Raw genomic sequence first — 115343 nt, 5'->3', positions numbered from 1 at the left:
GTTCACCGGCACGCTGGATGCCAGTGCCGATCCCTTCTTCGAAGAGATTGTTCATCTGCGTGTTTCCGCGCACTGCCTGATTCGCCGCGACGGTGAAATTGTGCAGTATGTGCCTTTCGATAAACGCGCCTGGCATGCGGGCGTCTCTTCGTATCATGGACGGGAACGCTGTAACGATTTTTCCATTGGTATCGAGCTCGAAGGCACCGATCATCTGCCTTATACCGATGTGCAATACCGCCAACTGGCGGCAGTGACTCGAACGGTGATTGAGCTTTACCCGTCGATTGCCGACAATATGACCGGGCATAGCGATATCGCCCCCGAACGCAAGACCGATCCCGGGCCGGCTTTTGATTGGGCAAGGTTCCGTGCGTTGGTTGCCGGTATGTCAGAAAAGGAGATGCCATGACGTTATTCACTCTGTTGCTGGTGTTAGTAGCAGAACGGCTGTTTAAACTGGGCGAGCACTGGCAACTGGATCATCGGATGGAAGTGCTGTTCCGGCGGGTAAAACACTACTCCATGTTCAGAACGTTGCTGATGACCGCGCTGGCGATGCTGGTTACCTTCCTGATTTTGCGTGCCTTGTATGGGCTGTTTTTCAATGTTCCGCTGCTGGTGGTATGGATTTTGTTCGGCGTGTTGTGTATCGGCGCGGGTAAAGTGCGGCTCCATTATCACGCCTATCTGAAAGCGGCAGCGCGCAATGACGCCCATGCTCACACGGCAATGGCGAATGAGTTGACGCTGATCCACGGTGTACCGCCAGGCTGCGACGAGCGCGAGTTTCTGCGCGAGTTGCAAAACGCGCTGGTGTGGATCAACTTCCGTTTTTATCTCGCGCCAATGTTTTGGTTTATCGTTGGTGCGTCGTGGGGGCCCGTATTGCTGGTGGGGTATGCCTCACTGCGTGCGTGGCAATACTGGCTGGCGCGTTACAAAACGCCAAACGAACGTCAGCAGTCGGGCATTGATGCGATTTTGCATCTGCTGGATTGGGTACCGGTACGCCTCGCGGGCGTGGTTTATGCACTGGTCGGGCACGGAGAAAAAGCGCTCCCGGCCTGGTTTGCCTCGTTGGGTGATCGTCATACTTCGCAGTACCAGGTGCTGACGCGTCTTGCGCAGTTCTCGCTGGCGCGCGAGCCGCACACCGATAAAGTCGAAACGCCGAAAGCCGCTGTCTCAATGGCGAAGAAAACGTCGCTGGTGCTGGTGGTCGTGGTGGCGTTGTTAACGATTTACGGCACGCTGATTTAACCGCGTGCCGCAGTATCACTGATTATCCGCTGCCGGGATGCCGAAATCGGGCATCCCGTTTTCTTGCCAGCGGATGGTTTTCAGGCGGGTATGGCGATTGGGATCGTAAAGCGGATCGCCTTCAATTTCGGTGTAGTTACGTGCGTGGTAGACCAGCACATCTTCCCCTTCCGGCGTTTGCGTAAAGCTGTTGTGCCCCGGGCCGTACTGGCGGTTTTCATAACTGGTTTTAAACACCGGCTGCGGCGATTTATACCAGTTTTTGGGATCCTGCGGATTGGCGTTGATATCAATCCACAACAAGCCCATACAGTAGTTTTCGTCGGTGGCGCTGGCGGAATAACTCACAAAAAGTTTATCGCCGTGAAACAATACCGCCGGGCCTTCATTGACCAGAAAACCACGACACTCCCAGTCAAACTCTGGTTTGCTTAACATGACCGGTTCGCCTTTCAGCGTCCACGGATTTTCCATTTCCGCCAGGTAAAGATTAGAGTTACCGGCAATATCCGGCGCTTTTTGCGCCCATAAATACCAGCGTTTCCCCTGATGCTCAAAGGTGGTTGCATCGAGCGCAAAGGTATCGAAAGGCGTTTTTACCTGGCCTTTTTCGACCCAGCGACCGCTGAGCGGATCGGCATCGGCATCGGCACACTCCAGCACAAACATGCGATGCTGGAACATATTCAGCGCATCCAGCGCCTTAGTCCATGTCGCGGCAAAATATAAATACCATTTACCATCAATGTGATGCAGTTCCGGCGCCCAGATAAGCTCGCTCATCGGCCCGCTTTGCGGTTTACGCCAGACTACGCTTGCCTGCGCGTGACGCAGACCTTCCAGCGTGGCGGCACGGCGGATCTCCAGTCGGTCATATTCCGGCACCGAGGCTACAAAGTAGTACTCGCCTTGATGGTGCAGGATAAACGGATCGGCACGCTGTTCAATAAACGGGTTCGGCCAGGTATTCATTATGCATTCCTTACGTTATCGCCCGCCGGTAAAGGCTGATTTTCCGTCAGTTCATGGTAGTTGACGCGGCGTTTTTCCAGATCCGCCTGGATCTGTTTCATCAATTCACGGTCGACTTTCAGCAGGCGCACCACGCCTGCGGTGATCAGGTAGCCCACGCCCGGAATAATGGTAAACAGCAGCATAATGCCGTTAATGGCGCTGGCGCTTTGCTGTTTGGCTCCGGCGTCATAGCCGTACCAGGAGAGCAGGAAACCGACCATCGCCCCGGCAACTGCCAGGCCCACTTTCAGGAAGAACAGGTTGCCGGAGAAGCTCATACCGGTAATGCGTTTACCGGTTTTCCACTCGCCGTAATCATCGACATCCGCCATCAGCGACCAGTGCAGCGGGGAAGGGATCTGATGCAGAATGTTGAGCAGGAAGTAGAGCACCACAATCAGCACCGTGGCGTGCGGGTCAAAGAAGTAAAAGGCGCAGGAGAAAAACGCCAGCACGATATTGGTCCAGAAGAAGACTTTCAGTTTGCACCAGCGGTCGGTCAGCACTTTTGCCAGCATACTGCCGAGCATCATGCCGACCACACCAAGGCTAATAAACATCGTCGCGAAATGGGTGCTTTCCCCCATCACCCAGGTGACATAATACATGGTGGCCGCCATGCGGATAAAACCAGGGCAAACGTTGCAGAGCGTCAGCAACAAGATGCGCACCCACTGATCGTTTTTCCACACATCTTTGAAATCTTTTTTCAGATCGTCATTGGTTGGCACCGCCGGGCGGATACGTTCGCGCACGGTGGCAAAACAGAACAGGAACATGCACATACCGATAAACGCCAGCACCGTCATTGCCATCTGGTAGCCTTTGGCTTTATCCGCACCGCCGAACCACTCGGCCATCGGCAGCAGCGTGAGCGACAACAGCAGGGTTGCAATGCCGACCATCACAAAGCGATACGACTGGCAGGCAACGCGCTCTTTCGGGTCGTTGGTGATCACACCGCCCAGCGAGCAGTAGGGGATATTGATCGCGGTATACGTCAGCGACAACAGGAAATAGGTGACAAAGGCATAGATAACTTTGCTGTTATAAGTCCACTCCGGCGTGGTGAACATCAGCACGCTGAAAACGGCGTAAGGTACGGCTATCCACAACAGCCACGGGCGAAAACGGCCATATTTACTTTGTGTCCGATCAGCAAGCGCTCCCATTAGCGGGTCAGTCACCGCATCAATCACGCGAATCGACAGCAGTAATACCCCAACCAGCGCAGGTGCGAGGCCGAAGATATCAGTATAGAAATAGTTAACAAACAGCATGATAGCGCCAAAGATGATGTTGCATCCGGCGTCGCCCATGCCATAGCCAATCTTTTCTTTAACAGACAGTTTGTTGTCCATTGCCGGTTCTCCCTTTGAGATATGGCATGAAGTATTTGTCTGTAAGTTTTTGTTTGCGTAGCAGGATCAGGCCGCAGAGATGGACAAAATGGCTATGGAAAGGAAAGTGTGAGGAAGGTAACACAGTGATAACAACCCTCTCCCGGTCGGGAGAGGGCAGAACGAATAAGGATTAATTCGCTTTCACGGCATTGGCGTTTTTCTGCTTCAGCAGGTAGCCGACGCCGAGGATGGCAATCCACACCGGGATCAGGTAGACGGAGATCGCCATGCCGTCTGTCATCAGCATGATCACCAGTACCGCTGCCATAAAGATCAGGCAGATCCAGTTCCCCAGCGGGTAGAACAGCGCCGGGAAGCGCGGCGTAACCCCTTGCTGCTGCTTGGCGCGGCGAAAACGCATGTGCGCCAGGCTAATCATCGCCCAGTTGATCACCAGCGCGGAAACCACCAGCGCCATCAGCAGACCAAACGCGGATTCCGGGGCTAAGTAGTTGATCAGCACGCACAGCGCGGTAAACAGCGCAGAGGTGATGATGGTGTTCACCGGCACGCCGCGTTTATCCACTTGTTGCAGCATTTTCGGCGCGTTGCCCTGTTTCGCCAGACCGAACAGCATACGGCTGTTGCAGTACACGCAGCTGTTATAAACCGACAGCGCGGCAGTCAGCACCACAATGTTCAACGCATTGGCCACAAACGAGTCGCCCAGTTCATGGAAGATCAGCACAAACGGGCTGGTATCAGCAGTAACGCGCGTCCACGGCAGCAGGGAGAGCAGCACGGCCAGCGAACCCACATAGAAGATCAGAATACGGTAGATAACCTGGTTGGTGGCTTTCGGAATGCTTTGTTCCGGGTTATCGGCTTCTGCGGCGGTGATCCCCACCAGCTCCAGACCACCGAAGGAGAACATGATGATCGCCATCATCATCACCAGCCCACCAATGCCGTGCGGCAGGAAGCCGCCCTGATCCCACAGGTTACGCACGGTGGCCTGCGGACCCGCACTACCGCTAAACAGCAACCAGCCGCCAAATACGATCATCGCGACAACTGCGAAAACCTTAATAATGGCGAACCAGAATTCCATCTCACCAAACACTTTCACGTTGGTCAGGTTGATGGCGTTGATAATGACAAAGAACACGGCGGCCGAAACCCATGTTGGAATTTCTGGCCACCAGAACTGCACATATTTCCCGACGGCGGTAAGCTCCGCCATCGCCACCAGCACGTACAGCACCCAGTAATTCCAGCCGGAAGCAAAGCCTGCAAAGTTGCCCCAATATTTGTAAGCGAAGTGGCTGAATGAGCCTGCTACCGGCTCTTCAACCACCATTTCGCCAAGCTGGCGCATGATGAGAAACGCGATAAAACCGGCAATGGCATAACCCAGAATTATCCCCGGACCGGCAGATTGAATGACGGATGCGCTGCCCAGAAACAGGCCAGTCCCAATAGCGCCACCCAGCGCGATAAGCTGAATGTGGCGGTTCTTAAGGCCGCGCTTTAGCTGATCGCCGTGCTGTTGACCTTCCATTATGAAACCTCGTGTGTGGTTGTTATTTGTACGCTGCGGTTGCGTGTAATAAATAAATTCCGTTTTTTGTATTTTTTAGTTTACGAAATGTCGACGTGTTTTTTCGTCAATCCCTTTCATAGGGCTCAGAATAGTGATAAGTGCGCGGGAATGCATCTGCTTTATGAAACTCTGATGACGAGCGGATAAAAAAGAAACCATTTTTGCGTACCCCCATCTACCTCTTCAATAAACTTATTTCTTTGTTTTATGCATATTAAAAGAATAACCATTCATATATTCATCAACTGAATCGGTTCATATGCCTTAATTGGCGTTTCAGGAAAGTTAAAACTGCCTCTTTCGTGGTAAACGAGGCATTTGTGCAAGGTTACATCTTTGAAACGCCATTTCTGTAACATTGTTAAAATGTGCGTGGTTTCCTGATTTCAATCAAAACCTGTATGGACAGAAGGTGAATACTTTGTTACTTTAGCGTCAAGAACATGAAATTGGTAAGACCAATTTACTCCGGGCGAGTGGTAGAGACAGGGAACAATGGCCTACAGCAAAATCCGCCAACCAAAACTTTCCGATGTGATTGAGCAGCAACTGGAGTTTTTGATTCTCGAAGGTACGTTGCGTCCCGGCGAGAAACTGCCTCCAGAACGCGAACTGGCTAAACAGTTCGATGTTTCTCGTCCTTCACTGCGCGAGGCCATTCAGCGCCTCGAAGCGAAAGGTCTGCTCCTTCGTCGCCAGGGTGGCGGTACTTTTGTCCAAAGCAGCCTGTGGCAAAGCTTCAGCGATCCGCTGGTTGAACTTCTGGCCGATCACCCCGAATCCCAATTTGACCTGCTTGAAACCCGCCACGCGCTGGAAGGTATTGCTGCATATTACGCAGCGCTGCGCAGCACCGATGAAGACAAAGCGCGGATCAGCGAGCTGCACCAGGCCATTGAGCGAGCGCAGCAGTCCGGCGATTTGGACGCGGAATCCAGTGCCGTCGTGCAGTATCAAATAGCCGTAACCGAGGCGGCACATAATGTAGTGCTGCTTCATCTGCTACGCTGCATGGAGCCCATGTTGGCGCAAAACGTTCGTCAGAACTTTGAATTGCTCTACGCGCGCCGCGAAATGCTGCCGCTTGTCAGCAACCATCGCTCGAGTATTTTCGCGGCGATCATGGCCGGGAAGCCGGAAGAGGCGCGTGAAGCGTCACACCGCCACCTGGCGTTTATTGAAGAGATTTTGCTGGATCGTAGCCGTGAGCAGAGCCGTCGTGAACGCTCGCTTCGCCGGTTAGAGCAGAGAAAGAATTAAGATTTTCTGGTGCAGGTTGTACCGGAAGAGTTGTAACACCAGCGCCAAACTTTAGAGCGCGGCAACTAAACGCAGAACCTGTCTTATTGCACTTTTGTGGTTTGAACGAAAGGCATGAGAATGCAATGGGACAGGTTCCAGACAAATCAACGTATTAGATAGATAAGGAATACCCCCCATGTCAGAACGTTTCCAAAATGACGTGGATCCGATCGAAACTCGCGACTGGCAACAGGCGATCGAATCGGTCATCCGTGAAGAAGGTGTTGAGCGTGCTCAGTATCTGATTGACCAGCTCCTTTCTGAAGCCCGCAAAGGCGGTGTGAAAGTGGCAGCTGGCACAGGGGCGAGCAACTATGTAAACACTATTGCCGTTGAAGATGAACCGGAATACCCGGGCAATCTGGAACTGGAACGCCGCATTCGTTCAGCTATCCGCTGGAACGCCATCATGACGGTTCTGCGCGCGTCCAAAAAAGACCTTGAGCTGGGCGGCCACATGGCGTCCTTCCAGTCTTCCGCGACCGTTTATGAAGTTTGCTTCAACCACTTCTTCCGCGCGCGTAACGAGAAAGACGGCGGCGATCTGGTGTACTTCCAGGGCCACATCTCTCCGGGCATCTACGCACGCGCATTCGTTGAAGGTCGTCTGACTGAAGAGCAGATGAACAACTTCCGTCAGGAAGTTCACGGTAAAGGCCTCTCCTCTTACCCGCACCCGAAACTGATGCCGGAATTCTGGCAGTTCCCGACCGTATCTATGGGCCTGGGCCCGATTGGTGCGATCTATCAGGCGAAGTTCCTGAAATATCTGGAACACCGTGGTCTGAAAGATACCTCTGAACAAACCGTTTACGCATTCCTGGGCGACGGTGAGATGGATGAGCCGGAATCCAAAGGCGCTATCACCATCGCCACCCGTGAGAAACTGGATAACCTGTGCTTCATCATCAACTGTAACCTGCAGCGTCTGGATGGCCCGGTAACCGGTAACGGCAAAATCATCAACGAACTGGAAGGCATCTTCGCAGGTGCTGGCTGGAACGTTATCAAGGTGATGTGGGGCGGTCGTTGGGATGAGCTGCTGCGTAAAGATACCAGCGGTAAACTGATCCAGCTGATGAACGAAACCGTTGACGGCGACTACCAGACCTTCAAATCCAAAGATGGCGCGTACGTGCGTGAGCACTTCTTCGGTAAATACCCGGAAACCGCAGCGCTGGTTGCAGACTGGACTGATGAGCAGATCTGGGCTCTGAACCGTGGCGGCCACGATCCGAAGAAAGTTTACGCGGCACTGAAAAAAGCGCGTGAAACCAAAGGCAAAGCGACTGTTATCCTGGCCCATACCATTAAAGGTTACGGCATGGGCGATACCGCAGAAGGTAAAAACATCGCTCACCAGGTGAAGAAAATGAACATGGACGGCGTGCGTTATATCCGCGATCGTTTCAATGTTCCGGTTACCGATGAGCAGGTTGAAAACCTCTCTTACATCACCTTCCCGGAAGGTTCTGAAGAGCATAAATACCTGCACGAACGTCGCCAGGCGCTGAAAGGCTACCTGCCGTCTCGTCAGCCGAACTTCACTGAGAAACTGGATCTGCCTGCGCTGGAAGACTTCTCCCAGTTGCTGGAAGAGCAGAACAAAGAGATCTCCACCACTATCGCTTTCGTACGTGCTCTGAACGTGATGCTGAAGAACAAGTCGATCAAAGACAGACTGGTTCCGATCATCGCCGACGAAGCGCGTACTTTCGGTATGGAAGGGCTGTTCCGTCAGATTGGTATTTACAGCCCGAACGGCCAGCAGTACACCCCGCAGGACCGTGAGCAGGTTGCTTACTACAAAGAAGACGAGAAAGGTCAGATCCTGCAGGAAGGTATCAACGAACTGGGTGCTGGCGCATCCTGGCTGGCGGCTGCGACTTCTTACAGCACCAACAACCTGCCGATGATCCCGTTCTACATCTACTACTCCATGTTCGGGTTCCAGCGTATCGGCGACCTGTGCTGGCAGGCTGGCGACCAGCAGGCTCGCGGCTTCCTGGTAGGTGGTACTTCTGGTCGTACAACCCTGAACGGCGAAGGTCTGCAGCATGAAGATGGTCACAGCCACATTCAGTCGCTGACTATCCCGAACTGTATCTCTTACGACCCGTCTTACGCGTACGAAGTGGCAGTCATCATGCATGACGGTCTGCAACGCATGTACGGTGAAGCGCAAGAGAACATTTACTACTACATCACCACGCTGAACGAAAACTACCACATGCCGGCGATGCCGGAAGGTGCTGAGGAAGGTATCCGTAAAGGTATCTACAAACTCGAAACCGTTGCCGGTAGCAAAGGTAAAGTTCAGCTGCTGGGCTCCGGTTCTATCCTGCGTCATGTGCGTGAAGCAGCGCAGATCCTGGCGAACGACTACGGCGTGGGCTCTGACGTGTACAGCGTCACCTCCTTCACTGAGCTGGCGCGTGATGGCCAGGATTGTGAGCGCTGGAACATGCTGCACCCGCTGGAAACGCCGCGCGTTCCGTACATCGCTCAGGTGATGAACGACGCACCGGCTGTGGCATCAACTGACTATATGAAACTGTTCGCCGAGCAGGTTCGTACTTACGTACCGGCTGATGATTACCGCGTACTGGGTACCGATGGCTTCGGTCGCTCCGACAGCCGTGAAAACCTGCGTCACCACTTCGAAGTTGATGCTTCTTACGTGGTGGTAGCAGCACTGGGCGAACTGGCTAAACGTGGCGAAATCGACAAGAAAGTGGTGGCGGAAGCCATTACCAAATTCAACATCGATGCAGAAAAAGTTAACCCGCGTCTGGCGTAAGAGGTAAAGAGATAATGGCTATCGAAATCAAAGTACCGGACATCGGGTCTGATGAAGTAGAAATCACCGAGATTCTGGTCAAAGTGGGCGACAAAGTAGAAGCTGAACAGTCGCTGATCACCGTGGAAGGCGATAAAGCCTCTATGGAAGTTCCGTCTCCGCAGGCTGGCGTTGTTAAAGAGATCAAAGTCTCTGTTGGCGACAAAACCGAGACGGGCAAACTGATCATGATTTTCGATTCCGCCGATGGTGCAGCAGCCGCTGCACCTGCTCCGGCAGAAGAGAAGAAAGAGGCCGCTCCGGCAGCTGCTGCACCAGCAGCTGCGGCAGCAAAAGAAGTGAACGTGCCTGACATCGGCGGTGACGAAGTTGAAGTCACCGAAATCCTGGTGAAAGTGGGCGACACCGTTGCGGCAGAACAATCTCTGATCACCGTAGAGGGCGACAAAGCCTCTATGGAAGTTCCGGCGCCTTTCGCAGGCACCGTGAAAGAGATCAAAATCAACACCGGCGACAAAGTTTCTACCGGCTCGCTGATCATGGTCTTTGAAGTGGCGGGTGCTGCACCTGCTGCGGCTCCGGCTCAGGCCGCCGCTCCGGCTGCGGCGAGCGCACCGGCAGCTGCGGCTGGCGCGAAAGAGGTCAACGTACCGGATATCGGCGGCGACGAAGTTGAAGTCACCGAAGTGCTGGTGAAAGTGGGCGACAAAGTCTCCGCTGAACAGTCTCTGATCACCGTAGAAGGCGACAAAGCCTCTATGGAAGTCCCGGCACCGTTCGCAGGTACTGTGAAAGAGCTGAAAGTGAACGTGGGTGACAAAGTCTCCACTGGTTCCCTGATCATGGTGTTTGAAGTGGAAGGCGCTGCGCCTGCCGCCGCTCCGGCTGCCGCTGCTGCTCCGGCATCTGCTGCTGCCCCGGCTCAGGCTGCTAAACCTGCTGCGGCACCGGCTGCGAAAGCAGAAGGTAAATCTGACTTCGCGGAAAACGATGCTTACGTCCACGCTACCCCGCTGATCCGCCGCCTGGCGCGCGAGTTCGGCGTTAACCTGGCGAAAGTGAAAGGCACCGGTCGTAAAGGCCGTATCCTGCGCGAAGACGTTCAGGCTTACGTGAAAGACGCAGTGAAACGTGCTGAATCCGCACCTGCTGCTGGCGCAACTGGCGGTTCTCTGCCGGGTCTGCTGCCATGGCCGAAAGTGGACTTCAGCAAGTTCGGCGAAATCGAAGAAGTGGAACTGGGCCGTATCCAGAAAATCTCTGGTGCTAACCTGAGCCGTAACTGGGTGATGATCCCGCACGTTACGCACTTCGACAAAACCGATATCACCGATCTGGAAGCATTCCGTAAACAGCAGAACGCCGAAGCTGAGAAGCGCAAACTGGATGTGAAATTCACCCCGGTTGTCTTCATCATGAAAGCTGTTGCTGCCGCGCTTGAGCAAATGCCGCGCTTCAACAGCTCGCTGTCTGAAGATGGTCAGCGCCTGACGCTGAAGAAATACATCAACATCGGTGTTGCGGTGGATACCCCGAACGGTCTGGTTGTTCCGGTCTTTAAAGACGTGAATAAGAAGAGCATTACCGAGCTGTCTCGCGAATTGACCGTGATTTCCAAGAAAGCGCGTGACGGTAAGCTGACCGCTGGCGAAATGCAGGGCGGTTGTTTCACCATCTCCAGCATCGGCGGCCTGGGTACTACCCACTTCGCACCGATTGTGAACGCGCCGGAAGTGGCTATCCTGGGCGTCTCCAAATCTGCAATGGAGCCGGTCTGGAACGGTAAAGAGTTCGTACCGCGTCTGATGATGCCGATTTCGCTCTCCTTCGACCACCGTGTGATTGACGGTGCTGATGGTGCGCGCTTTATCACCATCATCAACAACATGCTGTCTGACATTCGCCGTCTGGTGATGTAATCGAAGAAGCCGGCCTGACGGCCGGCTTTTTTCTGGTAATCTCATAAGGCTGTTGGGGTTATCAGGGGCAAAAGGACAAATCGTTTGCCGTTTGTTGTTTCAAAATTGTTAACAATTTTGTAAACTGCGGGCGGATAGAACGTCCCGGTGGATGAAGGGCGACATGAAGTACCCCTGACCGCCGGAAATCAATAAGAGGTCATGATGAGTACTGAAATCAAAACTCAGGTCGTGGTACTTGGGGCAGGCCCGGCAGGTTACTCTGCTGCCTTCCGTTGCGCTGATTTAGGTCTGGAAACCGTCATCGTTGAACGTTACAACACTCTCGGCGGTGTTTGTCTGAACGTGGGTTGTATCCCTTCTAAAGCGCTGCTGCACGTTGCAAAAGTTATCGAAGAAGCCAAAGCGCTGGCTGAACACGGTATCGTCTTCGGTGAACCGAAAACCGATATCGACAAGATTCGTACCTGGAAAGAGAAAGTTATCACTCAACTGACCGGCGGTCTGGCGGGTATGGCCAAAGGCCGTAAAGTGAAAGTGGTTAACGGTCTGGGTAAATTCACCGGGGCGAACACCCTGGAAGTGGAAGGCGAAAACGGCAAAACCGTAATCAACTTCGACAACGCTATCATCGCGGCGGGTTCCCGTCCGATCCAGTTGCCGTTCATTCCGCATGAAGATCCGCGCGTATGGGATTCTACCGACGCTCTGGAACTGAAATCTGTACCGAAACGCCTGCTGGTTATGGGTGGCGGTATCATCGGTCTGGAAATGGGCACTGTGTACCATGCGCTGGGTTCAGAGATTGACGTGGTTGAAATGTTCGACCAGGTTATCCCGGCTGCTGACAAAGACATCGTTAAAGTCTTCACCAAACGCATCGGTAAGAAATTCAATCTGATGCTGGAAACCAAAGTGACCGCCGTTGAAGCGAAAGAAGACGGTATTTACGTTTCCATGGAAGGCAAAAAAGCCCCTGCTGAAGCGCAGCGTTATGACGCCGTGCTGGTGGCTATCGGTCGTGTGCCGAACGGTAAAAACCTCGACGCTGGCAAAGCAGGCGTGGAAGTGGACGACCGTGGCTTTATCCGTGTTGATAAACAGCTGCGCACCAACGTGCCGCATATCTTCGCTATCGGCGATATCGTCGGTCAGCCGATGCTGGCGCACAAAGGCGTGCATGAAGGCCACGTGGCCGCTGAAGTTATCGCCGGTAAAAAACACTATTTCGATCCGAAAGTTATCCCGTCTATCGCCTACACCGAGCCGGAAGTTGCATGGGTGGGGCTGACCGAGAAAGAAGCGAAAGAGAAAGGCATCAGCTACGAAACCGCCACCTTCCCGTGGGCAGCGTCTGGCCGTGCTATCGCTTCTGATTGCGCTGACGGTATGACCAAACTGATTTTCGACAAAGAGACGCACCGTGTTATTGGCGGCGCGATTGTCGGCACCAACGGCGGCGAGCTGCTGGGTGAAATCGGTCTGGCTATCGAAATGGGCTGCGATGCGGAAGATATCGCGCTGACCATTCACGCGCACCCGACGCTGCATGAGTCCGTCGGTCTGGCGGCTGAAGTGTTCGAAGGTAGCATTACCGACCTGCCGAACCCGAAAGCGAAGAAAAAGTAAGTTTCGCCAGTTTACGATAAGGCAGCCTGCGGGCTGCTTTTTTTTGCCTTTTTCCCCAACAATCTCCTCTTTTCACATAACTACAAGTATTAGTAGGCATTTTTCACTCAGATTATTCCGTAAAATGCCGATAACTCAGCCAAGAATTTTTATATAACGCAGGCTGCAAGCCCGCACCTCTGGCTCCGTCATGACATGGACTGTGTGACTTTTCCTCGTTTCATTGCTCCCGTCCGGCGTTTGCCGCATTTGTAGTTCTTATCCCTGGTTTGGAATGAAAAAAGGAATCGTTATGTCTTATAAAAAAATTGCTGTCGTCGGTGTGGTATTGGCTGCGTTCGTGCTGTCGGGTTGTGGCGCGATGACCACGGCGGTGAAAAAACGTAATCTGGAAGTGAAAACCCAGATGAGCCAGACCATCTGGCTGGAACCCTCCTCTGAGAAAACCGTTTATATCCAGGTGAAAAACACCTCTGATAAAGACATGAGCAACCTGCAGACGCTGCTGTCAAAAGAGCTGACTGATAAAGGTTACAAAGTGACCTCTTCCCCGGATACCGCTTACTACTGGATCCAGGCCAACGTGCTGAAAGCCGACAAAATGGACCTGCGTGAAACCCAGGGATACCTGAAAAGTGGTTACGAAGGTGCGGCAATGGGTGCGGCGCTTGGCGCGGGTATTACTGCGTACAACAGCAACTCCTCCGGCGCGGCACTGGGCGTGGGCCTGGCGGCGGGCCTGATCGGTATGGCGGCTGATGCAATGGTCGAAGATGTTAACTTCACTATGGTAACCGACCTGCAAATCTCTGAGCGTAGCAAAGCGAAAGTGACCACCGACAACGTAGCGGCGCTGCGTCAGGGCACTTCCGGTATCAAGCTGCAAACCAGCACAGAAGAGGGCAACCGCGCGAAATACCAGACCCGTGTTGTGTCTAACGCGAACAAAGTGAACCTGAAATTCGAAGAAGCCAAACCGGCGCTCGAAGCACAGCTGGCGAAATCTGTCGCTAACATTATGTAAGCCGTCTTTGCATTCCGCATGAGGAATGCATGGGTAGCCTAAAATAGGCGAGTCAGATAACTGACTCGCTTTTTTTTATTGTGTTTCGTGATGAATTTAGTGTTTTCATCCGCAAAGTATAAAGATTGTGCAAAAACTGCCGATGTTAGATGACTACCACTATCGGTGAGAGAGGGAGTTTCATCGTCATGATCCGCGGACTTAGTTTTGCCTTACAGCTGCCTTCTGTGACGCGCGTGAGCGCGACAACGCAGGTTGGCGCTGCTGCTCGTGCCGCCAACAGCAATAACGCCGTCGCCAACAATAACACCTCGGCGAAAGTGATGTTCGGGAGCCAGACTTCAGAGATTTCGGCGGTTTATAGCCTGTCACCGAAAAAAATGAGCACCAGTGTCGCACAGCACTCCAACCCTATTATCGAAGGGCTGATGCAATCGGCAGTGGGCGGAGCTTCGGTTTCCTCAATGGCTGGCCTTGGCAGCGCGCTGCTTGACAATCTGAAGGAGAACCGGGGCGATTTCACCCAGGCGCTGACCGGCGTGCGTACTGAGTTGGGTGCCAGTGCCGGTGCGAATAAATCTGCGGTGACGCTCAGCATTGCCACCAAATCCGGCTCGACCGTTCACCTGACGATGACCCAGCAGGACAATGGCATCGCGGTTGAGGTGAAAACGGAGGGCGAGGCGCTGAATGATGATGATGCTGCGGCAGTGGCGAACCTCGGCAATGCGTTGAGCAAAGCGCTCAGCGGGCTGGGGCAGCAACCGCCGAAACTGGATATCGCCGGTTTAACCAACTTTGATAGCAATCGATTGAAATCCATCGATCTGAAAACGGATATACGCAATGGCGATGATTCGCTGCAGTCGCTGAATTTCCATGCCGATGACAAAGCGCGCTCCGTTGCCTACCAGGATGGCGACTACTCGCTGAAGATGAGTAGCGATATGTCCAAACCTGCACTCTCCGGGAGCTACGGACAACAGCAGCTGGCGCTGAAAGCATATGACGATAAATTCGATAAAGCGCGTATTGCCGGTAATGGCGATCGTGGTCAGATGGAAGCGATGAAATCCGTCTTCCGCGCGCTGAACACCACTCGCGATGCGGAAAGCGCCAACGTCACCGCAGGCCAAAATTTCACTCTTAATACGAACGGCGTTTCGCAATTAAGTGGGCTGAATGATTTTTCGCTGTCGCTCGTGCAAACCGAGAAATCACCTAACCCGTTGCATGAAGAAGAGAAAGATCGCTTCGCCTATACCGCCTCGCAGTCTTCTGAAGAGCAAACACGAGATGACGGTTCAAAAACCGTGAAGCAGACGACACGCAGCCATCTGAGCGCCGCCTGGCATGAGGCTATCGACCCGTCGATTCCGCTGGCGCTGAACAAAATGAAGTCGTCGCAAAATTACTTCTACCATCTGGTGGAAAACGATGAAGAGAACACCACCACGCTCAACTATAACGGTCGCGGGCAACTGGCAAGCGTCGGTCATAACGAGCAGGTGAACAACCGCTCAACGGTACAAAAATACGTGCTGGGTAAACTGGTGGATCAAACCGTCACGCCGGAAAAGTATGCCAACAGTAATGTGCGTTCGTTGTTAGGTTCGGTGTAACAGCCGCGTAACCAAACGGTCCTGCGGGGCCGTTTTTCATTTCTGCGGGCGAGGATTCTCTGTCGTTAAAACCTTCTCCCGCCTGCTTTATTCCGTCTTTAACGATTCAGCAAGTATTTAATGTTGCTTTTTTGTAAACAGATTAACACCCCCTGAAAATCCTGCTATGCTGCCCGACGCGGTTCGCGGATTTACCCTACAAACTGCTGTCTCACAGGAGCGTGAAGAGAAACGCCTGCCGCATTATGACAATGAGAGCGAGGAGAACCGTCGTGCTAGAAGAATACCGTAAGCACGTAGCTGAACGTGCCGCTGAGGGGATTGCGCCAAAACCATTAGATGCAACCCAAATGGCAGGCCTTGTCGAGCTGCTGAAGAACCCGCCTGCTGGCGAAGAAGAATTTCTGATTGACCTGCTGGCTAACCGTGTCCCACCGGGCGTTGATGAAGCTGCCTATGTAAAAGCAGGTTTCCTTGCCGCTATCGCCAAAGGCGATGCCACCTCCCCACTGGTTACCCCTGAAAAAGCGATTGAACTGCTGGGCACCATGCAGGGCGGCTATAACATTCACCCGCTGATTGACGCGCTGGATAGCGAAAAGCTCGCGCCGATCGCCGCCAAAGCCCTGTCCCACACGCTGCTGATGTTCGATAACTTCTACGACGTGGAAGAGAAAGCGAAAGCGGGCAACGCCTACGCCAAACAAGTGATGCAGTCCTGGGCTGATGCCGAATGGTTCCTGAGCCGCCCGGCGCTGGCCGAGAAAATCACTGTTACTGTTTTCAAAGTAACGGGTGAAACCAACACCGATGACCTTTCCCCGGCACCGGATGCCTGGTCGCGCCCGGATATTCCGCTGCACGCGCTGGCGATGCTGAAAAACGCCCGTGAAGGTATTGAGCCGGATCAGCCGGGTAGCGTTGGTCCGATCAAACAGATCGAGCAGTTGGCGAAAAAAGGTTTCCCGCTGGCCTATGTGGGTGATGTTGTGGGCACCGGTTCTTCGCGTAAATCCGCCACCAACTCGGTGCTGTGGTTTATGGGCGACGACATTCCGTTTGTGCCGAACAAACGCGGCGGCGGCCTGGTGCTGGGCGGCAAAATCGCGCCAATTTTCTTTAACACCATGGAAGATGCCGGCGCGCTGCCGATCGAAGTGGATGTTAACAGCCTGAACATGGGCGACGTGATTGACGTTTACCCGTTCAAAGGCGAAGTACGTAACCACGAAACCGGCGAACTGCTGGCGAGCTTTGAGCTGAAAACCGAAGTGCTGATTGACGAAGTGCGCGCCGGTGGCCGTATTCCGCTGATTATCGGCCGTGGCTTGACCACCAAAGCGCGTGAAGCGCTGGGCCTGCCGCACAGCGACGTTTTCCGTCAGGCGAAAGACGTGGCCGAAAGCAACCGTGGTTATTCGCTGGCACAAAAAATGGTTGGTCGTGCCTGCGGTGTGGCCGGTGTCCGCCCTGGCGCTTACTGCGAACCAAAAATGACCTCTGTGGGTTCTCAGGACACCACCGGGCCGATGACGCGTGATGAACTGAAAGACTTGGCGTGCCTGGGCTTCTCGTCCGATCTGGTGATGCAGTCCTTCTGCCACACGGCGGCGTATCCGAAGCCGGTTGACGTGACCACACACCACACGCTGCCGGACTTCATTATGAACCGTGGCGGTGTTTCGCTGCGTCCGGGCGACGGCGTTATCCACTCGTGGCTGAACCGTATGCTGCTGCCGGATACCGTCGGTACCGGTGGTGACTCTCATACCCGTTTCCCGATTGGTATCTCCTTCCCGGCGGGTTCAGGTCTGGTGGCGTTTGCCGCTGCGACCGGCGTGATGCCGCTGGATATGCCGGAATCAGTGCTGGTGCGCTTTAAAGGCAAAATGCAGCCGGGTATTACGCTGCGCGATCTGGTGCATGCGATCCCGCTGTACGCGATCAAACAGGGTCTGCTGACCGTTGAGAAGAAAGGTAAGAAAAACATCTTCTCCGGCCGCATTCTGGAGATCGAAGGTCTGCCGGATCTGAAAGTCGAGCAGGCGTTTGAGCTGACCGATGCTTCTGCTGAGCGTTCCGCTGCTGGTTGTACCATTAAGCTGAACAAAGAGCCGATTATTGAGTATCTGAACTCCAACATCGTGCTGCTGAAGTGGATGATTGCCGAAGGCTACGGCGACCGCCGTACGCTGGAGCGCCGTATCCAGGGCATGGAGAAATGGCTGGCCGATCCGCAACTGCTGGAAGCGGATGCCGACGCGGAATACGCGGCGGTGATCGAGATCGATCTGGCGGAAATCAAAGAGCCGATTCTCTGTGCACCGAACGATCCGGACGATGCGCGTCTGCTCTCTGACGTTCAGGGCGCAAGCATCGACGAAGTGTTCATCGGTTCCTGCATGACCAACATCGGTCATTTCCGCGCAGCCGGTAAACTGCTGGATAGCCATAAAGGCCAGTTGCCGACCCGCTTGTGGGTAGCGCCGCCGACCCGTATGGACGCCGCGCAGTTAACCGAAGAGGGCTACTACAGCGTGTTTGGTAAGAGCGGGGCGCGTATCGAGATCCCGGGTTGCTCTCTGTGTATGGGTAACCAGGCGCGTGTCGCTGACGGCGCGACGGTGGTGTCCACCTCGACCCGTAACTTCCCGAACCGTTTAGGCACCGGTGCGAACGTCTATCTGGCTTCTGCGGAGCTGGCGGCGGTGTCGGCGCTGATCGGTAAACTGCCAACGCCGGAAGAGTATCTCAACTTTATGGCGCAGGTGGATAAAACCGCTGTCGATACTTACCGTTACCTCAACTTTGACCAGTTGAATCAGTACACCGAAAAAGCGGACGGCGTGATTTTCCAGACTGCCGTCTGATAACGAAGGCCACCCTGCGGGGTGGCTTTTTTTTGCCCGCCTGTTTTTATTCCTGCCGCTAAAACGCCTCCCGCGCTTATTTTCTCTTCGCCTGAGCGGTTATTTTTCCTCGCTTCCGGCCGCTGCGCTTTTTTTCTTGTATTGTGCTGCGATAATTACTGCATAGGCGGCGATTTGCCTGCATGAGGAAGCGATTATGGATTACGAATTTTTGCGTGATATCACCGGAGTGGTAAAAGTGCGCATGTCGATGGGCCATGAAGTGGTGGGGCACTGGTTCAATGAAGAAGTGAAAGAGAACCTGGCGCTGCTCGATGAAGTGGAGCAGGCGGCGAAAACGGTGAAAGGCAGTGAACGTTCCTGGCAACGTGCGGGTCATGAATACACGCTGTGGCTGGATGGCGAAGAGGTGATGATTCGCGCGAACCAGCTGGAATTTTCCGGCGATGAAATGGAAGAGGGAATGAGTTACTACGACGAAGAGAGCCTGTCGCTATGCGGCGTTGAGGATTTCCTTCAGGTGGTGGCGGCTTACCGGCAGTTCCTCCAGCAACGTTAATCAGGGCGCGTCCTTGCGCCCCTGGTGCGTTACACGGCCGGAATGTTGCGGCCGTAGTAGATCTCGCGCATCTCTTTCCACAGCGCTTCGGTGATCTCTTTACGTTCTTGCGGCGTTAAATCTTCCGGTTTGGTATGAAACATGTAGTGCTTAAGGTCGAACTCTTTAAGCAACATCTTGGTATGGAAGATATTTTCCTGATACACGTTAACGTCCACCATGTCATACAGCGATTTCATGTCATCTGACATGAAGTTCTGAATCGAATTAATCTCATGATCGATAAAGTGTTTCATGCCGTTGATATCGCGGGTAAAGCCGCGCACGCGGTAATCGACGGTGACAATATCGGATTCGAGCTGGTGAATCAGGTAATTCAGCGCTTTCAGCGGTGAAATCACGCCGCAGGTTGAGACTTCAATATCCGCGCGGAAAGTACACAAACCGCCTTCCGGATGGCTTTCCGGGTAGGTGTGCATGCAGATATGGCTTTTATCCAGATGCGCGACAACCGCTTCCGGCAGCGGGCCTGGGTGCTCGGTTTTGTCGATAAGCTGCGGGTCGACAGGCTCTTCGCTCACCAGAATGGTTACGCTCGCGCCTTGCGGCTCGTAATCCTGGCGGGCAATGTTCAAAATGTTTGCGCCAATGATGTTACAGGTTTCCGTGAGGATCTCGGTCAAACGGTTGGCGTTATAGAGTTCATCGATATAGGCAATATAGCCATCACGCTCTTCTGCGGTTTTGGCGTAGCAAATGTCGTAGATACAAAAACTCAGGCTTTTGGTCAGGTTGTTAAAGCCATGTAGTTTAAGCTTTTTCAATTTTTATCACCCCCTTAGTGTTACTGTGCAGCCAGTGCATCATGTAAATATTGCGGCAGGGCAAAGGCTGCCGTATGAATCGCCGGGTTGTAGTAGCGGCAGGTGAGACTGGCATTGTGGAAACGGGCGGCAATAATCTCGGTTGAGAGATGGCGCAGTGCTTCGTTATCCGTGGCCCAGGCGAACGTCATAATGCCGCCGTAATAGGTTGGCACCGCCGCCTGATAGAAGCCGACATCGCTGAAATAGTGGCCGAGCTTGCGGTAGCTGTCGACCGCTTCATCTTGCTGTAAGAAACTGACGCCGTTTTGCGCGACGAAGATCCCGCCAGGGTTCAGGCAGCGTTTGCAGCCTTCATAAAACGCAGAGGTAAACAAGCTCTCGCCTGGCCCGATCGGATCGGTACAGTCCGAGATAATCACGTCAAACGTTTGGTCAGTGTGAGTAACAAAGTTCACGCCGTCGTCGATCACCAGCGTAAAACGCGGATCGTCATAGGCGCCTGCATTGTGCTTTGGCAGATACTGGCGGCAGAAAGAGACGACGCCAGCGTCGATTTCTACCATGGTGATGGTTTCAATATTTTTATGGCGGGTGACTTCGCGCAGCATCGCGCCGTCGCCGCCGCCGATGATCAGCACATGTTTCGCGTGGCCGTGCGCCAGCAGCGGAACATGGGTCATCATTTCGTGATAGATAAACTCGTCACGTTCGGTGGTTTGCACCACGCCATCCAGCGCCATAACGCGGCCAAAAGCGGCGTTCTCGAAAATAATCAGATCCTGATGATCGGTCTTTTCGTGATACAGCACCTTATCAACGGCAAAGTATTGACCAAAATGGTCGTGCAGCGTCTCTTGCCATACGTTGTTATCGGCCATCGGTAGCTCCTTTGTTAACACCCGCGAAAAACGGGCGCAACATCATAGCTAACTCTGCTTAGCGATGCACGGTCAAAAGTTCACCGTTATTTGACGTAGGCGAGCAGGCTCAGGGAGTCGCGGGCGAGGGCTTTACATTTTTTGGCGGTCGGAATGCCAATACCGCTGAGATCGCGGTAACTCTCTTCGCCAAGCGATTTCATGTCCCACGTATCGTAGTTGCTGAGATCCCACTGGTTTTGCTGGGCGAAAAAAACCAGTGCGCGGCGGATCTGCCCATTAGGTAAATTGTTATAACCGCAGTCGTTTTTCAAAAATACAAACACTGCCGTGAGATCGGCCATGTCTTCAGCTTCGGATTCACTCAGTGCGTAACTGTTGGCGGAGACAGCCAGCAAGCTGCCCAGGACAATTGTTCTGAAAAACGTCTTCATTATTTCTACCACGGCGTAACGGAATTTAAACGTTAGCACAGTCCGGATATGGCGACGATATTTATTATTGCCTCTTTTCTTGACCTTCCGGCAGGGGGAGGGTTTAAGCTCAAAAGATGACCTGCAATCGATAAGGAAATGCCCATGCAACGCCGAGATTTCTTGAAATATTCCGCTGCGCTGGGGGTGATGAGCGCGCTGCCGTTATGGAGCCGTTCGCTGTTCGCCGCTGAGCGCCCCGCATTGCCTGTACCACCGTTACTCGCCGCCGACGCGCAAAACCGCATCGTGTTAACGGTGCAGGCGGGCGAAACCCTGTTTGGCAATAAACGCGCCGCGACCTGGGGATACAACGGTGCGCTGTTAGGCCCGGCGCTTCAGCTCCGTCAGGGGCGTGAGGTGACCGTTGAGATCCGCAATACACTGGCTGAAGAGACCACCGTGCACTGGCACGGTGTTGAGGTGCCGGGCGAGGTCGATGGTGGGCCGCAAGGCATCATTAAACCCGGCGCTAGCCGAACGGTGACGTTTACTCCCACACAGCAGGCGGCGACATGCTGGTTCCACCCGCATCAACACGGCAAGACTGGTCGACAAGTTGCGATGGGGCTGGCGGGGCTGGTGCTGATTGAGGATGAGAACAGCCGTAAATTGCGCCTGCCGCAGCAGTGGGGCATTGATGACGTGCCGGTCATCGTGCAGGACAAAAAATTCACTGACAACGGGCAGATTGACTACCAACTGGATGTGATGAGCGCGGCCGTTGGCTGGTTTGGCGATACGCTGCTCACCAACGGCGCCCTTTATCCGCAGCATTCCGCCCCGCGCGGCTGGCTGCGCTTGCGTTTATTGAATGGCTGCAATGCGCGCTCGCTGAAGTTTGCCACCAGCGATCAACGGCCGTTGTATGTGGTAGCCAGCGACGGCGGTTTGCTCAGTGAGCCGGTGAAAGTGAGCGAGCTACCGATGCTGATGGGCGAGCGCTTTGAAGTATTGGTTGATACCAGCAACGGTAAGCCGTTTGATCTGCTGACCTTACCAGTTCAGCAGATGGGAATGACCGTTGCGCCGTTTGACCAGCCGCAACCGGTGCTGCGCATCCAGCCATTACAGGTGACCGCTTCTGGCACGTTACCGGATACGCTGGCAACACTGCCGGGCTTACCCGCGCTTGAAGGATTAACGCAGCGCACCTTGCAACTGTCGATGGATCCGATGCTCGATATGATGGGCATGCAGGCGCTACAGCAGAAGTATGGCGATAGCGCGATGGCCGGGATGATGGGCCACGGGCAGATGGGTAATATGCAAATGGGTCATGGCCAGATGAACCATAGCCAGATGGGCAATATGCAAATGGATAATGGTCAGATGGACCATAGCCAGATGGGTAGCGGTCAGATGAACCACGGCGGCAACGGTTTTGATTTTCATAACGCCAACCGCATCAACGGCAAAGCCTTTGATATGGCGACGCCGCAATTTGCCGCGCAAAAAGGGCAGTATGAGCGCTGGGTAATTTCCGGCGAGGGCGACATGATGTTGCACCCGTTTCATATTCACGGCACCCAGTTCCGCATTTTGTCGGAAAATGGCAAACCGCCAGCGGCGCATCGCGCAGGCTGGAAAGATACGGTTGAAGTGTATGGCGCGCGCAGCGAAGTGTTAGTGCGTTTCCAGCATGACGCGCCGAAAGAATTTGCGTATATGGCGCACTGCCACCTGCTGGAACATGAAGATACCGGAATGATGCTAGGGTTTACGGTGTAGCGCTTAACGCTCCGCTTTATGCAATGGTTTGTGGCCGAAAAAAGAAATCCCCTCGTGCCAGATGGCAGAGGGGATTTTTTATAGCCAGTAATATTTACCGCTCCCGCTCAGGGAGAAAGCGGATTATTTGGCGTCATCCGGTAGTGCATAAGCGACAATGTAATCGCCCATTTTGGTACCGAACGAACCGTGACCGCCTGCGGAAATGACCACGTACTGCTTGCCATTCACTTCATAAGTCATCGGCGTTGCCTGGCCACCGGCCGGCAAACGGCCCTGCCACAGTTTCTCACCGTTGCTCATGTTATAAGCGCGCAGGTAGTTATCTGCGGTCGCGGCGATAAACAGCACATTACCGGCGGTGGAGATTGGGCCACCAAGCATCGGCATCCCCATATTGAACGGCACTGGGACTGGCATCGGGAACGGCATGCTGTCTTGCGGCGTACCAATACGTTTTTTCCACACCACCTGGTTGGTTTTTAGATCCAGGGCGGAAATGTAGCCCCAGGCCGGTTGTTTACACGGCAAACCGAACGGCGAGAGGAACGGGTTCAGCGTCACGCCAAACGGCACGCCATACTGCGGCTGAATACCGGATTCCGAACCGGTGCCTTTCGCATCTTTCGGCGGCTCCATCGGGTTGCCTGGTCCACGCGGGATCAGTTTTGATACAAACGGCAGCGCCATTGGGTTGGCAATCGCCACCTGACGGTTTGGATCAACGGAGATACCGCCCCATTCGAACATCCCCAGGTTCCCCGGGAATACCAGCGTGCCCTGCTCAGATGGCGGCGTAAAGATACCTTCATAGCGCATCTGATGGAACATCACGCGGCACACCAGTTGGTCGAACATGGTCGCGCCCCACATATCCGCGCCGCTCAGGTCTTTCTTCGGACGGAAACTCAGGTCGGAGAAGGGCTGCGTTTTGGCTACGTAATCGCCTTTTGCCGCGCCTTGCGGAACCGGTTTTTCCGGTGCCGGAACCACCAGCTTACCGTTGGTACGATCGAGGACGAAAATGTTGCCGGTTTTCGCCGGCGCGTAGATCACCGGCACGGTTTTACCGTTCACGGTAATGTCCGCCAGCGTCGGCTGGGACGGCATATCCATATCCCACAGATCGTGGTGTACGGTCTGGTAACTCCAGGCGAGCTTACCGGTAGTGGCATTCAGCGCGACGATCGAGCTGGCATAGCGCTCCTGCTCAGGTGTGCGGTTGCCGCCCCAGATATCCGGAGTGGTCACGCCCATCGGCAGATAGACTAAATCCAGTTTCGCGTCATAGGCCGCAGGTGCCCATGAGTTCGGCGAGTTAAAAGTGAAGGTGTGTTCATCGGATGGGATCGCGTTCGGATCTTTCGCGCCCGGATCGAAGGCCCACAACAGCTTACCAGTGTTCACATCGAAACCACGGATAACACCAGAGGTTTCACGGGTCGAGAAGTTATCCGTTACCGAACCGGCAATCACGATGGTTTTATCGGTGATGATTGGCGGAGACGTCGGCTCATACAGACCCGGCGTGGTGTCCGGCATATTGGTTTGCAGATTCAGAATGCCTTTGTTGGCAAAGGTTTCGCACAGCTTGCCATTATCCGCATTCAGCGCAAACAGACGACCATCGTTTACCGGCAGGATGATACGGCGCGGACAATCCGCAACCACATCCGGGCTGGCGTTATCGGCACGGGCTTCATGATACGAAACACCGCGGCAGGTCACATGCTGGAACGACGGATTGGTGTTGAGTTGCGGATCGAAATGCCACTTCTCTTTACCGGTTGCCGCATCAACCGCAAACAAACGCTGGTGCGCGGTACACAGGAACAGCGTGTCGCCCACTTTGATTGGCGTCACTTCGTTGGTGATTTCACCGGGATCGTTTGGCATTTTCAGGTCGCCGGTGCGGAACACCCAGGCTTCCTTCAGGTTTTTCACGTTATCGGCATTGATCTGTTTCAGCGGCGAGTAACGCTGGCCTTCCTGGTTACGACCATAGGCTGGCCAGTCACCATCGGCCACCTGTGAAATCGGCGCTGCCGGTGTGGCATCGGCGCTCAGGGTGCCGTGAACTTCTTGCGGATCGTTGAAACCCGCCCAGGTGAGAATGCCGCCGCTAATCAGCAGCGCCACGACCAGTGCCGCCACTGCGCCGCTGGACGGCACAATCAGACGACGCCAGACGAAAGGCAGGATCAGCCAGATACCGAAGAAGACGAGAATGTCGCTACGCGGCGTCAGCGCCCAGAAGTCGAAACCAACTTCCCACACGCCCCAAATCATGGTTGCCAGCAGCAGGGCGGCATACAGCCATAGCGCGGTGCGCTTCCCTTTCCACAATAGCCATGTCACGCCGAGCATGACCAGACCGGCGATGGGGTAGTACCAGGAACCGCCAATGCTGACGAGCCAGACCCCACCCATTAAAAGATACAGCCCGCAGAAGGCTGCAAAGAGTGTCGTCAGCATGATAAGCAGCCGCGACTGTTGAGTTTTTGTTTCCGCCATAAAACACATCCGTTGATTTGTTAATATTTTGATAGCAAGTAATTATAGGAGTTAACAAGTGTGACCGTCATCACAAAATGAGCTTTGTCGCGGAATAACCCGCAACAATCTTTTTGCTGGTATACTGCGCACCTTGCGTTTCAATCACTGGTTTAAGAGCCGGTATTGAGTGATTTACTCTTTAAATCATATGGTTAGTAAAATGAAACACACTGTTGAAGTGATGATCCCGGAAGCGGAGATCAAAGCGCGTATCGCTGAGCTGGGTCGTCAAATCACTGAGCGTTATAAAGATAGCGGCAGCGAAATGGTGCTGGTTGGGCTGCTGCGCGGCTCGTTTATGTTTATGGCTGACCTGTGCCGTGAAGTGCAGGTGTCGCATGAAGTCGACTTTATGACCGCCTCCAGCTATGGCAGCGGCATGTCCACTACGCGTGATGTGAAAATTCTCAAAGATCTCGACGAAGATATTCGTGGTAAAGATGTGCTGATTGTCGAAGACATTATCGATTCGGGTAATACGCTGTCGAAAGTGCGCGAGATCCTGCGTCTGCGCGAGCCAAAATCGCTGGCGATTTGTACCCTGCTGGATAAACCGTCGCGTCGTGAAGTGGATGTGCCGGTCGAATTCGTCGGTTTTGCTATCCCGGACGAGTTCGTGGTGGGTTACGGAATTGACTACGCTCAGCGCTACCGTCATCTGCCGTATGTCGGCAAAGTGGTGATGCTGGACGAATAAAAAAACGGGGCCGATAATGGCCCCGCTTGTTATTTGTGGTTGATGTGCTTCTGGCTCAGATTGGAAACGCCCTGGCGATAGCGCTGTTCCAGCGTTTCGCGGTTAGTGGCGGTCACGTCCAGATCGCGCAGCAAGCCATCATGAATACCGTAGGCCCAGCCGTGGATTGTCACGTTCTGACCACGTTTCCACGCGGACTGCATGATTGTCGAGTGGCCCAGGTTATACACCTGCTCCATCACGTTCAGTTCACATAGGGTATCTAGACGACGTTCCGGCGGCATGTCGCCTAACAGCGAGCTATGTTTAAACCAGATATCGCGAATATGTAGCAGCCAGTTGTTGATCAAGCCCAGTTCCGGGTTTTCAACCGCCGCCTGCACACCGCCGCAGCCGTAGTGACCGCAAATGATGATGTGCTCAACTTCCAGCACATCCACCGCGTACTGCACCACGGAGAGGCAGTTCAGGTCGGTGTGAATGACCAGGTTGGCAACGTTACGGTGGACAAACAGTTCACCCGGTTCGAGGCCGGTGAGGCGTTCGGCGGGTACGCGTGAGTCGGAGCATCCAATCCAGAGAAAGCGCGGCTTCTGTGCTTGCGCCAGTGTTTCGAAGAATCCAGGATCTTCCTCTACCAGCATTTTTGACCATAGTGCGTTGTTGCTGATGAGTGTATCTATGTCTTTCATGGAAGTTAACGACCTGTAACCAAATAAGTGCGTTGCGCTAATATAGGTCAACTCTTTCTCTTTTTAAACCACACATCGAGTGTAAGAAAACAGGTAAGTGAGAATTCATGACCATTGCACTGGAGCTTGAGCAGCTTAAAAAAACCTATCCGGGCGGCGTTCAGGCGCTGCGCGGCATTGATTTACAAGTAGAAGCGGGCGATTTCTACGCGCTTCTCGGACCAAACGGCGCCGGCAAATCCACCACCATTGGCATTGTCAGTTCGCTGGTAAATAAGTCATCCGGGCGTGTCAGCGTGTTTGGTTACGACCTGGAAAAAGATGTGGTGAACGCCAAACGCCAGTTAGGTCTGGTGCCGCAGGAGTTCAACTTTAACCCGTTTGAAACCGTGCAGCAGATTGTGGTTAACCAGGCGGGTTACTATGGGGTCGATCGTAAAGAGGCGTTGATTCGCAGCGAAAAATACCTCACACAGCTCGATCTGTGGGAAAAACGCAATGAACGTGCGCGGATGCTCTCTGGCGGGATGAAGCGCCGTTTGATGATTGCCCGCGCGCTGATGCATGAGCCAAAACTGCTGATCCTCGACGAGCCAACTGCGGGGGTTGATATCGAACTGCGCCGCTCAATGTGGGGCTTTTTGAAAGATCTCAATGACAAAGGCACCACTATCATTCTGACGACGCACTACCTCGAAGAAGCCGAGATGCTATGTCGCAACATCGGTATCATTCAGCGTGGCGATCTGATTGAAAACACCTCGATGAAAGCGCTGCTGTCGAAACTGAAATCGGAGACTTTTATTCTCGATTTAGCGCCGAAAAGCCCGCTGCCGAAGCTGGAAGGGTATCAATACCGGCTGGTGGATACGTCCACGCTTGAGGTGGAAGTGCTACGCGAGCAGGGCGTGAATAGCGTGTTCAGCCAGCTTAGCGCCCAGGGTGTGCAGGTATTAAGTATGCGTAACAAAGCCAACCGTCTCGAAGAGCTGTTTGTCACGCTGGTTCATGACAGAAAAGGAGAAAGCGCATGATGCAGCTATTCTGGGTGGCACTGAAGAGTATCTGGTACAAAGAGATCCAGCGTTTTATGCGCATCTGGGTGCAAACCCTGGTGCCGCCGGTAATCACCATGACGCTCTACTTTATTATTTTCGGCAACCTGATCGGTTCGCGTATCGGTGAAATGCACGGTTTTACCTACATGCAATTTATCGTGCCGGGCTTAATCATGATGGCGGTGATCACCAACGCGTATGCCAACGTGGCATCGTCATTCTTTAGCGCCAAGTTTCAGCGCAATATTGAGGAACTGCTGGTGGCGCCGGTGCCAACGCATGTCATTATCGCCGGGTATGTTGGCGGCGGCGTGGCACGCGGGCTGTGTGTGGGCATCCTGGTAACGGCGGTTTCGCTGTTTTTCGTGCCGTTTCAGGTGCATTCGTGGTTGTTTGTTGGTCTGACGCTGCTGCTGACGGCGGTGCTGTTTTCACTGGCCGGGCTGTTGAATGCGGTATTTGCCAAAACCTTTGATGACATCAGCCTGATCCCGACCTTTGTGCTGACGCCGCTGACGTATCTGGGCGGGGTGTTTTACTCCCTGACGCTGCTGCCGCCGTTCTGGCAGGCGTTGTCACACCTCAACCCGATTGTGTACATGATTAGCGGCTTCCGTTTTGGTTTCCTCGGCATTTCCGATGTGCCGCTGTTTACCACTGTAGGGGTGCTGGTGGTGTTTATCATCGTCTTTTACCTGCTGTGCTGGTATCTGATCAACCGCGGACGCGGGCTGCGCAGCTAATCCAGACCGCAACGGCTCTCTTCTGTGGAAGAGAGCCAATCCTCAGGATTAGGCTATTTTTTAGACTGCTCATTGCCGTTGGTTTCTCCCGTTCTGTTGCTACAATAGGTGCAGTTTTTCTATTCGGTCCGTCTCATGTCTCGTTTGATTACCCTTTTATTGTTGCTGGTTACCTGGAGCGCGTCTGCCAGTATTGTCAGCGAACAACGCATTCCTGCGCGTTATATGCAAACCACCGAAGATGCCGATATCTGGGCGCAGGTAGGGGACAGAGTCGTTACCGTCGGCAATATTCGCGCCGGGCAGATCCTGGCGGTGGTGCCAGGGGCGGAAGATTATTACGCGTTTCGCTTTGGCTTCGGCAGCGGGTTTATCGACAGAGGCCATCTTGGCACAGTGTCAGGTAATGAACGGGTAGAAGATACGCTTGGCGATCTGAACAAGCCGCTCAGTAATCAAAACCTGATCACCTGGCAGGATACGCCGCTCTACACGTCGCCGGATATCACCAGTAAGCAGGTTGGCACGCTGGCGGAAAACTTGCGTTACCCGATAATCGATAAGCTGAAAGACCGCCTGAACCAGACCTGGTTTCAGATCCGTATCGGCAACCGGCTGGCGTGGATCAGTAGCCTGGATGCACAAGAAGACAACGGGATTCCGGTGCTGACTTATCACCACATCTTGCGCGATGAAGAAAATACCCGCTTTCGCCACACCTCGACCACCACCTCGGTGCGTGCTTTTACCAACCAGATGACCTGGCTGCGCGATCAGGGTTACACCACCTTGTCGATGTACCAGTTGGAAGGTTATGTGCGTAACCGTATGAATTTGCCTGCGCGTTCGGTGGTGATCACTTTTGATGATGGGCTGAAGTCGGTCAGCCGTTACGCCTGGCCAATCCTGCGCGAGTACGGTTTTAAAGCGACAGCATTTATTATTTCGTCACGCATCAAGCTCAAGCCGCAGCCGTGGGACCCGAAATTCCTGCAGTTTATGAGCGTGTCGGAGCTGAATCAGATTCAGGATGTGTTCGATGTGCAGTCACATACCCATTTCCTGCACCGTGTTGATGAGGCGATGCACCCGATTTTGCTTAGCCGTAACTACCACAATATTTTGTTCGATTTTAAACGCTCACGCCGCGCGCTGGCGCAGTTCAACCCGCATGTGCTCTATCTGGCCTATCCTTTTGGCGCGTATGACGATAAAGCGGTGAAAGCGGCGAATGACGCAGGTTTTCATCTGGCGGTGACCACGGTGCGTGGCAAGGTGAAACCGGGAGATAACCCGTTTTTACTGAAACGATTGTACGTGCTGAGAACGGATTCGCTGGAGACAATGTCGCGGCTGATCAGTAATCAGCCGCAGGGGTAGGGCATCAGGCAACCTGAACCGGCACGGCTTTCGCGGTGCGTTTCATCTCGTTGTCGCCATCAAAATAGGCCACTTTCGGCTGCCAGTTACGGGCAACTTCATCCGGCACGGTGACGTAGCTGGCGATAATCAGGATATCGCCAACGTCCGCGCAGTGCGCTGCCGCGCCGTTAACCGAGATAATGCGTGAGCCGCGCTCGCCGGCAATCGCGTAGGTAGAAAAGCGTTTGCCGTTGGTCACGTTATAAATGTCGATGGCTTCGTATTCCAGAATACCGGCCGCCTCAAGGAAATCCTGGTCAATCGCGCAGGAACCTTCGTAGTGCAGGTCGGCCTGCGTCACTTTGACGCGGTGGAGCTTGCCTTGCAGCATCGTGCGAATCATAAGTTAAACCTTCATTACTGATAATTAACCTGAAAATGGAGGGCGGCTCCCTGCGAATCCCTCGTATGCTCGCGCCACGTCCTGGCGGGCGTAAGGGCAAGCCAGGAGTGGAGTATTGCCCGATTTTTTCGCCCTGTCTAGCGGGCTAACTCAACCACTTTGTTGTCGATAAGTCGCGCCTGGCCGAGCCATGCCGCCATCAAAATCACCGCGCGTTTACTGTCCTCAGACAGCGCCAGCAGCGTATCCGCATCGCGGATCTGAATGTCATCGGCGCGCAGACCCGCGTCGTTGATCTCCTGCTCAGCAATGGCAATCAGCTCTTCTTCATTGCGCTCCCCCGCCAGCAGTTTATCGGCAATCGAATTCATTACTTTGCTGAGCGCCGGGGCGACTTTTCGCTGATCGGCGGTGAGATAGCCGTTACGCGAGCTCAGCGCGAGACCATCTTTTGCGCGCACGGTCGGCACGCCGACAATCTCAATGTCATAGCCCATGTCGGCCACCATTTTGCGGATCAGCTGCAATTGCTGGTAATCCTTCTCGCCAAAGCAGGCGATATCCGGTTGTACCAGGTTGAACAGTTTGCTGACGATGGTCGACACGCCGCGGAAATGGCCCGGACGGCTTGCGCCTTCCAGCATGGTGGAGATACCCGGCACATCAACATAAGTTTGGCTGTCGGTGCCCTGCGGGTAGATGTCCGCCGGTGCGGGGGCGAAAACCAGATCGACTTTGCGCTTGTTCAGCTTTTCGCAATCTTCCTGCAAGGTGCGCGGGTAGCGCACTAAATCATCCGGGCGGTCGAACTGCATTGGGTTAACGAAAATACTCACTACCACCACATCGGCGCGGGCTTTCGCTTCGTCGACCAGCTTCATATGGCCATCGTGCAGGTTGCCCATCGTTGGCACCAGCGCAATACGCTTTCCTTCCTGACGCAGTCTGCGGATGTGCTGGCGCAGCAGCGGGAGGGTTTCAATAATCAACACAACCAGGCTCCTTAATGGAAACTATGTTCTTCACCCGGATAGGCTCCGGATTCGACGTCGGCAACATACTGCCTGACCGCTGCGCGCATGTCGCCTGCTTCACTGAGGAAATTTTTGGCGAATTTCGGGATATGTCCGCCGGTAATGCCGAACGCGTCATGCATCACCAGAATCTGGCCGTCGGTGACATTGCCTGCGCCAATACCAATTACCGGAATGGTTAACGCCGCGGTGATACGCTGCGCCAGCTCGACCGGAATACACTCCAGCACCAGCAGTTGCGCGCCTGCGGCTTCCAGCGCCAGTGCATCGTCAAGCAGCCCTTGTGCCGCGTCACCGCGCCCCTGCACTTTATAACCACCGAAAATATTAACGGACTGCGGCGTCAGACCCAGGTGGCCGCACACCGGCACGGCGCGCTCGGTCAGCATTTTCACCGTCGGTGCCAGCCAGCGGCCACCTTCGATTTTCACCATATTGGCGCCCGCGCGCATGACTACGGCGGCGTTTTCAAATGCCTGCTCCGGCGTGGCGTAGGCCATAAACGGCAGATCGGCGAGCAGCAGGCAGGCCGGTGCGCCACGGCGAACAGCCTGGGTGTGATAAGCGATATCGGCAACCGTTACCGGTAGGGTGGAGTCGTGACCTTGTACCGTCATCCCTAACGAATCACCAACCAGCATCACGTTAATCCCTTCTTCGGCAAACAGTTTCGCGAAGCTGTAGTCGTATGCGGTGATAGTGGCGAAGCGTCTTTTTTCCTGCTTGCACTTGTGCAGCCAGGAGATGGTGGTGGGTTTCATAGCGTTTCCTGATAGTCGAAAGCGATTCTGGCGCATTCTAGCAGCAACCATCAGGTGGGCAATGATTTTAGGCAAGCGGTGAGCGCGGGGCGCGAAGAAAGCGGGAAATTACCAGGCGTCGGGTTTCGGCGCGTTCAGGTTTGCAAGAATTTCCTGCAACGATGTGCCGTCCGGGAAGTGCAGAGCGGGCGCAATTTCAAACAGCGGCCACAACATAAAGCCACGGTTTTTCATGTCGTAGTGCGGCACCGTCAGGCGTTCTGTATTCAGGGTGAGATCGCCAAACAGCATGATATCGAGATCAAGCGTGCGCGGTCCCCAGCGTTCTGCTTTACGCACGCGGCCTTGCTGAAGTTCAATGCGTTGCGTGTGATCGAGCAGCGTTTCTGGCGTAAGGTCGGTTTCCAGCGCCACAGCGGCATTGAGATAATCCGGTTGATCCGGCGGGCCAAGCGGGGGAGTGCGGTATAACGAAGAGACCGCCACGATGCGGCTTTGTGGGATCTCTCCGAGGGCGGTAATCGCGGCGTTAACCTGGTCGAGCGGTGACGCCAGGTTGCTACCGAGCGCGATATACGCGAGGGTCATGCGCTACCTTCGCGGCGCGGCGCGCGTTTGCGCGGGCGGCGGTGGCGACGGCGTTCTGCCGGTTCATCACCTAAATCATTGAGCATATCTTTCTGGGCTGGCGGCGCGGAAACCTGGAATTCACCCCACCATTTCGCCAGACGTTGTAGCTCGCCGTTATTTTCGGCTTCGGCGCGCAGCGCCAGTAAATCATAAGCCGCGCGGAATTTCGGGTGTTCCATCAGCTTCCATGAGCGCTTGCCCTGGCGGCGGGACATCCGCAATTGCAACTGCCAGATATCACGGATCAGCGTGGTGATGCGTTTCGGGATCGCCAGTGAACGGCACGCTTCATCCAGCACGTCGTTCATCGCCAGCGCGAAAGCGTCGTAATAGGCAAGCCCACCTTCCTGGGTAATGCGCTGGGCGTTTTCCAGCAGCGGATACCAGAACATGGCAGCAAACAAAAATGCCGGGTTGACGCGCATGTCGTTGCGAATACGGTTGTCGGTATTCTTCAGCACCTGCTCAATAATCCGCTCCATCGGGCTGTCGCCTTTTTCGGTGAAGTAGCGGGTGATGCTGGGGAACAGCGGCTGGAACAGGCCATATTCACGCAGTAAACGGCAGGTTTCGTAACCGTAACCGGCCTGCAGCAGTTTCAGCGATTCCTCAAACAGGCGCGCCGGAGGAACATCGTTGATCAGCGTTGCCAGGCGCGGGATCGGCTCGGCGGTCTCTTCGCTGATACGCATGTTGAGCTTGGCGGCAAAGCGTACCGCGCGCAGCATGCGCACCGGATCTTCGCGATAGCGGGTTTCCGGGTTACCAATCAGGCGAATCACACCCTCTTCCAGGTCACGCATACCGCCGACGTAATCACGCACGGTGAAATCAGCAACGCTGTAATAAAGGCTGTTGATGGTGAAATCGCGGCGCTGGGCATCTTCTTCAATGGAGCCGAAAATATTGTCGCGCAGCAGCATGCCATTCTGCCCGCGCTGGGAGATGGTGCGATCGGTTTGTTGTTCGTCGTGATGACCACGGAAGGTGGCGACTTCGATGATTTCCGGCCCGAACATCACATGCGCAAGGCGGAAACGGCGGCCAACCAGGCGGCAGTTGCGAAACAGTTTACGCACCTGGTCCGGCGTTGCGCTGGTGGTCACGTCAAAATCTTTTGGTTTTTTGCCCAGCAATAAATCGCGCACACCGCCGCCTACCAGGTAAGCGTCGTAGCCCGCTTTATTCAGACGATAGAGCACCTTGAGCGCATTTTCACTGATATCTTTGCGGGAAATAGCGTGCTGCTCACGCGGAATAACCGTCATCTGCGGTTGGGCCATAGCCTCAACGACCATGCTCTCTTCGCGGCTTAGCACCTTGCGGCAAAAATTAGCGACTCGGGTAAAAATAGTACACCTCGGTAGTGTCAAACGTCAGGACAAAAAAATAGCGGCTAATCATAGCTCAGCGCGAGCCGTTTGAGAATGCTGTATTCGCATCCACGGCATCTGGCACTCGGCAAAGCGTCCAGTTTTCCACCGCTTTTTGCAGCAGCGCGTCGATGCGCAGATCCTGCCACTCATTTGTTACATCCTGGTTCAAAAATTGTAAAGCCCTGATTATAACCGGGCGCGGATCGCCTTCAGGTAACGCGGGGGCGTGGTTTTGCTTGGAAAGCTTGTTCCCCTGCTCATTGAGCGCCAGCGGCAAATGAACGTACGTCGGCACCGGCCAGCCAAACTGGTTATAAAGGGAGATTTGCCGTACCGTGGGTTCTATCAGATCTGCGCCGCGCACAATTTCTGTGACGCCCTGAAAATGGTCATCGACCACCACCGCAAGGTTGTAGGCAAACAGCCCGTCACGGCGGTGAATAATAAAATCTTCCCGCGCCAGTTTTTCGTCGGCGGTAATGCGCCCGCGTAATTTATCGTCGAAGTGCAGTACAGGATGCTGCTGTACCAGTCGTACGGCGGCGTTTTGCGGGTCATTTTGTAATGTCCGGCAATGCCCGTCGTACGTGCCGCCAATATTTTGGATGCGTGCGCGCGTGCAGGTACAAAAATAGCTCAGCCCTTTGCGTTGTAAGGTGGCGAGCGCTTCACGGTAGGCGTCATGGCGCCGGGATTGCCACAGCACATCGCCGTCCCAGTGCAGACCATAATGCTCAAGCTGGCGAAGAATGGTGTTTGCCGCGCCGGGAACTTCTCTGGGGGGATCGATATCTTCGATGCGAACAAGCCAGCTGCCGTGGTTGGCGCGGGCTTGCAGATAGCTGCCGAGAGCAGCAATTAACGAACCAAAATGCAGTTCACCGGAAGGAGATGGCGCAAAGCGCCCAATATAGTGTGATTCAGGCATGTCGCTGGCAAAATATAGGCGGGAATCGATCCCGCCGTAAGGGCGCACCACGCCTTAGCGGTGCGCCGTTGAAGACGTCAGGAGATTAACCCGCCATCTGTTTTTCGCGGATTTCCGCCAGGGTTTTGCAGTCGATGCACAGGTCGGCAGTCGGACGTGCTTCCAGACGACGGATACCAATTTCAACGCCACAGGATTCGCAGAAGCCGAAATCTTCGTCTTCCACTTTTTTCAGCGTCTTCTCGATCTTTTTAATCAACTTGCGCTCGCGATCACGGTTACGCAGTTCGAGGCTGAACTCTTCTTCCTGAGCGGCACGATCGACCGGATCGGGGAAGTTAGCTGCTTCGTCCTGCATGTGCGTGACGGTGCGATCGACTTCATCCCTAAGTTGATTACGCCATGCTTCAAGAATACGCTTGAAGTGCGCCAGCTGGGCTTCGTTCATATACTCTTCGCCCGGTTTCTCTTGATACGGCTCCACCCCAGCGATGGCGAGAATACTCAGGGACGATGTTTTACGGTTTTGCCCTTCTTGCATGTTGCTTCTCCTTAACACGCACTATCGATCCCCGTGTGGGGGAAAAATCAGGCCGCTATAAATAGCAGATGCTTTTACGGATGGCAAATATCTAAACGTAACACTTGACAACCCTGTGAAGAAAAGCGTATTTGCGCACGCGACCAAATCACTTACTCGTCAAAAGCTTGCCTTTATACCGTAAAAGGTAGTGGCAACTTAAGAGTGATATTATCGGCAGAAAGTTCCGCTTTATAAGCGATAACTTCTACCCCCCGGTGTTGTGCCTCATTCAATAATCGTGCGTATTCCTCGTCAATATGGCGTGCCGGAGAAAAATGTTCAACGGCGGAGTGCAGAACAGCAAACAGAATTACCGCGCGATCGCCGTTGGCCGCGACGCTCATTAATTCCCGTAAATGCTTCTGTCCTCGCAGGGTGACGGCATCCGGGAAGTAGCCTGACTGCTGCTCGGCGAGCGTGACCGATTTCACTTCAATATAGCAGTTGCGCCGGTCATCCGCCTGTAACAGAAAATCAATTCTGCTACCTTCCGCACCATATTTTACTTCGCTTTTCAGCGTGCTATATCCACTGAGTTCAGGGACCTGGTCAGCAAGTATTGCTTCTTTTGTCAGCATATTTGCCCGCTGAGTATTGACGCAAATAAATGCCCCCTGTTGGGTTTGGGATAATTCCCACGTATGGGCATATTTGCGCTTAGGATTATTCGACGTGGAATACCAGACCGTGTCGCCTGGCGTCGCGCAACCGGTCATCGCACCGGTATTTGGGCAATGCAGCGTGAGGGGTTCCCCTTCAGGTGTGACCACATCCGCAAGGAAGCGTTTGTAACGCTGAATCAGCGTGGCGGATTTAAGCGGCGGGGAAAAATCCATGGGAAATCCTTATTTTTTAAGCGTCCAGCGATGCAATGGCGTGTAGCGGGTTCGACCCTGGATAAATTGTGATTCATACAAGGCAAACGCTGTCACCGGGAATGACCAGCGAAAACCCGGTGGCGGAATGGTGACAGCGTGGCTGGCGTCGCGCAGCAGCGTAATGTGGGGGTGAAACGGCTGCGGGCTTTGATAGCAACCGCTGCGAGAAGCCTGGGCGCGGAGCATATCCGCCAGTTGCAGCAACCCGCGCGGCGGCTGGCGTGAACCAAGCCAGACTACGCGCGAGCGCAGCCATTGCCCGGCATCATCCAGCGTGAGTGTAAAACCGGGCTGGCGTATCCGTCCGGCCAGCGCTTCCAGTGCGCGCTGTTTTTCCGCGCTGATTTCACCGAGAAACGCCAGCGTCAGATGCAGATTCGCCGCGGCAATCGGCCGCCCCGCATCCGGCGGGAATTGCTGTGCGCGCCATTGCACCACCTGCGTCTGAATATCCGCAGGGAGTTCAAGGGCGAAAAACAGCCTTTTAGGTTCAGACATGGCAGGCTCGAGGTCAAAGATTTACGGCGATGTTATACTGCTGGCCAGCTTATGTTAACCCTCCGGAGCTTTTGTGTCCTCACTGCCAGTCGCCGCCGTTCTGCCCGACATTCTTTCTGCCCTGCGCACCGCGCCACAGGTGCTGTTAAGTGCGCCCACCGGCGCAGGGAAATCGACCTGGTTGCCGTTGCAACTGCTGCAACAAGGTGACATTACTGGCCGTATTTTGCTGCTTGAACCGCGTCGGCTGGCGGCGCGCAATGTGGCACAGCGGCTGGCGGAACTGCTCAATGAAAAGCCTGGCGAAACCGTGGGTTACCGGATGCGCGCGGAAACCTGCGTAGGGCAAAATACCCGGCTCGAAGTGGTGACAGAAGGGATTTTGACGCGGCTGGTTCAGCAAGATCCAGAACTCAGCGGCGTAGGGCTGGTGATCCTTGATGAGTTTCACGAACGCAGCCTGCAAGCGGATCTCGCCCTGGCATTGCTGCTGGACGTGCAGCAAGGGTTGCGCGATGACCTCAAACTGCTGGTGATGTCAGCAACGCTTGATAATGCCCGTTTACAAGCGCTGCTACCGGATGCACCCACCATTATTTCCGCCGGACGCGCCTATCCGGTTGAGCAACGCTATCAGCCCTTGCCGAGCCATCTCCGATTTGACGAGGCGATTGCCCTGGCGACAGCGGAATTACTGCGTAATGAAGTCGGTTCGCTGCTGCTGTTTTTACCCGGTGTTGGTGAAATCCAGCGTGTACAGGAGCAACTGGCTTCCCGCGTCGGCAGCGATATTCTCCTCTGCCCGCTTTATGGTGCGCTGCCGCTTAGTGAGCAGCGTAAAGCCATTTTGCCCGCGCCCAAAGGGCTGCGAAAAGTGGTGCTCGCTACCAATATCGCCGAAACCAGTTTGACCATCGAAGGCATTCGCCTGGTGGTGGATAGCGCCCAGGAACGCGTCGCGCGGTTTGATGCCCGCAGCGGCTTAACCCGGCTGGTGACACAGCGCATTAGTGTTGCTTCGATGACGCAGCGCACCGGGCGTGCCGGTCGTCTTGAGCCTGGTATTTGCGTGCACTTACTGAGTAAAGAGCAGGCGGAACGCGCGGCGGCGCAGAGCAGCCCTGAAATATTGAGTAGTGATTTATCGGGACTGTTGATGGAATTAATACAGTGGGGATGCCAGGATCCTGCCCAGCTCAAATGGCTGGATCTGCCGCCGGCGGTGAATCTCGCGGCGGCGCGCAAGCTGCTCAGCCAGTTGCAGGCGCTTGAGGACGGGCGGCTGACGCCGTTTGGACAACGTATGGCGGCGCTCGGTAACGATCCGCGCCTGGCTGCGATGCTGGCAGCGGCAAACGGTCGCGACGAAATTGCCACGGCGGCGAAGCTGGCGGCGATTCTGGAAGAGCCACCACGCGGTACAAACAGTGACTTAAGCGCGGCGTTTTCACGCAACCAGCCAAACTGGCAGCAGCGCGCGCGCCAACTGGTTCGCCGTCTGAAAAGCAGCGAGGGCGAGCCGGACAACACCGTACTTGCGCCGTTACTGGCAAGCGCTTTTGCCGATCGCATTGCCCGCCGGCGCGGCCAGGAAGGTCGCTATCAACTGGCGAACGGCATGGGCGCCACGCTGGATGCAGATGATGCGCTCAACCGTCACGAGTGGCTGATAGCGCCCTTGCTGTTGCAGGGTAGCGCATCGCCGGATGCGCGGATTTTGTTGGCGCTGCCGTTGGATATCGACGCGCTTGTCACCCGCTGCCCACATTTATTGCAGCAGTCCGACACGGTTGAGTGGGACGAGGCGCAGGGCACGTTAAAAGCGTTTCGCCGCAGCCAGATAGGACAATTGACGTTAAAAGTACAGCCGCTGGCGAAACCCTCGGAAGAGGAGTTGCATCAGGCGATGCTGAACGGCATCCGTGATAAGGGCTTGCGGGTACTGAACTGGACGCCGGATGCCGAGCAATTGCGCTTGCGTTTACACTGTGCGGCGAAGTGGCTGCCGGAAGTTGACTGGCCAGCGGTCGATGAGGCCTCGCTGCTGGAAAATCTTGAACAGTGGTTATTGCCGCAAATGAGTGGTATCCGTTCGTTGCGTGAGCTGAAAGCGCTCGATTTAAGCCAAGCGTTACAAAATGCGATGCCGTGGTCATTACGTCAACGTCTGGATAGTGAGCTGCCTGCGCATTACACTGTGCCGACGGGAAGCCGGATAGCAATTCGTTATCACGAAGATAACCCGCCAGCGCTGGCGGTGCGTATGCAAGAAATGTTTGGCGAAGCGACAACGCCGACTATCGCGCAAGGGCGCGTGGCACTGGTGCTGGAACTGCTGTCTCCTGCGCAACGTCCGCTGCAAATCACCCGTGATTTAAGCGCGTTTTGGGCGGGCGCGTATCGCGAAGTGCAAAAAGAGATGAAAGGGCGCTACCCGAAGCATGTCTGGCCGGACGATCCGGCCAATACGGCACCGACGCGGCGCACCAAAAAGTATTCGTAACAGGGATGGGCTTTTCGCCATCAAACAGTGCGATAAATTGAGAGATTTCTTCTTCTGCCCTGGTGCGGAAGAGTTGAGAATCAGGCCCTTGCGCCTGAAAGTTGCGGAGAGTAAAGCATGGCGGGGAATGACCGCGAGCCAATTGGACGCAAGGGTAAACCTGCGCGTCCGGCGAAAGAGAAAATCAGCCGTCGTCGACTTCGGGAAGAGGAGTACGACGAGTATGAAGATGACGATGAAGACGAGGAACCGATGCCGAAAAAAGGAAGAGGCAAAGGCAAGAAGCCACGCGGCAAACGCGGCTGGTTCTGGCTGCTGTTAAAAATTGCCATCGTTCTGGCCGTGCTGTGCGCCATTTATGGCGTTTATCTGGATCAAAAAATCCGTGCCCGTATTGACGGGAAAGTCTGGCAACTGCCTGCTGCGGTGTATGGCCGTATGGTCAACCTCGAACCGGATATGGCAATCAGTAAAAACGAGATGGTGAAACTGCTGGAAGCCACGCAGTACCGCCAGGTGACGAAGATGACGCGTCCCGGCGAGTTTACCGTGCAGGCGAAAAGCATTGAGATGATCCGCCGTCCGTTTGATTTCCCGGACAGTAAAGAAGGGCAAGTGCGCGCGCGTCTGACGTTTGACGGCTCTCGTCTGGAAACCATCGAGAATATGGACAGCAACCGCCAGTTCGGTTTCTTCCGTCTCGATCCGCGTCTGATCACCATGCTCTCTTCGCCGAATGGCGAGCAGCGTCTGTTTGTACCGCGCAATGGTTTCCCGGATCTGCTGGTGGATACGCTGCTGGCGACCGAAGACCGCCACTTTTATGAGCACGATGGCATCAGCTTTTACTCCATTGGTCGTGCGGTGCTGGCGAACCTGACCGCTGGACGCACCGTGCAGGGGGCGAGTACGCTGACGCAGCAACTGGTGAAAAACCTGTTCCTCAGCAGCGAGCGCTCCTACTGGCGTAAAGCCAACGAAGCCTATATGGCGCTGATTATGGATGCCCGCTACAGCAAAGATCGTATTCTTGAACTGTATATGAACGAGGTGTACCTCGGTCAGAGCGGCGACAACGAGATCCGCGGTTTCCCGCTGGCGAGCCTCTACTATTTTGGCCGCCCGGTGGAAGAGCTGAGCCTTGATCAGCAGGCATTGCTGGTGGGGATGGTTAAAGGTGCGTCAATCTACAACCCGTGGCGTAACCCGAAACTGGCGCTGGAGCGTCGTAACCTGGTGCTGCGTTTGCTGCAACAGCAAAACGTTATCGACCAGGAGCTGTATGACATGCTGAGCGCGCGTCCGCTCGGCGTGCAGCCGCGCGGCGGGGTGATTTCACCGCAGCCGGCGTTTATGCAGATGGTGCGCCAGGAGTTGCAAGCCAAGCTCGGTGATAAGGTGAAAGATCTCTCCGGCGTGAAGATCTTCACCACTTTTGATTCCGTGGCGCAGGACGCCGCCGAAAAAGCCGCCGTGGAAGGTATTCCGCTGCTGATCAAACAGCGCAAGCTGACCGATCTTGAAACGGCAATGGTGGTGGTCGACCGCTACACTGGTGAAGTGCGCGCGATGGTCGGCGGTGCGACGCCGCAGTTCGCGGGTTATAACCGTGCGATGCAGGCGCGCCGCTCCATAGGTTCGCTGGCGAAACCTGCAACCTACCTGACAGCGCTGAGCCAGCCGAATATCTATCGCCTGAATACCTGGATTGCCGATGCGCCGATTTCGCTGCGCTTGTCTAACGGCCAGGTGTGGGCACCGCAGAACGATGACCGTCGTTTTAGCGGCCAGGTGATGCTGGTCGATGCGCTGACCCGTTCGATGAACGTACCGACGGTGAACCTCGGAATGGCGGTAGGGTTGCCTGCGGTGACGGACACCTGGCAGAAACTCGGCGCGCCGAAAGATCAGCTGACCGGCATGCCGTCTATGCTGCTTGGTGCACTGAACCTGACGCCAATTGAAGTGGCGCAGGCTTTCCAGACCATCGCCAGCGGCGGTAACCGCGCGCCGCTTTCCGCGTTGCGTTCGGTGATTGCTGAAGACGGCACGGTGCTGTATCAGAGCTTCCCGCAGGCCGAGCGTGCCGTACCGGCGCAGGCGGCGTATATGACGCTGTGGACGATGCAGCAGGTTGTCCAGCGCGGCACCGGTCGCCAGCTTGGCGCGAAGTATCCGGGCCTGCATCTGGCGGGTAAAACCGGTACCACCAATAACAACGTCGATACCTGGTTTGCGGGTATCGACGGGCGCGAAGTGACGATTACCTGGGTTGGCCGCGATAATAACCAGCCGACGAAGCTGTATGGTGCCAGCGGCGCGATGGCGATTTACCAGCGTTATCTGGAAAACCAGTCGCCGATCCCGCTGGATCTGACGCCGCCGGAAGACATCACCAATATGGGTGTTGATGACATGGGGAATTTCGTTTGCGGCGGTGGCGGTGTGCGCCAGCTTCCGGTCTGGACGACCAGCCCGGAAACGCTGTGCCAGCAAAACCAGGTGCAGCCGCAAACCGGCAACCCGTTTGATCAGTCCCAGCAGCCGCAGCAACCCGCGCAGCAGCAGCCTCAACAGCCGCCGCAGCAGGAGCAGAAAAGCGATGGCGTTGCAGGCTGGATCAAAGAGATGTTCGGCGGTAACTAATTTTCTGCCGTGACAAGACCTGAAACCCCCGATGGCAACATCGGGGTTTTTTTTATCCCTGCATGAACACCACCTCCTATGTAGGTGGTCAGCAAGAGGTTTTGGCTTTGCCTTATTGTCTTTGGATTTAAATCGTTCAGAACAGACAGAGACTAATTGTAGGGCTTTTAGTACGCCCCTCTGAGACGAAATCAATGCCACCTGCTAAGCAGGTGGTTTTTTACGCCCTAAACATGCAAATAACGTTGTTTTAAATCCCTGTTAACCACCTGCTTTTCGTCTGGTTATTTCTTCATCCTTCAGGCCGTTTCAGGCGGCTTACTGCTTGCTATGCGCACAGCGCTTCGCATATTATGCTGCGGTCATAATAATAATTCTCGTTTACGTTATCGTTCACTCATTTGAATCAGAGATAAACTAATGGCGCGTCCTAACACTGCTCAGCCAGTCAACACTACGCTGCGTAAAATCGCAGTTGTAGTAGCCACAGCGGTTAGCGGCATGTCTGTTTACGCACAGGCTGCAACAACCCAAAAAGAAGAAACCATCACCGTTACCACCAGCGCCGCTCCACAGGAAAGCGCATGGGGTCCGGCACCCACTATCGCGGCAAAACGTTCCGCCACGGCGACCAAAACGGATACCCCGATTGAAAAGACGCCGCAGTCTGTTTCGGTGGTAACGAATGAAGAGATGCAAATCCGTCAGCCTGCCTCGGTGAAAGAAGCGCTGGGTTATACGCCTGGCGTGGTGGTTAGCAACCGTGGTGCATCGAACACTTACGACTTCGTCAGCATTCGTGGTTTCTCCACACCTGGACCTACGCAGAACAACTACCTGGATGGTATAAAACTGCAGGGGGATTACTACAGCGGTGCGACCATCGATCCCTACATGCTGGAGCGTGTTGAACTGATGCGCGGACCGACTTCCGTTCTGTACGGTAAGAGCAATCCGGGCGGTATCATCGCGATGGTCAGCAAGCGTCCGACCACCGAGCCGCTGCATGAAATTCAGTTCAAAATGGGCACCGATAATCTCTACCAGACTGGTTTCGATTTTAGCGATGCGCTGGATGATGACGGCAAGTATGCTTACCGCTTGACCGGTCTTGCACGTTCTAACGATGAGCAGCAGGACTTTGCGAAACAAAAACGCTACGCCATTGCACCGTCATTTAGCTGGCGTCCGGATGATAAAACCAACCTGACATTGCTGGCGAATATTCAGAACGAACCGAATACTGGTTATTACGGTTGGTTGCCAAAAGAGGGCACGGTTGAGCCATTGGCTTCGGGAAAACGTGTCTCGCCAGGCTTTACTGACAGTGCGCCGAACAACGAATATTCCCGTTATCAGCGCCTGGTGGGTTACAGTTTTGAACACGCGTTTGATGATGTGTTCACCGTTCGTCAGAACCTGCGCTACAGCCAGATTAAAACCTCGCAGAAAACCGTTTATGGCTTTGGCGCTACAAACGATCAGCTTACACGTTCAATCATTGTGGCCGACGAAGACTACAGCGATTTCGGCGTCGACACCCAGTTAGAAAGTAAATTCGCGACGGGTGATGTTTCCCACATCGTTCTGACGGGCATTGATTACTCCCGTTTTCGTAATGACATCAAAAACGCCTACGGAAGTGCGCCTACGCTGGATATGAATAATCCGGTTTATACCGATGTTGATTTCCCGACCGCGACGCCATTCCAGTTAAATACCCAACACCAAACCGGGCTGTATGTTCAGGACCAACTGGAATGGAATAAGTGGGTGGCAACAGTGGGCGGGCGTTATGACTGGTCCGAACAGGCTACGCTTATTCGCAGTAGCGGCCAGAAAGTGAAGCGCGATGACAATCAGTTTACCTGGCGTGCCGGGGTTAACTACCTCTTCGATAATGGCATTACGCCTTATGCCAGCTATAGCGAATCTTTTGAGCCTAACCCGTCAAAAGCCTGGGCTGCGACCCCTGCTGATAACGTGGCTTATGCGCCGTCGAAAGGTAAGCAATACGAAGCGGGCGTGAAATACGTACCGAAAGATATGCCGGTTGTTATTACGGGCGCGCTTTATCAGCTCACTAAAACAAACAACCTGACTACGGATCCGACTAACCCGTTCGCACAAGTTCCTGCAGGTGAAATTCGCTCTCGTGGCGTTGAACTGGAGGCAAAAGCCGCAGTTAACGCGAACGTCAACGTAACGGCGTCCTACACCTATACCAATGCCGAGTACACGCAGGACACTACGCTGAAAGGCAAAACGCCGGTACAAATCCCGAAACATATGGCTTCCTTGTGGGGTGACTACACCTTCAACTCGGGCATGCTTTCTGGCCTGACCGTGGGTACAGGTGGCCGTTTAATCGGTTCCAGCTACGGTGATCCGAATAACACATTCAAGGTCGGTAGTGCGGCGGTGATGGATGCCGTGGTGAAATACGATCTGGCTCGCTTTGGCCTGGCGGGTTCCAGCCTTGCTGTGAATGTCACTAACCTGCTTGATCGTGAATACGTCTCAAGCTGTTTCGACACCTATGGCTGCTTCTGGGGCGCAGAACGCCAGGTGGTGGCGACAGCAACCTTCCGCTTCTAATCTCTCTTCGGGCACGGTTCGCCGTGCCCTTTTATAAGTTGGCAATCATGCAGGAAAACAACACGCTTCCCGATACCACCTTTCAACTTAGCGATGTCACCTTTCGTGTGCCTGGTCGCACGCTGCTGCACCCGCTGTCACTGACCTTTCCGGTGGGTAAAGTCACCGGTTTGATTGGTCACAACGGCTCCGGTAAATCCACGCTGCTGAAAATGCTTGGCCGCCACCAGCCGCCCTCGGACGGTGATATTTTGCTGGATGGACAACCGCTCGCTAGCTGGAGCAGCAAAGCTTTTGCCCGCAAAGTGGCCTACTTGCCGCAGCAGTTGCCGCAGGCGGAAGGGATGACGGTTCGTGAACTGGTGGCGATTGGCCGCTACCCGTGGCACGGGGCGTTGGGGCGTTTTGGTATTGCCGACAGAGAAAAAGTGGAAGAAGCGATTGCGCTGGTGGGCTTAAAACCGCTGGCGCACCGCCTGGTAGATAGCCTCTCCGGCGGCGAACGCCAGCGCGCGTGGATCGCCATGCTGGTAGCGCAGGACAGCCGCTGCCTGCTGCTGGATGAACCTACCTCGGCGCTGGACATCGCCCATCAGGTGGATGTGCTGGCGCTGGTGCACCGCTTGAGCCAGCAGCGCGGGCTGACGGTGATTGCTGTGCTGCACGATATCAATATGGCGGCGCGGTATTGCGATTATCTGGTGGCGCTGCGCGGCGGTGAAATGATCGCCGAAGGCACGCCGGAAGGATTAATGCGCGCCGAAACGCTGGAACACATTTACGGCATCCCGATGGGGATCCTGCAGCATCCTGCGGGAGCTGCACCGGTGAGTTTTGTTTACTGATGACTGGATTACATCACATTAGCCGTCGTCGCTTACTGACGGCGATGGCACTCTCCCCCCTGTTGTGGAACATGCGCAGCGCGCAAGCCGCGGCGATCGATCCGACGCGTATTGTCGCGCTGGAGTGGTTGCCGGTTGAATTGCTGCTGGCGCTTGGCGTCGCGCCTTATGGCATTGCGGATGTGCAGAGTTACAACTTGTGGGTCAACGAGCCTGCGCTGCCTGCTTCGGTGATTGACGTTGGGCTGCGTACCGAGCCGAATCTCGAATTGCTGACGCAAATGAAACCCTCCTGGTTAGTGTGGTCGGCAGGTTATGGCCCTTCAGAAGCGAAGCTGGCAAAAATCGCGCCGGGACGCGGCTTCACGTTTAGCGATGGCAAAAAGCCGCTCGCCATGGCGAAGCACTCGTTAAACGAGATGGCGCAGATCCTCAATCTGGAAGCGGCGGCGCGAAAACATCTCGACGAATTTGATGCCCTGATTGAAGCGCGAAAACCGCATTTTGCGCGTCGCGGCAACCGCCCGTTGTTGATGATCACCTTGCTCGACCCGCGCCATGTGTTGGCGTTCGGGCCGAACTGCCTGTTCCAGGAAGTGCTCGATAGCATGGGCATTCGTAACGCCTGGCACGGCGAAACCTCTTTCTGGGGCAGCGTGGCGGTGGGTATCGACCGGCTGGCGGAATACAAAGACGTTGATGTTATCTGTTTCGATCACGGTAACGAGCAGGATATGCAAAAACTGATGGCGACACCGTTGTGGCAGGCGATGCCCTTCGTGCGCGCCGGGCGTTTCCAGCGGGTGCCGGCGGTCTGGTTTTATGGCGCGACGCTGTCGGCGATGCATTTTACCCGCGTGCTGGATAATGCGCTGGGAGGCCGGGCATGAACCGACGTGTTTCGCCTTTCCCGGCGTTGCTGCTGACGGTGCTGTTTATCATTGCCGCCGTACTTACCTGGAACAATTTAACTATCGCTTTGCCGCGCGCGCAGTGGACGCAGGCCTTCGTCGCGCCGGACATCAACTTTATCGATCAGATGCTGTTTCACTACAGCCTGTTGCCGCGGCTGGTGATTTCTCTGCTGGTCGGTGCCGGGCTTGGCCTGGTCGGTGTGCTGTTTCAGCAGGTGCTGCGTAACCCGCTTGCCGAACCGACAACGCTGGGTGTGGCGACCGGGGCGCAACTGGGCATCACCATTACTACACTGTGGTCGATTCCTGGCGTGCTGGCTTCACAGTTTGCCGCGCTGGCCGGGGCATGTGCGGTCGGTGCGCTGGTGTTTGGCGTGGCCTGGGGAAAGCGTTTATCGCCGGTAACGCTGATCCTCGCCGGTCTGGTGGTGAGCCTCTATTGTGGGGCGATTAACCAGTTGCTGGCGCTGTTCCATCACGATCAGCTGCAAAGCATGTTTTTATGGAGCACCGGGACGCTAACGCAAACCGACTGGAGCATCGTGCAGCGATTATGGCCGCAGTTGCTTGGCTGTGCGGTGTTAACGCTGCTGTTGTTGCGCCCGCTAACGCTGATGGGGCTGGATGATGGCGTTGCGCGAAATCTTGGCCTGGCGCTGTCGCTGGCGCGCCTGGCGGCGCTGATGCTGGCGATTGCGCTGAGCGCGTTGCTGGTCAATGCGGTCGGCATTATCGGTTTTATCGGCCTGTTTGCACCGCTACTGGCGAAAATGCTCGGTGCGCGTCGTTTGTTGTCACGTTTGCTGCTGGCTCCGCTGATTGGCGCGCTGATCCTCTGGCTTTCCGATCAAGTTATCTGGTGGCTGACACGCGTGTGGATGGAAGTTTCCACCGGTTCGATTACGGCCCTGATTGGGGCGCCGCTGCTGCTGTGGTTGTTGCCACGGCTGCGCAGTATGAGCGCCCCGGCAATGGACGCCGGAGATAACGTAGCTGTTGAGCGCCAGCAGGTGCAATGGTTTGCGTTGGGCGGTTTCGTGCTTCTGTTGCTGGCGATGGGGTTAGCGCTGACGTTCGGGCGTGACGCGACAGGCTGGCATTTTGCCAGCGGACAGTTACTCAACGAACTGATGCCGTGGCGTTGGCCGCGCATTGTCGCTGCGCTCACCGCCGGCGTGATGCTGGCGGTGGCGGGTTGTATCATTCAGCGCCTGACCGGCAACCCGATGGCCAGCCCGGAAGTGCTGGGGATAAGCTCAGGCGCGGCGTTTGGCGTGGTATTGATGCTGTTCTTCGTGCCGGGTAACGCGTTTGGTTGGTTGATGCCTGCCGGTAGTCTGGGCGCGGCGATGACGCTGCTGATCATTATGGTTGCCGCTGGTCGTGGCGGATTTTCGCCGCACCGCATGCTGCTGGCAGGGATGGCGTTGAGCACGGCGTTTACCATGCTGCTGATGATGCTGCAGGCAAGCGGCGACCCGCGCATGGCGACGATCCTGACGTGGATTTCCGGTAGCACTTACCACGCGTCCGGCGAGCAGGTTTTACATACTGGCGTGATGATGGTGATTTTGCTGGCGCTGACACCGCTGTGTCGCCGCTGGTTAATGATCTTACCGCTCGGTGGTGATACCGCGCGTTCAGTCGGGATGGCGCTGACACCGTCACGCGTCGGCCTGCTGTTACTGGCGGCAGCGCTCACGGCAACAGCGACGATGACCATTGGCCCGCTCAGTTTTGTTGGCCTGATGGCACCGCATATCGCGCGGATGATGGGTTTTCGACGCACGATGCCGCATATGGTGATTTCAGCACTGGTGGGAGGATTACTGCTGGTGTTTGCCGACTGGTGCGGGCGGATGCTGCTGTTTCCGTTTCAGATCCCCGCCGGTTTGCTGTCGACCTTTATCGGCGCGCCGTACTTTATCTATTTGCTGAGAAAGCAGAGCCGCTAAGGATTTTTTGAACCCACGTGGCGCAGTGCTTAACATTACGCCACATGGGGGCTGAGAGTAGTTATATTGAATCGCGTCTTAGTCTTCTGGCTTTAGCCCAAACGCCGCGGGCATCAAAACCTGGAACGAGTCCTCTGAAAACCACATCAGACAAGGATTGTTCGCTGGTGAGTTCATCTTTCTGCAGTGGTGTGTTGGTCGCATTCCGTCGAAAGAATATTGATTCCGGAATCATATTGGCCTGGTTACCTGCAAGTTTAAGTTGCGCCAGGACCGAAGGCCCGGTTGTCATCATCGTCCCTTTTAAGCGTCCAATAAGGGCATTTTCATCCATCAATGACCGTTTGGTTGTCCATGACGCTTGCGGTCTTATGGACTCTAACGCCTCTGTACTTTTGATTATTGCCTCAAGAAATTCAGACGATTTTTTCGAATGTCGAATGGAGGCTAGCACTGCATTTGAGGTCCCTTTTGGTGTTTTGGCATGCAAAAATCCTTCATGCTCTGCGCCGCCTATGACTTCAGCCAAGGTATCCAGATCGTTAGCAGGAATCACATCTGTATCCATGTAAATCCCCCCTTTTTCGAACATCAAGGCCGCACGCGTTATATCACTGGCTGCGGCATAATTTCGGTAAACACCGCTTATTTCACGGTGATAGAGGGCTTCCAACCGTTTTGCCTGTGGATGGTTTTTCTGTAAATCAGCATACAGCGTGCCAGTATCTTGAATATTTATTGTCTGTGCATAGTTCCGGGCGAGATATTTCTCATACGCTGAGGTTTCTGAATGTTGCATTTTATCCAGCGTTGCATGAATAGACATCGGGCGAGAGGTCCATATATTTACCTCAAACTCAGGATTAAAGTCTTTGATAAAGAGAATATTGCTTAATGCTTCGGTCGGTATGTTTTTTCCTTCCCAGGCGAAATGAATGACTAAAGGAATGCTCTCGCCGCCGCTGTCATCAAAATAACTTATAGGGTTGTTTCTGCACATTCTGTAAAGATTAAGACCGTCAATGACACCTTGTGGATCAGTGCTTAGCCATCGCCCTGCCCACGGCTGGTAATAACGGTGACCGTAGTAATACAAACCTGTGGCGTCTCGTTCTTTTCCGGAATAACGAAGCGTTTTGTAATCTGCCTCCAGTTGGCTGCGTGCGGCAAAAATTGCGGTGCCGCCATATGGGTAGAACTCTTCCTGACTGATAAGCTCACCGGTGCTATCAACCTCCAGGGCGCTGCTGTCGATGAGGTTATTGTAGCTGTAACGCACCTGGTTGTTGCTGATGCCCGAAGGTTGAGTGTTTTCCCAATGTAACACCCGCGCTTGTGTCGTTCCGGCAAACCCGACGGTAATCACATGACGTATTTCCGTGTTGTTGCTGTGTAACTCTAGCCCAGGCAGATAAATGACTCGCTGTGTTTGCATGATCCCGCTGGTTTTCTGCGTTAGGATTTTCAGAATGCGCTGGCCGCTTGCATCATAACGATAGCGTTCGTCATCATCGGCTTCGTCGCTGCGGGCAATCAGTGTCACTTTTTGCAGTTCACCACGCGCTGTCCATGTCAGCGGCTGTCCAGGCAGTAACTGTTTTTGGCAACCACCAGCGGTAAAGTACTCATCCACCTGTGATGGGTTTTCAGTTAGAGAATCCAGCACCGCCCGGTTGCTGCGATCAGAAACAGTGAGAAGTGTTGTGTAGTTATTGCCTGAGGCCGGTGCCGTATGCTGAATTTTCGTCAGATTGCCTGCTCTATCGTAGGTATAGCGGCGTGTGTATTGGGTATACGTGGCGTTATCAAAGGTGGAAAAGTCAGGCAAAGCGCTGGTTTGTTGAGCTGCATTGGCCATCTCTCGGCCCGTTGTATTGATTAACTGGTACAGACTGTCGTAGCGGTAACTATTTTCTGGGACGACTTGCTGGTTTCGCCAGTAACGCGTCGCTTCTGCATTATTCGTGGCGCGTATGATATTCCCAACGGGATCGTACTCATAACGTAGGTCCTGCAACAGGAGAGCCCCTTTGACATGTCCAGGCGGGCGTTCTGCTTTGATGCCAATGAGTCTCTGTGTTTCGGGTTCATAAAGGTAAGTTGTTACGACCCCATTGCCATGCTCCTCGCTCAGCTTCTGTCCATTTGCAGAGTAAACCACAGCGGCGATAATAGTTTGCGTTGAACCATCCGTAAGCGTTAACCAACACCCTTTTAATTGTCCTGTTCGATCATATGTCTGAAGTTGTTGATTCCCTACGGCATCGGTCATTGCCACAATGGTACCGGTGGCATCCGGGAGCGTATGGGTAAAAAATTCTTCCTGCGACAGTTGTTGTTGATCATCTGTCTGCCAGTCGGCATCAACCTCGCCTGCTAATAATCGGCGACTGGTCGATAACGCCACTCCTGTCAGTGCAAATTGGTTGGTCTGGATAAGTCCTGCGGTGTCAAAATGGCGCACGCATCTTCCAGCCAGATTCTGGTTTGTTTCGGCCTGCGAATTACCCGCCCAGATAAAACGTTCCGTGATCCTGGCTTGCTCGTTGGGCGCTTGTTCTGTGATGGTGAGTAAACGTCCTGGTAGAGACGCATCCTCATATTGCCAGGTACGGATAAGGCCCTCGGTTGAAATATTGAATGCCGGACGACCTGCACAGTCATTTAACGCCACTGCACGACCTGCATCTACACTGTCAATGGACAAGACATCGCCGATGAGTGAAGTAATCCAGGTTGTGTTTGCCTTGGTTGTTGTATCGTTTTTCTGAAGAGCAAATAAGCGAGGATCGGTACTTTCGGTCAGGTGTGAGCGGGCATTGAAGCGCATATAAGTAATGCGCTCATCGGTTTCATTTAATGTGTCTGGCGAACGGTAATATTGGATCGTTCGTACTGGCTGGTTCCTGTTATCTATTACGGTAAGGTGGGGCGTTTTTTCATAGGCTGAAGTAAAAATGTTTCCCATATTGAGCATCCTCTGTTTAACAAAACGATGAGTTGAAGCTCCGCGGCCATATAACGAAAGTCCCTTAATAATAGTGTCGGAGGGAAGGGCTCGGTTAAAAATAAGAAAAAGGGGGCCACTACAGATTAATGAAGAGATGAGTGGAGGTCGCGCCTTGGTAAGAAGAGGATTCAACAGACAGGGTAAGAGAAACTCCGTCCCGGCGAACGGGAACGGAGAAGGAAACAAAATTAGAGTCGCGCGAATGCTCTGCGCGCTGCGTCAATGGTGTTATCAATGTCCTCTTCGCTATGCGCGACCGACATAAAGCCTGCTTCAAACGCTGACGGCGCAAGGTACACGCCTTCTTCCAGCATCAGATGGAAGAAGCGTTTAAAACGCTCTACGTCGCACTTCACTACATCCTGATAGCTGGTCACGCTTTCGGCATCGGTAAAGAACAGACCAAACATCCCGCCGACATGGTTGACCACCAGTGGAATACCGGCTTCCTGCGCCGCATCGAGCAGGCCGTTGGCCAGTTGCGTGGTCAACTCGGTCAGCGTGGCGTGAATGCCGGGCTGGGCGACTTCGGTTAAACAGGCATAGCCTGCCGCCATGGCAATCGGGTTACCGGAGAGCGTACCGGCCTGGTAGACCGGGCCGGTAGGTGCCAGCGCGTCCATCACCTCGCGACGCCCGCCGAATGCGCCAACCGGCATGCCGCCGCCGATGATTTTGCCAAGGCAGGTCAGATCCGGTGTGACGCCGTAATAATCCTGCGCACCCGCCAGCGCGACGCGGAAACCGGTCATCACTTCATCAATAATCAACAGCGCGCCGAACTCATCGCACAGCGCGCGTAGACCCGGCAGGAATTCCGGCAGCGGCGGTACGCAGTTCATGTTCCCGGCGACCGGCTCGACGATGATACAGGCAATATCCTGCGGATATTGCTCAAACGCCGCGCGTACCGAGCTGAGATCGTTATAGGTGCAGGTGAGGGTATGTTTAGCGAAATCTGCCGGAACGCCCGGTGAGTTCGGCTGGCCCAGGGTTAACGCGCCGGAGCCGGCTTTCACCAGCAGGCAGTCGGCGTGACCGTGGTAGCAGCCTTCGAATTTGATGATCTTATCGCGGCCGGTAAACCCGCGCGCCAGGCGAATGGCGCTCATCGTTGCTTCGGTACCGGAGTTCACCATGCGCACCATATCCATGGTCGGCACCAGTTCAGTGACCAGTTCCGCCATTTTGACTTCCATTTCGGTTGGTGCGCCAAAGCTCAGGCCGCGGCTGGCCGCTTCAATCACCGCGTTACGAATCGCCGGATGGTTGTGACCGAGTACCATGGGGCCCCAGGATCCGACGTAATCGATATAGGCTTTGCCGTCGACATCATACAAATAAGCACCGTCAGCACGCTCGATAAACAGCGGCGTACCGCCCACGCCGGTAAAGGCGCGTACCGGTGAGTTCACACCGCCCGGGATAAGCTCACGCGCTGCGTTATAGAGGTTTTCAGACTTACTCATGCTTTTCATTCCTGGTTCGTGGAAAAATCAATGCCGGTCATTCTATGTGATTACGGGAATGTTATGAAAGTTTTGCCCGGTGAAACGACATATTTTGCAGGGATTTTACCCGCGACGCGCCGAGGCTTGCCGGGTAAAATGCCCCTTTTGTATTACTTATCGAAAATCAATGTCAGCGCAAATCCCTTCATTTGAACAGCAGCAGGTTGAGCAACGGCGACGCCGCAACATCATGCGCCAGATGCTGCAACGCGATAAAACGCCACTGGCGATTTTGCTGGTTGCCGCCGTCGCGGGCGCAGTCACAGGATTAGTGGGCGTCTTTTTTGAAAAAGCCGTGAATGCGGTGTTGAACGCACGTATTGGCGCGCTGGCGCAGATGGCGGACAGCGCACTGGTGTGGCCGCTGGCATTTATTGGCTCGGCAGTGCTGGCGATGATTGGCTATTTTCTGGTGCGGCGATTCGCGCCCGAAGCTGGCGGCTCGGGGATCCCGGAAATTGAAGGTGCACTGGAGGAACTGCGTCCGGTGCGCTGGTGGCGAGTCTTACCGGTTAAATTTTTCGGCGGGATGGGAACACTTGGCGCGGGCATGGTGCTGGGTCGGGAAGGGCCAACCGTGCAGATCGGCGGCAATATCGGGCGCATGATGAGCGATCTGTTTCGCCTGCGTAGCGGTGAAGCGCGTCATACATTGCTGGCGACCGGCGCGGCAGCCGGGCTTTCAGCCGCGTTTAACGCGCCGCTGGCAGGTATTCTTTTCATCATTGAAGAGATGCGTTCGCAGTTTCATTACAATTTGATCTCAATTAAAGCCGTGTTCACCGGCGTGATTATGTCGAGCATTGTCTTTCGCGTGTTTAACGGCGAGGCGGCGGTCATTGATGTCGGCAAGCTCAGCAATGCGCCGGTGAATACGCTGTGGCTTTATCTGCTGTTGGGGATGATTTTTGGCGGCATCGGACCGCTATTTAACACGCTGGTGTTGCGCACCCAGGATCTGTTTCAGCGGATTCACGGCGGGCATACCGGGAAATGGGTGCTGATTGGCGGTGTCATCGGCGGTTGTTGCGGGGTGCTTGGGTTGATTGCGCCCGCGCTTTCCGGCGGTGGTTTTGCGCTTATCCCGATTGCGACCGCCGGTAATTATACCGTTGGCGCACTGCTGTTTATTTTCCTCATTCGTGTGGCAACCACGTTACTCTGTTTTAGCTCCGGCGCACCGGGTGGCATATTTGCGCCGATGCTGGCACTTGGCACGGTATTAGGCATGGCGTTTGGCAGCGCGAGCGCCGTGATTTTTCCGCATTATCAGCTCGATGCGGGAACATTCGCCATTGCCGGAATGGGGGCATTACTGGCCGCGTCGCTGCGTGCGCCGCTGACCGGCATCGTGCTGGTTCTGGAAATGACTGACAATTATCAGCTTATTTTGCCAATGATCATTACCTGTCTTGGTGCGACACTGTTAGCACAGTTTTTGGGCGGAAAACCGCTCTATTCCGCGATCCTGGCACGCACGCTTGCCAGGCAGGATGCGGCTCGCGAAAGTGAGTTGCCGCGGGAGAATACTTGAACGATTTAGTAGCGTATTGGATAATAGCTGAAAAGGTCGGGTTACTATTTAACCAGATCGCAGTATCAACGGGAGCAAGACATGAGTGATGACGTAGCGTTGCCGCTGCAGTTTACCGACGCAGCAGCCAACAAAGTAAAAAACCTGATTGCGGACGAAGATAACCCAAATCTGAAGCTGCGTGTCTACATCACCGGTGGTGGTTGCAGCGGCTTCCAGTATGGTTTTACCTTTGACGATCAAATCAACGATGGTGATATGACCATTGAGAAGCAGGGCGTAGGCCTGGTGGTTGACCCGATGAGCCTGCAATATCTGGTTGGTGGTTCAGTTGATTACACCGAAGGTCTGGAAGGTTCCCGCTTTGTGGTGACCAACCCGAATGCGACCAGCACCTGCGGTTGCGGCTCTTCTTTCAGTATTTAATGAATCCCTTCATACATAAAAAGCCGTGTCAGTGACACGGCTTTTTGTTATCTGCCTGATTCATCCAGCGCAAAAGTGGGTAGCTTCAGGTGCCAGCGAATCGCCGCCAGCCTGATAACCAGCGTCACCACCATGCCCAGCATACTTGCTGTTTCAAGCGGCATTGCAAAGAAGTGATACGCCGTTGCATGGACAATGCCACCCGCAATACAGGCGGTGGCGTAGATTTCGGTACGCAGGATCATCGGCACTTCGCGCGCCAGCACGTCACGAATGATACCGCCGCCGACACCGGTGACCACGCCCATACAAATTGCCACCAGCGGGCCGGTTTCGGCGAGAAAGGCTTTGTTCACGCCAATGCCGACAAACACTGCCAGCCCGACGGCATCCAGCACCGGTAATACCCATTTCGGCAAGCGCCGCGGCTGGCGCACCAGTACAATGGTCAACATGCAGGTCACCATCGCCACGACTAAATCCGTCGGATCTTTAACCCAGAACACCGGGCCGTGCGCCAGCGCCATATCGCGGATCGTCCCGCCACCAACGGCGGTGACGACGCCGAGCACCAGCACACCGAACGGATCCATTCGCAGTTTTCCCGCCAGCAGAACGCCTGAAATCGCAAATACGGCGGTGCCGATAATATCCAGCCAGTAAACCAGCATGGTGAATTCCCCGGTTATTTCACCTGCGCAAGGGCAGTGCAGAGTTGTTGAGCGGCGAGGATAATACGCGGGCTTGCCCGTTCAAACCAGTCACCGTGCAGAGAAATAATCGGTACATTGAGCTGGTTTCGCCAGAACTGTTCGATTCGCGGGATCTCTTCTTCATTACCCGCCACCACAATCGCCTGCGGCTGGCGCGCCAGTACCTGTTCACGGCTCACTTGTGGCCACGGTACGCGGCTGGCGGCAAAAATATTTTCCCCGCCGCACAGCTCCAGCACCTGGTTCTGGATCGAGCCTTTTCCGCTGGTAAATAGCGGCTGCGCGCCAAATTGCAGGAACACACGCTTTTTCGGCAGGCTGGCGTAACGGGTTTTCAATTCGTTGTACTGAGAAAGCAGCTTTTGCACCGCCTGTTCCGCCTGCTGTGGATGCGGGCTGTACGCCTTGAGCTTACGCAATGTGTCGATGACCTGCTCAATGGTGATCGCATCCACCCACATTACGGTGATACCGAACTGCTTGAGCTGATTAACCTGGCGTTCGGTATTGCCGCCGCGCCATGCCAGCACCAGATCCGGTTTCAGCGCGACAATACGTTCCAGATTCATCCCTTGCCAGCTTGCCACCTGCTCAATCTGCGCGGCTTGTGGCGGGTAATCGGAATAGCTGCTGACGCCGACAGGTGTAATGCCCGCAGCGAAAAGCAGTTCGGTATTGGCGGGCGACAGTGAGATAACACGCGGCGCGGCGAAAAGCCACGCCGGAAGCAGAATAAGCAGGGCTGCAAGCGCCCTGAAAAGAGAGTTAGCCACGCGCCAGTTTCTGTACCAGGGTTTCAACCATCAGGCTGGATTGTTTCGCAGCCACGACCAGGAACTCGTCAAAGCTCAGGTGCGATTCCTGATCCGCCACGTCGGAAATGGCGCGGACCACCACAAACGGTACGCCGTAGTTATGGCAAACGTGCGCAATGGCGGTCGCTTCCATCTCAACGGCGATCGCTTGCGGGAAGTTGTGACGGATTTTCGCCAGACCATCGGCACCATTAATAAAGGCATCGCCGCTGACGATCAGGCCGCGTACGGCGTGCAGATTCAGCTCGCCAATGCAGGCTTCGGCTGCGGCAATCAATTTGTCGTCCGCTTTGAAACCCGCCGGGCAACCAGGTAATTGACCAATATCATAGCCAAAAGCGGTCACGTCAGCATCGTGATAACGCGCTTCGTCGGAAACCACGATATCGCCCACTTTCAGTGTGGCTGCAAGGCCACCGGCGGAACCGGTGTTGATAATCACATCCGGCTGGCAGCGCTCCAGCAGTAGCGTCGCGCCCATGGCGGCAGCCACTTTACCAATGCCGGATTTCAGTAGCGCAACCTCTGTACCATTCAGCGTACCGGTGTAGATTTCGCTCCCGCCGACGTTCAGCGTCTGACGGTTCTCGATTTTGTCACGCAGCAGCGTAACTTCTTCTTCCATTGCACCAATAATGCCAATTTTCATGGAGATACTCGCTAATGTGATAAGACAGGATTACGTTTTCAGGGCATAGTCTATCATGGCATACACAATTGCATGATATCCCGTGACGCTAAGCACAGGAGAGGAAATGGCAGAGATCGACTTTCGCAACAAGATAAACTGGCGCCGCCGCTACCGTTCGCCGCAGGGTGTAAAAACCGAACGTGAAATACTGCGCATCTTTGAAAGCGATCGTGGGCGCATTATTAACTCTGCCGCCATCCGACGTTTGCAGCAAAAAACACAGGTTTTCCCGCTGGAGCGTAACGCGGCGGTGCGCACGCGTTTGACGCATTCGCTGGAAGTTCAGCAAGTGGGGCGTTACATCGCCAAAGAGATTTTGAGCCGCCTGAAAGAGCAGCGCCTGCTGGAAACCTACGGTCTGGATGAACTGACCGGGCCGTTTGAAAGCATCGTTGAGATGGCGTGCCTGATGCATGATATTGGCAACCCGCCGTTTGGCCATTTCGGTGAAGCGGCTATCAATGACTGGTTCCGCCAGCGCCTGGCGCCGGATGATGCGGTGAGCCAACCACTGTCGGACGATCGCTGCGAAGTGGTGGCGCTGAAATTGCGTGAAGGCGAAGACATACTGAACGCATTACGCCGGAAAGTGCGCCATGATTTAAGCCATTTTGAAGGTAACGCGCAGGGTATCCGCCTGGTTCATACATTAATGCGTATGAACCTGACCTGGGCGCAGGTCGGCTGTATTTTAAAATATACGCGTCCGGCATGGTGGATTGGTGAACCGCCAGCCTCACACAGCTATTTAATGAAAAAACCGGGCTACTATTTTTCTGAAGAAGCCTATGTCGAACGGCTGCGTAAAGAATTAAACCTCGATACTTACAGCCGTTTTCCGCTGACGTGGATAATGGAAGCGGCGGATGATATTTCCTATTGTGTGGCGGATTTAGAAGATGCGGTAGAAAAACGGATATTTAGCGCGGAGCAACTTTATCAACATCTTTATGACGCCTGGGGGCAGCATGAAAAAGGATCGTTGTTTGCTCAGGTTGTCGAAAACGCGTGGGAGAAATCACGCGCTAATTCGATGAGTCGCAGTGCGGAAGATCAATTTTTCATGTATCTGCGCGTCAATACGCTGAATAAACTGGTGCCGTACGCTGCACAGCGTTTTATTGATAACTTGCCGCAGATTTTCAGCGGCGAATTCAATCATGCGTTACTGGAAGATGAAAGTGGCTTTAGTCAGCTACTTGAATTATATAAAAATGTCGCCATAAAACAGGTGTTCAGCCATCCGGACGTTGAGCAACTGGAATTACAGGGCTATCGCGTCATCAGCGGGTTGCTGGATATTTATCGTCCGCTGTTACAGTTATCGACGGCGGATTTTGCCGAGCTGGTGGAAAAAGAGCGTTTGCGTCGTTTCCCGATTGAATCGCGCCTGTTTCAAAAACTTTCGACGCGCCACCGGCTAGCCTACGTTGAGGCGGTGAGCAAATTATCGTCTGACGCGGCAGAGTATCCGGTGCTGGAGTATTATCACCGTTGTCGATTAATTCAGGATTATATTAGCGGGATGACGGATCTATATTCATGGGATGAATATCGTCGTTTGATGGCGGTGGAATAACGCCGTTGAATTGTAAAGAACGACAATAAATTTTTACTTTTTCCGGACACTTAATGCCTGAACTTCACGCTATAAATCGACTCTGAGTGACACATACACAGCAGTTTGCGTTAATCGGTAAAGAGTGAGAGACATGAAAAAAACCACGTTAGCAATGAGTGCACTGGCTTTAAGTTTAAGTTTGGCGCTGTCTCCTCTGTCGGCTATGGCAGCGGAAACAGCATCGTCTACAGCTGCGACATCGCAACAAATGCCTAGCCTCGCGCCGATGCTGGAAAAAGTGATGCCGTCGGTCGTGAGTATCAATGTTGAGGGCAGCACCACGGTAAACACACCGCGTATGCCGCGCAACTTCCAGCAGTTCTTTGGTGATAATTCACCGTTCTGCCAGGATGGTTCTCCGTTCCAGAGCTCGCCGTTCTGTCAGGGCGGTGGCGCACCGGGCGGGCAGGGTGATAGCCAGCAGCAGAAATTTATGGCGCTGGGTTCCGGCGTGATCATTGATGCGGCGAAAGGTTATGTGGTGACCAACAACCACGTGGTCGATAACGCCAACACCATCAAAGTGCAATTAAGCGACGGGCGTAAATTTGACGCCAAAGTGGTGGGTAAAGACCCGCGTTCCGACATTGCGCTGATTCAGATTCAGGATCCGAAAAACCTGACCGCGATTAAGCTGGCGGATTCCGATGCGCTGCGCGTAGGGGATTACACCGTGGCGATTGGTAACCCGTTTGGCCTCGGTGAAACGGTGACTTCCGGGATTGTCTCCGCGCTGGGTCGCAGCGGCCTGAATGCGGAAAACTACGAAAACTTTATCCAGACGGATGCAGCGATCAACCGCGGTAACTCCGGCGGCGCGCTGGTGAACCTGAATGGCGAACTGATCGGTATTAACACCGCAATCCTCGCACCGGATGGCGGCAACATCGGTATCGGTTTTGCGATCCCAAGTAACATGGTGAAAAACCTCACCGGCCAGATGGTCGAGTTCGGCCAGGTTCGCCGTGGTGAACTGGGCATTATGGGAACCGAGCTGAACTCCGAGCTGGCGAAAGCGATGAAAGTCGATGCGCAGCGCGGGGCGTTTGTCAGCCAGGTCATGCCGAATTCTGCCGCCGCGAAAGCCGGTGTGAAAGCAGGGGATGTGATTACTTCTCTGAACGGTAAACCGATTAGCAGCTTTGCCGCGCTGCGTGCGGAAGTTGGTTCAATGCCGATCGGCAGCAAAGTCGCGCTTGGCCTGCTGCGCGATGGCAAACCGGTGAACATTACGCTTGAGCTGCAACAAAGCAGCCAGAATCAGGTTGATTCCAGCACCATCTTCAGCGGTATTGAAGGTGCGGAGATGAGCAACAAAGGCAAAGATGGCGGCGTGGTGGTTAATTCGGTGAAAGCCAATACCCCGGCGGCGCAGATTGGCCTGAAAAAAGGCGATGTGATTGTCGGCGCGAACCAGCAGCCAGTGAAAAATATCGCCGAGTTGCGCAAAATTCTCGACAGTAAACCTTCTGTGCTGGCGTTGAACATTCAACGCGGTGACACTTCTATCTACCTGCTGATGCAGTAATCCGCTCTACACCCTCTTCCCTGACGACGGGAAGAGGGCCTTTCCTTTGTTTTGTGAAGCCTTCCACAACTCCATACTTCTGAATGCCGCTTTGTGCAATTGCACAGTGCGTACGGTAATTATCTTCCCTATGCTTGGGCTCTGCACACGGGAGGGTTACATGGCTGGCTGGCATCTTGATACCAAAATGGCACAGGATATCGTGGCGCGCACGATGCGCATCATTGATACGAACATTAACGTGATGGATGCACGGGGTCGTATCATTGGTAGCGGTGACCGCGAACGAATTGGTGAATTGCACGAAGGGGCGCTACTGGTGCTCTCGCAAGGGCGCGTGGTGGATATCGACGATGCGGTTGCCCGCCATCTGCACGGCGTGCGCCAGGGCATCAATCTGCCGCTACGTCTTGAAGGGGAAATCGTGGGTGTTATTGGCCTGACGGGAGAACCGGAGACGCTACGCAAATATGGCGAATTAGTCTGCATGACCGCCGAGATGATGCTGGAACAATCTCGTCTGATGCATCTGTTGGCGCAGGACAGCCGTCTGCGCGAAGAACTGGTCATGAACCTGATTCAGGCGGAAGAGCACACGCCCGCTCTGACCGAATGGGCGCAGCGTTTAGGTATTGATTTAAACCAGCCGCGTGTGGTGGCGGTGGTGGAAGTGGACAGCGGTCAGTTGGGCGTAGACAGCGCTATGGCTGAGTTACAGCAACTGCAAAATGCCCTTACCACCCCTGAGCGCAACAACCTGATTGCCATTGTTTCGTTGACCGAGATGGTGGTACTAAAACCGGCGCTTAACCAGTTTGGGCGCTGGGATGCGGAAGATCACCGCAAGCGGGTTGAGCAACTGATTACGCGTATGAAAGAGAACGGGCAGTTGCGTTTTCGCGTCTCGCTGGGCAATTACTTCACCGGCCCTGGCAGCATTGCCCGTTCTTACCGTACCGCACGTACCACCATGATGGTGGGTAAACAGCGTATGCCGGAAAGCCGTAGCTATTTTTACCAGGATTTGATGCTGCCGGTATTGCTCGACAGCTTACGCGGCGGTTGGCAGGCCAACGAGCTGGCTCGTCCGTTGTCGCGGCTAAAAGCAATGGATAATAACGGCCTGTTGCGTCGCACGCTGGCGGCATGGTTTCGCCACAATGTGCAGCCGCTGGCAACCTCTAAGGCGCTATTTATTCATCGCAATACGCTGGAGTATCGTTTGAACCGGATTTCGGAACTGACCGGGCTGGATTTGGGGAACTTCGATGATCGGTTGCTACTGTACGTGGCGCTGCAGTTAGACGAACAACATTGATAGTAATATTGTGCCGGGTCATTAGCCCGGCACAATGCGTTAGAACTCGCGTTTTACTTCCCGCGTGTCAGCTTTTCAAGATCGGATTCGATTTCATTGATCTTGTTGGTAACAACGCTTTCCAGGTGGCGCAGATCGTCCAGGATCTTACGTTTCAGATCCACTTCCGTGCGATCGCGCTGGCAGATTTGATCCAATTCATCAATTACATAGCGCAGGTTCGGGCTGATTTCCTGCACCTCTTTATACCCCTGGCCGACGCCGTCGGCGACAACGGTTTTACGCTGGCGCGGGTATTTGAATTTGACGCTCTTGGCAAAAAACTCGCCTTTATCCTTATGAAAATAGATTTTCAAAATATCGTTATTGGCTTCCTGGCGGAGGCTATAGCGATCGATTTCATCGGGATTGGTAATGCCTAAACTTTTCAGATTATCGTACATAGCGGTACCCTTAAGCTCAACATAACCTATGAATAATTAACGAAAAAATCTATTTTTACCACCTGTGAATGCAAAAAAGGCGGGATATGTCACCCTCTTCCGGACAGGAAGAGGGACAGACTTAGTCGATAGTGCGCAGCAGTTCGTTAATACCTACTTTACCGCGCGTTTTCGCATCCACTTTTTTCACGATTACCGCGCAATACAGGCTGTATTTGCCATCTTTAGACGGCAGGTTGCCGGAAACAACGACTGAGCCCGCCGGTACGCGGCCATAATGCACTTCGCCGGTTTCACGATCGTAAATACGCGTGCTCTGACCGATGTACACACCCATCGAGATAACAGAACCTTCTTCAACGATAACACCTTCTACCACCTCAGAGCGTGCGCCGATAAAACAGTTATCTTCAATGATAGTCGGGTTTGCCTGCAGTGGTTCCAGAACACCGCCAATACCCACGCCGCCGGAGAGGTGAACGTTTTTACCGATCTGTGCACAAGAGCCGACGGTCGCCCAGGTATCAACCATGGTGCCTTCATCAACGTAGGCGCCGATATTGACATAAGACGGCATCAGTACGGTATTGCGGGCGATAAACGCGCCCTGGCGCACCGCTGCTGGCGGCACTACGCGGAAGCCTTCTTTCTGGAAACGCGCTTCGTCGTAGTCGGCGAATTTCATCGGGACTTTATCGAAGTAGCGGCTTTCCGCACCGTCGATAACCTGGTTATCGTTAATGCGGAAAGAGAGCAGAACCGCTTTTTTCAGCCACTGGTGGGTGACCCACTGACCATCGATTTTCTCTGCGACGCGAAGCGCGCCGGAATCGAGCAGGGCAATAACCTGATTCACCGCTTCACGGGTAACGGTATCGGCATTTGCCGGGGTGATCTCTGCGCGACGCTCGAAAGCGGCTTCAATAACGTTCTGTAACTGCTGCATTGTTTACTCTTTCCATCTGTGTAAAAAAATAATCACCCTTTATCGTTTGGATTGAGGGCCTCTGTCAACCGTTGTTGTACCTCCTTTTGCAGCGCATTATTAAGGCCACGCCGGTCGGCAGTCGCGATTATAAATAAATCTTCTACTCGCTCACCAATGGTTGTAATTCTCGCTCCGTGCAGCGAAATTCCCAGATCCGCAAACACCTGCCCGACGCGGGCAAGCAGCCCTGGCTGGTCAAGAGCAATCAATTCAAGAAACGATTTTCTGTCGGTATGGGTCGGCAGGAAATTCACTTCGGTATCGACAGTAAAGTGGCGCAATTTGGCAGGCTGGCGGCGCGGCTGCGGCGGCTGCCAGGTGTGTTGTGTAATAGCCTGTTCCAGCCCGAAACAAATCGCATCGTGGCGATCGGCGGAGAGCGGGCTGCCGTCTGGTTCCAGCACTATAAAGGTGTCCATTGCCATACCGTCGCGGGTGGTAAAAATCTGCGCGTCGTGGACGCTCAGGTTGCGGCGATCAAGCTCGGCGCACACTGCTGCAAACAGATACGGGCGATCCGGGCTCCAGATAAAGATCTCGGTGCCGCCGCGCGTAGCCTGTGGGCTGAGCAAAATCATCGGCTTGCTCAGATCATGTTGCAGCAGGTGCCGCGCATGCCAGGCGAGCTGGTTTGGGCTATGGCGAACAAAATAGTTCGCCCGACAGCGCGCCCAAATCTGATGCAATTGCTCTTCATCAATATTGTCCATACGCAACAACGCCAGTGCCTGAAGCTGGTGATGACGCACGCGTTCGCGCATATCCGGCGTATTTTGCATGCCGCGACGCAGCTGTTTTTCAGTCGCGAAATAGAGTTCGCGCAGCAAGCTCTGCTTCCAGCTGTTCCACAGGGTTTCGTTGGTGGCACAGATATCCGCCACGGTCAGGCAGACAAGGAAGCGCAGACGGTTCTCCGTTTGCACCTCTTCGGCAAACTGCTTGATGACTTCCGGATCCTGAATATCACGGCGCTGGGCGGTGACCGACATCAACAGATGATGACGCACCAGCCAGGCGACAAGCTGGGTTTCGCGTGAGTTAAGTCCATGTAATTCAGCGAATTTCAGCACATCCTGCGCACCCAGCACCGAGTGGTCGCCGCCGCGACCTTTGGCGATATCATGGAACAACGCCGCGATCAGGATCAGCTCCGGGTGGGTCAAACGCGGCCACAGTTCCACGCATAGAGGGTGCTTATTTCGCGTCTCTTCTTTGGCAAAACTTTCCAGCTTCAGCAATACGCGAATGGTGTGCTCATCCACGGTATAAGCGTGGAACAGGTCAAACTGCATCTGACCGACGATGTGCGACCACTGCGGCATATAGGCCCACAACACGCTGTGGCGGTGCATGGGTAGCAGACCACGGCTGACGGCGCCTGGATGGCGCAACATGCTGAGGAAAATAGAGCGTGCTTCGGCGATATAGCACAGCGGCTGCGTCAGATGGCGGCGGGCGTGACGCAAGTGGCGCAGCGTGGTGGAGTAGATGCCGGTAATGTTGCTATTGCGCACCATAATATAGAACATGCGCAGGATGGCCTGTGGCTCACGGATAAACAGCGTTTCGTCACGCAGATCGATAAGCGAACCGCGCAGTTGAAATTCATCGTCAATCGGGCGCGGTTTCTCGTCGGTGGTCAGCGCCAGAATCGCTTCATCAAAGAGCTGTAACAGCATCTGGTTCAGCTCCGCGACGCGGCGGGTGACGCGGAAGAAATCCTTCATCATATGTTCGACAGGCTGGTTGCCTTCACCGACATAATTCAGACGCTGCGCTACGCTCAGTTGGCGGTCGAACAACAGGCGGTTATCGTAGCGGCTCACTTCCAGATGCAGCGCGAAACGGATACGCCAAAGCAAGTGCAGACATTCGTTCAGCTCATTGCGCTCGGCTTCGGTCAGAAAGCCAAAACCCACCATTTCATCCAGCGATGTGGCGCCAAAGTGACGGCGTGCAACCCATTGCAGGGTGTGAATATCGCGCAGACCGCCAGGGCTGCTTTTTATGTCGGGTTCCAGGTTGTAACTGGTGCCGTGATAACGCTGGTGGCGCTCGTTTTGTTCCGCCACTTTTGCCGGGAAAAAAGTTTCCGATGGCCAGAAGCTGTCGCTAAAAATATGCTTTTGCAGTTCCAGAAACAGCGCAACGTCGCCTATCAGCAGACGTGATTCAATTAAGTTGGTCGCGACAGTGAGATCCGATAACCCTTCCTGTAAGCACTCATCCAGCGTACGAACGCTGTGTCCCACTTCGAGTTTGACATCCCACAGCAACGTGAGCAGTTCGCCAATTTTCTGCGCTTGTTCGTCGGAAAGTTTGCTACGGCTGAGGATCAGTAAATCAATATCCGATAACGGATGCAGTTCGCCGCGACCGTAACCGCCGACCGCGACCAGCGCAGTATCGCTGACGTCGCCAAAACCGTACTCCAGCCATAAGCGTTGCAGAAGTTGATCAATAAATTCGGTGCGCGCTTCGATTAATTGCTCGGCTGAAATACCGGCGTCAAAGACATGCCCCAGCCACTGCTGGAAAGCCTCGATATGCGCTTTGATATTGGCGCACTGGAATTCGTCTTGTGACCAAACCCCTGGATATTCAGGTTGGCCGGGAAGGGTGGGTTGTACCGCGCTGACAAATTGTTCTGAAGTGATGTTGCTCATTATGGGCCACCCGTCTGGAGTGCATATGCATAGCAAAACAACTTAAAAGAGATAATGAAAAATGAAAAGTCGTTTATATGTATGACGCTGCAGGGGAGAGCGGTAAAAAAAACGGCCCGTAGAGCGGACCGTTTATGGCGTTTGCCAATGTCAGAATCAGGCAGCGGTTAGCACGGCATCGATGGTGTCATCCTTGCGCAGCGTCAGGATCTCGCAGCCGGTTTCGGTGACGACAATCGTGTGTTCATACTGCGCAGACAGGCTGCGGTCTTTGGTTTTCACCGTCCAGCCATCTTTCATGGTACGAATACGGTAATCACCGGCGTTTACCATCGGCTCGACGGTAAACGTCATACCTGCCTGCAGCACCACGCCGCCATCGTCCGCATCATAGTGCAGCACCTGTGGCTCTTCATGGAAGCCGCGACCAATACCGTGACCGCAGTATTCGCGAACGACAGAGAAACCCTGGGCTTCTACATACTTCTGAATTGCTGCGCCAAGGGTGCGCAGGCGGATACCCGGTTTGACCATGCGCAGCGCCAGATAGAGGCTCTCCTGCGTGATATGGCACAGACGCTCACCGAGAATGGTCGGCTTACCGACGATAAACATTTTGGAGGTGTCGCCGTGGTACTCGTCTTTAATCACGGTTACATCGATGTTGACGATATCGCCATCTTTCAGCAATTTTTCGTCATCCGGAATACCGTGGCACACCACTTCGTTAATAGAAATGCAAACCGATTTCGGGAAGCCGTGATAACCCAGGCAGGCGGAGATGGCATGCTGCTCTTTGACAATGTAGTCGTTGCAGATGCGATCGAGTTCGCCCGTGCTGACGCCCGGCTTAATGTACGGTTCAATCATTTCCAGCACTTCGGCGGCGAGTCGGCCCGCGACGCGCATTTTTTCGATTTCTTCAGGTGTCTTAATAGAGATAGCCATGGAATGTGTCCATCAGTGTCGATATTTTCGACTATACCAGGATTAGTGCTGTCAATGGTAACAGTCAGGCAACTGTTGTGCCAAATCGAGAATCATTAACAGCACCCTGCGTCAACAACTATTGGTTTCCGGCGGTGTTTTATGGTATAAAGCGCGCCGGGCTTCCGTTCCTGTTTTGGGATGGGAGCCACAAATCTCACTTTGTGTAATAACACACACGTATCGGCACATATTCCGGGGTGCCCTTCGGGGTCGGTAATATGGGATACGTGGAGGCATAACCCCAACTTTTATATAGAGGTTTTAAACATGGCAACTGTTTCCATGCGCGACATGCTCAAGGCTGGTGTTCACTTTGGTCACCAGACCCGTTACTGGAACCCGAAAATGAAGCCGTTCATCTTCGGTGCGCGTAACAAAGTTCACATCATCAACCTTGAGAAAACTGTACCGATGTTCAACGAAGCGCTGGCTGAGCTGAACAAAATTGCTGCTCGTAAAGGCAAAATCCTGATCGTTGGTACTAAACGCGCTGCAAGCGAAGCGGTGAAAGAAGCTGCTCAGAACTGCGACCAATTCTTCGTGAACCATCGCTGGCTGGGCGGTATGCTGACTAACTGGAAAACCGTTCGTCAGTCCATCAAACGTCTGAAAGACCTGGAAACTCAGTCTCAAGACGGTACCTTCGACAAGCTGACCAAGAAAGAAGCGCTGATGCGCACTCGTGAGCTGGACAAGCTGGAAAACAGCCTGGGCGGTATCAAAGACATGGGCGGCCTGCCGGACGCACTGTTTGTTATCGACGCTGACCACGAGCACATCGCAATCAAAGAAGCAAACAACCTGGGTATCCCGGTATTTGCTATCGTTGATACCAACTCCGATCCGGACGGCGTTGACTTCGTTATCCCGGGTAACGATGACGCAATCCGTGCTGTTAGCCTGTACCTGAATGCCGTTGCTGCTACCGTTCGTGAAGGCCGTTCTTCGGATCTGGCTACTCAGGCGGAAGAAAGCTTCGTAGAAGCTGAGTAATAAGGCACGCTCGTTGAGCCCCTTATTGAGCAGGTAGTACCGAGTTTGGTTAGGGGGCCTGTTAATGGCCCCCTTTTTCACTTTTAAGCCTGTTTGGTTGCAAACCGTGCAGGTCATATCTCTCCCGAGGAATAAAGAATGGCTGAAATTACCGCATCCCTGGTAAAAGAGCTGCGTGAACGTACTGGCGCAGGCATGATGGATTGCAAAAAAGCGCTGACTGAAGCGAACGGCGACATCGAGCTGGCGATCGAGAACATGCGTAAGTCTGGTGCGATCAAAGCGGCGAAAAAAGCAGGCAACGTTGCTGCTGACGGCGTGATCATCACCAAAATCGACGGCACCTACGGCATCATTCTGGAAGTTAACTGCCAGACTGACTTCGTGGCAAAAGACGGTGGTTTCCAGGCATTTGCTAACAAAGTTCTGGACGCAGCGGTTGCTGGCAAAATCACTGACGTTGAAGTTCTGAAAGCGCAGTTCGAAGAAGAGCGCGTTGCACTGGTTGCTAAAATCGGTGAGAACATCAACATCCGTCGTGTTTCCGCTCTGGAAGGCGAAGTGCTGGGTTCTTACCAGCATGGCGCGCGTATCGGTGTTCTGGTTGCGGCTAAAGGCGCTGATGACGAGCTGGTTAAACAGCTGGCAATGCACATCGCTGCAAGCAAGCCGGAATTCGTTAAACCGGAAGACGTATCCGCTGAAGTCGTAGAAAAAGAGTACCAGGTTCAGCTGGACATCGCCATGCAGTCTGGCAAACCGAAAGAAATCGCAGAGAAAATGGTTGAAGGCCGCATGAAGAAATTCACCGGCGAAGTTTCTCTGACTGGCCAGCCTTTCGTTATGGATCCGAGCAAATCTGTTGCTCAGCTGCTGAAAGAGCACAATGCTGACGTAACTGGCTTCATCCGCTTCGAAGTGGGAGAAGGCATCGAGAAAGTTGAGACTGACTTCGCAGCAGAAGTTGCTGCAATGTCCAAGCAGTCTTAATCAATAAAAGGAGCCGCCTGAGGGCGGCTTCTTTTTATGCCCTTCATCTGAAAATCAGCCAGCACACTAGTGTTTGCGCTGGCAGGCGACGTATCATAAGCGCCGGTATTAACCCCGTCCAATTGTTGACAGTCTCAGGAAAGAAACATGGCTACCAATGCAAAACCCGTCTACAAACGCATTCTGCTTAAGCTGAGCGGCGAAGCGCTCCAGGGATCCGAAGGCTTCGGTATTGACGCAAGCATTCTTGACCGTATGGCGCAGGAAATTAAAGAGCTGGTCGAACTTGGGGTTCAGGTTGGCGTGGTGATTGGTGGCGGCAACCTGTTCCGTGGGGCGGGTCTGGCGAAAGCGGGGATGAACCGCGTAGTGGGCGACCACATGGGTATGCTGGCGACCGTGATGAACGGCCTGGCCATGCGTGATGCATTGCACCGTGCCTATGTGAACGCGCGTCTGATGTCCGCGTTCCCGTTAAATGGCGTTTGCGACAACTATAGCTGGGCAGAGGCGATTAGCCTGCTGCGCAACAACCGCGTGGTCATTTTCAGCGCCGGTACAGGTAACCCGTTCTTTACGACCGATTCTGCAGCATGCCTGCGCGGTATCGAGATTGAAGCGGATGTGGTGCTGAAAGCGACCAAAGTAGACGGCGTATTTACTGCCGATCCGGTGCTCGATCCGACCGCCACGCTGTGCGAACAGCTGAGCTACAGCGAAGTGCTGGATAAAGAACTGAAAGTGATGGATTTGGCAGCCTTTACGCTGGCTCGCGACCATAAACTGCCGATTCGCGTGTTCAACATGAACAAACCTGGCGCGCTGCGTCGCGTTGTCATGGGCGAAAAAGAAGGCACATTGATTACGGAATAATTCCCGTAAGCAATAAATAAAGGTAAGATTCCGCTTTAATTTATTGAGCAGTTCTTTCTGGCATCTTCAGGGTGCCAAAAATTGAACAGGCTATACTTAGCACACCCGCCGTATGGCCTGCCTGCGACAAGATTTCAAGGATCCGTAACGTGATTAGCGATATCAGAAAAGATGCTGAAGTACGCATGGATAAATGCGTCGAAGCGTTCAAAACTCAAATCAGCAAAGTGCGCACTGGCCGCGCTTCTCCGAGCCTGCTGGATGGCATCGTTGTGGAATACTACGGTACGCCGACTCCGCTGCGCCAACTGGCTAGCGTTACCGTCGAAGACTCCCGTACGCTGAAAATCAACGTGTTTGACCGCTCAATGAGTCCGGCTGTTGAAAAAGCGATTTTGACCTCTGATCTCGGTTTAAACCCGAGCTCTGCGGGTAGCGATATTCGCGTTCCGTTGCCGGCACTGACCGAAGAGCGTCGTAAAGATCTGATCAAAGTCGTACGCGGCGAAGCTGAACAAGCGCGCGTTGCGGTACGTAACGTTCGTCGTGACGCGAACGATAAAGTGAAAGCACTGCTGAAAGACAAAGAAATCAGTGAAGACGACGATCGTCGTTCTCAGGATGACGTACAGAAGCTGACCGACGCTGCAATCAAAAAAGTGGATGCGGCGCTGGCGGATAAAGAAGCAGAACTGATGCAGTTCTGATTCGAAACAAACCGACTAAAACGCCGTACAGAGAGCCGCGAGAGTGGCTTTGCTGGCGGCGTTTTGCTTTTTATCTTTGCAACGTTGCGAGCGTTTCATGAAGCATTTAACTCTTCTGGGCTCAACGGGTTCTATTGGTTGCAGCACGCTGGCCGTGGTTCGCCACAATCCCGATCGTTTCTCCGTTACTGCGCTGGTTGCCGGTAAAAATGTTACCCGCATGGTTGAGCAGTGCCTTGAGTTTTCTCCCAAATTTGCGGTGATGGACGATGAAGATAGCGCGCAACAGTTAAAGCGCGCTTTGCGGGAACACGGTAGCCGAACAGAAGTGCTGAGCGGTCAACAGGCAGCCTGTGAAATGGCGGCGCTGAGCGGTGTCGATCAGGTGATGGCGGCCATTGTGGGCGCTGCGGGCCTGGTACCCACGCTTGCTGCTATTCGTGCCGGGAAAACTGTGCTACTGGCGAATAAAGAGGCTCTGGTGACGTGCGGCCGTCTGTTTATGGAGGCGGTGAAGGAGAGCGGGGCGCAGCTATTGCCGGTAGACAGCGAGCATAACGCTATTTTTCAGAGTTTACCGGAAACAATTCAACATAACCTGGGGTACGCTGATCTGGAGCAGAATGGCGTTTCGTCTATTCTGCTTACCGGGTCTGGTGGCCCGTTCCGGGAGACCCCACTTTCCGATCTGGCCGCAATGACGCCGGATCAGGCGTGTCGGCACCCGAACTGGTCAATGGGGCGCAAGATCTCCGTTGACTCCGCCACTATGATGAATAAAGGTCTGGAATACATTGAAGCGCGCTGGTTGTTTAATGCCTCTGCCCGCCAGATGGAAGTGTTGATTCACCCGCAATCGGTGATCCACTCCATGGTGCGTTACCAGGATGGCAGTGTATTGGCACAACTGGGTGAGCCGGATATGCGTACGCCCATCGCTCATACGATGGCCTGGCCGGAACGAGTGCCGTCAGGTGTTAATGCCCTCGATTTTTGCAAACTAAGTTCGTTAAGTTTCGCACAGCCCGATTTTGACCGCTATCCTTGCCTGAAGCTGGCCATTGATGCTTCAGATGAAGGGCAGGCGGCAACAACGGCGCTCAACGCGGCGAATGAGGTCACTGTTTCGGCATTCCTGGCATCTGCTATCCGTTTCACAGATATTGCCGCCCTGAATCTTTCTGTGCTTGAACAGATGGATTTGCGCGAACCGCAGAGCATTGATGACGTGCTGGCTGTAGATGCACAGGCACGCGACGTTGCGCAAAAACAAGTGATGCGCCTCGCAAGCCAGTGATATTACAGCGATGAGTGACGGTGCTATTTGTTAGCGTTGGGCTTCGGTGATATAGTCTGCGCCACAAAATTGCCAGTTGGTATTATGGCGTTTGGTGTAAGCCGTGGTTTACACGGCTTTTTTGCGTAAAGGCTTTTGTATTCCTGAGTACCGCTAAATCCTTTTCAGGGACTAAAACGCGTTATGTTGTCTGCTAACCAACCGATAAGCGAAAGTTTGCCAACGCATGGCTGCCGCCATGTAGCGATAATTATGGATGGCAATGGTCGCTGGGCGAAAAGACAAGGGAAACTCCGGGCTTTTGGTCATCGGGCCGGAGCGAAGTCTGTACGCCGTGCGGTCTCTTTTGCCGCCAATAATGGTATTGATGCGCTGACGCTTTATGCTTTTAGTAGCGAGAACTGGAATCGCCCGGCGCAGGAAGTGAGTGCGCTGATGGAGTTGTTTGTGTGGGCGCTGGATAGCGAAGTAAAAAGCCTGCACCGTCATAATGTGCGTTTACGCATTATTGGCGATACCAGTCGTTTTAATACGCGTTTGCAGGAAAGAATCCGCAAAGCGGAAGCGTTAACCGCCCAGAATACCGGGCTGACGCTGAATATCGCAGCGAACTATGGTGGACGCTGGGATATCGTACAGGGAGTCCGGCAGCTTGCCGAGCAGGTGCAGGAAGGGCTTTTACGCCCGGATCAAATTGATGAAGAAACGCTCAATAAGCAAGTCTGCATGCATGAGCTGGCTCCTGTGGATTTAGTGATTAGGACTGGTGGGGAACATCGCATAAGTAATTTTTTACTTTGGCAAATTGCCTATGCCGAACTTTACTTTACAGATGTTCTTTGGCCCGATTTTGATGAACAAGACTTTGAAGGTGCGCTGCATGCCTTTGCCAATCGAGAGCGTCGTTTCGGCGGTACCGAGCCAGGTGGCGACAAAGCCTGATGGGGGTTGCTTTTGCTGAAGTATCGCCTGATTTCTGCTTTTGTATTGATACCCATTGTTATTGCAGCGCTTTTTTTGCTGCCGCCGGTGGGATTCGCGATCGTTACGCTCGCTGTTTGCATGCTCGCTGCGTGGGAGTGGGGGCAACTGAGCGGCTTTACTTCCCGGACTCAGCGGGTTTGGTTGGCGGTATTATGCGGGTTTTTACTCGCGCTTATGCTGTTTACGCTGCCGGAGTATCACCATAATACCCATCATCCGCTGGTGACGATCTCGCTCTGGGCCTCTCTGGGCTGGTGGCTGGTGGCGTTGGTGCTGGTGCTAAGTTACCCGGCATCCGCCGCGGCGTGGCGCCACTCTAAAATTTTGCGCCTGATTTTCGGTATCTTGACGATTATCCCTTTTTTCTGGGGCATGCTGGCGCTGCGCGTATGGCATTACGATGTAAATCACTATAGTGGCGCGCTGTGGTTGCTGTATGTGATGATCCTCGTTTGGGGAGCTGATTCAGGTGCTTATATGTTTGGTAAACTGTTTGGCAAACATAAGCTTGCACCGAAAGTCTCGCCGGGAAAAACCTGGCAAGGTTTCCTGGGGGGCCTGCTGACGGCGGGTATAATTTCCTGGGGCTACGGCGCTTGGGCGAATCTGGATGTAACCTCATCTACGCTCTTTGTTTGCTCGGTGGTCGCGGCGTTAGCCTCTGTATTGGGCGATCTCACGGAAAGTATGTTCAAGCGTGAAGCCGGAATTAAAGATAGTGGGCATCTAATTCCGGGCCATGGCGGTATACTGGATCGCATTGACAGCCTGACAGCGGCAGTTCCTGTATTTGCCTGCTTGTTATTGCTGGTTTTCAGGACGATTTGACGGAAGGTTTTATGCTGAGCATTCTCTGGAATCTGGCGGCGTTCATTGTTGCGCTTGGTGTATTGATCACCGTGCATGAATTTGGCCATTTCTGGGTTGCTCGCCGCTGTGGCGTGCGGGTTGAGCGTTTTTCCATCGGTTTTGGTAAAGCGCTCTGGCGTCGCACCGACAAACACGGTACCGAATTTGTCATCGCCCTGATCCCCCTGGGCGGTTATGTCAAAATGCTGGATGAGCGTGTTGAGGCCGTTGCGCCGGAAATGCGCCACTACGCTTTCAATAATAAAACGGTTGGCCAGCGCGCCGCCGTTATTGCTGCCGGTCCCATCGCTAACTTCATCTTTGCCATCTTCGCTTACTGGCTGGTGTTTATCATCGGTGTCCCTGGCGTTCGTCCGGTTGTTGGTGAAATAACGCCCAACTCTATCGCTGCAAACGCGCAAATTGCACCTGGAACGGAACTTAAAGCGATTGATGGCATCGAAACGCCTGATTGGGATGCTGTGCGCTTACAGTTGGTGTCTAAAATCGGCGATAGCCAGACGACCGTCAGCGTAGCGCCATTCGGCAGCAACAATCGTCAGGAAAAAGTGCTGGATTTACGTCACTGGGCCTTTGCGCCTGATAAAGACGATCCGGTTATGTCGCTCGGGATTCGTCCTCGCGCGGCGCAGCTTGAACCGGTGCTTGCGGAGGTGCAACCCGGTTCCGCTGCCAGCAAAGCGGGTTTGCAAGCTGGCGACAGGATCGTTAAAGTCGATGGTCAGCAGTTAACGCAGTGGATGACGTTCGTTACGCTGGTACGGGATAACCCAGGTACGTCGTTAGCGCTGGAAGTGGAAAGGCAAGGGACTCCCTTGTCTTTGACGTTGATACCGGATACAAAGCCCGGTAGCAAGGCAGAAGGGTTTGCGGGCGTGGTGCCCAAAGTCATTCCTTTGCCAGATGAATACAAAACAGTACGCCAGTACGGGCCATTTAGCGCCATCGTTGAAGCCACGGATAAAACCTGGCAGTTGATGAAGCTAACGGTCAGTATGTTGGGGAAATTGATCACCGGTGATGTAAAACTGAACAACCTCAGTGGGCCGATTTCTATCGCTCAGGGGGCTGGGATGTCAGCGGAGTTCGGGTTGATTTACTACCTGATGTTCCTTGCTTTGATAAGCGTGAACTTAGGCATTATTAACCTGTTCCCTCTGCCTGTTCTTGACGGCGGGCATCTGCTGTTTTTAGCGATTGAGAAGCTGAAGGGCGGACCGGTATCCGAGCGAGTTCAAGACTTTAGTTATCGCATTGGCTCTATCTTGCTGGTGCTGTTAATGGGGCTTGCACTTTTCAATGATTTCTCTCGCTTGTAAGAGAGTTTGTTAGGAAGAACGCATAATAACGATGGCGATGAAAAAGTTGCTCATAGCGTCGCTGCTGTTTAGCAGCGCCACCGTATACGGTGCTGATGGATTCGTAGTGAAGGATATTCATTTCGAAGGCCTACAGCGTGTCGCCGTTGGTGCGGCCCTCCTCAGTATGCCAGTTCGTCCTGGCGATACGGTGAATGATGAAGATATCAGTAACACCATTCGCGCGTTGTTTGCCACCGGCAACTTCGAGGATGTTCGTGTCCTGCGTGATGGTGATACGCTCCTCGTTCAGGTGAAAGAACGCCCGACAATCGCCAGCATCACCTTCTCCGGCAACAAGTCGGTGAAAGATGACATGCTGAAACAGAACCTTGAAGCTTCTGGCGTCCGTGTGGGTGAATCACTGGATCGCACTACCCTCTCCGATATCGAAAAAGGGCTGGAGGACTTCTACTACAGCGTGGGTAAGTACAGCGCCAGCGTCAAAGCTGTCGTCACCCCATTACCGCGTAACCGTGTTGACCTGAAGCTGGTCTTCCAGGAAGGCGTTTCCGCGCAAATCCAACAGATTAATATTGTCGGCAACCATGCCTTCACGACCGAACAGCTGATCTCCTCGTTCCAGCTGCGCGACGAAGTGCCGTGGTGGAACGTTGTCGGTGATCGTAAATATCAGAAACAGAAACTGGCAGGCGACCTGGAAACCCTGCGCAGCTACTACCTGGATCGCGGTTACGCACGTTTCAACATTGATTCGACTCAGGTTAGCCTGACGCCGGACAAAAAAGGCATTTACATTACGGTTAACGTGACCGAGGGCGATCAGTACAAACTCTCTGGTGTGCAGGTTAGCGGTAATCTCGCAGGACACTCTGCGGAAATTGAAAGCCTGACGAAAATCGAGCCGGGCGAGCTGTATAACGGCGCCAAAGTGACCAAAATGGAAGATGACATTAAAAAGCTTCTTGGTCGCTATGGTTATGCCTACCCGCGCGTTCAATCGCAGCCTGAAATCAACGACACGGACAAAACGGTTAAGCTGCATATCAACGTTGATGCTGGCAACCGTTTCTACGTGCGTAAGATCCGCTTTGAAGGTAACGACACTTCTAAAGATTCCGTACTGCGTCGCGAAATGCGCCAGATGGAAGGTGCGTGGCTGGGCAGCGATCTGGTCGATCAGGGTAAAGAGCGTCTGAACCGTTTGGGCTATTTTGAAACTGTCGATACGGAAACCCAGCGTATCCCGGGTAGCCCGGACCAGGTTGATGTCGTCTATAAGGTGAAAGAGCGTAACACCGGTAGCTTTAACTTCGGCGTTGGCTACGGCACCGAGAGCGGCGTCAGCTTCCAGGTTGGCGTTCAGCAGGATAACTGGTTAGGTACTGGTTACTCTGTTGGTATCAGCGGAACCAAAAACGACTACCAGACTTACTCTGAGTTCTCCGTCACCAACCCGTACTTTACGGTGGATGGCGTGAGCCTCGGCGGTCGTATCTTCTATAACGACTTTAAAGCGGATGATGCGGATCTGTCGTCCTATACCAACAAGAGCTACGGTCTTGATGGTACGCTCGGCTTCCCGATCAACGAATACAACACGCTGCGCGCTGGCTTAGGCTATGTTCATAACAGCCTGTCGAAGATGGAACCGCAGGTGGCAATGTGGCGTTATCTGGACTCCGTGGGGCAGAATGCCAGCACGCAGAACGACAGCAACGGTTATTCGGCGGATGATTTCACCTTTAACTACGGCTGGACTTACAACAACCTTGACCGTGGTTATTTCCCGACGAAAGGTTCGCGCGTCAACCTGAACGGTAAAGTGACGGTGCCGGGCTCGGATAACGAGTTCTACAAAGTCACTGTCGATACCGCGTCTTACTTCCCGATTGACGACGATCACAAATGGGTGGTCTTAGGTCGTACACGTTGGGGATACGGCGATGGTTTAGGTGGTAAAGAGCTGCCGTTCTATGAGAACTTCTACGCAGGTGGTTCCAGCACCGTGCGTGGCTTCCAGTCCAACAACATTGGTCCGAAAGCGGTTTACTACGGTGGCAACAACCAGAGCAACTGTAAGAATACCGTTGCAGACTCGCTCTGTAAGTCTAATGATGCGGTGGGCGGTAACGCAATGGGTGTTGTCAGCGCCGAGCTGATTACACCGACGCCGTTTATCAGTGATAAATACGCCAACTCTGTGCGGACCTCATTCTTCTGGGATGCGGGTAGCGTGTGGGATACAAACTGGCAAAATACCGCGCAGATGAAAGCGCTGGGTATTCCGGATTATAGCGATCCGAGCAATATCCGCATGTCTGCCGGTATCGCATTACAATGGATGTCCCCATTGGGGCCGTTGGTTTTCTCCTACGCCCAGCCGTTTAAAAAGTACGATGGAGACAAAGCGGAACAGTTCCAGTTTAACATTGGTAAAACCTGGTAACGCCGTACTGCAATGGAATGCACCAGCAGTGTAGTGATGGTCGAGGCTTTCAATGGAAAGCCCGGCCACGCAAAGAACTGTACCTCCGGGTACAAACGGGATGGTAAGGAGTTAATTGTGAAAAAGTTGTTATTAGCTGCAGGTTTCGGTTTGGCAATGGCTACGTCAGCTCAGGCCGCTGACAAAATTGCGATTGTTGATATGGGTAGCCTGCTGCAGCAGGTTGCGCAGACTTCCGGCGTTTCTCAGACCATGAAAAACGAATTCGGCGGTCGCGCGAGCGAACTGCAAAGCATGGAATCCGACCTGCAAGCAAAAGCACAGCGTTTGCAGCGTGATGGTTCCACGATGAAGGCAAGCGATCGCAGCAAGCTGGAAAAAGACATCACTTCTGGCCGTCAGGCATTCGCTCAAAAAGCGCAGGCTTTCGAACAGGATCAGGCTCGTCGTTCTAATGAAGAACGCGGCAAGCTGGTGACTCGTATCCAGACCGCAGTGAAAAAAGTGGCTTCTGATCAGGGTGTTGATCTGGTTATTCCTTCCAACGCCGTTATTTACAACAGCAACGATGTAAAAGACATCACCGCTGATGTACTGAAACAGGTTAAATAAGTAATGCCTTCAATTCGACTGGCTGATTTAGCTCAGCAGTTGGATGCAGAACTACACGGTGATGGCGATATCGTCATCACCGGCGTTGCGTCCATGCAATCTGCCGTAGCGGGCCACATCACTTTCATGGTCAATCCTAAGTACCGTGAACACCTGACTGCATGTCAGGCCTCTGCCGTTGTAATGACGCAGGACGATCTTCCCTTTGCCAACAGCGCTGCGCTGGTCGTAAAAAATCCTTACCTGACCTACGCACGTATGGCGCAAATTCTTGATACCACGCCGCAGCCTGCGCAGAACATCGCGCCAGGAGCAGTGATTGATCCTACGGCTAAGCTTGGTAGCAACGTAGCGATTGGTGCGAACGCCGTGATCGAATCTGGCGTTAGCCTGGGCGATAACGTCGTCATCGGCCCGGGTTGCTTCGTTGGGAAAAATACGAAAATTGGCGCGGGTTCGCGTCTGTGGGCCAATGTATCCATTTACCACGAGATTGAGATCGGTGAAAATTGCCTGATCCAATCCGGCACGGTGATAGGTTCCGATGGCTTTGGCTATGCTAACGATCGTGGCAACTGGGTTAAAATCCCACAGCTTGGCCGCGTCATTATCGGCAATAACGTTGAGATCGGCGCATGTACGACCATAGATCGTGGTGCGCTGGATGATACCTGCATTGGTAACGGCGTCATCATTGATAACCAGTGTCAGATTGCACATAACGTTGTGATTGGCGACAATACCGCCGTTGCCGGTGGCGTCATCATGGCGGGTAGTTTGAAAATTGGTCGCTATTGCATGATTGGCGGCGCCAGCGTAATCAACGGGCACATGGAAATTTGCGACAAGGTTACTGTAACGGGGATGGGGATGGTCATGCGTCCTATCACTGAGCCGGGTATTTACTCCTCAGGTATCCCGCTGCAACCAAACAAAGTGTGGCGAAAAACCGCAGCCCTGGTGATGAATATCGATGATATGAGCAAGCGCCTGAAAGCTATCGAGCGCAAGGTTAATCAACAAGACGAATAATTCATCCGCATAACGCTTGTACACAGAAGAATTCGGGGGGACAGAAAAGCCTCTGCACCTCGAAGAATAAAGTGTATATACTTCCCGGCCTGTTGGCATTCTTATGATTGCCGCGGGCCGTGTTATTATTGCTTTTTAGTATATTTGGACAGGAAGAGTATTTTGACTACTGACACTCATACTCTGCACATTGAAGAGATCCTGGAGCTTCTGCCGCACCGCTACCCGTTCTTACTGGTTGATCGCGTGCTGGATTTTGAAGAAGGTCGTTTTCTGCGCGCAGTCAAAAATGTTTCGGTAAACGAGCCGTTTTTCCAGGGGCACTTCCCTGGCAAACCGATTTTCCCGGGTGTGCTGATCCTTGAAGCAATGGCGCAGGCGACCGGTATTCTGGCGTTTAAAAGCGTTGGCAAACTGGAGCCGGGTGAGCTGTATTACTTCGCCGGTATCGACGAAGCGCGCTTTAAGCGTCCTGTTGTGCCAGGCGATCAGATGATCATGGAAGTCACTTTCGAAAAAACCCGCCGTGGCCTGACCCGTTTTAAAGGGGTTGCGCTGGTAGACGGTAAAATTGTTTGTGAAGCTACTATGATGTGTGCACGTAGCCGGGAGGCCTGATACGTGATTGAGAAAACCGCCTTTATTCATCCTACTGCCATTGTTGAAGACGGTGCCGTTATTGGTGCTAACGCTCATATTGGCCCATTTTGTATTGTGGGACCTCACGTCGAAATTGGTGAGGGTACCGTACTGAAATCTCACGTCGTCGTGAATGGTCATACGACTATTGGTCGTGACAACGAGATTTATCAGTTCGCCTCCATCGGCGAGGTTAACCAGGATTTAAAATATGCTGGTGAACCGACTCGTGTGGAAATTGGCGATCGCAACCGCATTCGCGAAAGCGTCACCATCCACCGTGGCACAGTACAGGGTGGTGGGTTGACGAAGGTGGGCAGCGATAACCTGCTGATGATCAACGCGCACGTTGCGCACGATTGCACCGTTGGAAATCGCTGTATCCTCGCAAATAACGCAACGCTGGCGGGTCATGTTTCCGTCGACGACTTTGCAATCATTGGCGGCATGACCGCAGTGCATCAGTTCTGCATTATCGGTGCACACGTGATGGTTGGCGGCTGTTCTGGCGTTGCCCAGGACGTACCGCCGTACGTGATCGCTCAGGGCAACCATGCCACACCATTCGGTGTGAACATTGAAGGCCTGAAACGTCGTGGCTTTAGCAGAGAAGCGTTAGTGGCTATCCGTAATGCGTACAAATTGCTGTACCGCAGCGGTAAAACGCTGGAAGAGGCGAAACCGGAAATTGCTGAGCTTGCTGCTAAGCACCCGGAAGTTGACGCATTCATGCAGTTCTTTGAGCGCTCAACACGCGGTTTGATTCGTTAATGATCGACGCGCGTCCTCTTACGATAGCCCTCGTCGCCGGAGAAACCTCCGGCGATATTCTTGGTGCCGGTCTTATCCGTGCGCTGCGAGCTCGCCTACCGAACGCGCGTTTTGTCGGCGTCGCGGGGCCGCGTATGCAGGCCGAAGGCTGCGAAGCCTGGTATGAAATGGAAGAGCTGGCGGTAATGGGCATCGTTGAGGTGCTGGGGCGTTTACGCCGTCTGCTGCATATTCGTGCTGATTTAACCCGTCGTTTTAGTGAACTGAAACCGGATGTCTTTGTCGGCATCGATGCGCCGGATTTCAATATTACCCTCGAAGGTAATCTGAAACAGCAGGGTATTAAAACCATCCATTATGTCAGTCCGTCCGTCTGGGCGTGGCGACAAAAACGCGTTTTCAAAATCGGCAGAGCCACCAATCTGGTGCTCGCGTTTCTGCCTTTCGAAAAAGCGTTTTACGATAAATTTAACGTACCGTGTCGTTTTATCGGCCATACCATGGCAGATGCCATGCCACTGGATCCCGATAAGAACGCGGCGCGGGCGCAGCTGGGTATTGCCGATAACGTGCATTGTCTGGCTTTGTTGCCGGGCAGTCGCGGGACGGAAGTCGAAATGCTAAGTGCGGACTTCCTGCGCACCGCGCAATTGTTGCGTGAGCGCTATCCCGATCTTGAAGTAGTTGTTCCGTTGGTCAATGCGAAACGGCGCGAACAGTTTGAACGCATCAAAGCGGAAATTGCACCGGAACTGCAAGTGCATATGCTTGATGGCCAGGCGCGGGAAGCGATGATCGCCGCAGACGCCGCGCTGCTGGCCTCGGGGACCGCTGCGCTGGAGTGCATGCTGGCGAAATGCCCGATGGTGGTTGGCTATCGCATGAAGCCATTCACTTTCTGGCTGGCAAAACGTCTGGTAAAAACGCCTTATGTGTCGCTGCCAAACTTGCTTGCCGGGCGTGAGCTGGTTAAAGAGTTACTCCAGGATGAATGCAATCCCCAGTCGCTCGCTACTGCGCTGGAACCCTTGCTGGCCAACGGCAAAACCAGCCACGAGATGCACGATATTTTCCGCGAATTGCATCTGCAGATTCGCTGCAATGCCGATGAACAGGCGGCTGACGCCGTACTGGAGTTAGCACAATGATAGAGTTTGTTTATCCGCATACGCATTTGGTTGCCGGTGTGGATGAAGTCGGTCGCGGCCCGCTGGTGGGCGCGGTGGTGACAGCGGCGGTGATCCTCGATCCCGAGCGTCCTATTGTCGGTCTGAACGATTCTAAAAAATTATCCGAAAAACGTCGTTTGTCACTCTGCGATGAGATCAAAGAGAAAGCGCTGGCCTGGAGCCTTGGCCGTGCGGAGCCGCATGAAATCGACGAGTTGAACATTTTGCATGCCACCATGCTGGCGATGCAGCGCGCTGTTGCCGGGCTGGCAATCATGCCCGAGTTCGTGTTGATCGACGGTAACCGTTGCCCGGCTTTGCCGATGCCTTCGCTGGCGGTGGTAAAAGGCGATAGTCGTGTCGCAGAAATCAGCGCCGCGTCGATTCTCGCCAAAGTGACTCGCGATGCGGAGATGGCAGCTCTTGATATCATTTTTCCGCAATATGGCTTTGCGCAGCATAAAGGCTATCCTACGGCTTTCCATCTGGAGAGACTGGCGGAGCACGGCGCAACCGAGCATCACCGACGCAGCTTTGCGCCGGTCAAACGCGCGTTGGGTCTTGTGTCCTGATTCTTGTGAACGTGAAATAAACCAGGCTGGGATCTAAAAATGGCTGAACCACGTTTCGTACACCTGCGGGTGCATAGCGACTATTCCATGATTGACGGGCTGGCGAAAACCGGGCCGCTGGTGAAAAAGGCGGCGGCGCTCGGCATGCCTGCGCTGGCGATCACCGATTTTACCAACCTGTGTGGTCTGGTGAAGTTTTACGGAACGGCGCACGGTGCCGGGATGAAGCCTATCGTCGGTGCTGACTTTCATGTGCAAAGCGATCTGCTTGGTGACGAACTGACGCAGCTTACCGTTCTCGCTATCAACAACACCGGTTATCAAAACCTGACGCTGCTTATTTCGCGCGCTTACCAGCGTGGTTATGGCGCGCTCGGCCCGTGGATTGACCGCGACTGGCTGCTGGAGCTCAATGAAGGGCTGATTCTGCTTTCCGGCGGGCGCATGGGCGACGTGGGTAAAAGCGTGCTGCGTGGCAATAGCGCACTGGTAGAGCAGTGTCTTGAGTTCTATAAAACCCATTTTCACGATCGCTACTACCTGGAACTGATCCGTACGGGGCGAGCGGACGAAGAGTCTTACCTGCATGCCGCCGTCACGCTGGCAGAAGAGCATGGCTTGCCGGTAGTTGCTACCAACGATGTACGGTTTATTGATGCTGGCGACTTCGACGCCCATGAGATCCGCGTGGCGATCCACGACGGTTTTACCCTCGACGATCCCAAACGCCCGCGTAACTATTCGCCGCAGCAATACATGCGCAGCGAAGAGGAGATGTGCGAGCTCTTCTCGGATATCCCTGAAGCGCTGGAGAACACGGTCGAAATCGCCAAACGCTGTAACGTCACCGTGCGCCTTGGCGAATACTTCCTGCCGCAGTTCCCGACGGGTGATATGACCACTGAGGATTTCCTCGTAGCGAAATCCAAACAGGGGCTGGAAGAACGACTGGCATTCCTCTTCCCGGATGAAAACGTGCGCGCTGAAAAGCGCCCACCTTACGATGAACGTCTCGATGTTGAACTCCAGGTAATCAATCAGATGGGGTTCCCGGGCTACTTCCTCATCGTGATGGAATTTATCCAGTGGTCAAAAGATAACGGCGTGCCGGTAGGGCCGGGCCGTGGTTCCGGTGCGGGTTCGCTGGTGGCTTATGCGCTGAAAATTACCGACCTGGATCCGCTGGAATTTGACCTGCTGTTTGAACGTTTCCTTAACCCGGAACGTGTGTCGATGCCTGACTTCGACGTCGATTTCTGCATGGAAAAACGCGACCAGGTTATCGAGCACGTGGCGGATATGTACGGGCGTGATGCGGTATCGCAGATCATCACCTTTGGTACTATGGCGGCGAAAGCGGTTATCCGTGACGTTGGCCGCGTGCTTGGTCACCCGTATGGCTTTGTCGACCGAATTTCAAAACTGGTGCCACCCGATCCGGGGATGACGCTGGCTAAAGCGTTTGAAGCCGAACCGCAACTGCCGGAAATTTACGAAGCTGATGAAGAGGTCAAAGCGCTGATCGATATGGCGCGCAAGCTGGAAGGGGTGACGCGAAACGCCGGGAAACACGCCGGTGGTGTGGTTATCGCGCCAACCAAAATCACTGACTTTGCGCCGTTATATTGTGATGAAGCCGGTCAGCACCCGGTTACCCAGTTCGATAAAAACGATGTGGAATATGCGGGCCTGGTGAAGTTTGACTTCCTCGGGCTGCGGACGCTGACCATCATTAACTGGGCGCTGGAGATGATTAACGCCCGGCGCGAGAAGAACGGCGAGCCGCCGCTGGATATCGCCGCTATTCCGCTGGATGACAAGAAAAGTTTCGACATGCTGCAACGCTCGGAAACCACGGCGGTTTTCCAGCTTGAATCCCGCGGCATGAAAGACCTGATCAAACGCCTGCAGCCTGACTGCTTCGAAGATATGATCGCACTGGTGGCGCTGTTCCGTCCGGGACCGCTGCAATCAGGCATGGTGGATAACTTCATCGACCGTAAACACGGGCGTGAAGAGATCTCTTACCCTGATGTTCAATGGCAGCATGAGAGTCTGAAGCCGGTGCTGGAGCCAACCTACGGCATCATTTTGTATCAGGAACAGGTGATGCAGATTGCGCAGGTACTTTCGGGTTATACCCTTGGCGGCGCGGATATGTTGCGCCGTGCGATGGGTAAGAAAAAGCCCGAAGAGATGGCCAAACAGCGCGGAACGTTTGAAGAAGGCGCGAAGAAAAACGGCGTCGACGGCGAACTGGCGATGAAAATCTTCGACCTGGTGGAAAAATTCGCCGGTTACGGATTTAACAAATCGCACTCTGCCGCCTATGCTTTGGTGTCATACCAGACGCTGTGGCTGAAGGCGCACTATCCAGCCGAGTTTATGGCGGCGGTAATGACCGCCGATATGGACAACACCGAGAAAGTGGTTGGCCTGGTCGATGAGTGCTGGCGCATGGGGCTGAAAATTCTGCCGCCGGATATCAACTCAGGTCTGTACCATTTCCACGTCAATGACGATGGCGAAATTGTTTACGGCATCGGCGCGATCAAAGGCGTGGGTGAAGGGCCGATCGAGGCGATCATTGAAGCGCGCAACAACGGTGGCTACTTCCGCGAATTGTTTGATCTTTGCGCCCGTACCGACATCAAAAAACTCAATCGTCGGGTACTGGAAAAGCTGATTATGTCAGGGGCGTTTGATCGCCTCGGCCCGCATCGCGCCGCGCTAATGAACGCGCTGGGCGATGCGCTGAAAGCCGCCGATCAGCACTCGAAAGCCGAGGCGATTGGGCAGGCAGATATGTTTGGCGTGCTGGCAGAAGAGCCGGAGCAGATTGAGCAGTCCTACGCCAGCTGCCAGCCGTGGCCGGAACAGGTAGTGCTGGACGGCGAGCGTGAAACGTTAGGGTTGTACCTGACAGGTCACCCGATTAACCAGTATTTAAAAGAAATTGAGCGCTATGTCGGAGGCTACCGGCTGAAAGACATGCATCCGACCGAACGTGGGAAAGTGACCACGGCGGCGGGGCTCGTCATTGCCGCGCGGGTTATGGTCACCAAGCGCGGCAATCGTATCGGCATCTGTACCCTGGATGACCGTTCCGGGCGTCTTGAAGTGATGTTGTTCACTGACGCCCTGGATAAATACCAGCAACTGCTGGAAAAAGACCGCATACTTATCGTCAGCGGACAGGTCAGCTTTGATGACTTCAGTGGGGGGCTTAAAATGACCGCCCGCGAAGTGATGGACATTGACGAAGCCCGGGAAAAATATGCCCGTGGGCTTGCTATCTCGCTGACGGACAGGCAAATTGATGACCAGCTTTTAAACCGACTCCGTCAGTCTCTGGAACCCCACCGTTCGGGAACCATTCCAGTACATCTCTACTATCAGAGGGCGGATGCGCGCGCGCGATTACGTTTCGGCGCAACGTGGCGTGTCTCTCCGAGCGATCGTTTACTCAACGATCTGCGTGGCCTCATAGGTTCGGAGCAGGTGGAACTGGAGTTTGACTAATACAGGAATACTATGAGTCTGAATTTCCTTGATTTCGAACAGCCGATTGCTGAGCTGGAAGCGAAAATCGATTCTCTGACCGCCGTTGGCCGTCAGGATGAAAAACTGGATATTAACATCGACGAAGAAGTGCATCGTCTGCGTGAGAAAAGCGTTGAGCTGACACGTAAAATTTTCGCCGATCTTGGCGCATGGCAGGTCGCGCAGTTGGCTCGCCATCCGCTGCGTCCATACACCCTGGATTATGTCCGCCTGGCTTTCGACGAGTTCGACGAACTGGCTGGCGATCGTGCTTACGCTGACGATAAAGCCATTGTTGGCGGTATCGCGCGTCTGGATGGGCGTCCGGTGATGATCATCGGCCACCAGAAAGGCCGCGAAACCAAAGAGAAAATCCGCCGTAATTTCGGTATGCCGGCACCGGAAGGCTATCGCAAAGCGCTGCGTCTGATGGAAATGGCAGAACGCTTCAACATGCCGATCATTACCTTTATCGACACGCCGGGTGCTTATCCGGGGGTGGGCGCGGAAGAGCGTGGTCAGTCTGAAGCGATCGCGCGTAACCTGCGTGAAATGTCCCGCCTGAACGTGCCGGTTATTTGCACCGTGATCGGCGAAGGCGGCTCTGGCGGCGCACTGGCAATTGGCGTGGGCGATAAAGTAAATATGCTGCAATACAGCACCTATTCTGTTATCTCTCCGGAAGGCTGCGCATCAATTCTGTGGAAAAGCGCCGACAAAGCGCCGCTGGCTGCCGAAGCGATGGGGATTATCGCACCGCGTCTGAAAGAGCTGAAACTGATCGACTCGATCATTCCGGAACCGCTGGGCGGCGCTCACCGTAACCCGGAAACCATGGCTGCGTCGCTGAAAGCGCAACTGCTGGCCGATCTGGCCGATCTGGACGTGCTGAGCAAAGACGATCTGCGCAACCGCCGTTACCAGCGTCTGATGAGCTACGGCTACGCCTGATCCTCATCCCACTCCGAAAAGCCGCACCGCTGTGCGGCTTTTTTTATACCTGCCGTTTAGCTCAACTATGCTTAGCTAAGGTTTTTAACGGAGGTAGCCGTGAATATTATTGCCATCATGGGACCACATGGCGTTTTCTATAAAGATGAGCCAATTAAGGAGCTGGAGCAGGCATTACAGGCCCAGGGTTTTCAACTTATCTGGCCGCAAAACAGCACCGACTTACTGAAATTTATCGAACACAACCCGCGCATCTGCGGCGTTATCTTTGACTGGGACGAGTACTCCCTCGATCTGTGCAGTGAAATCAATCAGCTTAACGAATATCTCCCACTGTATGCCTTTATCAATACCCACTCGACGATGGATGTCAGCATTCAGGATATGCGCATGGCGCTGTGGTTTTTTGAGTATGCGCTGGGCGTGTCCGAAGATATTGCTACGCGCATCGGTCAGTACACCCGCGAGTACCTCGAAACCATCACACCACCGTTTACCCGTGCGCTGTTTACCTATGTGAAAGAGGGCAAATATACCTTTTGTACGCCGGGACATATGGCGGGCACGGCTTATCAGAAAAGCCCGGTTGGCTGCCTGTTTTACGATTTTTTCGGCGGCAATACGTTAAAAGCGGATGTCTCTATTTCGGTCACGGAGTTGGGCTCGTTACTGGATCACACAGGCCCGCATCTGGAAGCCGAAGAGTATATCGCCCGCACCTTTGGCGCGGAGCAGAGCTACATGGTGACCAATGGTACTTCCACGTCGAATAAAATCGTTGGGATGTATGCCGCTCCGGCGGGCAGCACCTTGTTAATTGACCGTAACTGCCATAAGTCACTGGCGCATTTGCTGATGATGAGTGACGTTACGCCGCTATGGCTGAAGCCAGGGCGCAATGCATTGGGAATTTTGGGCGGTATTCCACGTCGTGAATTTACCCATGCCAGCATCGAACAGAAGGTGGCAAAAACGGCGGGCGCGCGCTGGCCGGTACACGCGGTGATCACCAACTCCACTTATGACGGACTGTTGTATAACACCGACTGGATCAAAAAGACGCTGGATGTGCCGTCGATCCACTTCGATTCTGCCTGGGTTCCGTATACCAATTTCCACCCGATCTACGCCGGGAAAAGCGGTATGAGCGGCGAGCGGGTGCCGGGAAAAGTGTTCTTTGAAACGCAATCGACGCACAAAATGCTGGCGGCATTTTCGCAGGCGTCGCTGATTCATATTAAAGGTGAATATGATGAAGACACCTTTAACGAAGCATTTATGATGCACACCACCACTTCGCCGAGTTACCCGCTGGTGGCCTCTATCGAAACGGCGGCTGCGATGCTGCGCGGTAATCCTGGCAAACGTCTGATTAACCGTTCCGTCGAGCGCGCGCTGCATTTCCGTAAAGAAGTTCAGCGGCTGAAAGATGAAGCCGATGGCTGGTTCTTTGATATCTGGCAGCCAGAAGAGATCGAAGAGGCAGACTGCTGGCCGGTTGCGCCCGGTGAAGCATGGCACGGTTTCCGTGATGCGGATGCCGACCATATGTTTCTCGATCCGGTTAAAGTGACCATTCTGACGCCGGGGATGGACGAGCAGGGGAATATGAGCGATGACGGGATCCCGGCGGCGCTGGTGGCGAAGTTTCTCGATGAACGCGGCGTGGTGGTCGAGAAAACCGGGCCCTATAATTTGCTGTTCCTGTTCAGTATTGGCATTGATAAAACCCGCGCGATGGGTTTGCTGCGTGGGTTGATGGAGTTTAAACGCGCTTACGATCTGAATCTGCGCGTGAAGAATATGCTGCCGGATCTCTATGCCGAAGATCCGGATTTCTACCGCAATATGCGCATTCAGGATCTGGCGCAAGGGATCCATAAGCTCATCCGCCAGCACGATCTTCCTCGTTTAATGCTGCAAGCGTTTGATGTGTTACCGGAAATGAAGCTGACGCCGCACCAGGCCTGGCAGCGGCAAATTCAGGGCGAAGTGGAAACTATTGAGCTGGAACGGCTGATTGGGCGGATTTCGGCGAATATGATCCTACCTTATCCGCCAGGCGTGCCGCTGGTGATGCCCGGTGAAATGATCACCGAAGCCAGCCGGGCCGTGCTGGATTTCCTGTTGATGCTCTGCGCTATTGGCCGCCACTATCCCGGTTTTGAGACGGATATTCACGGTGCGAAGCGGGACGAAGAGGGCGTTTACCGGGTACGAGTCCTAAAAGCCCGCTGAGCTATTGCGGGCAAACACCGGCAGGCGTAACGTTCTGGCATTCAGACAAGGAGAAACTATGCTGGGTTTAAAACAGGTTCATCATATTGCCATCATTGCTACGGACTACGCGAAGAGCAAAGCGTTTTACTGCGATATCCTGGGGTTTACGCTGCAAAGCGAAGTCTATCGCGAAGCTCGTGATTCATGGAAAGGCGACCTGGCGCTGAATGGCCAGTATGTGATTGAGCTGTTTTCCTTCCCGTTCCCGCCTGCGCGCCCCAGCCGGCCAGAAGCCTGCGGGCTGCGCCATCTCGCGTTTAGCGTTGATGACATCGACAAGGCGGTGGCGTATCTGGTTGCTCACGGTGTGCCGTGCGAAGAAATCCGCATCGATCCTTACACCGATAAACGTTTTACCTTCTTTACTGATCCTGATGGCCTGCCGCTGGAGCTTTACCAGCAGTAATACTTGCCACTTCCGCTAATGCCCGGTAACGTGCCGGGCATTACTCCGTTTTGAAAATCCCTATGACCACTCCCTTTTTTGCATCAATGCCGACCACATCGCGCCAGTTTCTGGTGGCGTTTAGCGGTGGGCTGGATTCGACGGTCCTGTTGCATAAATTGATGCTTTGGCGTCAGCAATTACCCGAACTCAAACTGCGCGCCATTCATATTCACCATGGGCTTAGCCCGCACGCCGATGCATGGGCGGAGCATTGTGAGGATATTTGCGCGCGCTGGCAGATTCCTCTTAGCGTCGTTCGTGTTCAAGTGGTGAATAATGGGGATGGAATCGAAGCGCAGGCGCGAAATGTTCGTTATCAAGCGTTTGCGGATGCATTGATGCCTGGTGAAGTGCTGGTGACGGCTCAGCATCTGGACGATCAATGCGAGACGTTCCTGTTGGCGTTAAAACGCGGCAGTGGGCCTGCCGGGCTGGCGGCCATGCCCGAAAGTATGCTTTTTGCCGGAACCCAGCTTATTCGTCCGTTACTGACACAAACTCGCGATGAGCTGCTCCAGTGGGCGCTTCACCATGCGCTGTCATGGATTGAGGATGAAAGTAACGCTGACGCCAGCTTTGATCGCAATTTTTTGCGCTTGCAGGTTTTACCGGTGCTGGCGGCGCGCTGGCCCCATTTCGCCGGCGCTGTTGCGCGTAGTGCCGCGCTGTGTGGCGAGCAAGAGCAGTTACTTGATGAGTTACTGGCAGAGGAACTTGAGGCGGCGACGACGGCTGAAGGGGCGCTGCAACTTGCCCCTCTTTACAGGCTAAGCGATGCGCGGCGTCGGGCGCTGCTGCGCCGCTGGTTGGCGCGGCGCGGCGCGGTCATGCCGTCACGCGCCATGCTTGATCGCTTATGGCTGGAAGTGGCGCTGGCGCGTGAAGATGCTTCGCCGTGTCTGCGACTTGGCGAATTCGAGGTACGTCGTTATCAGTCGTGCTTGTGGTGGATCCGCGCCATTGAAAGCCAGCGTGATACGCAACTGCCGTGGGTTGCGCCTTTCGAACCGCTAACATTACCGGCAGGTCTTGGCGAGCTGTCGCTATTGGCGGGAGGGGAAATCCGTACGCCCAACGCTGACGAGGCGGTTTCGATCCGTTTTCAGGCACCTGGCATGTTGCATATCGTCGGGCGCAGCGGCGGGCGCAAGCTGAAGAAAATCTGGCAGGAACTCGGTGTGGCACCCTGGCGACGCGATACCACGCCGCTGCTGTTTTATGGCGAGACGTTGATGGCGGCGGCGGGGTTATTCGTTACGCAAGAAGGGGCGAAAAGGGCGGAGGAAACGGGCATACGTCTTGAGTGGCGAAGATAACGGGCAACAGGCGCTGCCCGCAAAATGTCAGGACTCGCTCACCACAACGGTGCCGATTTCAGGATGGCTGAAGCTGGCAATTTTATCGAGACGCAGTTCGCGCGCGGCGCCTGCGACATCAACCACCAGATACTCCACATTTTTACGTGAGACTAAATCGTTGGCTTTGGCGCTGAGCACCTCGCCGTCTTTCATTTCCAGCTTCAATAAAAGATGATGCTGGCAGGCGAGTTCAAGGTTGTCATAGTCATCACAGTTGATGGGTTGATAGGCATCATTCATTGACATAATCGCTCACCAGTAAGTTCGCGGCAGCATACGCTGCCTTTTCCCTGACCGACTCTGAAAGGGTGTCATCCGACGCCATTTCATTCAGCACTTTCAACACGCACCCCAGCGCATCCGGGATATACCCTAAGTCTCCGCTGGCGATTTCCGCATAACGTCTGCGTACTAACTCACAATAATTGTTCACATCACCTCCTGTCAGCAACCTGACTTTACTGTGAGATAACACTAAGCCTACGAAGTTAAACTCTGTTTAGCAAGGTGACTATACCACAGCTTATTCGTCATTATCAGGGCGATGAATACCCACTGCGACAAGAGATAACAGCGCTTTATGCTTATATTCGCTACAATAGCGGCCATTTTATGAAGGAGCGGTGACATGGCATTAAAAGCGACAATTTATAAAGCGACGGTGAACGTTGCCGATTTGGATCGTAATCAGTTTTTAGATGCAACGCTGACGCTGGCTCGCCATCCTTCCGAGACGCAAGAACGCATGATGCTGCGCCTGCTGGCGTGGATGAAATACGCGGATGAACGCCTGCAATTTACCCGCGGTCTCAGCGCAGACGATGAACCGGAACTCTGGTTACGCAATGATTATCTGGGTATCGATTTGTGGATTGAGCTGGGGCTGCCGGATGAAAAACGGCTGAAGAAAGCCTGCTCACAGGCGAAAGAGGTGGCGCTTTTTACCTATAATTCACGCGCGGCGCAGATCTGGTGGCAGCAGAATCAGTCGCGCTGCTCGGTGTTTAGCAATCTGAGTATCTGGTATCTGGATGATGCGCAACTGGCCGGTTTGAGTGCGTTTGCCAGCGATCGCACCATGACGCTGCAAGCAACTTTGCAGGATGGCGCTATCTGGTTATCGGATGAGAGTCAGAATCTGGAGATCCACCTTGAAGCCTGGCAGCAGCCGCAATGATTGAGATCTCCCGTTCGGTCTCGATTGCTGACGACGAGCTGGAAATCACGGCTGTGCGGTCGCAGGGCGCGGGCGGGCAGCATGTCAATAAGAGCTCAACGGCGATCCACCTGCGTTTTGACATCCGGGCTTCAAGCCTGCCAGAGTATTACAAAGCGCGTTTACTGGAAGCGTCGCACCATCTGATTAGCAGCGAAGGCTGGGTGGTGATAAAAGCACAGGAATATCGCAGCCAGGAGATGAACCGCGAAGCGGCAATCGCTCGTCTGGTAGCGTTAATTAAAGAATTAACCGTTGTGCAAAAGAGCCGTCGGGCAACGCGACCAACCCGCGCATCAAAAGAGCGCCGGTTATCTGGCAAGGCGCAAAAGTCGTCGGTAAAGGCGTTACGCGGTAAAGTTCGTGGCCATGAAGGCTGACGGGTACTAACAGAATTGAGCATAAGGAATCGGGTGTGAAAAAAGCGATTTTATCTGTGCTGGCAGGGTGTACGCTCTTTGCGCTTTTCGGATGTAACAACCGTGGCGACGTCGAGACGGTGCAGCCAGCACACGTTGAAGAATTGAAACCGATGCAGCAAAGCTGGCGCGGTGTATTGCCCTGCGCGGATTGCGAAGGCATTGAAACCTCTCTGTTTCTGGATAAAGACGGTAGCTGGGTGATGAACCAGCGCTATCAGGGAGGAAAAGCGCCCGCGGTGTTTGCCACGTATGGGAACTGGGCGCGCACGGCGGATAAACTGATCCTCACTGATACGCACGGTGATAAAACCTTTTTCCGCGCCAAAGGCGAGGCGCTGGAGATGCTCGATCAGCAAGGCAATCCCATTACTTCTCAGCTCAACTACACGTTACAGCCAGTAAAAGCCGCGCTACCGGCGACGCCGATGGCGATGCGCGGCATGTATATGTACATGGCTGATGCGGCGGTATTTACCGATTGTGCAACCGGCAAGAAGGTAACCGTTGCCAGCAATGCGCAGCTTGAGCGTGACTACGCGGCAGCGCGGGGAACAGAAACCAAGCCGATTCTGCTGGTGGTTGAAGGGCATTTTACCGTTGAGCCAAACCCGGATACCGGTGCGGCGCAGAAAGTGCTGGTGACGAATAAGCGCGGTAAGTTTAGTCCCAATAAAGGCTGTGATGATTAAGCATTAGCAGTGCAAAATCCGCCTTTATAGAGGGCGGCTTGGGTTTATCGTGAAGGGCATGCGAAACCTGCGTTTACGATGAAACTTCTGTTGGTCATGCTTGATTTAAACCCAGTAATAATAAGGCAGCGCCAAAACCAGATGCCCGTCACGTGGGATTTCGGTAGTTATAAAAAAGCCCCGCATTGCGGGGCTTTTTGTTGGGGCGCTTAGCCTTTGATGGCTTTGACCAGATAATCGAGGATATCCCCGGTTTTGATCAGTTGCTTCTCGCCATTGCGACGGTATTTATATTCGATATCGTCGTTGTCGAGGTTGCGATCGCCAATCACCACCGTGTGTGGGATACCGATCAGTTCCATATCGGCAAACATTACACCCGGGCGCTCTTTACGATCGTCCATCAGCACTTCAATACCCTGCGCACGCAGTTCGGCGTAGAGTTTCTCCGCCAGTTCCTGCACGCGATAAGATTTGTGCATGTTCATTGGCAGCAGCGCGACCTGGAACGGCGCAATGGCGTCAGGCCAGATGATCCCGCGCTCGTCGTTGTTCTGCTCTATGGCCGCAGCCACAACACGCGTTACACCGATACCGTAGCAACCCATGGTCAGGATCTGGTTACGACCATCTTCGCCCTGCACAGCGGCGTTCAGCGCCTGAGAGTACTTGGTGCCCAGTTGGAAGATGTGACCGACTTCAATACCGCGTTTGATAAGCAGCGTACCTTTGCCATCCGGGCTCGGATCGCCGGCAACAACATTACGGATATCTGCCACTTCCGGGGTCGCCACATCGCGATCCCAGTTGATGCCAAAGTAGTGTTTGCCATCGATATTCGCGCCAGCAGAGAAGTCGCTCATCGCCGCAACGGTACGGTCAATGACGACCGGAACCGGCATGTTCACCGGGCCGAGCGAGCCAGGGCCTGCATTCACTATCGCGCGGATTTCCGCTTCGGTGGCGAAGGTCAACGGCGCGGCAACCTGTGGCAGTTTTTCCGCTTTAACTTCGTTCAGCTCATGATCGCCGCGTACCAGCAGCGCAACCAGCGGGGAGCTACTGCCTTCAACGGCTTTAACCAGCAGGGTTTTCACGGTTTTTTCAATCGGCAGGTTGAACTGCTCAACCAGCTCAGCGATGGTTTTGGCGTTCGGCGTGTCAACCAGCGTCATTTCCTGCGTTGCTGCAGCGCGCGGTTCTTTTGGTGCCAGCGCTTCGGCAAACTCAATGTTGGCGGCAAAATCGGAAGAGTCAGAGAAGATCACATCATCTTCACCGCTCTGCGCCAGCACCTGGAATTCATGCGAGGCGCTACCGCCGATCGAGCCCGTATCTGCCTGTACGGCGCGGAAATCCAGGCCCATCCGGCTGAAGATTTTGCTGTAAGCGGCGTACATTGCATCGTACGTCTCCTGCAACGATTCCTGAGAGGTATGGAAAGAGTAGGCATCTTTCATCAGGAATTCGCGTGAGCGCATGACGCCAAAACGCGGGCGCACTTCATCACGGAACTTGGTCTGGATCTGGAAGAAGTTCAGCGGCAACTGTTTGTACGAGTTCAGCTCGTTACGAATCAGGTCGGTGATCACTTCTTCATGCGTTGGGCCGAGGACAAATGGACGATCGCCGCGATCGACAAAACGCAGCAGTTCCGGGCCATATTGCTCCCAGCGGCCGCTTTCCTGCCACAGGTCGGCGGGCTGCACTACTGGCATGGACACCTCAATCGCACCGGCGTTATTCATCTCTTCACGCACGATGTTTTCGACTTTTTTCAGAACGCGCAAACCGGTTGGCAGCCAGGTGTATAACCCGGAGGCCAGTTTGCGGATCATCCCGGCGCGCAGCATCAGCTGGTGGCTGATGACTTCGGCATCGGCAGGCGTCTCCTTCAGAGTGGAGAGCAAGTATTGGCTAGTACGCATGTTGTTACGGTTCCATTTGGACAATCGGAACAGGCCTAAGACAGGCCTGACACAGAAAAAAGTGGTTTAGTTTATCAGCCTGGCAGAGATGCCAAAAGAGAGGGGGATAAAATTAGCGCGCTTCAAGCGCAAACACTTCAAAACCGCCATCGGTTACGCGCCAGCGCACGTTAAAATCTAACAGCCAGACGGCGTAGGTTTTTCCCTGCTCTTCCCCTTTCTTATAAGCCGGGCGCGGATCCTGCGCCAGCACTTCGTATAGAAAGGTTTTGAAATGCGGGTAGCGCTTTTCAAGCCCACTAAGCTGAGCTTCGACATCCGGCGTAAAGGTGACGGCGACATCAGCAGGAGGCGCTTGTTGCGCGTAGCTGGCTTGTGCGTGCGGCAAGGCTTCAGCAAACGGCAGATATGGCTTGATATCCACCACCGGCGTGCCATCGACCAGATCAAGACTGCCAAGTTGTAAAATCACCTGATCTTTCTGACAGCGGATGCCGTGCAACTCAACCAGCGACATGCCGATCGGGTTAGGGCGGAAGGTCGAACGCGTAGCGAACACACCCATTCTGGCGTTTCCTCCCAGCCGGGGCGGGCGCACAGTTGGTCGCCAGCCGCCTTCCATCGTTTGATGAAAAACGAAAAGCACCCACAGGTGGCTGAACTCTTCAAGGCCACGCACGGCATCGGGCTGGTTATAAGGAGGAAGCAAGTGAAGTTCGCCGCCGCCGTGTTTTACCAGCCCTGGCTGGCGCGGTACGGCAAACTTCTCTTTATACGGTGAGCGGATAACGCCGATTTGCTCGAAAGCAAATGTACTCATTTGGATGAGATATTCAGTGCTGAACCTACGCAAACCGCCTGACGGTAGCAACCCGGCGTGCCGCTGGTCACTTCGCAGCTGTGCTGCAGAACTGCGTTAGCTTTCAACTTAGATGCATTGATTTGCATGCGTTTACGCGCGGTAGGGATATTCGGCGGAGAGTCCTGGTTAGTTGCCTGGCAGGATTCACCGGTGACTTCGCCCAGATCGCGGAACGGTTTACCGACTAGCTCGGTGGCATCCGTAATAACCCGTACAGGGGCAGGACGCGTGACTTTCGGTTTCTCCGGTTCTACTTTTGGCGCCGCAGCGGTGCTTTTTACAGGTTCGACAGGAGATCTGCTTAGCAAGGAGCAGCCACTTAGCATGAGTGCTAATAAACAGATCGGTAAAGCACGCATAATATATCCTCGAAGTAATTTTCTTAACGCCGCTTATTGAATCAGGCGCGTGCACAAATGACAAGGCGGGCTTGCGCCCGCCTTGAATGATATTACAGACTGAGGAGATTACCAGCCTTTCACTGCACCGCCGTTGAAGACTTTATTTGCCGCTTCACTGACTTCGTCAGACTGGTAAGCCTGGACGAATTTCTTCACGTTTTCCGCGTCCTTATTATCTTCACGTGCGACGATCAGGTTGACGTACGGGGAGTCTTTATCTTCAACGAAGATGCCGTCTTTTTCCGGCGTCAGGCCAATCTGGCTGGCGTAAGTGGTGTTGATGACCGCCAGAGCAATCTGCGCATCGTCCAGTGAACGCGGCAGTTGCGGGGCTTCCAGTTCAACAATTTTCAGGTTTTTCGGGTTTTCGGTGATATCCAGCACGGTTGGCAGCAGACCCACGCCATCTTTCAGTTTGATAAGGCCCTGTTTTTGCAGCAACAGCAGGGAACGGCCGAGGTTGGTTGGGTCGTTCGGAACAGCTACCTGAGAACCATCCTGCAACTCAGACAGGGCTTTGATTTTTTTGGAGTAGCCAGCGATCGGGTAAACGAAAGTGTTGCCGACCGGAACCAGTTTGAAGCCACGGTCTTTGATCTGCTGATCCAGATACGGTTTATGCTGGAAAGCGTTCGCGTCAATGTCGCCTTTACTCAGCGCTTCGTTCGGCAGCACGTAGTCGTTAAAGGTAACCAGTTCAACGTCCAGGCCATATTTCTCTTTTGCGACTTTCTGCGCAACTTCAGCAACTTGCTGTTCGGCACCCACAATCACACCGACTTTGATGTGATTCGGATCTTTTTCGTCCTGGCCGCAACCTGCCAGTGCCAGAGAACCCAGCAGAGCACCAACTGCTGCAAAGGTCTTGAATTTAAAAGCCATGATATTTTCCTTTCTATCTGAGTCGTTATGTTGTGTGTAACGTTATTTATGCGTCACAGCCCGGACGATACGATCGCCAGCGAACTGAATTAAGTAAACCAGAACCACGAGCAATATCAGTACGGTATTCATCACTAATGGATTGTAGGTCACGTAGCCATATTGGATACCCAACTGACCTAAACCACCCGCACCGACGGCACCGCCCATTGCGGAGTAACCCACCAGAGTAATTAGCGTAATGGTCGCCGCGTTGATCAGCCCTGGCAGCGCTTCTGGCAGCAGAACTTTGCGAATGATCTGCATGGGGGTCGCGCCCATTGCGCGTGATGCTTCGATCAGACCCGCAGGAAGCTCCAGCAGGGTATTTTCTACCATGCGGGCAATAAACGGTGCGGCGCCTACGGTCAGTGGAACGATAACCGCATACAGACCAATAGATGTACCAACAATCACGCGGGTGAAAGGAATCATCCACACCAGCAAAATGATAAATGGGATGGATCGGAAAATATTCACCAGCGCGGAAATCACGCGATACAGCCCAGGGTTTTGCATGATTTGACCTGGACGCGTCACATACAGCAGCACACCGAACGGCAGACCGACGATAAAACCCAGCAGGCCTGAAGCAAAGGTCATAAATAATGTTTCCCAGATGCTGCGGGCAAAAAGCCACATCATTGCCTCAGACATAACCGAGTACCTCTACTTTTACATGGTGTTCTTGCAGCCAGGCGATCGCCGCCTGCGTATCCTCAGCGGTGCCGTGCATTTCGGTCAGCATAATGCCGAACTTCACACCGCCCGCGTAATCCATCTGCGCGCTGATAATATTGTTGTTCACGTTAAAACGACGCGCCGTTTCTGAGAGCAGCGGGGCATCGACGGATTGACCGGTAAATTCCATCCGCAGCATCGGTACGCTGTCCGCTTGCGGTTGCGCCTGTAAGCGTTGCAGGTAATCTTCCGGAATATCGAGGTGCAGTGTGGACTGGATAAACTGCTGCGCCAGTGGTGTTTTCGGATGGGAGAACACTTCGCTCACCGTATCCTGCTCAATCAGCTCACCGTTGCTGATCACTGCCACGCAATCGCAAATGCGTTTTACCACATCCATTTCATGCGTAATGAGCAGAATGGTCAGACCGAGGCGACGGTTAATGTCCTTCAGCAGTTCAAGAATAGAACGTGTTGTGGCCGGATCCAGAGCGCTGGTGGCTTCATCACATAACAACACTTTCGGGTTGCTGGCCAGCGCACGAGCAATAGCGACGCGCTGTTTTTGGCCGCCGGAAAGATTGGCCGGGTAGCTGTCGTGCTTATCTGCCAGACCTACCAGATCGAGAAGTTCTGTTACCCGGCGATTGATCTCTTCGCGCGAGGTGTTATCCAGCTCCAGCGGTAAAGCAACGTTACCGAAAACGGTTCGCGAAGAGAGCAGGTTGAAGTGCTGGAAGATCATGCCAATTTGGCGGCGCGCTTTGGTTAATTCCGCTTCTGACAACTGCGTCAGATCCTGACCGTCAACCAGAACGCTGCCCTGCGATGGGCGTTCAAGCAAGTTCACGCAGCGGATAAGCGTACTTTTCCCCGCACCTGACGCGCCAATAACGCCATAAATCTGGCCAGCAGGAACGTGCAGGCTAACGTTGTTCAGCGCCTGAATCGTACGGTTCCCCTGCTGGAACACTTTGGTGATATTCGAAAGTTTAATCATTAGATTATTTTTATCGTATGAGAGTTAGCCGTGGCATTTTCTTCTGCCGGTTACGACTTACAGCCGTAAACAGAGCGGATGGTAAGGCATCCAGACGTCTAAATCAATGTCACTCATCAACGATGAGCACTTTCCTGTGTAGCGAAACATGAGATACTAAGAACATATGCCTTTTTCAGGAGCAAACCCGTGGCAAAGTCTGTACCCGCTATTTTTCTCGATCGTGATGGCACTATTAATGTTGATCACGGCTATGTCCATGAGATCGACGAATTCGAATTTATTGATGGCGTTATTGATGCCATGCGCGAACTGAAAGAAATGGGTTACGCGTTGGTGCTGGTGACTAACCAGTCTGGTATTGCGCGCGGCAAATTCACCGAAGCGCAGTTTGAAACGTTAACCGAATGGATGGACTGGTCTTTAGCCGATCGCGGCGTTGATTTGGATGGTATCTACTATTGCCCACACCACCCGCAAGGAACAGTAGAGGAGTTCCGCCAGGTTTGTGACTGCCGTAAACCACACCCGGGCATGTTCATTTCGGCGCGCGATTTTCTGCACATTGATATGCCCGCTTCTTATATGGTTGGCGATAAGCTGGAAGATATGCAGGCGGCATCTGCCGCACAGGTAGGAACAAAAGTACTGGTACGCACCGGTAAACCTGTTACGCCGGAAGCTGAAAAGAGTGCCGATTGGGTGATTAATAGCCTCGCGGAGCTGCCTGCAGCCATTAAAAAGCACCAAAAATAGCCTTTATGACGAAAAGATGAGCGATTGAAATAAAAATGCATTTTTCCGCTTGTCATTCAGCTCGGGCTCCCTATAATGCGCCTCCATCGACACGGCGGATGTGAATCACTTCACACAAACAGCCGGTTCGGTTGAAGAGAAAAAATCCTGAAAATCAGGGTTGACTCTGAAAGAGGAAAGCGTAATATACGCCACCTCGCGACAGAGCGCTAAAGCGCGTCGCACCTGCTCTTTAACAATTTATCAGACAATCTGTGTGGGCACTCAGGGTGACTGGATTCTTAAACGTCCTCGGACGAAAAATGAATACCAAGTCTCAGTGAGTGAACACGTAATTCATTACGAAGTTCTTTTCTTTAGAAATAAAGAAACATTGAGCATCAAACTTTTAAATTGAAGAGTTTGATCATGGCTCAGATTGAACGCTGGCGGCAGGCCTAACACATGCAAGTCGAACGGTAGCACAGAGAGCTTGCTCTCGGGTGACGAGTGGCGGACGGGTGAGTAATGTCTGGGAAACTGCCTGATGGAGGGGGATAACTACTGGAAACGGTAGCTAATACCGCATAACGTCGCAAGACCAAAGAGGGGGACCTTCGGGCCTCTTGCCATCAGATGTGCCCAGATGGGATTAGCTAGTAGGTGGGGTAACGGCTCACCTAGGCGACGATCCCTAGCTGGTCTGAGAGGATGACCAGCCACACTGGAACTGAGACACGGTCCAGACTCCTACGGGAGGCAGCAGTGGGGAATATTGCACAATGGGCGCAAGCCTGATGCAGCCATGCCGCGTGTATGAAGAAGGCCTTCGGGTTGTAAAGTACTTTCAGCGGGGAGGAAGGGAGTAAGGTTAATAACCTTATTCATTGACGTTACCCGCAGAAGAAGCACCGGCTAACTCCGTGCCAGCAGCCGCGGTAATACGGAGGGTGCAAGCGTTAATCGGAATTACTGGGCGTAAAGCGCACGCAGGCGGTCTGTCAAGTCGGATGTGAAATCCCCGGGCTCAACCTGGGAACTGCATCCGAAACTGGCAGGCTTGAGTCTCGTAGAGGGAGGTAGAATTCCAGGTGTAGCGGTGAAATGCGTAGAGATCTGGAGGAATACCGGTGGCGAAGGCGGCCTCCTGGACGAAGACTGACGCTCAGGTGCGAAAGCGTGGGGAGCAAACAGGATTAGATACCCTGGTAGTCCACGCCGTAAACGATGTCTATTTGGAGGTTGTGCCCTTGAGGCGTGGCTTCCGGAGCTAACGCGTTAAATAGACCGCCTGGGGAGTACGGCCGCAAGGTTAAAACTCAAATGAATTGACGGGGGCCCGCACAAGCGGTGGAGCATGTGGTTTAATTCGATGCAACGCGAAGAACCTTACCTGGTCTTGACATCCACAGAACTTAGCAGAGATGCTTTGGTGCCTTCGGGAACTGTGAGACAGGTGCTGCATGGCTGTCGTCAGCTCGTGTTGTGAAATGTTGGGTTAAGTCCCGCAACGAGCGCAACCCTTATCCTTTGTTGCCAGCGGTCCGGCCGGGAACTCAAAGGAGACTGCCAGTGATAAACTGGAGGAAGGTGGGGATGACGTCAAGTCATCATGGCCCTTACGACCAGGGCTACACACGTGCTACAATGGCGCATACAAAGAGAAGCGACCTCGCGAGAGCAAGCGGACCTCATAAAGTGCGTCGTAGTCCGGATTGGAGTCTGCAACTCGACTCCATGAAGTCGGAATCGCTAGTAATCGTGGATCAGAATGCCACGGTGAATACGTTCCCGGGCCTTGTACACACCGCCCGTCACACCATGGGAGTGGGTTGCAAAAGAAGTAGGTAGCTTAACCTTCGGGAGGGCGCTTACCACTTTGTGATTCATGACTGGGGTGAAGTCGTAACAAGGTAACCGTAGGGGAACCTGCGGTTGGATCACCTCCTTACCTTAAAGAACCTGCCTCTGCAGTGTCCACACAGATTGTCTGATGAAAAGTAAATAGCAAGGCGTTTACGCGTCGGGAGTGAGGCTTAATAAATAAAGCCGCTCGCTTTCTGTTAATGAAAGCTCACCCTACACGAAAATATCACGCAGCGCGTGATATGCAATTTTCGTGTCCCCTTCGTCTAGAGGCCCAGGACACCGCCCTTTCACGGCGGTAACAGGGGTTCGAATCCCCTAGGGGACGCCACTTGCGCGGTAATGTGTGAAAGGCGTTGCCAGCCGTATCTCAAAACTGACTTGCGAGTCACGTTTGAGATATTTGCTCTTTAAAAATCTGGATCAAGCTGAAAATTGAAACACTGAACAGTGTGAACTGTTCTGTGAGTCTCTCAAATTTTTACAGCGCGATGATGAATCGAAAGAAACATCTTCGGGTTGTGAGGTTAAGCGACTAAGCGTACACGGTGGATGCCCTGGCAGTCAGAGGCGATGAAGGACGTGCTAATCTGCGAAAAGCGCCGGTAAGGTGATATGAACCGTTATAGCCGGCGATGTCCGAATGGGGAAACCCAGTGTGACTCGTCACACTATCATTAACTGAATCCATAGGTTAATGAGGCGAACCGGGGGAACTGAAACATCTAAGTACCCCGAGGAAAAGAAATCAACCGAGATTCCCCCAGTAGCGGCGAGCGAACGGGGAGGAGCCCAGAGTCTGAATCAGCTTGTGTGTTAGTGGAAGCGTCTGGAAAGTCGCGCGATACAGGGTGACAGCCCCGTACACAAAAGCACACAGGCTGTGAGCTCGATGAGTAGGGCGGGACACGTGGTATCCTGTCTGAATATGGGGGGACCATCCTCCAAGGCTAAATACTCCTGACTGACCGATAGTGAACCAGTACCGTGAGGGAAAGGCGAAAAGAACCCCGGCGAGGGGAGTGAAAAAGAACCTGAAACCGTGTACGTACAAGCAGTGGGAGCCTCTTGATGGGGTGACTGCGTACCTTTTGTATAATGGGTCAGCGACTTATATTCTGTAGCAAGGTTAACCGAATAGGGGAGCCGAAGGGAAACCGAGTCTTAACTGGGCGTTAAGTTGCAGGGTATAGACCCGAAACCCGGTGATCTAGCCATGGGCAGGTTGAAGGTTGGGTAACACTAACTGGAGGACCGAACCGACTAATGTTGAAAAATTAGCGGATGACCTGTGGCTGGGGGTGAAAGGCCAATCAAACCGGGAGATAGCTGGTTCTCCCCGAAAGCTATTTAGGTAGCGCCTCGTGAATTCATCTCCGGGGGTAGAGCACTGTTTCGGCTAGGGGGCCATCCCGGCTTACCAACCCGATGCAAACTACGAATACCGGAGAATGTTATCACGGGAGACACACGGCGGGTGCTAACGTCCGTCGTGAAGAGGGAAACAACCCAGACCGCCAGCTAAGGTCCCAAAGTCATGGTTAAGTGGGAAACGATGTGGGAAGGCCCAGACAGCCAGGATGTTGGCTTAGAAGCAGCCATCATTTAAAGAAAGCGTAATAGCTCACTGGTCGAGTCGGCCTGCGCGGAAGATGTAACGGGGCTAAACCATGCACCGAAGCTGCGGCAGCGACACTATGTGTTGTTGGGTAGGGGAGCGTTCTGTAAGCCTGCGAAGGTGGCCTGTGAGGGTTGCTGGAGGTATCAGAAGTGCGAATGCTGACATAAGTAACGATAAAGCGGGTGAAAAGCCCGCTCGCCGGAAGACCAAGGGTTCCTGTCCAACGTTAATCGGGGCAGGGTGAGTCGACCCCTAAGGCGAGGCCGAAAGGCGTAGTCGATGGGAAACAGGTTAATATTCCTGTACTTGGTGTTACTGCGAAGGGGGGACGGAGAAGGCTATGTTAGCCGGGCGACGGTTGTCCCGGTTTAAGCGTGAAGGTGTGTGCTCCAGGCAAATCCGGAGTGCTTTAACACTGAGGCGTGATGACGAGGCACTACGGTGCTGAAGTAACAAATGCCCTGCTTCCAGGAAAAGCCTCTAAGCTCCAGGTAACACGAAATCGTACCCCAAACCGACACAGGTGGTCAGGTAGAGAATACCAAGGCGCTTGAGAGAACTCGGGTGAAGGAACTAGGCAAAATGGTGCCGTAACTTCGGGAGAAGGCACGCTGATATGTAGGTGAAGCGACTTGCTCGTGGAGCTGAAATCAGTCGAAGATACCAGCTGGCTGCAACTGTTTATTAAAAACACAGCACTGTGCAAACACGAAAGTGGACGTATACGGTGTGACGCCTGCCCGGTGCCGGAAGGTTAATTGATGGGGTCATCCGTAAGGAGAAGCTCTTGATCGAAGCCCCGGTAAACGGCGGCCGTAACTATAACGGTCCTAAGGTAGCGAAATTCCTTGTCGGGTAAGTTCCGACCTGCACGAATGGCGTAATGATGGCCAGGCTGTCTCCACCCGAGACTCAGTGAAATTGAACTCGCTGTGAAGATGCAGTGTACCCGCGGCAAGACGGAAAGACCCCGTGAACCTTTACTATAGCTTGACACTGAACACTGGTCCTTGATGTGTAGGATAGGTGGGAGGCTTTGAAGCGTGGACGCCAGTCTGCGTGGAGCCATCCTTGAAATACCACCCTTTAATGGCTGGTGTTCTAACGTGGACCCGTAATCCGGGTTGCGGACAGTGTCTGGTGGGTAGTTTGACTGGGGCGGTCTCCTCCTAAAGCGTAACGGAGGAGCACGAAGGTCAGCTAATCCTGGTCGGACATCAGGAGGTTAGTGCAATGGCATAAGCTGGCTTGACTGCGAGCGTGACGGCGCGAGCAGGTGCGAAAGCAGGTCATAGTGATCCGGTGGTTCTGAATGGAAGGGCCATCGCTCAACGGATAAAAGGTACTCCGGGGATAACAGGCTGATACCGCCCAAGAGTTCATATCGACGGCGGTGTTTGGCACCTCGATGTCGGCTCATCACATCCTGGGGCTGAAGTAGGTCCCAAGGGTATGGCTGTTCGCCATTTAAAGTGGTACGCGAGCTGGGTTTAGAACGTCGTGAGACAGTTCGGTCCCTATCTGCCGTGGGCGCTGGAGAATTGAGGGGGGCTGCTCCTAGTACGAGAGGACCGGAGTGGACGCATCACTGGTGTTCGGGTTGTCATGCCAATGGCACTGCCCGGTAGCTAAATGCGGAAGAGATAAGTGCTGAAAGCATCTAAGCACGAAACTTGCCCCGAGATGAGTTCTCCCTGAGCCTTTAAGTCTCCTGAAGGAACGTTGAAGACGACGACGTTGATAGGCCGGGTGTGTAAGCGCAGCGATGCGTTGAGCTAACCGGTACTAATGAACCGTGAGGCTTAACCTTACAACGCCGAAGATGTTTTGGCGGTGAGAGACATGAAATCAGCTTGATGACAGATTACATCAGAACGTAAAAGCGGTCTGATAAACAGAATTTGCCTGGCGGCAACAGCGCGGTGGTCCCACCTGACCCCATGCCGAACTCAGAAGTGAAACGCCGTAGCGCCGATGGTAGTGTGGGGTCTCCCCATGCGAGAGTAGGGAACTGCCAGGCATCAAATTAGCAGTGAACCGGGGCAACAAACCGGTGGTTGTAAAGAAATTCGGTGGAGCGGTAGTTCAGTCGGTTAGAATACCTGCCTGTCACGCAGGGGGTCGCGGGTTCGAGTCCCGTCCGTTCCGCCACTCAATTAAGAGCCGCATCTTTAACGAGATGCGGTTTTTTTTCGCCTGTTATTTCGATAAAAAAGGCAATCGCGCCCTTTTTACCGTACGTCACTCTCAGCGTTTCAGCAGCAGGCTTGCGTTCACGCCACCAAATCCAAAACTATTTGATAAGGCATAACGCATCTCTAACGAGATGCGGTTTTTTTTCGCCTGTTATTTCGATAAAAAGGGCAATCACGCCCTTTTTACCATATGTCATTCCCAGCGTTTCAGCAGCAGGCTGGCGTTCACGCCACCAAATCCAAAGCCATTTGATAAGGCATAACGCATCTCCAGCGGCTGCGCAGTCAGCGCAACTAAATGCAGCCCTTCAGCCTCGGCGTCAGGGTGATGCAAATTTAGCGTTGGGGGTACAACCTGATCACGTAAAGCCAGAATAGTGAAAATAGCTTCGATACCGCCTGCCGCGCCCAACAAATGACCCGTTGCTGATTTTGTAGAGGTAATAGCAACCGGAGTGTCACCAAAAAGCCCCTTAATCGCCGCCAGTTCTCCTTTATCTCCGACCTGTGTTGAGGTCGCATGTGCATTAATATGCTGGATGTCCGCAGTGGTAATCTCAGCCTGGCGAATGGCTGCTTCCATGGCGCGACGTGCACCGTTACCATCTTCCGGGCCTGCCGTCAGATGGTACGCATCCGCGCTGGTTCCGTATCCCACCAGTTCTGCCAGCGGTGTCGCACCGCGTGCCTGGGCATGTTCCAGCGATTCGATAACGAGCAATCCGGCGCCTTCTCCCATTACAAAACCGTCACGATCGCGATCAAATGGCCGCGATGCTGTCGTTGGATCGTCGTTGAAACTGCTTGATAGTGCTCGTGCAGCCGCAAAACCGGCAAGACTCACCCGATGTATTGCCGCCTCACTGCCACCACACAGCGCAATATCCGCTTCACCGCTACGGATCATGCGTGCGGCGTCACCGATTGCCTGCGCCCCTGCGGCACATGCGGTTACCGGTGCGCCAATCGGTCCGCGAAAACCATGCGCAATTGAAACATGTCCGGCAGCAAGGTTGGCGAGGAAAGAGGGGATAGTAAAAGGGGAGAGTCGACGAGGCCCGCGATCATCCGTTGTGCGCACAGCATTGGCGATTTCGTTAAACCCACCGATCCCGGTTGCAATTACCGTGGCCGTGCGATCTTTTTCTGCTTGATCCTGTGGAAACCAGTTCGCCTGCGTCAGGGCTTCTTTTGCCGCTACCAGCGCGAACTCAATAAAACGATCCATCTTTTTGCGCTCTTTGACTGGAATAGCCGCCAGCGGATCAAAACCGTGGTGCGGATCCTCTTCTATAGAAGGGACCTGTCCTGCCACTTTGCAGGGAATATCGTCGACAACCTCATCTGCAAGCCGGCTAATCCCTGATTTACCTTGTAATAGCGATTGCCATACATGCGAGACACCACAACCCAAGGGGCTGACAATTCCCATACCTGTTACCACGATGCGTTTTGTTGAAACGCTCATCATCACTTCTCCTGAAATATCATGCCGTTTGCGGTTTTTTCATTAAGGGAACCAGCAGCGCAGCGATTAAAAAACCTAACATGATCAGATAGAAAGCATCTGAAAACGCTTGTGTTCGTGCCTCACGCAACGTGATGACCGAAAGATTCTTTAGCGCAGCACTGCTGGCGATATCGGGTGAAATTCCCTGACTAACCAATCTGCTGACGTTGCTCTGAATGAATTCCGTGACGGAAAGAGAGGCGTTATTGAGATGATCCGCGAGGCGACTGTAGTGCAAATTGGTTCGGTCATTAATCACGGTGCCGCACAAGGCGATGCCAATCGCGCCGCCCAGATTGCGCATCAAATTGAACAGACCTGATGCCAGCTTCAGCCGCGTCGGCGGCAGGCTACCAAGCGTCAGCGTGACCGTCGGGGCAACCGCAAATTGTTGCGCCAGGCCGCGAAATGCTTGCGGTAAAAGAAGTTCTTGCGCTCCCCACTCATGGGTGAGCGGAATAAAGCTGTACATCGACAACGCAAATCCAAGCAGCCCTGCCATCAGCAACCAACGTAAATCGACCCGATTTGCAAGCCACGCATAGAACGGGATCGACAGCACCTGAAAAAGCCCAGTAGAAAACACCGCCAGACCAATTTCCAGTGCGCTAAAGCCGCGCACCGTGCCAAGAAATAAGGGCGTTAGATAGATCGTAGCAAAAATGCCAACCCCCGCCATAAACGAGAAGTAGCAGCCCAGCGCGAACGTTCTGTCCTTAAGCGCACGAAGATCCATCACCGGTTGCGTATGGCGTAACGTGCGAACAACAAAAAAGACGCCGCACAGCAACGCCACCCAGCCAGTGAGCGCTAAGGTGTTGTCATCAAACCAGCCCCAACGTGGGCCTTCTTCGAGGGTATATTCCAGACACCCCAGCGATACCGCGAGCAGCAGGATGCTCAGATAGTCCGCGCCGCGCAATAGCGACGGGTTTGGCGTATCAATTTTTACCAGAAGTGGCACGGCGAGGGTGATGTAAATCCCCGGTACGATGTTGATATAAAACAGCCAGTGCCAGCTGAAGTTCTCGGTTATCCAGCCACCGACGGTGGGTCCAAGCGTCGGCGCCAGCGACGCCAACCCGCCAATCGTCGCTGCAGCGATGACGCGTTGTTTTCCCTGGAAAAAAGCAAAGGCGGTAGTGAAAACCAGCGGGATCATCGAGCCACCCGCCAGCCCTTGTAACGCCCGAAAAGCGATCATGCTTTGGATATTCCACGCCCAGCCGCAGAGCAGACTCATCACCGTAAACCCGGCTGCGGAGGCGGCAAACAACCAACGCGTGGACATCACCCGCGCCAGCCAGCCTGAGAGAGGAATAATGATTATTTCGGCGATCAGATAGCTGGTTTGTACCCATACTGTTTCATCATCACCGGCAGAAAGCCCTCCGCCGATATCACGTAGCGACGCCGACACAATCTGGATATCAATCAGGGCGATAAACATCCCCACACACATCGTCGCGAAGGCAAACACTTTCTGACTCACCGGCATTAAAAGGCCCGGTTGCAGCGGCACAGCATCGGTAGTGCTCATTGCGCGCTCTTTTCGTCAACAGTAACAATGACAGAAAACCCTGGGCGCAATACGCCGAGTTTTGCCGCTTCGCCCTCCAGCGCGATACGTACGGGCACGCGCTGGACTATCTTGGTGAAATTTCCGGTGGCATTTTCTGCCGGGAGAAGACTAAATCGTGAACCGGTTGCGGGGGAAACGCTGAGAACATGGCCATAGAACGTTCGACCCGGCATGACATCCGCCACAATGGTCGCGCGTTGGCCTGGGCGCATATGGGCTAGCTGGCTCTCTTTGAAATTAGCGTCGACCCATAAGCCTTCTGCGGGAACCAGTGAAAGCAGTTGCGTGCCGCCGCCGACGAAGGAGCCGGACCAGGCCCGACGATTCCCTGTCACGCCATCGAACGGGGCGCGGATCTCGGTATAACTCAGGTTTAATTTCGCGATTTCAAGATTCGCCTGAGCTTGCTGCAGTGCGGCTTGCGTCTGTTTTTCCCGTGCATCAAGCACAGCCAGCTGGCGCATGGCAACAGCATTATCCGCCCGCGCTTTGCTCTCCTGCGCACGTGCCTGGCGATAATCTGCAGCCGCGTTTTCCCGTACCTGTGCAGAAACGGCACTGGACATCACCAGCGCGCCGTAACGGCGGTTGTCATTGGCTGACTTATCACTCACCGCTTTAGCAGCAGCCAACGATGCTGTTGCGCCTTCAATGGTCGCCAGTTGCAACTGGCGCGTCGCGGCGATATCAGCCAGCGCCGCCTGCTGCGCGGCGACTTCACCGGCGGCTTTCGCCAGTGCAGCCTGGTAATCCCGGTCATCAAGGCGGACTAAAAGGTTGCCTTTTTTGACCAGCATATTGTCCTGAACGGCAATCTGTTGGACATAACCGGACACTTTACTGGAGATGGCGCTGATATCACCACCGACGTAGGCATCGTCGGTGGATTGTATAAATCGCCCGCTTTGCCACCAGTACACGCCGTAACCCGCAACGGCGAGCAGCGCTGTGGCTAACAGCACCAAGGTAAGTGCCTTTTTCTTTTTACTGAGCGTCATTATTGCGGCTCACATAGTGAAGAGGGGCGAATTTTTGCGTGTTATCGCCCGCGCGTTTGCGTAGCAAATAATCGTGGCGGTAATGGATAACCGGTGCAGCCGCAGGGCCGGGCACCAGTGTATATTTCTCCGGCGTGATGGGTTCCCCAGTTGCTTTATCAATAAGGATGGTCTCAACCGGGCGCTGTGTTGCACGCTCAACTAACTCTATTTGCGCGCCTTCTGGCGAGAAGTGACGGTTTCCCCATTCCACCAGGGCGAGGATCACCGGGCGAAAATCGCGCCCGAGGGCCGTGAGGTGATATTCATAGCGTGGCGGTGTTGTGCTGTAGCTCACTTTTTCCAGCAGCCCGTCATCAACCAACTCTTTCAGACGACGAGAGAGAATGTTGGGGGCGACATTGGCGCTTTTCTGGAACTCATCAAAACGTGTGAAACCGGCAAAAGCGTCACGCAGGATGATTATGCTCCAGCTGTCACCAATGCGGCCTAAGCTACGGGCAATGGGGCAGGGAGCGTTGCAAAGCGGTTCATTTTTCATGGTCTGACCCGGTTACTGATTAGATTCTGCGCTCACGGTGACATAGTGACTTTCAAAATGCAAGTAACTATCTTTGCGCGCTGAATTCCTGACTTTTGCTTCTCGGGCAAAAAACCTCTGCTTTTTCGCCTCTTTTTCCCCTTACTGAAGCGGGGAATAATCAGCGCAACGAAACATTACGAAATCAGAAAGAGGAATTCTTATGGCTATCCCTGCATTCGGTCTTGGTACCTTTCGTTTAACTGACGAAGCGGTTATCGCTTCTGTGAAAAATGCCCTTGAGCTGGGCTATCGCGTGATTGATACCGCGCAGATCTACGGTAACGAAGCTGCCATTGGCGAAGCGCTGGCTCAGAGCGGTGTTGCGCGTGAAGAGCTGTTTATCACCACCAAAATCTGGACCGAAAATCTGGGCGCAGACAAACTGATCCCTAGCCTGAAAGAGAGCCTGAAAAAATTAGGCACGGATTATGTTGATCTGACCCTGATTCACTGGCCGTCTCCGGGCGCAGCTGTGGCAGTTGATGTCTCTATGCAAGAGCTGATGAAGGCAAAAACGCAGGGGCTGACGCGCCAGATTGGTGTGTCGAACTTCACCATTTCGCTGATGGAGCAGGCCATTGCCGCCGTGGGCGCGGAAAATATCGCCACTAACCAGATTGAATTGTCACCGTATCTGCAAAACCGTAAAGTCGTTGACTGGGCGAAACAGCACGGTATCCATATCACCTCTTACATGACGCTCGCATACGGTAAGGCGCTGAAAGACGAAGTGATTGGTCGTATCGCACAGAAACATAACGCTACGCCGGCGCAGGTAATCCTGGCATGGGCGATGGGCGAAGGTTATGCGGTTATCCCGTCTTCGACCAAGCGTGAGAACCTGGCAAGCAACCTGCTGGCACAGTCGCTTAAGCTGGATGCGGAAGATAAAGCGGAAATCGCGAAGCTTGATTGCAATGACCGTCTGGTCAGCCCGGAAGGCCTGGCGCCGAAGTGGGATTAATCGAGAATTCAACAGGAGCGTAATGCTCCCGTTGTTGTTATTGCGGCAGATGTTCGCTGATAAAATCAATAAAGGCACGAATACGCGTACTCACCGCCCGGTCGCTGTAATAGACTGCACTAAACGGCATCTCTACCGGCAGGCGCTGATCCGCCAGTAAATCTACCAGTTCCCCACTTGCCAGCTCCTTATCAATCATATAGTCCGACAAACTGGCGATACCGTTGCCGCTCAGACACAAGTGTTTAAGCGTTTCTCCGCTATTTGAGGAAATATCCGGCGTCGCTTCAAACAGTTGACCATCGGCAGAAGCAATTGGCCAGGTGTTGAGGGAGACCGGTTCGGTAAACCCGAGTAACACATGATTACGCAACTCTTCGACGGTTTCAGGCTTGCCATGGTGAGCGATGTAATCCGGTGAGGCGATAATTTTCCGATAGCTCTTGAACAGCGGGCGGGCGCGCAGACTGGAGTCAGTCAGTTTCCCCACGCGGATAGCCACATCCACTTTACGCTCAATCAAATTGATAAACGTCTCGCTTGAGACCAGAGAAAGGTTGATTTCCGGGTAGCGTTCACGAAACGGTTTAATCAGCGGCATAAGGAAATGCAGTACGACCGGCGTTGCCGCATCAATGCGCAACGTACCGCGCGGCGTGGATTTCGTTTCCATCACCTCTGTTTCTGCGGCCGCCATCTCCTGCAATACGCTTTGTACGCGGCGGAAATAGCGTTCGCCTTCTTCGGTTAAACTGAGCTGGCGCGTGGTGCGATTAAGCAAATTTACGCCCAGCTTGTTCTCCAGTTTTTTAACTGCACGGCTGATCGCCGAGTTCGCCTGGCCCAGGCGTTCCGCTGCCCGACTGAAGCTGCCGCTTTCGACAACAGCGACAAAAATCGCGAGTTCTTCTGAGGTGGTTTTCATTATTGCCTCTGTAGCAACACTGCAACGATATTATTCATCCATAAGCTATTTAACCATGTTGAAGCCTGTGATGCCACGCATGCGCGGCGCCGGTGGCATTAATAAGCGCTCACTAACCATAACCGGGGGTTTTTCTGCCGATTGTGCGTTGAAAGTGTGCGCTAAAATCCCTATAACTGAATGACCGCCCGGGAACCGGGTGTGGAAATCAATGAGGTTTGAAGCCGAAAGTGCCAAAGAATACCTATGCCATGCGATATGTTGCCGGACAGCCAGCGGAGCGAATTTTACCGCCGGGATCCTTCGCGAGTATCGGCAAAGCGTTGCCTGCGGGTGTGCCTTTAAGCAGCGACGAAAAAATCCGTGTGCTGGTATGGAATATCTTTAAGCAGCAGCGCGCCGAGTGGTTATCGGTGCTGCAGAGCTTTGGCAAAGACGCTCATCTCGTGCTGTTACAGGAAGCGCAAACCACACCGGAACTGGTCAGGTTTGCGACCACTAACTATCTTGCTGCCGATCAGGTTCCCGCGTTTGTGCTGCCGCAACATCCCTCTGGCGTCATGACGCTTTCGTCCGCACATCCGGTCTATTGCTGCCCGCTGCGTGAGCGGGAGCCGATTTTACGGCTGGCGAAATCAGCGCTGGTCACGGTGTACCCGCTGCCTGATTTACGTAACCTGATGGTGGTGAACGTCCATGCGGTGAATTTCAGTCTGGGCGTGGATGTCTACAGCAAGCAGTTGCTGCCGATCGGCGATCAGATTATGCGCCACGCCGGGCCTGTAATTATGGCGGGGGATTTCAACGCCTGGAGCCGACCACGCATGAATGCGCTCTATCGCTTTACGCGCGATATGTCGTTGCGACAGGTTCGTTTCACAGATGACAATCGCCGCCGCGCCTTTGGTCGTCCGCTGGATTTTGTTTTTTATCGTGGTTTGAATGTGCAGGAAGCGTCGGTGCTGGTGACGCGCGCATCGGATCACAACCCGTTGCTGGTGGAGTTTACCCCAGCTAAACCGGCTTGAGGGGCGACAAGCAGGCAAAAAAAAGCACCGTGGGGAAACGGTGCTTTTTTATCGGTTTGTATCAGGAATCCGGTGTGGCGCTGTTCTTAACAAACAGTGTCAACTGATCGCCTGGTTGCAGATTATCGGTGTCGTTATTCCAGCGCATCACATCCTGGATGTTCACGCCGTGACGTTTCGCGATGCTCGATAACGAATCACCTTTGCGTACGCGATAGGTAATGCTATCGCTGTTGCTGGCGAGACGCTGTGCGCTGCTACCTGCACCTACCGTCAGACTCTGGCCCACTTTCAGGTTCGAACCGCGCAGGTTATTCCACTGCTGGATATCCTTTGCGCTAACGCCGAGACGCGCCGCGATGGCGGAAAGCGTATCGCCTGAGCGAACCTTGTAGCTCCGGCCTGGCAGCGGTGTGTTATCCGCAAGCTGGGTCGGCTGTACGGCCGCGATTTCGCCGGAGGCCAGTGATTCACGCAATTGATCGGCGTGTTTCTTCGGCACCATTACGTACTGCGGACCCGCTGAACCTAACGTCGAACCTTTAACGCCAGCGTTAAACGTTTTCAGTTTGTTCACCGAAATCCCGGCCATTTCTGCTAACTGATCGACCTCAACCGGGCTGCTCAGTCTGACTCGCGCCAGCGCACGGCTTTCGTCTGGTGTTGGCAGACTCACGCCATAGCGCTTACTGTTTTTGAGAATATCGCTCAAAGCCAGCATTTTAGGCACGTAAATCTTGGTTTCCTGCGGCAATGAAAGCGACCAGAAATCGGTGGGTTTACCCCGCGATTTATTGGCTTTCATCGCTTTCAACACGCGACCTTCACCACTGTTATAAGCAGCGACTGTCAGTAACCAGTCGCCATCAAACATGCGGTTAAGACGCTGCATCATGTCAAGCGCGGCCGTGGTAGAGGCCACAATGTCACGACGCGCATCGTAGCTGCGAGTCTGCTTTAAACCATAATTTCGCCCGGTGCTCGGTATGATCTGCCAAATGCCTGCGGCATTGGCGCCAGACGTCGCGTGTGGGTCAAAAGCGCTCTCCACTATGGGTAGTAGTACCAGTTCCATGGGCATGTTACGTTTTTTAACTTGCCCTGCTATCCAGTACATATACGGCTCTGCCCGTAAAGTTACATCGTGGAGATAGCTCTTATTGCTTAAATACTTGAGTTTTTGTTCGCGAATCCGGGTATTTTCCGGAATTCCCATCTTTAGCTCGTCGCTAATGGAGGTCCACAAGTCACTGTTATTCTGGGCGGCGAATGTTCCATCGTCCATCCACCGCGCCTGACTAGTAAACTTCCCTGCTTCCCCTTGACCAGCTGCAGAAAGGCTCTGTGCGTGCTGTTGTACCGTACCGTCGTGGTTAGACGCCTGGCACCCAGCAAGCAAGACAGAGGCGAATAAGATCGCTTTTGCCTTCATGTGTGTGTCAATAGTAGTTGCTTAAAAGACGAGCGATGATAACGGCGTCGTCTTTAAAAGGCAACCCGGAAATATCAGAAGTTATCTTTCTTTGACCTTAACCATGCGAAACGCTCCTCTGGGTGTTGCAACTTTGTTTCTTGGTTAATTACATCAATTAAATCAGTGTCTTCCGTGCGTAAAAATAAATTAATTCGCCGTTCATTTTTCAGAATTACGGGGAGTGTTTTTTGATTTTTCGCACGTAACTCATTAACTTTTCGATAATATTCGTTAAGTGCAGGATCCTGCGGTAAGATGCTGATCGCAAACTTCATATTCCCTAAAGTATATTCGTGTGCGCAGCAAATCACCGTATCATCAGGAAGCGCATTTATCTTACAAAAGGATTGATACATCTGGCTTGCCGTCCCTTCAAACAATCTTCCACAGCCACCAGAAAATAGCGTGTCACCGCAAAATAGATAAGGGGAACTGAAGAAACAGATATGTCCTAAAGTGTGACCTGGCGTGGCAAAGACGGAAAAATCATGTCCCAAAACGGAGATCACGTCCCCCTCTTTAACGATCTGGGTGGTTCCCTTATCTTGCGTTTCCTCTGGCCCATAAACCACTATATCCGGAAAATGCTGACGCAACGTGTTCACGCCGCCAACGTGGTCGTTATGATGATGGGTGAGCAAGATGGCTTCCGGCTGCCACTGGTTTTCTTCTAACGCGCGTAATACCGGTGCGGCTTCGCCCGGATCGACAATCAGGCAGCGACCATCATCATTGTTCAGCACCCAGATGTAGTTATCCTGGAACGCCGGAATACTGTTAAGATTCATAAATTACCTCTCAAAGCGTAGCGGAAGGTTGTGATGAAACCGGCAAGGACTCCTAAGACATTGGTCGCACCTGCAAGCTGGAGCGATTTACCTAAAGGCGCGCATTATCGTGAAGCGCTGGAAGGAGAACTTAAGCCGTGGTTTGCAAAAATGTATGGATTTCATTTGCTTAAAATCGGCAATCTGAGCGCGGAAATCAATGCCGAAAGCTGCGCTATTTCCCACCAGGTCAATGTTTCTCTCAGCGGCGAACCGGCGCAGGTGAGAGCCGATCCGCTGCATTTACCGTTCGCAGAGAAATCGGTGGATGCCTGCTTGCTGGCGCA

94 protein-coding genes, 2 tRNA genes and 3 rRNA genes (2 of these 99 cut by a window edge) are annotated in these 115343 nt (G+C 53.8%); 58 read left to right on the top strand and 41 right to left on the bottom strand.

Translation table 11 applies throughout. From position 1 onward, the window contains the following. Both ampD and ampE read left to right on the top strand, forming a co-directional pair. A protein-coding gene (gene ampD / locus C813_RS42005; protein ID WP_017457945.1) for a 1,6-anhydro-N-acetylmuramyl-L-alanine amidase AmpD crosses the window boundary here: on the top strand, positions 1-412 show its 3' portion. It extends 152 nt beyond the left edge of the window; only the last 412 of its 564 coding nucleotides appear in the window; the start codon falls outside the window, past its left edge; it ends in the stop codon at positions 410-412. Then, positions 409-1263 carry a beta-lactamase regulator AmpE gene (gene ampE / locus C813_RS42000; protein WP_017457946.1) on the top strand — a complete coding sequence of 285 codons (855 nt, stop codon included), beginning with the start codon at positions 409-411 and terminating at the stop codon, positions 1261-1263. Before ampD ends, ampE begins: the two co-directional genes overlap by 4 nt. Positions 1264-1278: 15 nt before the next feature. On the opposite strand, the gene C813_RS41995 is transcribed toward ampE, so the two are convergent. The 3 genes from C813_RS41995 to aroP all read right to left on the bottom strand — a co-directional run bounded on the left by C813_RS41995 (position 1279) and on the right by aroP (position 5184). Continuing rightward, positions 1279-2235: a glycoside hydrolase family 43 protein gene (locus C813_RS41995; protein WP_017457947.1), complete on the bottom strand. Its 957-nt coding sequence runs from the start codon at positions 2233-2235 to the stop codon at positions 1279-1281. Further along, the gene (locus tag C813_RS41990) at positions 2235-3638 is read right to left on the bottom strand and encodes a glycoside-pentoside-hexuronide (GPH):cation symporter (protein WP_017457948.1); all 1404 of its coding nucleotides are present in this window, start codon (positions 3636-3638) and stop codon (positions 2235-2237) included. Before C813_RS41990 ends, C813_RS41995 begins: the two co-directional genes overlap by 1 nt. A 172-nt stretch (positions 3639-3810) precedes the next feature. Continuing rightward, positions 3811-5184 carry an aromatic amino acid transporter AroP gene (gene aroP / locus C813_RS41985; protein WP_096325413.1) on the bottom strand — a complete coding sequence of 458 codons (1374 nt, stop codon included), beginning with the start codon at positions 5182-5184 and terminating at the stop codon, positions 3811-3813. A gap of 534 nt (positions 5185-5718) precedes the next feature. On the opposite strand from aroP, the gene pdhR reads away from it, so the two are divergent. The 8 genes from pdhR to yacL all read left to right on the top strand — a co-directional run bounded on the left by pdhR (position 5719) and on the right by yacL (position 18948). After that, entirely contained in the window at positions 5719-6483 is a 765-nt protein-coding gene (gene pdhR, locus C813_RS41980) for a pyruvate dehydrogenase complex transcriptional repressor PdhR (protein ID WP_017457950.1), read from the top strand. Between the two features lie 178 nt (positions 6484-6661). Beyond that, entirely contained in the window at positions 6662-9325 is a 2664-nt protein-coding gene (gene aceE / locus C813_RS41975; protein ID WP_017457951.1) for a pyruvate dehydrogenase (acetyl-transferring), homodimeric type, read from the top strand. A gap of 14 nt (positions 9326-9339) precedes the next feature. Next, a complete protein-coding gene (aceF, locus tag C813_RS41970) occupies positions 9340-11244 on the top strand; it encodes a pyruvate dehydrogenase complex dihydrolipoyllysine-residue acetyltransferase (RefSeq protein WP_017457952.1) in 1905 nt (634 codons plus the stop codon). A 204-nt stretch (positions 11245-11448) separates the two neighbouring features. Continuing rightward, the gene (lpdA, locus tag C813_RS41965; RefSeq protein ID WP_025263731.1) at positions 11449-12873 is read left to right on the top strand and encodes a dihydrolipoyl dehydrogenase; all 1425 of its coding nucleotides are present in this window, start codon (positions 11449-11451) and stop codon (positions 12871-12873) included. A 292-nt stretch (positions 12874-13165) separates the two neighbouring features. Then, on the top strand, positions 13166-13897 hold the full coding sequence (traT, locus tag C813_RS41960) for a conjugal transfer complement resistance protein TraT (protein ID WP_017457954.1): 732 nt from the start codon (positions 13166-13168) through the stop codon (positions 13895-13897). A gap of 188 nt (positions 13898-14085) precedes the next feature. Continuing rightward, positions 14086-15519, top strand: a complete 1434-nt coding sequence (locus tag C813_RS41955) for a hypothetical protein (protein WP_017457955.1) — start codon at positions 14086-14088, stop codon at positions 15517-15519. 272 nt (positions 15520-15791) lie between these two features. Further along, positions 15792-18389 (top strand): bifunctional aconitate hydratase 2/2-methylisocitrate dehydratase, encoded by a 2598-nt coding sequence (gene acnB, locus C813_RS41950; protein WP_017457956.1) that lies wholly within the window; start codon positions 15792-15794, stop codon positions 18387-18389. 196 nt (positions 18390-18585) lie between these two features. After that, complete coding sequence (gene yacL / locus C813_RS41945) at positions 18586-18948, top strand: protein YacL (RefSeq protein ID WP_017457957.1); 363 nt, start codon at positions 18586-18588, stop codon at positions 18946-18948. A gap of 29 nt (positions 18949-18977) precedes the next feature. Here the strand turns inward: yacL and speD are convergent, their stop codons facing one another. The 3 genes from speD to C813_RS41930 all read right to left on the bottom strand — a co-directional run bounded on the left by speD (position 18978) and on the right by C813_RS41930 (position 21087). Beyond that, complete coding sequence (gene speD, locus C813_RS41940) at positions 18978-19772, bottom strand: adenosylmethionine decarboxylase (RefSeq protein ID WP_017457958.1); 795 nt, start codon at positions 19770-19772, stop codon at positions 18978-18980. A gap of 20 nt (positions 19773-19792) precedes the next feature. Continuing rightward, positions 19793-20653 carry a polyamine aminopropyltransferase gene (gene speE / locus C813_RS41935; protein WP_017457959.1) on the bottom strand — a complete coding sequence of 287 codons (861 nt, stop codon included), beginning with the start codon at positions 20651-20653 and terminating at the stop codon, positions 19793-19795. Between the two features lie 86 nt (positions 20654-20739). Further along, positions 20740-21087 (bottom strand): YacC family pilotin-like protein, encoded by a 348-nt coding sequence (locus tag C813_RS41930; protein WP_020456577.1) that lies wholly within the window; start codon positions 21085-21087, stop codon positions 20740-20742. A gap of 144 nt (positions 21088-21231) precedes the next feature. On the opposite strand from C813_RS41930, the gene cueO reads away from it, so the two are divergent. After that, complete coding sequence (cueO, locus tag C813_RS41925) at positions 21232-22857, top strand: multicopper oxidase CueO (RefSeq protein WP_017457961.1); 1626 nt, start codon at positions 21232-21234, stop codon at positions 22855-22857. Positions 22858-22980: 123 nt separating this feature from the next. Here cueO and C813_RS41920 read toward each other — a convergent pair whose 3' ends face one another. After that, on the bottom strand, positions 22981-25371 hold the full coding sequence (locus C813_RS41920) for a glucose/quinate/shikimate family membrane-bound PQQ-dependent dehydrogenase (RefSeq protein ID WP_017457962.1): 2391 nt from the start codon (positions 25369-25371) through the stop codon (positions 22981-22983). A 202-nt stretch (positions 25372-25573) separates the two neighbouring features. Between C813_RS41920 and hpt the strand changes: the two genes are divergently transcribed. Continuing rightward, complete coding sequence (gene hpt, locus C813_RS41915; protein WP_017457963.1) at positions 25574-26110, top strand: hypoxanthine phosphoribosyltransferase; 537 nt, start codon at positions 25574-25576, stop codon at positions 26108-26110. Between the two features lie 29 nt (positions 26111-26139). Here the strand turns inward: hpt and can are convergent, their stop codons facing one another. Further along, the gene (can, locus tag C813_RS41910) at positions 26140-26802 is read right to left on the bottom strand and encodes a carbonate dehydratase (protein WP_017457964.1); all 663 of its coding nucleotides are present in this window, start codon (positions 26800-26802) and stop codon (positions 26140-26142) included. Positions 26803-26909: 107 nt separating this feature from the next. Between can and C813_RS41905 the strand changes: the two genes are divergently transcribed. The 3 genes from C813_RS41905 to C813_RS41895 all read left to right on the top strand — a co-directional run bounded on the left by C813_RS41905 (position 26910) and on the right by C813_RS41895 (position 29983). After that, positions 26910-27836 carry an ABC transporter ATP-binding protein gene (locus tag C813_RS41905; RefSeq protein WP_017457965.1) on the top strand — a complete coding sequence of 309 codons (927 nt, stop codon included), beginning with the start codon at positions 26910-26912 and terminating at the stop codon, positions 27834-27836. After that, on the top strand, positions 27833-28603 hold the full coding sequence (locus C813_RS41900) for an ABC transporter permease (protein ID WP_017457966.1): 771 nt from the start codon (positions 27833-27835) through the stop codon (positions 28601-28603). The genes C813_RS41905 and C813_RS41900 overlap by 4 nt, the downstream gene beginning before the upstream one ends. 135 nt (positions 28604-28738) lie before the next feature. Beyond that, complete coding sequence (locus C813_RS41895) at positions 28739-29983, top strand: polysaccharide deacetylase family protein (RefSeq protein WP_025263728.1); 1245 nt, start codon at positions 28739-28741, stop codon at positions 29981-29983. 4 nt (positions 29984-29987) lie between these two features. Here the strand turns inward: C813_RS41895 and panD are convergent, their stop codons facing one another. From panD to thpR, 9 genes are all read right to left on the bottom strand, one after another. Beyond that, the gene (gene panD / locus C813_RS41890) at positions 29988-30368 is read right to left on the bottom strand and encodes an aspartate 1-decarboxylase (protein WP_017457968.1); all 381 of its coding nucleotides are present in this window, start codon (positions 30366-30368) and stop codon (positions 29988-29990) included. 137 nt (positions 30369-30505) lie between these two features. Further along, positions 30506-31360 (bottom strand): pantoate--beta-alanine ligase, encoded by an 855-nt coding sequence (panC, locus tag C813_RS41885; RefSeq protein ID WP_017457969.1) that lies wholly within the window; start codon positions 31358-31360, stop codon positions 30506-30508. Between the two features lie 11 nt (positions 31361-31371). After that, positions 31372-32163 (bottom strand): 3-methyl-2-oxobutanoate hydroxymethyltransferase, encoded by a 792-nt coding sequence (gene panB, locus C813_RS41880; RefSeq protein WP_017457970.1) that lies wholly within the window; start codon positions 32161-32163, stop codon positions 31372-31374. 108 nt (positions 32164-32271) lie between these two features. Continuing rightward, positions 32272-32751: a 2-amino-4-hydroxy-6-hydroxymethyldihydropteridine diphosphokinase gene (folK, locus tag C813_RS41875; protein ID WP_017457971.1), complete on the bottom strand. Its 480-nt coding sequence runs from the start codon at positions 32749-32751 to the stop codon at positions 32272-32274. Next, a complete protein-coding gene (pcnB, locus tag C813_RS41870) occupies positions 32748-34145 on the bottom strand; it encodes a polynucleotide adenylyltransferase PcnB (protein ID WP_211772901.1) in 1398 nt (465 codons plus the stop codon). The genes folK and pcnB overlap by 4 nt, the downstream gene beginning before the upstream one ends. 55 nt (positions 34146-34200) lie before the next feature. Continuing rightward, positions 34201-35097, bottom strand: coding sequence for a tRNA glutamyl-Q(34) synthetase GluQRS (gene gluQRS, locus C813_RS41865; RefSeq protein ID WP_025263726.1), 897 nt, complete (start codon positions 35095-35097; stop codon positions 34201-34203). An 85-nt stretch (positions 35098-35182) separates the two neighbouring features. Continuing rightward, positions 35183-35638 carry an RNA polymerase-binding protein DksA gene (gene dksA / locus C813_RS41860; RefSeq protein WP_007373199.1) on the bottom strand — a complete coding sequence of 152 codons (456 nt, stop codon included), beginning with the start codon at positions 35636-35638 and terminating at the stop codon, positions 35183-35185. A gap of 173 nt (positions 35639-35811) precedes the next feature. Beyond that, the gene (sfsA, locus tag C813_RS41855; protein ID WP_017457973.1) at positions 35812-36516 is read right to left on the bottom strand and encodes a DNA/RNA nuclease SfsA; all 705 of its coding nucleotides are present in this window, start codon (positions 36514-36516) and stop codon (positions 35812-35814) included. A gap of 9 nt (positions 36517-36525) precedes the next feature. Continuing rightward, on the bottom strand, positions 36526-37056 hold the full coding sequence (gene thpR, locus C813_RS41850; RefSeq protein ID WP_017457974.1) for an RNA 2',3'-cyclic phosphodiesterase: 531 nt from the start codon (positions 37054-37056) through the stop codon (positions 36526-36528). Between the two features lie 73 nt (positions 37057-37129). On the opposite strand from thpR, the gene hrpB reads away from it, so the two are divergent. From hrpB to fhuB, 6 genes are all read left to right on the top strand, one after another. Continuing rightward, entirely contained in the window at positions 37130-39559 is a 2430-nt protein-coding gene (gene hrpB / locus C813_RS41845; protein WP_017457975.1) for an ATP-dependent helicase HrpB, read from the top strand. Between the two features lie 117 nt (positions 39560-39676). Next, complete coding sequence (gene mrcB, locus C813_RS41840) at positions 39677-42205, top strand: bifunctional glycosyl transferase/transpeptidase (RefSeq protein ID WP_017457976.1); 2529 nt, start codon at positions 39677-39679, stop codon at positions 42203-42205. A 420-nt stretch (positions 42206-42625) separates the two neighbouring features. Next, positions 42626-44803, top strand: coding sequence for a ferrichrome porin FhuA (gene fhuA, locus C813_RS41835; RefSeq protein ID WP_017457977.1), 2178 nt, complete (start codon positions 42626-42628; stop codon positions 44801-44803). A 47-nt stretch (positions 44804-44850) separates the two neighbouring features. Further along, on the top strand, positions 44851-45648 hold the full coding sequence (gene fhuC / locus C813_RS41830) for a Fe3+-hydroxamate ABC transporter ATP-binding protein FhuC (RefSeq protein ID WP_017457978.1): 798 nt from the start codon (positions 44851-44853) through the stop codon (positions 45646-45648). After that, positions 45648-46538: a Fe(3+)-hydroxamate ABC transporter substrate-binding protein FhuD gene (gene fhuD / locus C813_RS41825; RefSeq protein WP_017457979.1), complete on the top strand. Its 891-nt coding sequence runs from the start codon at positions 45648-45650 to the stop codon at positions 46536-46538. The genes fhuC and fhuD overlap by 1 nt, the downstream gene beginning before the upstream one ends. Next, positions 46535-48517 (top strand): Fe(3+)-hydroxamate ABC transporter permease FhuB, encoded by a 1983-nt coding sequence (gene fhuB / locus C813_RS41820; protein WP_017457980.1) that lies wholly within the window; start codon positions 46535-46537, stop codon positions 48515-48517. The genes fhuD and fhuB overlap by 4 nt, the downstream gene beginning before the upstream one ends. Before the next feature lie 61 nt (positions 48518-48578). On the opposite strand, the gene C813_RS41815 is transcribed toward fhuB, so the two are convergent. Together C813_RS41815 and hemL are read right to left on the bottom strand one after the other, a co-directional pair. Beyond that, positions 48579-51485 carry an RHS repeat-associated core domain-containing protein gene (locus C813_RS41815; protein ID WP_017457981.1) on the bottom strand — a complete coding sequence of 969 codons (2907 nt, stop codon included), beginning with the start codon at positions 51483-51485 and terminating at the stop codon, positions 48579-48581. A gap of 230 nt (positions 51486-51715) precedes the next feature. After that, a complete protein-coding gene (gene hemL, locus C813_RS41810) occupies positions 51716-52996 on the bottom strand; it encodes a glutamate-1-semialdehyde 2,1-aminomutase (protein WP_017457982.1) in 1281 nt (426 codons plus the stop codon). 169 nt (positions 52997-53165) lie between these two features. Here hemL and clcA point away from each other — a divergent pair, with 169 nt between their 5' ends. Both clcA and erpA read left to right on the top strand, forming a co-directional pair. Further along, the gene (gene clcA, locus C813_RS41805) at positions 53166-54572 is read left to right on the top strand and encodes a H(+)/Cl(-) exchange transporter ClcA (protein ID WP_017457983.1); all 1407 of its coding nucleotides are present in this window, start codon (positions 53166-53168) and stop codon (positions 54570-54572) included. A gap of 81 nt (positions 54573-54653) precedes the next feature. Next, a complete protein-coding gene (erpA, locus tag C813_RS41800; protein WP_017457984.1) occupies positions 54654-54998 on the top strand; it encodes an iron-sulfur cluster insertion protein ErpA in 345 nt (114 codons plus the stop codon). A gap of 47 nt (positions 54999-55045) precedes the next feature. Here the strand turns inward: erpA and C813_RS41795 are convergent, their stop codons facing one another. From C813_RS41795 to mtnN, 3 genes are read right to left on the bottom strand one after another with little or no spacing between them, the layout of a single operon-like run. Beyond that, entirely contained in the window at positions 55046-55669 is a 624-nt protein-coding gene (locus C813_RS41795; protein WP_017457985.1) for a TRIC cation channel family protein, read from the bottom strand. A 14-nt stretch (positions 55670-55683) separates the two neighbouring features. After that, the gene (gene btuF, locus C813_RS41790) at positions 55684-56484 is read right to left on the bottom strand and encodes a vitamin B12 ABC transporter substrate-binding protein BtuF (protein WP_017457986.1); all 801 of its coding nucleotides are present in this window, start codon (positions 56482-56484) and stop codon (positions 55684-55686) included. After that, on the bottom strand, positions 56477-57175 hold the full coding sequence (gene mtnN, locus C813_RS41785) for a 5'-methylthioadenosine/S-adenosylhomocysteine nucleosidase (protein WP_017457987.1): 699 nt from the start codon (positions 57173-57175) through the stop codon (positions 56477-56479). Before mtnN ends, btuF begins: the two co-directional genes overlap by 8 nt. A gap of 106 nt (positions 57176-57281) precedes the next feature. Here mtnN and dgt point away from each other — a divergent pair, with 106 nt between their 5' ends. From dgt to cdaR, 3 genes are all read left to right on the top strand, one after another. Then, positions 57282-58796, top strand: a complete 1515-nt coding sequence (dgt, locus tag C813_RS41780) for a dGTPase (protein ID WP_017457988.1) — start codon at positions 57282-57284, stop codon at positions 58794-58796. A gap of 133 nt (positions 58797-58929) precedes the next feature. Beyond that, positions 58930-60366, top strand: coding sequence for a serine endoprotease DegP (gene degP / locus C813_RS41775; protein ID WP_017457989.1), 1437 nt, complete (start codon positions 58930-58932; stop codon positions 60364-60366). Between the two features lie 160 nt (positions 60367-60526). Continuing rightward, entirely contained in the window at positions 60527-61684 is a 1158-nt protein-coding gene (gene cdaR, locus C813_RS41770) for a DNA-binding transcriptional regulator CdaR (protein ID WP_017457990.1), read from the top strand. A 53-nt stretch (positions 61685-61737) separates the two neighbouring features. On the opposite strand, the gene C813_RS41765 is transcribed toward cdaR, so the two are convergent. The 4 genes from C813_RS41765 to map all read right to left on the bottom strand — a co-directional run bounded on the left by C813_RS41765 (position 61738) and on the right by map (position 66729). After that, positions 61738-62127, bottom strand: coding sequence for a DUF3461 family protein (locus C813_RS41765; protein ID WP_017457991.1), 390 nt, complete (start codon positions 62125-62127; stop codon positions 61738-61740). A gap of 121 nt (positions 62128-62248) precedes the next feature. After that, the gene (gene dapD, locus C813_RS41760; protein WP_017457992.1) at positions 62249-63073 is read right to left on the bottom strand and encodes a 2,3,4,5-tetrahydropyridine-2,6-dicarboxylate N-succinyltransferase; all 825 of its coding nucleotides are present in this window, start codon (positions 63071-63073) and stop codon (positions 62249-62251) included. 32 nt (positions 63074-63105) lie between these two features. Next, the gene (glnD, locus tag C813_RS41755) at positions 63106-65781 is read right to left on the bottom strand and encodes a bifunctional uridylyltransferase/uridylyl-removing protein GlnD (protein ID WP_017457993.1); all 2676 of its coding nucleotides are present in this window, start codon (positions 65779-65781) and stop codon (positions 63106-63108) included. Between the two features lie 156 nt (positions 65782-65937). Further along, on the bottom strand, positions 65938-66729 hold the full coding sequence (map, locus tag C813_RS41750) for a type I methionyl aminopeptidase (RefSeq protein ID WP_017457994.1): 792 nt from the start codon (positions 66727-66729) through the stop codon (positions 65938-65940). 309 nt (positions 66730-67038) lie between these two features. Between map and rpsB the strand changes: the two genes are divergently transcribed. From rpsB to tilS, 20 genes are all read left to right on the top strand, one after another. Continuing rightward, complete coding sequence (rpsB, locus tag C813_RS41745) at positions 67039-67764, top strand: 30S ribosomal protein S2 (RefSeq protein WP_017457995.1); 726 nt, start codon at positions 67039-67041, stop codon at positions 67762-67764. Positions 67765-67902: 138 nt separating this feature from the next. After that, positions 67903-68754: a translation elongation factor Ts gene (gene tsf / locus C813_RS41740; RefSeq protein ID WP_017457996.1), complete on the top strand. Its 852-nt coding sequence runs from the start codon at positions 67903-67905 to the stop codon at positions 68752-68754. 147 nt (positions 68755-68901) lie between these two features. Beyond that, positions 68902-69627 (top strand): UMP kinase, encoded by a 726-nt coding sequence (gene pyrH / locus C813_RS41735; protein WP_017457997.1) that lies wholly within the window; start codon positions 68902-68904, stop codon positions 69625-69627. A 149-nt stretch (positions 69628-69776) separates the two neighbouring features. Next, positions 69777-70334: a ribosome recycling factor gene (frr, locus tag C813_RS41730; protein ID WP_017457998.1), complete on the top strand. Its 558-nt coding sequence runs from the start codon at positions 69777-69779 to the stop codon at positions 70332-70334. A 97-nt stretch (positions 70335-70431) separates the two neighbouring features. Beyond that, the gene (gene ispC, locus C813_RS41725; protein ID WP_025263723.1) at positions 70432-71631 is read left to right on the top strand and encodes a 1-deoxy-D-xylulose-5-phosphate reductoisomerase; all 1200 of its coding nucleotides are present in this window, start codon (positions 70432-70434) and stop codon (positions 71629-71631) included. Positions 71632-71814: 183 nt separating this feature from the next. Next, the gene (ispU, locus tag C813_RS41720) at positions 71815-72573 is read left to right on the top strand and encodes a (2E,6E)-farnesyl-diphosphate-specific ditrans,polycis-undecaprenyl-diphosphate synthase (protein WP_017458000.1); all 759 of its coding nucleotides are present in this window, start codon (positions 71815-71817) and stop codon (positions 72571-72573) included. A gap of 12 nt (positions 72574-72585) precedes the next feature. Then, a complete protein-coding gene (gene cdsA / locus C813_RS41715) occupies positions 72586-73443 on the top strand; it encodes a phosphatidate cytidylyltransferase (RefSeq protein WP_017458001.1) in 858 nt (285 codons plus the stop codon). Positions 73444-73454: 11 nt separating this feature from the next. Further along, entirely contained in the window at positions 73455-74804 is a 1350-nt protein-coding gene (rseP, locus tag C813_RS41710; protein WP_017458002.1) for a sigma E protease regulator RseP, read from the top strand. A 31-nt stretch (positions 74805-74835) separates the two neighbouring features. Then, the gene (gene bamA / locus C813_RS41705) at positions 74836-77253 is read left to right on the top strand and encodes an outer membrane protein assembly factor BamA (RefSeq protein ID WP_017458003.1); all 2418 of its coding nucleotides are present in this window, start codon (positions 74836-74838) and stop codon (positions 77251-77253) included. Between the two features lie 117 nt (positions 77254-77370). Next, complete coding sequence (gene skp / locus C813_RS41700; protein ID WP_017458004.1) at positions 77371-77865, top strand: molecular chaperone Skp; 495 nt, start codon at positions 77371-77373, stop codon at positions 77863-77865. A 3-nt stretch (positions 77866-77868) separates the two neighbouring features. Next, the gene (gene lpxD / locus C813_RS41695; RefSeq protein WP_017458005.1) at positions 77869-78897 is read left to right on the top strand and encodes a UDP-3-O-(3-hydroxymyristoyl)glucosamine N-acyltransferase; all 1029 of its coding nucleotides are present in this window, start codon (positions 77869-77871) and stop codon (positions 78895-78897) included. A 162-nt stretch (positions 78898-79059) separates the two neighbouring features. After that, positions 79060-79515 carry a 3-hydroxyacyl-ACP dehydratase FabZ gene (fabZ, locus tag C813_RS41690; protein ID WP_017458006.1) on the top strand — a complete coding sequence of 152 codons (456 nt, stop codon included), beginning with the start codon at positions 79060-79062 and terminating at the stop codon, positions 79513-79515. Positions 79516-79518: 3 nt separating this feature from the next. After that, on the top strand, positions 79519-80307 hold the full coding sequence (gene lpxA / locus C813_RS41685) for an acyl-ACP--UDP-N-acetylglucosamine O-acyltransferase (protein WP_017458007.1): 789 nt from the start codon (positions 79519-79521) through the stop codon (positions 80305-80307). Further along, positions 80307-81455 (top strand): lipid-A-disaccharide synthase, encoded by a 1149-nt coding sequence (gene lpxB / locus C813_RS41680; protein WP_017458008.1) that lies wholly within the window; start codon positions 80307-80309, stop codon positions 81453-81455. The genes lpxA and lpxB overlap by 1 nt, the downstream gene beginning before the upstream one ends. Next, on the top strand, positions 81452-82048 hold the full coding sequence (gene rnhB / locus C813_RS41675; RefSeq protein WP_017458009.1) for a ribonuclease HII: 597 nt from the start codon (positions 81452-81454) through the stop codon (positions 82046-82048). The genes lpxB and rnhB overlap by 4 nt, the downstream gene beginning before the upstream one ends. Before the next feature lie 39 nt (positions 82049-82087). Next, positions 82088-85570 (top strand): DNA polymerase III subunit alpha, encoded by a 3483-nt coding sequence (dnaE, locus tag C813_RS41670; RefSeq protein ID WP_017458010.1) that lies wholly within the window; start codon positions 82088-82090, stop codon positions 85568-85570. Between the two features lie 12 nt (positions 85571-85582). Beyond that, on the top strand, positions 85583-86542 hold the full coding sequence (accA, locus tag C813_RS41665; protein WP_017458011.1) for an acetyl-CoA carboxylase carboxyl transferase subunit alpha: 960 nt from the start codon (positions 85583-85585) through the stop codon (positions 86540-86542). 99 nt (positions 86543-86641) lie between these two features. Continuing rightward, on the top strand, positions 86642-88780 hold the full coding sequence (locus C813_RS41660) for a lysine decarboxylase LdcC (protein WP_017458012.1): 2139 nt from the start codon (positions 86642-86644) through the stop codon (positions 88778-88780). 58 nt (positions 88781-88838) lie between these two features. Next, a complete protein-coding gene (locus C813_RS41655; RefSeq protein ID WP_017458013.1) occupies positions 88839-89228 on the top strand; it encodes a VOC family protein in 390 nt (129 codons plus the stop codon). Positions 89229-89290: 62 nt separating this feature from the next. Then, positions 89291-90586, top strand: coding sequence for a tRNA lysidine(34) synthetase TilS (tilS, locus tag C813_RS41650; RefSeq protein WP_017458014.1), 1296 nt, complete (start codon positions 89291-89293; stop codon positions 90584-90586). A gap of 27 nt (positions 90587-90613) precedes the next feature. Here the strand turns inward: tilS and rof are convergent, their stop codons facing one another. Both rof and C813_RS41640 read right to left on the bottom strand, forming a co-directional pair. Beyond that, complete coding sequence (gene rof / locus C813_RS41645; RefSeq protein ID WP_017458015.1) at positions 90614-90874, bottom strand: Rho-binding antiterminator; 261 nt, start codon at positions 90872-90874, stop codon at positions 90614-90616. Then, complete coding sequence (locus C813_RS41640; protein ID WP_017458016.1) at positions 90861-91061, bottom strand: YaeP family protein; 201 nt, start codon at positions 91059-91061, stop codon at positions 90861-90863. Before C813_RS41640 ends, rof begins: the two co-directional genes overlap by 14 nt. Before the next feature lie 195 nt (positions 91062-91256). Between C813_RS41640 and C813_RS41635 the strand changes: the two genes are divergently transcribed. Genes C813_RS41635 through nlpE form a run of 3 tightly spaced genes read left to right on the top strand, consistent with a single transcriptional unit; the run spans position 91257 to position 92955 of the window. Beyond that, a complete protein-coding gene (locus C813_RS41635) occupies positions 91257-91805 on the top strand; it encodes a YaeQ family protein (RefSeq protein ID WP_017458017.1) in 549 nt (182 codons plus the stop codon). Then, positions 91802-92224, top strand: coding sequence for an alternative ribosome rescue aminoacyl-tRNA hydrolase ArfB (gene arfB, locus C813_RS41630; protein WP_017458018.1), 423 nt, complete (start codon positions 91802-91804; stop codon positions 92222-92224). Before C813_RS41635 ends, arfB begins: the two co-directional genes overlap by 4 nt. Positions 92225-92259: 35 nt before the next feature. Next, positions 92260-92955, top strand: coding sequence for an envelope stress response activation lipoprotein NlpE (gene nlpE, locus C813_RS41625; protein WP_017458019.1), 696 nt, complete (start codon positions 92260-92262; stop codon positions 92953-92955). A gap of 209 nt (positions 92956-93164) precedes the next feature. Here nlpE and proS read toward each other — a convergent pair whose 3' ends face one another. From proS to metN, 6 genes are all read right to left on the bottom strand, one after another. Then, positions 93165-94883 (bottom strand): proline--tRNA ligase, encoded by a 1719-nt coding sequence (gene proS, locus C813_RS41620; RefSeq protein ID WP_017458020.1) that lies wholly within the window; start codon positions 94881-94883, stop codon positions 93165-93167. Positions 94884-94995: 112 nt separating this feature from the next. Next, positions 94996-95703 carry a tRNA (N6-threonylcarbamoyladenosine(37)-N6)-methyltransferase TrmO gene (tsaA, locus tag C813_RS41615; protein WP_017458021.1) on the bottom strand — a complete coding sequence of 236 codons (708 nt, stop codon included), beginning with the start codon at positions 95701-95703 and terminating at the stop codon, positions 94996-94998. Beyond that, positions 95700-96104 (bottom strand): Rcs stress response system protein RcsF, encoded by a 405-nt coding sequence (gene rcsF, locus C813_RS41610; RefSeq protein ID WP_017458022.1) that lies wholly within the window; start codon positions 96102-96104, stop codon positions 95700-95702. Before rcsF ends, tsaA begins: the two co-directional genes overlap by 4 nt. 108 nt (positions 96105-96212) lie before the next feature. Further along, positions 96213-97028, bottom strand: a complete 816-nt coding sequence (metQ, locus tag C813_RS41605) for a methionine ABC transporter substrate-binding lipoprotein MetQ (protein WP_017458023.1) — start codon at positions 97026-97028, stop codon at positions 96213-96215. A gap of 42 nt (positions 97029-97070) precedes the next feature. Then, the gene (locus C813_RS41600; RefSeq protein ID WP_017458024.1) at positions 97071-97724 is read right to left on the bottom strand and encodes a methionine ABC transporter permease MetI; all 654 of its coding nucleotides are present in this window, start codon (positions 97722-97724) and stop codon (positions 97071-97073) included. Next, positions 97717-98748: a methionine ABC transporter ATP-binding protein MetN gene (gene metN, locus C813_RS41595; protein ID WP_017458025.1), complete on the bottom strand. Its 1032-nt coding sequence runs from the start codon at positions 98746-98748 to the stop codon at positions 97717-97719. Before metN ends, C813_RS41600 begins: the two co-directional genes overlap by 8 nt. Before the next feature lie 189 nt (positions 98749-98937). On the opposite strand from metN, the gene gmhB reads away from it, so the two are divergent. The 6 genes from gmhB to C813_RS41565 all read left to right on the top strand — a co-directional run bounded on the left by gmhB (position 98938) and on the right by C813_RS41565 (position 105121). Next, on the top strand, positions 98938-99504 hold the full coding sequence (gene gmhB / locus C813_RS41590; protein ID WP_017458026.1) for a D-glycero-beta-D-manno-heptose 1,7-bisphosphate 7-phosphatase: 567 nt from the start codon (positions 98938-98940) through the stop codon (positions 99502-99504). 390 nt (positions 99505-99894) lie between these two features. Then, positions 99895-101434: ribosomal RNA gene (locus tag C813_RS41585) — 16S ribosomal RNA — on the top strand. 170 nt (positions 101435-101604) lie between these two features. Further along, positions 101605-101680 (top strand) — tRNA-Glu (locus C813_RS41580). Between the two features lie 194 nt (positions 101681-101874). Beyond that, positions 101875-104780: ribosomal RNA gene (locus C813_RS41575) — 23S ribosomal RNA — on the top strand. A gap of 94 nt (positions 104781-104874) precedes the next feature. Next, positions 104875-104990: ribosomal RNA gene (gene rrf, locus C813_RS41570) — 5S ribosomal RNA — on the top strand. The 16S, 23S and 5S rRNA genes sit together here with 2 tRNA genes alongside, the layout of an rRNA operon. A gap of 54 nt (positions 104991-105044) precedes the next feature. Next, a tRNA-Asp gene (locus tag C813_RS41565) sits at positions 105045-105121 on the top strand. Positions 105122-105358: 237 nt separating this feature from the next. Here C813_RS41565 and fabF read toward each other — a convergent pair. The 4 genes from fabF to C813_RS41545 are packed head-to-tail and all read right to left on the bottom strand — an operon-like array spanning position 105359 to position 109796. Then, entirely contained in the window at positions 105359-106633 is a 1275-nt protein-coding gene (fabF, locus tag C813_RS41560; RefSeq protein ID WP_025263722.1) for a beta-ketoacyl-ACP synthase II, read from the bottom strand. Positions 106634-106652: 19 nt separating this feature from the next. Further along, a complete protein-coding gene (locus tag C813_RS41555; RefSeq protein ID WP_017458715.1) occupies positions 106653-108215 on the bottom strand; it encodes a DHA2 family efflux MFS transporter permease subunit in 1563 nt (520 codons plus the stop codon). Next, the gene (locus C813_RS41550) at positions 108212-109255 is read right to left on the bottom strand and encodes an HlyD family secretion protein (RefSeq protein WP_017458716.1); all 1044 of its coding nucleotides are present in this window, start codon (positions 109253-109255) and stop codon (positions 108212-108214) included. Before C813_RS41550 ends, C813_RS41555 begins: the two co-directional genes overlap by 4 nt. Further along, entirely contained in the window at positions 109242-109796 is a 555-nt protein-coding gene (locus tag C813_RS41545) for a winged helix-turn-helix transcriptional regulator (RefSeq protein ID WP_017458717.1), read from the bottom strand. Before C813_RS41545 ends, C813_RS41550 begins: the two co-directional genes overlap by 14 nt. Before the next feature lie 202 nt (positions 109797-109998). Here C813_RS41545 and dkgB point away from each other — a divergent pair, with 202 nt between their 5' ends. Next, entirely contained in the window at positions 109999-110802 is an 804-nt protein-coding gene (gene dkgB / locus C813_RS41540; RefSeq protein WP_017458718.1) for a 2,5-didehydrogluconate reductase DkgB, read from the top strand. Between the two features lie 37 nt (positions 110803-110839). Here dkgB and yafC read toward each other — a convergent pair whose 3' ends face one another. Then, entirely contained in the window at positions 110840-111727 is an 888-nt protein-coding gene (yafC, locus tag C813_RS41535; protein ID WP_017458719.1) for a DNA-binding transcriptional regulator YafC, read from the bottom strand. A 230-nt stretch (positions 111728-111957) separates the two neighbouring features. Here yafC and C813_RS41530 point away from each other — a divergent pair, with 230 nt between their 5' ends. Continuing rightward, positions 111958-112755 (top strand): endonuclease/exonuclease/phosphatase family protein, encoded by a 798-nt coding sequence (locus tag C813_RS41530; RefSeq protein WP_071908240.1) that lies wholly within the window; start codon positions 111958-111960, stop codon positions 112753-112755. Between the two features lie 61 nt (positions 112756-112816). Here the strand turns inward: C813_RS41530 and mltD are convergent, their stop codons facing one another. Together mltD and gloB are read right to left on the bottom strand one after the other, a co-directional pair. Further along, positions 112817-114187 (bottom strand): murein transglycosylase D, encoded by a 1371-nt coding sequence (gene mltD / locus C813_RS41525; RefSeq protein WP_025263721.1) that lies wholly within the window; start codon positions 114185-114187, stop codon positions 112817-112819. A 74-nt stretch (positions 114188-114261) separates the two neighbouring features. Beyond that, positions 114262-115017, bottom strand: a complete 756-nt coding sequence (gloB, locus tag C813_RS41520; protein ID WP_017458722.1) for a hydroxyacylglutathione hydrolase — start codon at positions 115015-115017, stop codon at positions 114262-114264. 33 nt (positions 115018-115050) lie between these two features. On the opposite strand from gloB, the gene C813_RS41515 reads away from it, so the two are divergent. Then, positions 115051-115343: the 5' portion of a class I SAM-dependent methyltransferase gene (locus C813_RS41515; RefSeq protein ID WP_017458723.1), read on the top strand. Its footprint extends 415 nt past the window's final position; the window shows 293 of its 708 coding nt (coding positions 1-293); it begins with the start codon at positions 115051-115053; the stop codon falls past the right edge of the window.

The organism is Kosakonia sacchari SP1, assembly GCF_000300455.3.
GTDB lineage: Bacteria > Pseudomonadota > Gammaproteobacteria > Enterobacterales > Enterobacteriaceae > Kosakonia > Kosakonia sacchari.
The sequence above is the reverse complement of the archived record's forward strand: the minus strand, read 5'-3'. Positions and strand labels throughout refer to the sequence as shown.

What these genes read in the sequence shown, in the direction of transcription:
- ampE (WP_017457946.1), top strand. Translation starts at nt 409, where the DNA reads ATGACGTTATTCACTCTGTTGCTGGTGTTAGTAGCAGAACGGCTGTTT.
- C813_RS41995 (WP_017457947.1), bottom strand. Translation starts at nt 2,235, where the DNA reads ATGAATACCTGGCCGAACCCGTTTATTGAACAGCGTGCCGATCCGTTT.
- C813_RS41990 (WP_017457948.1), bottom strand. Translation starts at nt 3,638, where the DNA reads ATGGACAACAAACTGTCTGTTAAAGAAAAGATTGGCTATGGCATGGGC.
- pdhR (WP_017457950.1), top strand. Translation starts at nt 5,719, where the DNA reads ATGGCCTACAGCAAAATCCGCCAACCAAAACTTTCCGATGTGATTGAG.
- aceE (WP_017457951.1), top strand. Translation starts at nt 6,662, where the DNA reads ATGTCAGAACGTTTCCAAAATGACGTGGATCCGATCGAAACTCGCGAC.
- aceF (WP_017457952.1), top strand. Translation starts at nt 9,340, where the DNA reads ATGGCTATCGAAATCAAAGTACCGGACATCGGGTCTGATGAAGTAGAA.
- lpdA (WP_025263731.1), top strand. Translation starts at nt 11,449, where the DNA reads ATGAGTACTGAAATCAAAACTCAGGTCGTGGTACTTGGGGCAGGCCCG.
- traT (WP_017457954.1), top strand. Translation starts at nt 13,166, where the DNA reads ATGTCTTATAAAAAAATTGCTGTCGTCGGTGTGGTATTGGCTGCGTTC.
- C813_RS41955 (WP_017457955.1), top strand. Translation starts at nt 14,086, where the DNA reads ATGATCCGCGGACTTAGTTTTGCCTTACAGCTGCCTTCTGTGACGCGC.
- yacL (WP_017457957.1), top strand. Translation starts at nt 18,586, where the DNA reads ATGGATTACGAATTTTTGCGTGATATCACCGGAGTGGTAAAAGTGCGC.
- speE (WP_017457959.1), bottom strand. Translation starts at nt 20,653, where the DNA reads ATGGCCGATAACAACGTATGGCAAGAGACGCTGCACGACCATTTTGGT.
- C813_RS41930 (WP_020456577.1), bottom strand. Translation starts at nt 21,087, where the DNA reads ATGAAGACGTTTTTCAGAACAATTGTCCTGGGCAGCTTGCTGGCTGTC.
- cueO (WP_017457961.1), top strand. Translation starts at nt 21,232, where the DNA reads ATGCAACGCCGAGATTTCTTGAAATATTCCGCTGCGCTGGGGGTGATG.
- C813_RS41920 (WP_017457962.1), bottom strand. Translation starts at nt 25,371, where the DNA reads ATGGCGGAAACAAAAACTCAACAGTCGCGGCTGCTTATCATGCTGACG.
- hpt (WP_017457963.1), top strand. Translation starts at nt 25,574, where the DNA reads ATGAAACACACTGTTGAAGTGATGATCCCGGAAGCGGAGATCAAAGCG.
- can (WP_017457964.1), bottom strand. Translation starts at nt 26,802, where the DNA reads ATGAAAGACATAGATACACTCATCAGCAACAACGCACTATGGTCAAAA.
- C813_RS41905 (WP_017457965.1), top strand. Translation starts at nt 26,910, where the DNA reads ATGACCATTGCACTGGAGCTTGAGCAGCTTAAAAAAACCTATCCGGGC.
- C813_RS41900 (WP_017457966.1), top strand. Translation starts at nt 27,833, where the DNA reads ATGATGCAGCTATTCTGGGTGGCACTGAAGAGTATCTGGTACAAAGAG.
- C813_RS41895 (WP_025263728.1), top strand. Translation starts at nt 28,739, where the DNA reads ATGTCTCGTTTGATTACCCTTTTATTGTTGCTGGTTACCTGGAGCGCG.
- panD (WP_017457968.1), bottom strand. Translation starts at nt 30,368, where the DNA reads ATGATTCGCACGATGCTGCAAGGCAAGCTCCACCGCGTCAAAGTGACG.
- panB (WP_017457970.1), bottom strand. Translation starts at nt 32,163, where the DNA reads ATGAAACCCACCACCATCTCCTGGCTGCACAAGTGCAAGCAGGAAAAA.
- folK (WP_017457971.1), bottom strand. Translation starts at nt 32,751, where the DNA reads ATGACCCTCGCGTATATCGCGCTCGGTAGCAACCTGGCGTCACCGCTC.
- gluQRS (WP_025263726.1), bottom strand. Translation starts at nt 35,097, where the DNA reads ATGCCTGAATCACACTATATTGGGCGCTTTGCGCCATCTCCTTCCGGT.
- dksA (WP_007373199.1), bottom strand. Translation starts at nt 35,638, where the DNA reads ATGCAAGAAGGGCAAAACCGTAAAACATCGTCCCTGAGTATTCTCGCC.
- sfsA (WP_017457973.1), bottom strand. Translation starts at nt 36,516, where the DNA reads ATGGATTTTTCCCCGCCGCTTAAATCCGCCACGCTGATTCAGCGTTAC.
- thpR (WP_017457974.1), bottom strand. Translation starts at nt 37,056, where the DNA reads ATGTCTGAACCTAAAAGGCTGTTTTTCGCCCTTGAACTCCCTGCGGAT.
- mrcB (WP_017457976.1), top strand. Translation starts at nt 39,677, where the DNA reads ATGGCGGGGAATGACCGCGAGCCAATTGGACGCAAGGGTAAACCTGCG.
- fhuA (WP_017457977.1), top strand. Translation starts at nt 42,626, where the DNA reads ATGGCGCGTCCTAACACTGCTCAGCCAGTCAACACTACGCTGCGTAAA.
- fhuC (WP_017457978.1), top strand. Translation starts at nt 44,851, where the DNA reads ATGCAGGAAAACAACACGCTTCCCGATACCACCTTTCAACTTAGCGAT.
- fhuD (WP_017457979.1), top strand. Translation starts at nt 45,648, where the DNA reads ATGACTGGATTACATCACATTAGCCGTCGTCGCTTACTGACGGCGATG.
- fhuB (WP_017457980.1), top strand. Translation starts at nt 46,535, where the DNA reads ATGAACCGACGTGTTTCGCCTTTCCCGGCGTTGCTGCTGACGGTGCTG.
- C813_RS41815 (WP_017457981.1), bottom strand. Translation starts at nt 51,485, where the DNA reads ATGGGAAACATTTTTACTTCAGCCTATGAAAAAACGCCCCACCTTACC.
- hemL (WP_017457982.1), bottom strand. Translation starts at nt 52,996, where the DNA reads ATGAGTAAGTCTGAAAACCTCTATAACGCAGCGCGTGAGCTTATCCCG.
- clcA (WP_017457983.1), top strand. Translation starts at nt 53,166, where the DNA reads ATGTCAGCGCAAATCCCTTCATTTGAACAGCAGCAGGTTGAGCAACGG.
- erpA (WP_017457984.1), top strand. Translation starts at nt 54,654, where the DNA reads ATGAGTGATGACGTAGCGTTGCCGCTGCAGTTTACCGACGCAGCAGCC.
- C813_RS41795 (WP_017457985.1), bottom strand. Translation starts at nt 55,669, where the DNA reads ATGCTGGTTTACTGGCTGGATATTATCGGCACCGCCGTATTTGCGATT.
- mtnN (WP_017457987.1), bottom strand. Translation starts at nt 57,175, where the DNA reads ATGAAAATTGGCATTATTGGTGCAATGGAAGAAGAAGTTACGCTGCTG.
- dgt (WP_017457988.1), top strand. Translation starts at nt 57,282, where the DNA reads ATGGCAGAGATCGACTTTCGCAACAAGATAAACTGGCGCCGCCGCTAC.
- degP (WP_017457989.1), top strand. Translation starts at nt 58,930, where the DNA reads ATGAAAAAAACCACGTTAGCAATGAGTGCACTGGCTTTAAGTTTAAGT.
- cdaR (WP_017457990.1), top strand. Translation starts at nt 60,527, where the DNA reads ATGGCTGGCTGGCATCTTGATACCAAAATGGCACAGGATATCGTGGCG.
- C813_RS41765 (WP_017457991.1), bottom strand. Translation starts at nt 62,127, where the DNA reads ATGTACGATAATCTGAAAAGTTTAGGCATTACCAATCCCGATGAAATC.
- dapD (WP_017457992.1), bottom strand. Translation starts at nt 63,073, where the DNA reads ATGCAGCAGTTACAGAACGTTATTGAAGCCGCTTTCGAGCGTCGCGCA.
- glnD (WP_017457993.1), bottom strand. Translation starts at nt 65,781, where the DNA reads ATGAGCAACATCACTTCAGAACAATTTGTCAGCGCGGTACAACCCACC.
- map (WP_017457994.1), bottom strand. Translation starts at nt 66,729, where the DNA reads ATGGCTATCTCTATTAAGACACCTGAAGAAATCGAAAAAATGCGCGTC.
- rpsB (WP_017457995.1), top strand. Translation starts at nt 67,039, where the DNA reads ATGGCAACTGTTTCCATGCGCGACATGCTCAAGGCTGGTGTTCACTTT.
- tsf (WP_017457996.1), top strand. Translation starts at nt 67,903, where the DNA reads ATGGCTGAAATTACCGCATCCCTGGTAAAAGAGCTGCGTGAACGTACT.
- pyrH (WP_017457997.1), top strand. Translation starts at nt 68,902, where the DNA reads ATGGCTACCAATGCAAAACCCGTCTACAAACGCATTCTGCTTAAGCTG.
- ispC (WP_025263723.1), top strand. Translation starts at nt 70,432, where the DNA reads ATGAAGCATTTAACTCTTCTGGGCTCAACGGGTTCTATTGGTTGCAGC.
- ispU (WP_017458000.1), top strand. Translation starts at nt 71,815, where the DNA reads ATGTTGTCTGCTAACCAACCGATAAGCGAAAGTTTGCCAACGCATGGC.
- rseP (WP_017458002.1), top strand. Translation starts at nt 73,455, where the DNA reads ATGCTGAGCATTCTCTGGAATCTGGCGGCGTTCATTGTTGCGCTTGGT.
- bamA (WP_017458003.1), top strand. Translation starts at nt 74,836, where the DNA reads ATGGCGATGAAAAAGTTGCTCATAGCGTCGCTGCTGTTTAGCAGCGCC.
- lpxD (WP_017458005.1), top strand. Translation starts at nt 77,869, where the DNA reads ATGCCTTCAATTCGACTGGCTGATTTAGCTCAGCAGTTGGATGCAGAA.
- lpxB (WP_017458008.1), top strand. Translation starts at nt 80,307, where the DNA reads ATGATCGACGCGCGTCCTCTTACGATAGCCCTCGTCGCCGGAGAAACC.
- rnhB (WP_017458009.1), top strand. Translation starts at nt 81,452, where the DNA reads ATGATAGAGTTTGTTTATCCGCATACGCATTTGGTTGCCGGTGTGGAT.
- dnaE (WP_017458010.1), top strand. Translation starts at nt 82,088, where the DNA reads ATGGCTGAACCACGTTTCGTACACCTGCGGGTGCATAGCGACTATTCC.
- accA (WP_017458011.1), top strand. Translation starts at nt 85,583, where the DNA reads ATGAGTCTGAATTTCCTTGATTTCGAACAGCCGATTGCTGAGCTGGAA.
- C813_RS41655 (WP_017458013.1), top strand. Translation starts at nt 88,839, where the DNA reads ATGCTGGGTTTAAAACAGGTTCATCATATTGCCATCATTGCTACGGAC.
- tilS (WP_017458014.1), top strand. Translation starts at nt 89,291, where the DNA reads ATGACCACTCCCTTTTTTGCATCAATGCCGACCACATCGCGCCAGTTT.
- rof (WP_017458015.1), bottom strand. Translation starts at nt 90,874, where the DNA reads ATGTCAATGAATGATGCCTATCAACCCATCAACTGTGATGACTATGAC.
- C813_RS41635 (WP_017458017.1), top strand. Translation starts at nt 91,257, where the DNA reads ATGGCATTAAAAGCGACAATTTATAAAGCGACGGTGAACGTTGCCGAT.
- arfB (WP_017458018.1), top strand. Translation starts at nt 91,802, where the DNA reads ATGATTGAGATCTCCCGTTCGGTCTCGATTGCTGACGACGAGCTGGAA.
- proS (WP_017458020.1), bottom strand. Translation starts at nt 94,883, where the DNA reads ATGCGTACTAGCCAATACTTGCTCTCCACTCTGAAGGAGACGCCTGCC.
- tsaA (WP_017458021.1), bottom strand. Translation starts at nt 95,703, where the DNA reads ATGAGTACATTTGCTTTCGAGCAAATCGGCGTTATCCGCTCACCGTAT.
- rcsF (WP_017458022.1), bottom strand. Translation starts at nt 96,104, where the DNA reads ATGCGTGCTTTACCGATCTGTTTATTAGCACTCATGCTAAGTGGCTGC.
- metQ (WP_017458023.1), bottom strand. Translation starts at nt 97,028, where the DNA reads ATGGCTTTTAAATTCAAGACCTTTGCAGCAGTTGGTGCTCTGCTGGGT.
- C813_RS41600 (WP_017458024.1), bottom strand. Translation starts at nt 97,724, where the DNA reads ATGTCTGAGGCAATGATGTGGCTTTTTGCCCGCAGCATCTGGGAAACA.
- metN (WP_017458025.1), bottom strand. Translation starts at nt 98,748, where the DNA reads ATGATTAAACTTTCGAATATCACCAAAGTGTTCCAGCAGGGGAACCGT.
- fabF (WP_025263722.1), bottom strand. Translation starts at nt 106,633, where the DNA reads ATGAGCGTTTCAACAAAACGCATCGTGGTAACAGGTATGGGAATTGTC.
- C813_RS41555 (WP_017458715.1), bottom strand. Translation starts at nt 108,215, where the DNA reads ATGAGCACTACCGATGCTGTGCCGCTGCAACCGGGCCTTTTAATGCCG.
- C813_RS41550 (WP_017458716.1), bottom strand. Translation starts at nt 109,255, where the DNA reads ATGACGCTCAGTAAAAAGAAAAAGGCACTTACCTTGGTGCTGTTAGCC.
- C813_RS41545 (WP_017458717.1), bottom strand. Translation starts at nt 109,796, where the DNA reads ATGAAAAATGAACCGCTTTGCAACGCTCCCTGCCCCATTGCCCGTAGC.
- dkgB (WP_017458718.1), top strand. Translation starts at nt 109,999, where the DNA reads ATGGCTATCCCTGCATTCGGTCTTGGTACCTTTCGTTTAACTGACGAA.
- yafC (WP_017458719.1), bottom strand. Translation starts at nt 111,727, where the DNA reads ATGAAAACCACCTCAGAAGAACTCGCGATTTTTGTCGCTGTTGTCGAA.
- mltD (WP_025263721.1), bottom strand. Translation starts at nt 114,187, where the DNA reads ATGAAGGCAAAAGCGATCTTATTCGCCTCTGTCTTGCTTGCTGGGTGC.
- gloB (WP_017458722.1), bottom strand. Translation starts at nt 115,017, where the DNA reads ATGAATCTTAACAGTATTCCGGCGTTCCAGGATAACTACATCTGGGTG.